We start from the raw sequence: 106331 nt of genomic DNA, 5'->3' as shown, positions 1-106331 counted from the left end.
GAGCCGGACCCGGCACCCGAACCGGACCCGCCAGCCGAGCCGGACCCGGCACCCGAACCGGACCCGCCAGCCGAGCCGGACCCGGCACCCGAACCGGACCCGCCAGCCGAGCCGGACCCGGCACCCGAACCGTCGACCGAACCCACGGTCACGGCTTCAGGAACCCGGCGTCGCTCAGGACCCCCTGCCCCTCGGAGGACCGCACGAGCGCGATGAACGCCTTGGCGGCCTTCGCGCTGCGTGCCTCCTTGAGGAGGGCGATCGGATAGTCGTTGACGGCGTCCGCCGCTTCGGGAAACTCCACGCCCTCCACCTTGTCACCCGCGGCGAGCACATCGGTCTTGTAGACCACCGCGGCGTCGGCCTCCTTCAGCTCGACCTTGGTGAGGGCGGCCTTGACGTCCTGCTCGTAGGAGACGGGAGTGAGCCGGAGCCCACTGGCATCGAGCGCCTTCTGCGCGGCGGCGCCACAGGGCACCTCCTTGTCGCACAGCACGACCTTCAGCCCGCTCCTGGTGAGGTCCTTCAGAGAGTCGATCCCGTCGGGATTCCCTGACAGGGTGGCGATCTCCAGCTCATTCCGCACGAACGTCGCGGGCGCCCCGACGGCGTCCCCCGCGTCCGTCACGATCTTCATCGTCTTGGGACTGGCCGACGCGAACACATCCGCCGGCGCGCCCCCGGTGATGCTCGCGGCCAGGGCGTCACTGCCGCCGAAGTTGAAGGTCACCTCGACCCCGGGATGCGCCTTCTCGAACCGCGTCCCCAACTCCGTGAAGCTCTCCTTCAACGAAGCGGCGGCGAAGACGGTCACCTCCCCGGAAACGTCACCCGAGGCCGCCGCCTCCCCACCCCCACCGGAGCCCTCCCCGGCCGAACACCCAGTGACCCCCACCAGCACAACCCCACCGACGAGGGCCCCCCACCGCCCGAGCCGCTTCCGCCGCCCCAGCCACCCCGCCCCGAAAGAACGAGCCACCACGCCCCACTCCTCTCACTCAAGCAGGAACCCATTCTGGCGCACTTACAAGCTGAAGAGGCGTGGTGACATCGCACAAGCGAGACGGCACGCCTACATACCTGGCATGTGCGCTCACCAGGCATCCCCGGCGTGGTCGCGGCGGCCCGAGCGCAGGGCGGTCACAGGCGGCCCGGAACATGACGGTGCCCGTCGCCGCTGCACAAAGCGCCCGCACCACCCACCCCCGAACTCAGACGTGGGAGAGACCGAAGGAAACGAGAAACCCACTCACAGTGATCAGCCCGATAGCCAGGTGGGCGTCCTCGAACGCCTCGGGAATCATGGTGTCGGCCACCATCGCGAGGATCGCCCCGGCGGCCACCGCGGTCACGCCGGCGATGACGGCGGGCGAGAAGGAACCGACCACGGTGTAGCCCAGCACGGCCGAGATCATGCTGGCGCCGGCGATCGCCCCCCACACCCCGAACACATAGCCACGACCACGGCCGGCCTTCTTCATCCCCGCAGAGCTGGACAGCCCCTCGGGAACGTTGCTGATGAACACAGCGGCAACGGTCACAAGACTGACGGCACCGCCGTCCAGCAGGCTCACCCCGATCACCGCGGACTCGGGCACCCCGTCCAACAGCGCCCCCAGGGCCAACGCCATCCCGGACCCACCCTGCTCGTCCTCGGACGGCTGCGCCCGCGCCCGCTGATACCCGGACCGCTTACGATGCCGGGCCCCACGACGGGCGAGCCACACGTTCCCCCCGGTATAGGCCAACGCCCCCACCAGCGCCCCCACGGCGGCAGGAGCAAGCCCGGCCTCCTCGTAAGCCTCGCCCATCAACTCGAAGGAGACGGCCGAGATCAACACCCCGGCCCCGAAGGCCATCACGGCCGCGATCACCTTCTGCGGCACACGCACCGCGAACCCGACCAGGGCCCCCACCAACAACGCGGCCCCCGCGACGAGCCCCCAGAACCCAGCCATCAACACGTCACTCATGCCGCCCCGTGTACCCGCACCCCTCCCGATCGACGTGCACCAGGCGCTGAAAGCCCCAGACCTCCCGTGACAGGCCGACCGACACAGATGCGGATCAGACGGTCCACATACGAGCGTTGGCTTGCGAGCGGAAGGACGGTGCGTGAGCGCGACTGACGACATCCGGCCCGCCACCCACACGGGGAGGGCGCGGCCGGGTTCCTCTCGATCCGCCTGTGGAAGGCGCCCTCCACTCAGGTCAGTTCGGTTGATTAGTTGCGCAGGGTGAGCGTCACGTCAGCCTTGTCGTCGGGCTCCCCCTCATTCCAATTCTGCACATGTATGTTCCAGGAGGTGCTCGCCCCAGGAAACAGGATCCTGTGCGCGAAGGCTGACGCGCCGTCCAAGTCGCCGTTGTTCTCGGTGTCGCCCTCATAGAACTCGACGAGACCTTCGGTCACGCGAACGACTCCATTCGAATCGGCGGCAAGCCTGTAGTGAACCTCGACCCTGATCTCTCCGCCGCACTTGGACCATGCGCGGACTTTCGTGGAACCGCTACCCTTTGTGAGCGTGACTGGGGTAAGCGAAAAACCCCGGTTGCAGACGGTATTTGGGCCGAAGTTCTCCCAATCCATGATCCGCATGCTGACGTTTCCGGTCACCGTCTTCTGATGATTGGCCTGGGCGTCTGTCGCTAGAGCGGGGACCGCAATGGCTGCAGCGGCGGGAATAACGAGCGCCCGCCAGACTACGGAGCGATTTGCCTTCATGGGGTTCCCTCCATCAAAATGGGTCCATGCGGCTGTAACTCAGCCCGCCAACACCCCCTCTGCTTTCCAGGCTACGCCCTAGGCCACCCGTGCGCATTTTGACCCGTGCACCAACTCTCTTTTGTTGAATGGTCAGTTGTCGCGTTACGCGGCCGCTCTTCCGGTAATCCCATGTCGAAACCTGCGCACCTTTGTTCGTGTGAGGTACCGGCTCAACATCGAGTAGCGCCTCCTGTGCACGTCCTGTCGGACGCGAACGAACTGCCCCTTCTCGTATCTCGGCCGGCTACACCCACGACAGTGAAGGGCTGAAGCCCATGATCGGGGGTCACCCGAACGAGACCCGACCCCCGCCGCGGCCGGTACTTCACGCCCCAGCACCTCCATGCAGACAAAGCCGACGACCGCGCCGGACCTGCGCAGACGGCTCCGATGGACGCGAATCGGCGTCCGCATCGCCCGCAAAGGCGTCGAATGCAGCGAACGATTAGGGCGCCACCGTTGGGACATCGAGCGGACAATGTCCTGGCTCCCTGGCTACTGACGCCTGAGCCCTCGCTACGAGCGCCATCCCCGCAACCACCTGGCCATCCTCCAACTCGCAGCCGCTCTCTGCTGCTACAAGCGAATAGTCCGCCTCATCGCATAGAACACGGTCTCAGAAGTCGTCCTCATCGAGGACTTCAGGTTCGCGGCTGTAGGCGAGGTCGAGGACGTAGCGTTCGATGACGGGGCAGTTGTTCCAGGCCTGGGCGAGCTGGTCTTCGAAGGTGTCGTCCGTAGGGTGGTCGAGGCTTTCCTCGTAGTAGTCAGCGGTCGCCTGGCGTCCGACCCACCAGGCGTGACCTTCGTAGAGGCCGGGGCGGGGCAGAGTCATTTCTCCTGCCGGGCCGTATTCGAGTTGGTTGACGACTAGGACGCCGGTTTCGGACTCGATACTCACAGGGACATGGCCTTCCGCATCGGCGGGCGGGCCCGGCGGGGTGTCCCAGACGCGGATGGCGACCTCGACGTCGATGTCGGGTTGGAGGCTGCGGATGTACAGGTGGTAACCATTGCCGGCCACCACCTGCCTGCGGGCAGCGGCCATGGCGCCGTCGTCGCTGAGGTAAGCGTCGGAGTCGTAGACCTCGACGACGCGGCGGGCCGGTGTGGCCTTGCAGCTGTATTCGACCAGGAGCGCCATATTGCCGCTGCCCTTCTTCTAGTTGGTGATCTTCATGTAGAAGGCGTCGCCGTCGAGGATCCGGCTGAGGGTGTACATCTCGTCCAGCTTGCGGCCTCCCGTCTCACTGTCGTCGCCGTCGATCAGCCGGACGGAAAACCGGTTGTCGCCCTTGGTGGAATCTTCCTGTGTGGAGGCGAAGGGGTACTCGTCGCGCTGAAGGTCGGGTCCCGAATAGTCGCCCCACACCTTCCTGTATTCCGCGATCAAGCGCTTGCGGTTCTTCCCTTGCTTCTCCCTGTCGACCAACCGGTGCAGGGGTTCCTTCGCTCCCGGGACGCTCCTGCCGACCCACGAGGGGAAGGTGCGCTCGGGGCGGTTCAGGGCGTCGTAGATGTGCAGAGCGCTTTCGTTGACTGCCGGGTCCTCCTGACTCATCACGAGTTCCACACGGGCTTGAGTGAAGACGGTGCCTTTGTGCTTGCCCGCGGCTGGGCCGGCGCTGTCGTAGCGGACGCTTGAGGTGTAGACGCTGCCACCGTCGTTGTAGGGGGCGGCGTTGGGGGCGCTGACGCTCAGGTCCATCGCGACGGTCGAAAAGACGCGTTGCTGGTTGCCGTCCTTGAACAAGGTGCCCTTGTCCGGGGACGTGTAGGTGAGGGTCCATTGGGACCGACTGTCCCACGCGCCGAGCAACTCGTCGCGAACTTCGGTCTGCGGCGCGGTCACCTTGGGGGTCCGCAATGATGACCGCCGCCGTCGACGCGCTCGGCCCGCACACCTCGCACGCGGGGGTGGACCGGACCGAGGTGGCGGAACGCGCCAGCAATAGCGTTGAAGTCCTGCTCACCCACTACGCGAAGTGCCTCGACGGAAGGCAGGACGTCGCCAACCGGCGTATCGAGGACCTCCTTCGCGAATACGAGTCAGACACCCTGCATCCCATTGGGGCTCCGGGCATCTTGTCCGGAGCCTCTCTCGTTTAAGGCATCACCTGCTGCGATGCTTCAAGCCGAGAGCAGACGAGGGGGCTAGTGGAGCTGAAGATCGCGTGCTGGAAGCGATACGGACATGATCGCCTGTATGCGAATGTGCCTGACGAAACCGCGGTCGGTTGGGCGGACGTAAGGACGGGGGCATCACCGTCTTAGGCGGCGAGCATCGCGACGACGTGATCGCCGTGCTGACACACCACTTACGGGACAACCCCAGGCTAATCTTGCCGCAGGAGGCATCTGAAGCTGAAGGACGCCCGACGCTGCCGCCTCTGACGCCGGCAGACGACCTGGCCACCAACCGCCCCGGAGAATCACTCCGTGACCTGCTCGCCACATCCGGCCCAGGTCTGTTCGAGCGAGTCGTCTCACGGCTTCTGCGGCGTCCCTCGGAGTGGCCTCGTGGCGTCAGGGCCTGGCGGGGGAGAGACGAGCAGGAGCGGAGCTGGACCGTTTGGCGCTTCCCGGATGGAGCGTCCTGCATTCAAACCCCCTGGCCCACAACGTGGACGTCAATCACTTGCATGCGGCCGCCTATGCGCCCAAGAGCCGGGCGACGGTCAAGCGGTTCATTCGAGTGCTTGAGCACTACCGCGGCCTTCCTGTCCCGGTGGAACCACTGTTGGTCTTCGTCGGAGCGACTGGTCTGAAAGTGGTCGCCACGCAGCTCGGCGTGCGCGTGTACAGGGAGTGTCAGGTGGCGGCGCTGGCACCGCTTTCCGGGGTGCTTACGGCTGAGCAGGTCGAGCAGGTGTATGGCGTCGCTCGCCATCGCCAGGCCTGGGGTCGGGCCTGAGCCGGTGTTCTCAGGAGGTGCCGGATCCTCGCGGGAGCTGTGGGTGGCCTCCAGGGTTTGACGATTGCCGGGGTGGCCTGTCAGTGCCGTCTCTTACGCTCCGCTCTTGAACAAGCAGTGCGAATGGAGGGGTGACGCGGATGGGCGGCAACGGATGGAACCACACGGGCCCGTATCAGCGCGATCTGGTGGCTGCGTTCCGACAGGCCCAGGCGGACGAGCTGGCGCGGGACAACCACGGTTTCGAAGGACTGTCCGTCGAGGAACTGTGGCGCGACCCGGAATGGCAGGAGTACATCTTCACCGGAGGCACGGGCACCGTGCTGGACTTCCCTCTCATGATCGAGGCCGCGGACATGGACGACGGCCCGTTCATGCGACCCCTGACCGAGGGTGAGGTGCGTGCGTGGGCTCCCCACGGCCGGCCGACCTATGAGGAGTGGGATGCCGCTCTCGATTCCGAGCGGTTGGACTTCCCGGGCCGCGCCCAGGGGAACTGCACAGTGCTCTACCGCGACGGTAGGCCTGCGCAAGTCGGCTATTGGGGAGTCACCGCCGACTAGGGCGGAACCGCAATCACGTTTACCTGGGGTGATGCTCCAAGATCCCGTCTACGCCTCGTCCGCAGGACCCCGACATACGGCCGCTCCGAGCGGGATACGGCTGCAAACATGAAGACCCCGGCCTCAGCGTTTCCGCTGGTGACGGGGTCTTTGGGCACCTCATGCAAGGTGCCCCCGGCAGGATTCGAACCTGCGCACACGGCTCCGGAGGCCGTTGCTCTATCCCCTGAGCTACGGGGGCGTGTCGGGCGCCTTGTTTGGCGGCGACGGGTAAAACCCTACCAGCTCCGTGGGGCAGGTCATGAACGGTTTACGGGGTGTGGGGGTGGGGTTGAGCTGGGGGAGGTCGCCCGCAGGGGGCGGAAGTGGGGAAAACCCGGACGCGGCGGTGGGGCTCGACCTACTCTCGAGTTGTGCCAGGCGTGTCCGGTCGGGTGCTTGTTGTGGACGACAACAAGGTCATCCGGCAGCTGATCAGGGTCAACCTCGAGCTGGAGGGCTTCGAGGTGGTGACCGCGGCCGATGGTGCCGAGTGTCTGGACGTCGTTCATCAGGTTCGCCCCGATGTGATCACCCTCGACGTGGTCATGCCCCGGCTCGACGGCCTCCGTACCGCCGCCCGCCTCCGCGGTGACTCCCGTACCCAGCGGTTGCCCCTCGCCATCGTCAGCGCCTGTACCCAGTACGAGGTCGAGGCCGGGCTCGACGTCGGCGTCGACGCCTTCCTCGCCAAGCCCTTCGAGCCCGACGAACTCGTCGCCCTCGTGAGGCAGTTGGTCGAGCGGGGCGAGTCCGACCCCGCCGCGCAGGCTGGGATCAGTGCCGGTGCCAGTTCGGGGGGCAACACCAGTGCCGGGGCCAGTGCCAGTGCCGGTGCCGGTTCCGCTGCGTCTGCGGGCGGTATGGGGCATGGGGGCGGAGGCGAGGGGGCCGAGTGGGCCGGGCGTTCCGGTAGCTGACTCTCGGTTCCCCCCATTACTCGAGGTCCGGTCCGTTTCCCTCGCTCGGCCCCCGCTGAAGTGGCCGGGCTTCCGTCCGCTCTGCGGTCCCGGCGCCGGTCCGGTGCTGTCGCAGGTCCCGTTGACGTCCCGTTGACGTCCCGTTGACGTCCTTCCCGTCCGCTCCCTCCAGCCCTGCCCGCGCCGTCGCGCCGCCCCCGCATCCGAGTCCCGGCTGTCCACATCCCGGACCACGCGGGAAACCTGCTCGCATACCCACCCCCCTCCTCCCATACGCTTGTCCCCGTGACCCCCGTCGAGCTCTCCCGCACCGTGTTGCACGCGGTGCGCCGTGCTGTGGATCAAGGGGAGCTGAGCGTGGCCGTGCCCGCACGGGCGGTGGTCACCCCGCCAGGGCCCGGTGGCACTGGGGACTACGCCACCAACATCGCCTTGCAGCTGGCCCGGCCCGCTGGGCGGCCGCCCCGGCAGGTCGCCGAGATTCTGCGGCCCCACCTCAGCCGGACCGAGGGCGTCGCCGCTGTCGAGATCACCGGGCCCGGCTTCCTCAACATCCACCTCGATCGCAACGCCGTCGCCTCCCTCGTGCGTGAGGTGCTCGACCGGCGGGCCGGCGGCCCTCCGTACGGGCACAGCGACTCCCTCGCCGGGCAGGTCGTCCGGCTGCGCATCCCGTACGACATTCGCGCCGAGGTTGTCGCCGACGCGGTCGGGCGGATCGTCGCCAGCCAGGGCGGCCGGGTGGAGGTCCACCACGTCAGGCCGGCGGTGCGGCCTGGGCCGGGGTCCCGTCTCACGGAGGAGGCAGAGGGGTCAGCCCAGGGGGCAGATAGTCCAGAGAAGTCGGAGGGTCCAGCAGGTTCGGAAGGCCCACTAGGTCCGGAAGGTCCAGCAGGTTCGAAAGGTCCAGCAGGTTCGGAAGGTCCAGCAGGCTCGGTAGGTCCAGCAGGCTCGGAAGGCTTTGAGTTCTCCGCAGTGTCGGAGGAGTCGGACCGCTCCGCCCAGCCCATCGACCTCCGGCCCGTCCCCGCCCCCGAGGACCCCACGCCCCTCGGCCCCGACGCCCTTCGTTGGGCCCTGCTGCACCCCGCCGCCCACGACCGGCCCCGTATCACCGCGGACCTCCTCGTACAGCGGGCCAGCAACCCCCTCTTCCGCGTCCGCTACGCCCACGCCCGAGCCCGCGCACTCAGCCGCAACGCCGCCACCCTCGGTTTCACCGGCACCCCGGGCCACCTAGACGCCACCACGTCGGCCGGCGCAGACGCTGCCGCCACCACCGGTGCCGTCGCCCCCGGTGACGATCACGGGGTCATCGCCGCACCCTTCACCGCTCAGAACTCGGCCCCGTTCGCGGCCCTCCGCCCCGCCCCCGCCGCGGCCGTGGCCCAGGACCCGGCCCCCGTACTCGGCACCGCGTCGGGCGCCACACCCTTCACGGTCCCGGGCGCCACCCCCGCCCTCGCCCCCGCTTCCGACCCCACCCCCCTCCTCACCGCGATCTCCGAGTACCCCCACGTCCTCCTTCGCGCCGCGACCCACCGAACGCCCGACCGCCTCGCCCGGCACCTGGTCGTCACCGCCGACGCCCTGCTGGCCTTCCAGCACACGGTGCTGCCGCGCGGCGACGAGAAACCCTCGGCCGCCCACCGGGCCCGGCTGGCGCTTGCCGAAGCCGCCGGGACGGTGCTGGCCGGCGGCCTGTCCCTGCTCGGCATCGACGCACCCGAATACCTCTGAGCGAGCCCACCGGCCCCCAGCCCGAAGCCAAAGCCCCAGCCCAAGCCCAGGCCAAGTGCAAGGCCCAAAGCCCTCGGCCCCAGGCCCAAGCCATCGGCCCAAGCCATCGGCCCAAGCCATCGGCCCAAGCCATCGGCCCAAGCCATCGGCCCAGGCCATGGCCAGGGCCAAGAGCCGAAGCAAACGCCGAAGCCCAAGGCCAAGAGCCGAAGCAAACGCCGAAGCCAACGCTGAAGCCCAAGGCCACGAGCCGAAGCCCTAAGCCAAGAGCCCAAGCCGCAGCCCAAAGCCCAATGCCCAAGCCGCAGCCCAAGCCCGAAGCCCAAGCCCAAGCCGAAGCCCCGAGCCGAAGCCGGAAGCCGAAGCCCAAGCCCCGCCCCAGGCCCCGCTTGCACAGAGTCCCGATAGGCAGAGAGAGTCAGACCCAGTCATGAGCCGTTCCGCACACCCCGCCGGGCCCCGTCACGCCGATGTGCTCCCCGAGGGGCATTACAGCGCCCCGCCCGCCGACCTGAACACGCTCGACCCGAAGGTGTGGGCGCAGACCGTCGACCGCGGGGACGACGGAGTCGTCCGCGTCGGCGGCGTCGACGTCAAGACGCTCGCCGAAGAGTTCGGCACCCCCGCCTACTTCCTCGACGAGGCCGACTTCCGCGCCCGCGCCCGCGCCTGGCGCACCGCGTTCGGCCAGGACGCCGACGTGTTCTACGCCGGCAAGGCGTTCCTCTCGCGCGCCGTGGTGCGCTGGCTGCACGAGGAGGGGCTCAACCTCGACGTCTGCTCCGGCGGCGAGCTCGCCACCGCCCTGTCCGCCGGAATGCCCGCCGACCGCATCGCCTTCCACGGCAACAACAAGTCCACGGAGGAGATCCACCGGGCGGTCGAGGCCGGCGTCGGCCGTATCGTCCTCGACTCCTTCCAGGAGATCGTGCGGGTCGCGCACATCGCCCAGGAGCTCGGCAAGCGCCAGCGCGTGCAGATCCGGGTGACCGTCGGCGTCGAGGCGCACACCCACGAGTTCATCGCCACCGCGCACGAGGACCAGAAGTTCGGCATCCCGCTCGCCGGGGGGCAGGCCGCCGAGGCCGTGCGACGGGCGCTGAAGCTCGACGGTCTGGAGCTCATCGGGATCCACTCCCACATCGGGTCCCAGATCTTCGACACCTCCGGCTTCGAGGTCGCCGCCCACCGCGTCGTCGGGCTGCTCAAGGACATCCGCGACGAGCACGGCGTCGAACTGCCCGAGATCGACCTCGGCGGCGGCCTCGGCATCGCGTACACCAGCGCCGACGACCCGCGCGAGCCGCACGAGATCGCCAAGGCGCTCACCGAGATCGTCACGCGGGAGTGCGAGGGCGCCCGGCTGCGTACGCCGCGGATCTCCGTCGAGCCGGGGCGCGCCATCGTCGGGCCGACCGCCTTCACGCTCTACGAGGTCGGCACCATCAAGCCGCTGGACGGACTGCGGACCTATGTCTCGGTCGACGGAGGCATGTCGGACAATATTCGGACCGCTCTGTACGACGCCGAGTACAGCGTCGCGCTGGTGTCCCGTACGTCCGACGCCGAACCGATGCTCGCGCGGGTGGTCGGCAAGCACTGCGAGAGCGGTGACATCGTGGTGAAGGACGCGTTCCTGCCGGCCGACCTGGCACCGGGTGACCTGATCGCGGTGCCGGCGACCGGCGCGTACTGCCGTTCCATGGCGAGCAACTACAACCATGTGCTGCGCCCGCCCGTCGTCGCGGTCACGGACGGGGAGGCCCGTGTGATCGTCCGGCGGGAGACGGAGGAGGATCTCCTGCGTCTCGACGTCGGGTGACGCGATCCCGGTCGCATCGCAGTCGCAGTCGCAGTCGCAGTCGCTGCTGCGGCTGTCTGCTGCTGCCGCCGCTGCCGCCTCCGCGAAGGGGCGGGCCGCGACGGGGCGGATAATGCGTGCCGGGGAATTGCGGGGCCGAAAGATCTCCGTCTTACGGCCCCGCGAAAATGAAATAGATGTCTCACGATCCGGACGAGGGATAGAAACTCCCGTCCGGTGAGTGAGACTGGTTCCACCGTATTCGGTATGTGAGGAAACGAGGTCGGATGATGCGTACGCGTCCGCTGAAGGTGGCGCTGCTGGGCTGTGGGGTTGTCGGCTCAGAGGTGGCGCGCATCATGACGACGCACGCCGACGACCTCGCCGCCCGGATCGGCGCTCCCGTCGAACTCGCGGGCGTGGCCGTCCGCCGGCCCTCCAGGGTCCGTGAGGGCATCGACCCGGCCCTCGTCACCACCGACGCCACCGCCCTCGTCAAACGCGGGGACATCGACGTCGTCGTCGAGGTCATCGGCGGTATCGAGCCCGCCCGCTCGCTCATCACCACCGCGTTCGAGCACGGCGCCTCCGTCGTCTCCGCCAACAAGGCGCTGCTCGCCCAGGACGGCGCCGCCCTGCACGCGGTCGCCGAGGAGGCGGGCAAGGACCTCTACTACGAGGCCGCCGTCGCCGGCGCCATTCCGCTGATCCGCCCGCTGCGCGAGTCCCTCGCCGGGGACAAGATCAACCGGGTGATGGGCATCGTCAACGGCACCACCAATTTCATCCTCGACAAGATGGATTCCACGGGCGCCGGATATCAGGAGGCCCTGGACGAGGCCACCGCGCTCGGTTACGCCGAGGCCGACCCGACCGCCGACGTCGAGGGCTTCGACGCCGCCGCCAAGGCCGCGATCCTCGCCGGGATCGCCTTCCACTCGCGGGTACGGCTCGACGACGTCTACCGCGAGGGCATGACCGAGGTCACCGCCGCCGACTTCGCCTCCGCCAAGAACATGGGCTGCACCATCAAACTGCTCGCCATCTGCGAGCGGGCCGCGGACGGTGGCTCCGTCACGGCGCGCGTGCACCCCGCGATGATCCCGCTGACCCACCCGCTGGCCTCCGTACGCGGCGCGTACAACGCCGTGTTCGTGGAGTCGGACGCCGCGGGCCAGCTGATGTTCTACGGCCCGGGAGCGGGCGGCTCGCCCACGGCCTCCGCGGTCCTCGGCGACCTCGTGGCCGTCTGCCGCAACCGGCTCGCGGGCGCCACCGGGCCCGGCGAGTCCGCGTACGCCGCCCTGCGGGTCTCGCCCATGGGCGAGGTCGTCACGCGCTATCACATCAGCCTCGACGTGGCGGACAAACCGGGCGTTCTCGCCCAGGTCGCGACCGTGTTCGCCGAACACGGGGTGTCGATCGATACCGTTCGCCAGCAGGGCAAGGACGGCGAGGCGTCCCTCGTCGTCGTCACCCATCGTGCCTCGGACGCCTCCCTCAACGGGACCGTCGAGGCGCTGCGGAACCTCGACACCGTGCGGGGTGTCGCCAGCATCATGCGGGTTGAAGGAGAGTAACCAGCAATGACCCACCAGTGGCGCGGAATCATCGAGGAGTACCGGGACCGGCTGCCCGTCTCCGACAGCACGCCGGTCGTGACGCTCCGCGAGGGCGGCACGCCCCTCGTCCCCGCGCAGGTGCTCTCCGAGCGCACGGGCTGCGAGGTCCACCTCAAGGTGGAGGGCGCCAACCCCACCGGGTCCTTCAAGGACCGCGGTATGACCATGGCGATCACCCGGGCGAAGGAGGAGGGCGCCAAGGCCGTCATCTGTGCCTCCACGGGCAACACCTCCGCCTCCGCGGCCGCCTACGCCGTCCGCGCGGGCATGGTCTCGGCCGTGCTGGTGCCCCAGGGCAAGATCGCGCTCGGCAAGATGGGCCAGGCCCTGGTGCACGGCGCGAAGATCCTCCAGGTCGACGGCAACTTCGACGACTGCCTCACCCTCGCGCGTGAACTGAGCGACAACTACCCCGTGGCGCTGGTGAATTCCGTCAATCCGGTGCGTATCGAGGGCCAGAAGACGGCCGCCTTCGAGATCGTGGACATGCTCGGCGACGCCCCGGACATCCATGTCCTGCCGGTGGGCAACGCGGGCAACATCACGGCCTACTGGAAGGGCTACAAGGAGTACGCCGCCGACGGCATCGCCGCGAAGACGCCCCGCATGTGGGGTTTCCAGGCGTCCGGCTCCGCGCCGATCGTGCGCGGCGAGGTCGTCAAGGACCCGTCGACCATCGCCACCGCGATCCGTATCGGCAACCCCGCGTCCTGGCAGTACGCCCTCGCCGCGAGGGACGAGTCGGGCGGTGCCATCGACGAGGTGACGGACCGTGAGATCCTGCGCGCCTACCGGCTGTTGGCCGCGCAGGAGGGCGTGTTCGTGGAGCCCGCCTCCGCCGCGTCCGTGGCCGGTCTGCTCAAGGCCGCCGAGAACGGCAGGGTCGACCCGGGCCAGACCATCGTCTGCACCGTCACGGGCAACGGTCTGAAGGACCCCGACTGGGCCGTCGCGGGCGCCCCGCAGCCGGTCACCGTCCCCGTCGACGCCGCGACGGCGGCCGAGCGCCTCGGTCTCGTCTAGCGGGCGCGGAGCATGGCGGGAAACGGCCAGTAAGTCGCGCGTAGACGCCGTTTCCCGGGGGATAACCCTGGCAGGACCCGACAGGGGGTGCACAGGGGGCTTACGACACGCATCGTGCGCCTCCTGTGCGCCCTATGTCGCCACAGAACCCACCTTCGATAGGCTGTACCGAACCCGCCTGCCGCATATGCCCCGCAAGGGCGCGGCGCCGCGCCGTCCTCAGACGGCCGCCGGGTTCCCGCGTACGTCATCGAATGTCATTCGACAATCGTCAATCACGCAGCTCAAGGAGAGTCATCGAGCGATGGCCGGTCCAGCGTTCCGCGCCGCCGCCGTACGGGTGCGCGTCCCCGCCACCAGCGCCAACCTCGGCCCGGGCTTCGACGCCCTCGGTCTGTCGCTGGGGCTCTACGACGACGTGGTCGTCCGGGTGGCCGACTCCGGCCTGCACGTCGACATCGCGGGGGAGGGCAGCGGGACGCTCCCGCGCGACGAGCGGCATCTGCTCGTCCGCTCCCTGCGCACCGCCTTCGACCTGCTGGGCGGCCAGCCGCGGGGCCTGGAGATCGTCTGCGCCAACCGCATTCCGCACGGCCGCGGCCTCGGCTCCTCCTCGGCCGCCATCTGCGCCGGCATCGTCGCCGCCCGTGCCGTGACCATAGGCGGCGAGAACCGGCTCGACGACGCCGCCCTGCTGGAACTCGCCACCGAGATCGAGGGCCACCCCGACAACGTCGCGGCCTGCCTCCTCGGCGGCTTCACGCTCTCCTGGATGGAGGGCGGCTCCGCCCGGGCCATCAGGATGGATCCCGCCGATTCCATCGTTCCGGTGGTTTTCGTCCCCGGAAAGCCCGTGCTCACCGAGACGGCGCGCGGACTGCTTCCGCGCACCGTCCCGCACGTCGACGCCGCCACCAACGCCGGCCGCGCGGCCCTGCTCGTGGAGGCCCTGACCAGGCGTCCCGAACTGCTGCTGCCCGCCACCGAGGACCGGCTGCACCAGGAGTACCGGGCGCCCGCCATGCCGGAGAGCGCGGCCCTGGTCGAGCGACTGCGGGCCGACGGCGTCCCGGCGGTCATCTCCGGCGCCGGACCCACGGTCCTGGCCCTGGCCGACGAGGCCAGCGCCGACAAGGTGGCCCACCTCGCGGGCGCGGAATGGGCCGCCAACCGGCTGGACCTCGACGCCCGAGGGGCGTGCGTCCTGCCGCTCACCACCACCGTCGCCGAGAGCGGCGCCGACAGCGGCGACGCATAGGGGCGTACGGTTGCCGGATTTCGAGAGGGGGAATGTTTGTTGGATCCGGTAGTGTTAACCTCAAGTCTGCACCTGCCCCAGCCATGGCATGGTGCTTATCGTCCCCGTCCGGGACAACCATTCTTCCGGGAGTCTCCCAAGCCGCACTGTGCTTCGTACGTCAAGCTGTACGCCGTACGCAGGCACTGAGCGGTCTGCCGAGCAGGCTCCGGAACCGGCGTGACCGAGCCGCGTGACACAGACACCGAGTGCCACGGCCCCGCAAGCGCCGAATCACCAGCAAATTTTCCTCCGCCGCTTTGGCGGACCACCGCCCCGGCACGGTCCACCCGAACAGGGCCGAAGCCGGACAGCACAACCGGTCGCCGAGCCAGAAGGCCGACGTCCGCTCCAGGGAAGGACCCTTCGTGAGCGACACCACCGATCTGATGGGCGCACGTGTCGAGGAGACCGCTGCCGCGCCCGCCACGGACGCCGCGCCTGCCAGCGGTGCCGGCTCCCGGCGGCGCCGTGGCACCGGCCTTGAGGGCATGGTGCTGGCCGAGCTGCAGCAGGTCGCATCCGGCCTCGGCATCAGGGGCACCGCGCGGATGCGCAAGAGCCAGCTGATCGAGGTCATCAAGGAGGCGCAGGCGGGAGGGGGTGCCGCGGCTCCCAAGGCCGAGGCCGCCACCGAGACCAAGCCGAAGCGCCGCGCCACCTCGAAGGCGCGCACCGGCGAGGACGCCGCCCCGGCCGAGAAGGCCGCCAAGAAGGCCGAGGCGCCCGTCGAGAAGGTCGACAAGACCGAGAAGGCCGTCGCCCAGCAGCAGATCGAGATCCCCGGCCAGCCGGCCGGCGGCGACGAGGCGCCCACCGAGCGCCGTCGTCGTCGGGCGACCGCCGACGCGGGCAGCCCCGAGACGGTCACCGCCGAGGCGAAGTCCGAGCCCAAGGCCGAGACGCCCGCGCAGGCCCAGCCGCAGGGCGAGGCCAAGGGCGACGCCGACGCCGACGGCCGTCAGGGCCGCCGCGACCGCCGTGAGCGCGGCCGCGACCGTGACCGCGGCGACCGCCGGGGCAAGGGCGACGAGCAGCAGGGCGGCGGCGGTCAGCAGCAGCGCGACCGCGGCCAGCAGCAGGGTCAGCAGCAGGGCGGGGGCCGTCAGGACCGCCAGCGGGACAACGGTCCCCAGGACGACGACGACTTCGAGGGCGGCCGCCGTGGCCGTCGCGGCCGCTACCGCGACCGTCGTGGCCGTCGTGGCCGTGACGACATGGGTGCGGCCGAGCCGCAACTCGCCGAGGACGACGTCCTGATCCCCGTCGCGGGCATCCTGGACATCCTCGACAACTACGCGTTCATTCGCACCTCCGGCTACCTGCCCGGCCCGAACGACGTGTACGTCTCCCTCGCCCAGGTCCGCAAGAACGGCCTGCGCAAGGGCGACCACATCACGGGTGCGGTCCGTCAGCCCAAGGAGGGCGAGCGCCGCGAGAAGTTCAACGCGCTGGTGCGCCTGGACTCCGTCAACGGCATGGCGCCCGAACACGGCCGCGGCCGCCCGGAGTTCAACAAGCTCACCCCGCTCTACCCGCAGGACCGCCTCCGTCTGGAGACGGACCCGGGCGTGCTCACCACCCGCATCATCGACCTGGTCTCGCCCATCGGTAAGGGCCAGCGCGGTCTGATCGTGGCCCCGCCGAAGACCGGTAAGACCATGATCATGCAGGCGATCGCCAACGCGATCACGCACAACAACCCCGAGTGCCACCTGATGGTCGTCCTCGTCGACGAGCGTCCGGAAGAGGTCACCGACATGCAGCGGTCGGTCAAGGGCGAGGTCATCTCCTCGACCTTCGACCGTCCGGCCGAGGACCACACCACGGTCGCGGAGCTGGCCATCGAGCGTGCCAAGCGCCTGGTGGAGCTGGGTCACGACGTCGTCGTGCTGCTCGACTCGATCACGCGTCTGGGCCGTGCGTACAACCTGGCGGCGCCGGCCTCCGGCCGCATCCTGTCCGGTGGTGTCGACTCGACCGCCCTGTACCCGCCGAAGCGCTTCTTCGGTGCGGCCCGCAACATCGAGGACGGCGGCTCGCTCACCATCCTCGCCACCGCCCTGGTGGACACCGGGTCCCGCATGGACGAGGTGATCTTCGAGGAGTTCAAGGGCACCGGCAACATGGAGCTCAAGCTCGACCGCAAGCTCGCCGACAAGCGCATCTTCCCGGCGGTGGACGTGGACGCGTCCGGTACCCGCAAGGAAGAGATCCTGCTCGGCAACGAGGAGCTGGCGGTCGTCTGGAAGCTGCGCCGGGTGCTGCACGCGCTGGACCAGCAGCAGGCGATCGAGCTGCTGCTGGACAAGATGAAGCAGACGAAGTCGAACGTCGAGTTCCTGATGCAGATTCAGAAGACGACGCCGACGCCGGGCAACGGCGACTAGTCCGACCGGTCGTCGCGGCTGGTCTCGGCACGTCAGAAGCGCCGAAGAACTGGGGCCACCCTCTTTGTGAGGGTGGCCCCAGTTTTCTGTATGGGACACGTGTACGATCACGGTTCTTCTTCTGTCTTGTTTTGATTCTTGAGTTCTCAGGGGGGACTTGAGTGGCCAGACCTTTGTCCGGAGCTGTCGCCGCCGCGATAGCCGGGGCGCTGCTCCTGTCGTCGGCCGGTGCGGCCAACGGAGCCGGCTCGTCGGGGAGCGACGAGCTGGACGTGCGGATCGCGAACGCGATGGCGGCGGACGACACCGTCGGTGAGAGCGCGGCGCAGCCGTCGCCGTCGACGAACGAGTCGTCGGAGAGCACCGACGCGGACGGCCTGAAGCCGGACGCCAAGATCATCGGTGGTTCCGAGACCACCATCGGCGCGGCGCCCTGGATGGCGCAGCTCTGGTACTACGACCCGACCCAGGACCTCGGCTTCTTCTGCGGCGGCTCGGTCGTCTCGCCGACCAAGATCCTCACCGCGGCCCACTGCGTCGACAAGAGCCAGTACGACTGGGCCTCCTACGGTTCCGTCGTCACGGGCACCGACAGGCTGCCCACGGCCGTCTACGACAGCGACGGCAACGTGGTGGACATGGACTACCACGGCGGCGAGCCCACGAAGGTGTCCCGCCAGTGGAACCACTCCTCGTACAACGAGGACACGATCAACAACGACGTCGCCGTCCTCACGCTGGCCAAGCCGGTCACCGCCACGCCGATCAGGATGACGACGTCGACCGACACGTCCTCCTACGCCGCGGGCACCAGCGCGAAGGTCTACGGCTGGGGCCGTACCAGTTCCACCAGCGACGACATCTCGGAGACGCTGAAGACGGCGACGCTGCCCGTCGTCAGCGACACGACCTGCGGGAACACCTGGGGAAGCTACTTCGTCAAGGGCAACATGTTCTGCGCGGGCAAGCCCGCCGGCGGCACCGACGCCACCACCACCGCCATCTGCAACGGCGACTCCGGCGGCCCGCTCGTCGTGGGCGGCAAGGTCATCGGCGTGGTCTCGTGGAGCGTCGTGGACTGCGTGCAGAAGGGCGCGTACCCGGTCTTCGCGAAGGTCAGCAAGTACGTCGGCGTCGCCTACCCGCGCGTCGACGACACCGACATCAGCCGGGACGGCAAGGCCGACGTCTTCCTGCGCAACAAGGAGACCGGCACGGGCTACGTCCGCGCCTCCACGGGCTCCGCGCTCGCCGACCGCAAGGCACTGACCGCCGAGGGCAGCTGGACGGGCTACAACCTCGTCCAGCAGACCGACCTCAACCGGGACGGCTACCAGGACTACGTCCTGCGCCGCGCCTCCGACGGCGACGTCTTCTGGCGGCGGCGCACGGCGTCGTCGAGCACCTGGACGACCACGCAGATCTTCGACAACTGGGCGACCCGCACCCGGATCATCACCCCCGGCGACGTCACCGGCGACGCCCTGCCCGACCTGCTCTCGGTCGACTCGGCGGGCGCCCTGTGGATCTACCCGGGCAAGGGCAACGGCACCTTCGGCACGCGTGTCCAGGTGAGCACGGGCTGGAACTCGTACAACGCGGTGCTCGGCCACGGCGACTTCACCGGCGACGGCAAGGCCGACCTGATCGCGCGCACCAAGACCGGCTCGAACATCTACCTGTACAAGGGCACCGGCAAGGCCGGTACGGGCGCCTTCGCCACCAAGATCAAGGTCCGCTCCGACTGGAGCTCGTACAACACGCTCATCACTCCCGGTGACGTGAGCGGCGACGGCCGCGCGGACCTGCTGGCCCGCACCAGCGGCGGCACGCTGTACCTCTACAAGGGCACCTCGAAGGCCACGAGCGAGATCTTCGGCACACGGGTCTCGGTCGGAACCAGCTACGCCCAGTACGACCTGCTCGGCTGAAACACCAGGTGAGCCCGGTCCCACCGGGCTCATCCGGCACACCCGGTGCCCATCGCTCTTTGCGCGATGGGCACCGTTCGTTGTGCAACCCTTTCCCGGATTACTCCGTCTGACCGATCGGAGTGACCATGAGCGGTACGGCCACATCCGACCAAGCAGGCCTGGGCCTGAACGCAGGGGGTAACCGACCGGGAAAGAGGACGAGGAGCACATGTCCGCCGAGAGCACACTGGAACCCGCCACACAGGACCCGTCCGGCACCGCCGGCCGTCACCGCGCGCCCAAGGGCAGCCGCCGCAAGCCACGCGACGGGCACAGCAGAGCGGCGCTCGCCGTCCTCTGGACCGCCGCCGGCGTCCTGGTGCTGGGCGGCACCGGAGTCGGTTACCTGTACTTCAAGCTCAACGGCAACCTCAAGAGCGTCGACATCAACCAGGCCCTCGGCACCGACCGGCCCCTCGACGTCGACAACGGCTCGCAGGACATCCTCGTCCTCGGCTCCGACACCCGCTCGGGCAGCAACAAGAAGCTCGGCGGCGGCGTCGACGACGGCAGCGCCCGCTCCGACACGGCGATGATCGTGCACGTCTACGAGGGTCACAAGAAGGCCAGCGTGGTCTCCATACCCAGGGACACCCTGGTCGAGCGGCCCGAGTGCACGGACACGCACGGCAAGACGCACCCGGCGGCCCGCCTGGCGATGTTCAACTCCGCGTACTCCACCGGTGGCGCCGCGTGCGCGGTGAAGACCGTCGAGTCCATGACCGGCATCCGCATGGACCACTACATCGAGGTCGACTTCGCGGGCTTCGAGAAGCTGATCAACGTCCTCGGCGGAGTCGACATCACCACGGCCAAGGACATCAAGGACCCCGACAGCCATCTGAACCTCAAGGCCGGCGAGCACACCCTCACCGGCAAGCAGGCACTCGGGCTGGTCCGCACCCGGCACGGCGTCGGCGACGGCTCCGACCTCGGCCGCATCCAGCTCCAGCAGGCGTTCGTCAAGGCGCTCCTGGAGCAGGTCAAGGAGGTCGGCATCCTCAGCAGCCCGAAGAAGCTCTACGACCTCGCCGACACCGCCACGGACGCCGTCACCACCGACTCCGACCTCGACACGGTCAAGGACCTCGCCTCCTTCGCGAGCGGCCTCAAGGGCATCGGCGCCAAGAACATGACCATGGTCACCATGCCGGTCCAGTACGACCCCGCCGACCCCAACCGCGTCCTGGTCGACAAGGCGAAGTCGAAGCGGGTGTGGGCGGCCCTGAAGGCCGACAAGGCCATCCCGAAATCGGCGACGAAGGGCACGGCGACGGGAACGGCCGGGGACGTCGTCACCGCCGGGAACTGAAGGGGCGCGGGGAACCGCGCGACCGGCCCGCACGGCCCCGCAGCCGTCCAGGGCCGATCCCGAGGCACCCCCTCGGGCGCACTCTCCCTCACAGAATGACCCCGGGGAATACATGGCGGCACCCCCTGGTTTTGGGAGATGCGGCCAGTCCTGGCAGACTGGTACGTCGGCTCCGGTTCACGCTCTCGCATCCCGCGGCAGCGACCCGGCGCCCTCCCGAAACTAGGAGACACCTTGAAGCGCGACATCCACCCCCAGTACGTCGAGACGCAGGTCAGCTGCACCTGTGGCGCGTCGTTCACCACCCGTAGCACGATCGAGAGCGGCACCATCCGTGCCGAGGTCTGCTCCGAGTGCCACCCGTTCTACACGGGCAAGCAGAAGATCCTCGACACCGGTGGCCGCGTGGCCCGCTTCGAGGCCCGCTTCGGCAAGGCTGCCGCTGCCAAGAAGTAGCGAGCCCACAGCGCCGGTCCTCGGTGCCCCCGTCCCGGGGGCTTCGGGACCGGCGCTTTGCGGTGCAGCCCACTTATCACGTCGTACAGGGAGCCGGAGATGTTCGAGGCGGTCCAGGAACTGGTCGGGGAACACGCCGACCTGGAGAAGAAACTCGCCGACCCGTCGGTCCACGCCGACCAGGCGAACGCGCGCAAGCTGAACAAGCGCTACGCGGAGCTGACCCCGATCGTCGGCACGTACCGTTCCTGGAAGCAGACCGGTGACGACATCGAGACGGCCCGCGAACTGGCCGCCGACGACCCGGACTTCGCCGCCGAGGTCAAGGAGCTGGAGAAGCAGCGCGAGGAGCTGACGGAGAAGCTGCGCCTCCTGCTCGTCCCGCGCGACCCCAGCGACGACAAGGACGTCATCCTGGAGATCAAGGCCGGCGCCGGCGGCGACGAGTCCGCCCTGTTCGCCGGTGACCTCCTGCGCATGTACCTGCGCTACGCCGAGCGCGTCGGCTGGAAGACCGAGATCATCGACGCCACCGAGTCCGAGCTGGGCGGCTACAAGGACGTCCAGGTCGCCGTGAAGACCAAGGGCGGCCAGGGCGCCACCGAGCCCGGCCAGGGCGTCTGGGCCCGGCTGAAGTACGAGGGCGGTGTGCACCGCGTCCAGCGCGTCCCCGCCACCGAGTCCCAGGGCCGCATCCACACCTCCGCCGCCGGTGTCCTCGTGACCCCGGAGGCCGAGGAGATCGACGTCGAGATCAACCCCAACGACCTCCGCATCGACGTCTACCGGTCCTCCGGGCCCGGCGGGCAGTCCGTCAACACCACCGACTCCGCCGTGCGCATCACGCACATCCCCACCGGAGTCGTCGCCTCCTGCCAGAACGAGAAGAGCCAGCTGCAGAACAAGGAGCAGGCGATGCGTATCCTGCGCTCCAGGCTGCTCGCCGCGGCGCAGGAGGAAGCGGAGAAGGAGGCCGCCGACGCCCGCCGCAGCCAGGTCCGTACCGTCGACCGCTCCGAGAAGATCCGCACGTACAACTTCCCGGAGAACCGCATCTCGGACCACCGCGTCGGCTTCAAGGCGTACAACCTGGACCAGGTCCTGGACGGCGACCTCGACGCGGTGATCCAGGCATGCGTCGACGCGGACTCGGCGGCGAAGCTGGCAGCCGCGTAAGAGGTACCTACGCTCGACCGAGTACGACACGGAGGACTTGCGTGAACCTGCTGCTCGCAGAGGTGGCCCAGGCCACCCAGCGGCTGGCCGACGCCGGCGTGCCCTCGCCGCGCAACGACGCGGAGGAGCTCGCCGCGTTCGTGCACGGCGTGAAGCGGGGCGAGCTGCACTCCGTGAAGGACTCCGACTTCGACGCCCGCTACTGGGAGGTCATCGCGCGGCGCGAGCAGCGCGAGCCGCTCCAGCACATCACCGGGCGCGCCTACTTCCGCTACCTCGAACTGCAGGTGGGCCCGGGGGTGTTCGTGCCCCGTCCGGAGACCGAGTCCGTGGTCGGCTGGGCCATAGACGCCGTACGGGCCATGGACGTGGTCGAGCCCTGCATCGTCGACCTGTGCACCGGCTCCGGCGCCATCGCGCTCGCCCTCGCCCAGGAGGTGCCGCGCTCCCGCGTGCACGCCGTGGAGCTGTCCGAGGACGCCCTGGTGTGGACCCGCAAGAACGTGGCCGGCTCCAGGGTCGACCTGCGCCAGGGCAACGCCCTCGACGCCTTCCGCGACCTCGACGGCCAGGTCGACCTGGTCATCTCCAACCCGCCCTACATCCCGCTCACGGAGTGGGAGTACGTGGCACCGGAGGCCCGCGACTACGATCCCGAACTCGCCCTGTTCTCGGGCGAGGACGGACTGGATCTGATCCGCGGCCTCGAACGCACCGCGCACCGGCTGCTGCGCCCCGGCGGTGTCGTCGTCGTCGAGCACGCCGACACCCAGGGCGGCCAGGTGCCGTGGATCTTCACCGAGGAGCGGGGCTGGGCCGACGCGGCCGACCACCCGGACCTCAACAACCGGCCGCGGTTCGCGACCGCCCGCAAGGCGCTGCCCTGATGAGCGCGCCCGCCACCACCCCCCAGCATCACGTGTACGAGGAGGCCCGCTAGATGGCACGGCGATACGACACCAACGACGCGACCGACCGCGCCACCGGTCTGCGCGAGGCCGCGTCCGCCGTCCGCCGGGGCGAGCTCGTGGTGCTCCCCACGGACACCGTCTACGGCATCGGCGCCGACGCCTTCACCTCGGAGGCCGTCGCCGACCTGCTGGAGGCCAAGGGCCGGGGCCGCAACATGCCCACGCCCGTCCTCATCGGCTCCCCGAACACCCTGCACGGCCTCGTCACCGACTTCTCCGAGATGGCCTGGGAACTCGTCGACGCCTTCTGGCCGGGCGCGCTCACCCTCGTCGCCAAGCACCAGCCGTCGCTCCAGTGGGACCTCGGCGACACCCGCGGCACGGTCGCCGTCCGGATGCCGCTGCACCCCGTCGCGATCGAGCTGCTCACCGAGGTCGGCCCCATGGCCGTCTCCTCGGCGAACCTGACCGGCCACCCGGCGCCGGAGAACTGCGACGCCGCCGAGGCGATGCTGGGCGACTCCGTCTCCGTCTACCTCGACGGCGGCCCCACCCCCGGGAACGTGCCGTCGTCCATCGTCGACGTCACGGGCAAGGTGCCGGTGCTGCTGCGTGCGGGCGCCCTGTCGGCGGAGGAGCTGCGCAAGGTCGTACCCGACCTCGAGGTGGCGAATTGACGGCCCCTGACGCGGGGCGTGGCATATGGGACGGGGAAGAGACGCGGACCTTCACGGGTCTGCCGCGTGACACCTTCCGCATCCTCCACGTCAGCACCGGCAACGTGTGCCGCTCGCCGATCACCGAGCGGCTGACCCGGCATGCCCTGGCGGACCGGCTCGGGGACCCGCTGGGCGGCGGACTGATCGTCGAGAGCGCCGGGACCTGGGGACACGAGGGCGCGCCCATGGAGGCCAACGCGGAGGCCGTCCTCGCCGACTTCGGCGCGGACGCCTCCGGCTTCACCGGGCGGGAACTGCTGGACGAGCACGTGATCATGGCCGACCTCGTGCTGACCGCCACCCGCGACCACCGGGCCCAGGTCATCTCGATGGGCCACTCGGCGGGCCTGCGCACCTTCACCCTGAAGGAGTTCACCCGCCTCGTCCGGGCGATAGACCCGGCGACCCTGCCGCCGCTGGAGGAGGGCATGGTCGTCCGGGCCCGTGCGCTGGTGCGTGCCGCCGCCGCTCTACGCGGGTGGCTCCTCGCCCCCACGGCCGAGGCGGACGAGGTCCACGACCCGTACGGGGCCCCGCTGCCGTTCTTCCGGTCGGTGGGCGACGAGATACACCAGGCGCTGGATCCGGTGGTGACCGCGCTGACGGGGGTGCCCGCTCGGGCGTAAGGACGGGACGACACCGGGCGTCCCCGGACACACGGGCCTACATTGGTCGTACGTCACCGTCGACGCCCGGAGCCCACCATGCCGGTCACCCCTGTCCTAGAGGCCGACGTCCTGCGACGGCAGGACCCCGAACTGGCCGACATCCTCCTCGGTGAGCTCGACCGCCAGTCGACGACGCTGCAGCTCGTCGCCGCCGAGAACTTCACCTCGCCCGCGGTACTGGCGGCCCTCGGGTCACCGCTGGCCAACAAGTACGCGGAGGGCTATCCCGGCACCCGGTACCACGGCGGCTGCGAGATGGTCGACGTCGCCGAGCGGCTCGCCGTGGAACGGGCCAAGGCCCTCTTCGGAGCCGAACACGCCAACGTGCAGGCCCATTCGGGTTCCTCGGCCGTCCTGGCCGCCTACGCGGCCCTCCTGCGCCCCGGTGACACCGTGCTGGCGATGGGCCTGCACTTCGGCGGTCACCTCACCCATGGGTCGCCGGCGAACTTCTCCGGCCGGTGGTTCGACTTCGTCGGCTACGGCGTCGACGCCGAGTCGGGGCTCATCGACCACGAGCAGGTGCGCACCCTCGCCCGTACCCGCCGCCCCAAGGCCATCGTGTGCGGCTCGATCTCCTACCCCCGCCATCTGGACTACGCGTTCTTCCGCGAGGTCGCCGACGAGGTCGGGGCCTTCCTGATCGCCGACGCGGCCCACCCCATCGGGCTGGTGGCCGGGGGAGCGGCGCCCAGTCCGGTGCCGTACGCGGACATCGTCTGCGCCACCACGCACAAGGTGCTGCGGGGGCCGCGCGGCGGGATGCTGCTGTGCGGGAGCGAGCTGGCCGAACGGGTGGACCGGGCGGTGTTCCCCTTCACCCAGGGCGGCGCGCAGATGCACACCGTCGCCGCGAAGGCCGTCGCCTTCGGGGAGGCGGCAACACCGGCGTACACCGGGTACGCCCATCAGGTGGTCGCCAACGCCCGCGTCCTGGCCGAGGGACTCTCCCGCGAGGGGCTCGTCGTGGTCACCGGCGGCACGGACACCCATCTCCTCGTCGTCGATCCCGCGCCGCTCGGGGTCGACGGCCGCATCGCCCGCGGCCGGCTCGCGGCGGCCGGGATCGTGCTGGACTGCTGTGCGCTGCCGCACGGCGACGCCCGTGGCCTGCGGCTCGGCACGGCGGCGCTGACCACGCAGGGCATGGGGGAGGCGGAGATGACGTACCTCGCGGGGCTCTTCGCGCGGGTGCTGCGGGAGGCCGGCGACGGCCGGCGCACGCGTGAAGAAGTACGGGACCTGGCCGGAAGATTTCCGCCGTATCCGCGCTGAGGTGGGGTAGACGCACCACTGCACACAGCATCACGTGCAACCATCGTCGCTACCCGGAAGTCCCCAACCATATGCATGCATCGCTAGGGTGTGGGGCTGAGATGGCCAGCGAGACCTGTGGGGAAGCCCGTGCGTGAATACCTCCTGACGCTCTGCATCACGGCCGCGGTGACGTACCTGCTGACAGGGCCGGTGCGGAAGTTCGCGATCGTGGCCGGAGCCATGCCGGAGATCCGTGCGCGCGACGTCCACCGTGAGCCGACGCCCCGCCTCGGCGGCATCGCGATGTTCTTCGGGCTGTGCGCCGGTCTGCTGGTCGCCGACCACCTGACCAACCTCAGCGAGGTCTTCGCCGACTCCAACGAACCGCGGGCGCTGCTGTCCGGGGCCGCGCTGATCTGGCTGATCGGCGTGCTGGACGACAAGTTCGAGATCGACGCGCTGATCAAGCTCGGCGGGCAGATGATCGCCGCGGGCGTGATGGTCATGCAGGGTCTGACGATCCTGTGGTTGCCCGTGCCGGGCGTCGGCATCGTCGCGCTGACCCAGTGGCAGGGCACCCTGCTCACCGTCGCCCTGGTCGTCATCACCATCAACGCGGTCAACTTCGTCGACGGCCTCGACGGTCTGGCGGCCGGCATGGTGTGCATCGCCTCCGGCGCGTTCTTCATGTACGCCTACCGCCTCTGGTACAGCTACGGCATCGAGGCCGCCGCCCCCGCCACGCTCTTCGCGGCCGTCCTGATGGGCATGTGCCTGGGCTTCCTGCCGCACAACATGCACCCGGCGCGGATCTTCATGGGTGACTCCGGGTCGATGCTGATCGGCCTGGTGCTGGCGGCCGGCGCGATCTCGGTCACCGGGCAGGTCGACCCGGACGTGATGGGCCTGTACGGCTCGGAGCGCAGCACGGTCTACAAGATGGTGCCGGTCTACATCCCGCTGCTGATGCCGCTGACCATCATCGCGATCCCGGCGGCCGACCTGATCCTCGCCATCGTGCGCCGCACATGGCGCGGCCAGTCGCCGTTCGCCGCCGACCGGGGCCATCTGCACCACCGGCTGCTGGAGATCGGCCACTCCCACAGCCGGGCCGTGTTGATCATGTACTTCTGGTCCGCGGTGATCGCCTTCGGCACCCTCGCCTACACGGTGAACTCGGCGTCCATGTGGATCGTCCTCGCCCTCGCCGTGTTCAGCGCGGTCGGGCTCTTCCTCCTGCTCCTGCCCCGCTTCACGCCCCGTGCCCCCCGCTGGGCCGAGGCGTTCGTCCCGCCCCGCTACCGCCGTCGCCGTGCCGTGGCCCCGGAGCCGGCCCTCGGCCCCTCCCCGGACTGGACCCCGTCCCTCAACGGCGCCACCGCGGTCGGCGGCCGGACCAAGGACGAGGAGCCCAGCCCGGCGGGCGCGCGGCGGTGACGCCTTCGGGCGGGCGGGGCCCCTCCTCATGGGGCAGCGCCCCCAAGTACAGCTCACCTAAGGTCAATTGAGCACTCCGCGCCTCCCTGGAAAGGTCGTGGCCCGACAGCGGGGGCTGTCCGCCGGAGACATGGCCGCGCGGACGGGACGCCCCCGTGACCCGACCATTCATGGGGGACGCATGCGCAAGTCCATCGCCACCACGCTCGTCGTCATGGCGCTCGGCGGCTCGCTCGGCCTGACGGCGACGCAGGCATCGGCCGCTCCGGCCACCAAGGTCCTGCCGTTCAACTTCAACACCAATGAGGTGCAGAAGGTCGAGGACGACGCCAAGTTCAAGACGACGGCGGCCGGCAAGGTCCAGTTCACGATCACGAAGAAGACCTACGACCACGGCATCGGCATCCGCCTCATCACCTGCGGCAGCGACTGGAAGTCGCTGACGGGCTGGAAGGAATTCAAGAAGAAGAAGGGCGAGTACTACACCTTCGACAAGAGCCTGAAGAAGAACCAGTGCTTCAGGATCCAGGCGGGTCGCAGCTGGGCCGGCTACATCGACGGCAAGCTCAAGGGCAAGATCAAGAAGGCCTGACCCCACACTCGCCGGATGACTCCAGCGGCCGGGGGCCGTGTGCGGTACGCCGCGCACGGCCCCCGGCCGTTCGGCCTTGAGGCGCAGGGGCGGGACGTCGCGCTGACGCCAAGGTAAGAATCTGACTAAGCCTTTGCCGATGGCATGCAAGAACCTGGGTGGTCAAACCGTCCTTATACCAGACAAGTCGGCGCTGTTTTTGCACAGACGGGCGGGTTCACTCTCATGTGTGACGCCGTGCACACCATTCAGGTAAAGACCTCATCAAATAGTTTGTGATACGGTTCACGAGAACCCCGGATGGAGCCGAAGGACCGCAGTGCGACGGTCCAGCGGCGTGAGAATTCCGCTCGCCCCCGGGGACTACGCTCGTCCATGACGACACCTGCCCCCTTAGTAAGCGGAGTTGCCGCCATGCCGTCCAATGACGCCCGGATCCTCCTTCAGGCCGCCGTGCCCACAGCTGCCGCCGGCGCGATCGCCGCCGTCATCAGCGGTGTGGTCGTCGGGGGCAAGGGGGCGGTCGGCGCCATTGTCGCCGCGGTGATCACGATCCTCTTCATGGGAATCGGGCTCTACGTTCTGCAGCGCACTGCCAAATCGCTTCCTCACCTGTTCCAGGCGATGGGCCTGATGCTCTACGCGGCACAAATTCTGCTGCTGTTCATCTTCCTGGCCGCGTTCAAGAACACCACGCTCTTCCACCCCCGCGCCTTCGCGTTCACGCTGGTCGCCACCACCCTCGTGTGGATCGGCGCACAGACGCGCGCGCACATGAAGGCCAAGGTCCTCTACGTCGAACCCGATTCCTCCACGGGCAACAAGCCCGAAAAATCGGGGCACTCGTCGTGAGGGGTAGGGGCGGGATAAGTGACCGCAGGAGATCCTGCTATCGTCCGGTGCCAACTGCGGCATCGCGGGCGCGGGCGATCGAGCTGACGCCTGCCCTAGTGCGAGGCTCGATGCCCCACAGCCGCCCCCACATCCGTAACACCAGTCCAGTGCCGACCCGCGGCTGCGCGCCGCGCCGACACAACGAGGTTGCCGTACCCATGCGCCACGCTGAAGGAGCCCGCGGTGAGTGCTGATCCGACGCAGGTGCTCGCCTTCGAGACCGACTGCCACATTTTCGACGGCTGTGGCTTCGCCGATGTCGCTCCGGGCCTGCACTCGTTCCTCTTCGAGCCCTTGATGGGCCACCAGGACGACGCCGTCTACTTCAACAAGACGATGCTGCTGGCGCTGCTCGGCTCGATCATCATCGTGGGCTTCTTCTGGGCCGCCTTCGCCAAGCCGAAGGTCGTCCCGGGCAAGCTCCAGATGGTGGCCGAAGCGGGTTACGACTTCGTGCGACGCGGCGTCGTCTACGAGACGCTCGGAAAGAAGGAAGGCGAGAAGTACGTTCCGCTCGTCGTCTCCCTCTTCTTCTTCGTCTGGATCATGAACGTCTGGTCGATCGTCCCGATCGCCCAGTTCCCGGTCACCGCGATCATCTCGTATCCCGTCGCCCTGGCCGGAATCGTCTACATCCTGTGGGTCTCGCTGACCTTCAAGCGGCACGGCTTCGTCGGTGCCTTCAAGAACTTCACCGGCTACGACAAGTCGCTGGGCGCAGTGCTCCCGCTGTCGATGACGATCGAGCTCTTCTCGAACCTCATCGTGCGGCCCTTCACCCACGCCGTTCGTCTGTTCGCGAACATGTTCGCCGGCCACACGCTGCTGCTGCTCTTCACGATCGCCACCTGGTACATGCTCAACGGCATCGGCATCGCCTACTCCGCCGTGTCCTTCACGATGGTGATCGTGATGACCGCCTTCGAGCTCTTCATCCAGGCCGTTCAGGCGTACGTCTTCGTACTGCTGACCTGCAGCTTCATCCAGGGCGCTCTCGCCGAGCACCACTGAGAGCCCCGACCCACCACCAGACATCCGGTGGCCAACCCCCACCGGTCATTGAAAGAGAAGGAAGAACCGGCATGTCCGCTCTCCAGACCCTCGCCGAGACTCAGATCATGGGCAACCTTGGCTCCATCGGTTACGGCCTGGCGGCCATCGGCCCGGGCGTCGGCGTCGGCATCATCTTCGGTAACGGCACCCAGGCCCTCGCCCGCCAGCCCGAGGCGGCCGGCCTGATCCGCGCCAACCAGATCCTCGGCTTCGCCTTCTGTGAGGCGCTCGCCCTGATCGGTCTGGTCATGCCGTTCGTCTACCCGACCTCCTGACCAGGTTCGTCGGACCGCCCCTTTAGACGGAAGGCACTGATATGAGCCTGGTTAACCTGGCGGCTGGTGGGGAGGCCGAAAACCCCCTCATCCCGCCGATCCCCGAGCTCGTCATCGGCCTGATCGCCTTCGTCATCGTCTTCGGCTTCCTCGCCAAGAAGCTCCTCCCGAACATCAACAAGGTTCTGGAAGAGCGCCGCGAGGCCATCGAGGGCGGTATCGAGAAGGCTGAGGCCGCGCAGACCGAGGCCCAGAGCGTCCTCGAGCAGTACAAGGCTCAGCTCGCCGAGGCCCGGCACGAGGCCGCGCGACTGCGCCAGGAGGCGCAGGAGCAGGGCGCCGCGCTCATCGCCGAGATGCGCGCCGAGGGCCAGCGGCAGCGTGAGGAGATCGTCGCCGCCGGTCACGCGCAGATCGAGGCCGACCGCAAGGCCGCCGCTTCCGCGCTGCGCCAGGACGTCGGCAAGCTCGCCACCGACCTGGCCGGCAAGCTCGTCGGTGAGTCCCTCGAGGACCACGCCCGGCAGAGCCGCGTCATCGACCGCTTCCTCGACGACCTCGAGGAGAAGGCCGAGGCGACGCGATGAACGGAGCGAGCCGCGAGGCCCTGGCAGCCGCACGTGAGCGTCTCGACGCGCTGACGGACTCCACGTCCGTGGACGCGGCCGCGCTCGCCGACGAGCTGGCCGCCGTCACCGCGCTGCTCGACCGCGAGGTGTCGCTGCGTCGGGTCCTCACCGACCCGGCGCAGGCCGGCGAGGCCAAGGCCGAACTGGCCGGGCGCATCCTCGGCGGCCAGGTCAGCGGGACGACCGCCGACCTGGTTGCGGGTCTGGTGCGTTCCCGCTGGTCGCAGTCGCGCGACCTGGTGGACGCGCTGGAGGAGCTGGCCGCCCTGGCCGACCTCACCGCCGCGCAGACGTCGGGCACGCTCGACGACGTCGAGGACGAGCTGTTCCGGTTCGGCCGGATCGTCGCCTCGAACACCGGGCTGCGGTCCGCGCTGACCGACCGCGCCGCGAGCGCGTCGGCCAAGGGCGAGCTGCTGCGCAGCCTGCTCGGCGGCCGCGCCAAGACCACCACCGAGCGTCTGGTGACGCGCCTTGTGACCGCGCCGCGGGGACGTAGCCTGGAGGCGGGACTCGAGTCCCTGTCCAAGCTCGCCGCCGAGCGCCGGAACCGCATGGTCGCCGTCGTCACCTCGGCGGTCCCGCTGAGCGACGCCCAGAAGCAGCGCCTCGGCGCCGCCCTGGCGAAGCTCTACGGCCGCCCGATGCACCTCAACCTCGACGTGGACCCGGGTGTCCTCGGAGGGATCCGGGTGCAGGTCGGCGACGAGATCATCAACGGCTCGATCGCGGACCGACTCGAGGACGCCGGCCGCCGCCTGGCGAGCTGAGCAACTTCACACGCAGTACAGACCTACGGCCCGGTTGGGCCGTGCAGAGGATTCCTGGGGGTCGCCCCCAGACCCCCAAGTTGAAACTTCGGGCCCAACAAGGAGAGCAGGGAACCCAGATGGCGGAGCTCACGATCCGGCCGGAGGAGATCCGGGACGCGCTGGAGAACTTCGTCCAGTCGTACAAGCCGGACGCGGCCTCGCGCGAGGAGGTCGGTACGGTCACCCTTGCCGGCGACGGCATCGCGAAGGTCGAGGGTCTTCCCTCGGCCATGGCCAACGAACTGCTGAAGTTCGAGGACGGCACCCTCGGCCTGGCGCTGAACCTGGAAGAGCGCGAGATCGGCGCCATCGTCCTCGGTGAGTTCAGCGGCATCGAGGAGGGTCAGCCGGTCACCCGTACCGGCGAGGTCCTGTCGGTCGCCGTGGGCGAGGGCTACCTCGGCCGCGTCGTCGACCCGCTCGGCAACCCGATCGACGGCCTCGGCGAGATCGAGACCAGCGGTCGCCGCGCCCTCGAGCTGCAGGCCCCCACGGTCATGCAGCGCAAGTCGGTGCACGAGCCGATGGAGACCGGCTACAAGGCCGTCGACGCGATGACCCCGATCGGCCGTGGTCAGCGTCAGCTGATCATCGGTGACCGTCAGACCGGCAAGACCGCCCTGGCCGTCGACACGATCATCAACCAGCGCGACAACTGGCGCTCGGGCGACGTGAACAAGCAGGTCCGCTGCATCTACGTCGCCATCGGCCAGAAGGGCTCGACCATCGCGTCGGTCCGCCGCGCGCTGGAGGAGAACGGCGCGCTCGAGTACACGACCATCGTCGCCGCCCCGGCGTCCGACCCGGCCGGCTTCAAGTACCTGGCGCCGTACACCGGTTCGGCCATCGGTCAGCAGTGGATGTACGAGGGCAAGCACGTCCTCATCATCTTCGACGACCTCTCGAAGCAGGCCGACGCCTACCGCGCCGTGTCGCTGCTGCTGCGCCGTCCGCCGGGCCGTGAGGCCTACCCGGGTGACGTCTTCTACCTGCACTCCCGTCTGCTGGAGCGCTGCGCGAAGCTCTCCGACGACATGGGCAAGGGCTCGATGACCGGTCTGCCGATCGTCGAGACCAAGGCCAACGACGTCTCGGCGTTCATCCCGACCAACGTCATCTCCATCACCGACGGCCAGTGCTTCCTGGAGTCGGACCTCTTCAACGCCGGTCAGCGTCCCGCGCTGAACGTCGGTATCTCCGTCTCCCGAGTCGGTGGTTCCGCCCAGCACAAGGCGATGAAGCAGGTCTCCGGTCGTCTCCGCGTGGACCTCGCCCAGTTCCGTGAGCTGGAGGCGTTCGCCGCCTTCGGTTCCGACCTGGACGCCGCGTCGAAGGCGCAGCTGGAGCGCGGCCAGCGCATGGTCGAGCTGCTGAAGCAGGCCCAGTACGAGCCGATGTCCACCGAGGACCAGGTCGTCTCCGTGTGGGCCGGCACCACCGGCAAGATGGACGACGTTCCGGTCGCCGACATCCGCCGCTTCGAGAAGGAGCTGCTGGAGTACCTGCACCGCAAGGAGCAGGGCCTCATGACCTCCATCAAGGAGGGCGGCAAGCTCTCGGACGACACGCTGACCGCTGTCGCCGACGCGATCGCCGACTTCAAGAAGCAGTTCGAGACCTCGGACGGCAAGCTGCTCGGCGAGGACGCTCCGGCGGCCGTCAACGTCTCCAAGTGACGTAAGGAAGGGACCTGACTCATGGGAGCTCAGCTCCGGGTCTACAAGCGTCGCATCCGATCCGTCACCGCGACCAAGAAGATCACCAAGGCGATGGAGATGATCGCCGCCTCGCGCGTCGTCAAGGCGCAGCGCAAGGTGGCGGCCTCCACGCCGTACGCGACCGAGCTCACCCGCGCGGTCACGGCGGTGGGCACTGGTTCGAACACCAAGCACCCGCTGACCACGCAGGCCGATACGGTCACGCGTTCCGCAGTGCTGCTGCTGACGAGTGACCGGGGTCTGGCCGGTGCCTTCAACTCCAACGCCATCAAGGCGGCGGAACAGCTGACGGCGCGGCTGGAGTCCGAGGGCAAGCAGGTCGACACGTACATCGTCGGCCGCCGCGGTGTCGCCCACTACAACTTCCGCGAGCGCAAGATCGCGGACCAGTGGACGGGCTTCACCGACGAGCCCTCGTACGCGGACGCCAAGAAGGTCGCGGCGCCCCTGATCGAGGCCATCGAGAAGGACACGGCGGACGGCGGGGTGGACGAGCTCCACATCGTGTACACCGAGTTCGTGTCGATGATGACGCAGCAGGCGCTCGACGCGCGTCTGCTGCCGCTCAGCCTCGACGAGGTCGCGGAGGAGAAGCCGACGGGCGAGATCCTGCCGCTGTACGACTTCGAGCCGTCGGCGGAGGACGTCCTCGACGCCCTGCTGCCGCGCTACGTCGAGAGCCGTATCTACAACGCGCTGCTCCAGTCGGCTGCTTCCAAGCACGCCGCCACCCGCCGCGCGATGAAGTCGGCGACCGACAACGCGGGCGAGCTGATCAACACGCTCTCCCGTCTTGCCAACGCGGCCCGCCAGGCCGAAATCACCCAGGAAATCAGCGAGATCGTCGGTGGCTCCGCAGCCCTTGCCGACGCGACCGCGGGGAGTGACAAGTAATGACGACGACTTCTGAGACGGCCGTTGCCACGGGCCGCGTCGCCCGGGTCATCGGCCCGGTCGTCGACGTGGAGTTCCCCGTCGACGCGATGCCCGACATCTACAACGCCCTGCACGTCGAGGTCTCCGACCCGGCGAACGAGGGTGAGAAGAAGACGCTGACCCTGGAGGTCGCCCAGCACCTGGGTGACGGCCTGGTCCGCACCATCTCCATGCAGCCCACCGACGGTCTGGTCCGCCAGGCCCCGGTCACCGACACCGGCGCCTCCATCACCGTGCCGGTCGGTGACTTCACCAAGGGCAAGGTGTTCAACACCCTCGGTGAGGTGCTGAACGTCGACGAGCAGTACACGGGCGAGCGCTGGGGCATCCACCGCAAGGCCCCGAACTTCGACGAGCTCGAGTCGAAGACCGAGATGTTCGAGACCGGCGTCAAGGTCATCGACCTCCTCACCCCGTACGTCAAGGGTGGAAAGATCGGTCTGTTCGGCGGCGCCGGCGTCGGCAAGACGGTGCTCATCCAGGAGATGATCTACCGCGTCGCCAACAACCACGACGGTGTGTCGGTGTTCGCCGGTGTCGGTGAGCGCACCCGTGAGGGCAACGACCTCATCGAGGAGATGTCGGACTCCGGCGTCATCGACAAGACCGCGCTGGTCTTCGGTCAGATGGACGAGCCCCCGGGCACCCGTCTGCGCGTGGCCCTCGCCGGTCTGACCATGGCGGAGTACTTCCGCGATGTGCAGAAGCAGGACGTGCTGTTCTTCATCGACAACATCTTCCGCTTCACCCAGGCCGGTTCCGAGGTGTCGACCCTGCTCGGCCGTATGCCCTCCGCGGTGGGCTACCAGCCGAACCTGGCCGACGAGATGGGTCTCCTCCAGGAGCGCATCACCTCGACCCGTGGTCACTCGATCACCTCGATGCAGGCGATCTACGTCCCCGCGGACGACCTGACCGACCCGGCCCCGGCCACCACCTTCGCCCACCTCGACGCGACGACGGTTCTCTCCCGTCCGATCTCCGAGAAGGGCATCTACCCGGCCGTGGACCCGCTGGACTCGACGTCCCGCATCCTCGACCCGCGGTACATCGCGGCGGACCACTACACGGCCGCCATGCGCGTGAAGAGCATCCTGCAGAAGTACAAGGACCTGCAGGACATCATCGCGATCCTCGGTATCGACGAGCTCGGCGAGGAGGACAAGCTCGTCGTCCACCGTGCCCGTCGCGTGGAGCGCTTCCTGTCCCAGAACACCCACGTCGCCAAGCAGTTCACCGGCGTCGACGGGTCGGACGTGCCGCTGGACGAGTCGATCGCCGCGTTCAACGCGATCATCGACGGTGAGTACGACCACTTCCCGGAGCAGGCGTTCTTCATGTGCGGTGGTCTCGAGGACCTCAAGAAGAACGCGAAGGAGCTCGGCGTCAGCTGACGTCAGGCACTCGTGACAGAGGGGGGCGGGGCCGCACCTCAAGGGGTGCGCCCCGCCCCCCTCGGCACTCCCTTTAGAATTGACCCAACACCCGGCGGAACCGCCGGGTGGTGACCCGAGGAGCCACCTTGGCTGCTGAGCTGCACGTCGCGCTGGTCGCGGCCGACCGAGAGGTCTGGTCGGGCCAGGCCACCCTGGTCGTCGCGCGCACCACGTCCGGCGACATCGGCGTCATGCCCGGTCACCAGCCGCTGCTCGGTGTGCTGGAGTCGGGCCCGGTGACCATCCGTACGAGTGAGGGCGGCACCGTCGTCGTCGCCGTGCACGGTGGATTCATCTCGTTCGCGGACAACAAGCTGTCCCTGCTGGCCGAGGTCGCCGAGCTGGCCGACGAGATCGACGTCCAGCGCGTGGAGCGCGAGCTGGAGCGGGCGAAGGCGGAGGGCGACGCCGCCGCCGAGCGTCGCGCGGACGTCCGACTGCGGACGGTGTCGGCGCGCTGAACGGGTGCGCCGTGTGATGCTGTATCTCAGCCGCGGCTGGGTCTGGACATTTCCCTCCAGACCCGGCCGCGGCTGAGGCGAATACGGGTTGTTTTTACGTTCCATTACCTAGGAGACGAGGAGGTCGGTGTCGATGGTCCTCGCTCTGACTGTGTGCGGGTCGGTGATCGCGCTCGTGGTGGTGGGGCTCGTCGTCTTCGGACTGCGCCGCCGGCTGATCCAGCGCTCCGGGGGAACCTTCAACTGCAGCCTGCGGTGGCACGCCCCGGAGAAACCCGTGGGCGGCGAGGAGAAGGGCAAGGGCTGGGGCTACGGCATCGCCCGCTACAACGGGGACCGCATCGAATGGTTCCGGATCTTCTCGTACTCGCCCCGCCCGCGCCGCGTCCTGGAGCGCTCGGCGATCGAGGTGGCCGGCCGGCGCACCCCGGACGGCGAGGAGCTGGTGCTCCTGCCCGACGACGTCATCCTGGTCTGCCTCCACCGGGGCACGCGTCTGGAGCTGGCGATGAGCGAGGACGCGCTGACCGGTTTCCTCGCGTGGCTTGAGGCAGCCCCGCCCGGACAGCGAGTGAACGTGGCGTAGCCACGTTCACTCGCTGGGTGGGGGTCCCCCCGGACGAAGTCCGGGGGGAGCGTCAACGTCGCCTGATCTCTCTCAGCCGGTCACTTCAGACCGTTGTTGATCGCGGTCACCAGCTCTCCGCTGCTGGTGTCGCCGCTGAACTCCCAGAAGAACGCGCCGCCCAGGTTCTGGTTCTTGGCCCAGGTCATCTTGGTGCCGATGGTGGCGGGGGTGTCGTAGCTCCACCAGTTGGTGCCGCAGTGCGCGTAGGCCGTGCCGGCGACGGTGCCGGTGGCGGGGCAGGAGTTCTTCAGGACCTTGTAGTCCTCGATGCCGGCCTCGTAGGTGCCGGGTGCCGCGCCGGTCGCCGATCCGCCGGGGGCGGACTGGGTGACGCCGGTCCAGCCGCGGCCGTAGAAGCCGATGCCGAGCAGCAGCTTGGCGGACGGGACGCCCTTCGACTTCAGCTTGGCGATGGCGTCGGCGGAGTTGAAGCCCGCCTGCGGGATCCCCGGGTACGAGGTGAGCGGGGAGTGCGGGGCGGTCGGGCCGTCCTTGTCGAAGGCGCCGAAGTAGTCGTACGTCATCACGTTGTACCAGTCGAGGTACTGGGCGGCGCCGCCGTAGTCGGCCGCGTCGATCTTGCCGCCGGAGGAGCCGTCGGCGGTGATGGCCGCGGTGACCAGGTAGTTCGGGCCGAACTCGGTGCGCAGCGCCGACATCAGGTTCCTGAAGGCCGCAGGCCCCGAGGTGTCGCAGGTCAGGCCGCAGGCGTTCGGGTACTCCCAGTCGATGTCGATGCCGTCGAAGACGTCGGCCCAGCGCGGGTCCTCCACGACGGCCTTGCAGGACTTGGCGAACGCGGCCGGGTTCTGCGCGGCCTGGCCGAAGCCGCCGGAGTAGGTCCAGCCGCCGAAGGAGTACAGGACCTTGATGTGCGGGTACTTCGCCTTCAGCTGGCGCAGCTGGTTGAAGTTGCCGCGCAGCGGCTGGTCCCAGGTGTCGGCGGTGCCGCTGACGGACTGGTCGGCGGTGTACGCCTTGTCGGTGGCCGCGTAGGAGTCGTCGAGGACGCACTGGCCGTTCTTGACGTTGCCGAAGGCGTAGTTGATGTGGGTGATCTTGGCTGCCGAGCCCGAGGTCACCAGGTTCTTGACGTGGTAGTTGCGGCCGTAGACGCCCCACTCGGTGAAGTAGCCGAGCTTGACCTTGGAGCCGGGCGGCGGGTCGACGACCCCGCCGCTGGTGCGGACGGCTATCGCGCCGCTGAGCGGGCCGGTCTGGTCGGCGGTGTCCCGGGCCTGGACGGTGTAGGAGTAGTCGGTGCCGGCGGTCAGGCCGGTGTCGGTGTAGGTGGTGCCGGTGACGGTGGCGACCTTGCTGCCGCCGCGCAGGACGTCGTAGTTCTTGATGCCCTTGTCGTCGGTGGCCGCGCTCCAGCTGAGCTTGACCGAGGTCTCGGTGACACCGGACGCGGTCGGGGTGCCGGGCGCGGAGGGCGCCGCGTCACCGGGGACGCTGGGGCCGCCGTCGCAGCTGCCGCCGTTCAGCTCGCAGTTCGCCGGGGAGCCTGAGCCGCTCCCGTTGAAACCGAAGGAGACGGAGGCGCCCGGGGCGAGCGAGCCGTTCCACGACTTGTTCTTGGCGGTCCAGTGGGAGCCGGAGGAGGTCACGTCGGCGTCCCAGGCCGAGGTGACCGACGTTCCGGAGGGGAAGTCCCACTCGACGGTCCAGGAACTGAGCGTGGTGGTGCCGGTGTTCTTGACGGTCCACTTTCCTTCGAAGCCGCTGCCCCAGTCCTGGGTCCTGGTGTAGGTGGCGGTGGCTTCCGTGGCCGCGTGGGCGGGGGTCGCGAGACCGACCAGGCCCGCGAGGGGAAGCAGCAGGGTGGCGAAGCCCGCCGTGAGTCTGAGCCTGAAGCGCATGACGCGCCTCCTTGTGGGGTGTCGTGAGCATGAGCATGACGTGGCGCAGTGCGGCGAGAATAGAAAGGTCTGGACCATAGGTCAATGGGTCTGGACCAGTGCACGACGCCGGGCGGCCCGCGCCAGGGCCTCCGGACACCCCTCCGGCGGCCACCGGACACCTCTGCGGCGGGTCAGATCCCCAGTTCCTGGGCCAGCACGGCGGCTTGGACCCGGCTGCGCAGATCGAGCTTCCCGAGCAGCCGGCTGACATGGGTCTTCACGGTCGCCTCCGCCATGTCGAGCCGTACCGCGATCTCCGCGTTGGGCAGGCCCTGGCCGAGACAGGAGAGCACCTCGCGCTCCCGTCGGGTCAGCGAGTCGAGCACCGACAGGTCGACGCCGGGCTCCCGGGCCGGCCCGGCGGCGAACTCGGCGATCAGCCGCCGGGTGACGGCCGGGGCGATCAGCCCCTCGCCGCGTGCCACCGTCCGTACGGCCGTGATGAGGTCCTTCGCCTCCGTGTTCTTGAGCAGGAACCCGGCGGCGCCCGCCCGCAGCGCTCCGAACACATACTCGTCGAGGTCGAAGGTGGTGAGGACGAGGACGTCGGCCAGACCCTCCGCGACGACCTGGCGTGTCGCGGACACCCCGTCGAGGCGCGGCATCTGAACGTCCATCAGCACGAGGTCGGGGCGCAGCTCCCGGGCCAGGGCCACCGCGTGCTCCCCGTCGGCCGCCTCGCCGACCACCTCGATGTCGGGCGCGCTGCCCAGGATGAGGACGAGTCCGGCGCGTACGGCGGACTGGTCCTCGGCGACGAGGACGCGGATCATGCGGGTTCTCCTTCGGTGACCGGGAGGGTGGCGCGTACGGCCCAGATCTTGCCGTGATCCGCGCTCTCGGGGCCCGCCTCGAAGGTGCCGTCCAGCAGCGCGACCCGCTCGCGCATACCGACCAGGCCGGCGCCGGAGCCGGGCGCGCTCGGGCCGTCCCGGTCGCCGTACGGGCTGGTCACCGCGATGTGCAGGGCGTTGTCCGGTTGCCGCAGCGTCACTGCGACACGGCCCGGGCAGGCGTGCTTGAGGGCGTTGGTGAGGGACTCCTGGACGATGCGGTAGGCCGCGAGCCCCACGGGGGCGGGCAGGGCGGCGCCGTGCTCGGCGTCGAGGGTGACGTCCAGGCCGTTGGTGCGGGCGCCGTCGACCAGTGCGCCGAGCCCGTCGAGGGTGGGGGCGGCGGAGGGTTCGTGGTCGTCGCCGGTGTCCCTGAGGATGCCGATCAGCCGGCGCATCTCGGCGAGGCCCTCGACACTGTTCTCGCGGATGACCCCGAGGGCCTGCTTCGAGGTCTCCGGGTCGTCGAGGGAGAGCGCGGCCGTGGAGTGGATCGCGATCGCGGACAGGTGGTTGGCGACCATGTCGTGCAACTCCCGTGCCATCCGGGCCCGTTCGGAGGCGACGGCCTGGGCCCGGTCCATCTCCGCGAGCAACGCGGTCTGTTCGGCGCGCAGCCGGGCGGCGTCGGCGGCGTCGCGGTGGTTGCGGACGATCCAGCCGGTGGCGGCCGGCATGAAGGCGACCAGGCCGATGACCGCGCCGACGAGCACCGCCTGCGGGACCCGCCAGATCGCCACCGGTACGACCGTGCCGACCGCCGTGAGCACTCCGGCGACCCACAGGACACGGCGGGCGGTGGCGGGCGGGCCGTAGAGCACGGCCGCGTACACCAGGTCGGTGAACATCACGACCGTGACCAGGTTGCCCTGGGTGATGGTGTCCACCGTGACCGCGGCCCAGCCGACCAGCAGGGCCGTGCGGGGCAGGGTCCGGCGCACCGCCTCGCAGGCCGCCGTCACGGCCAGGGGCAGCAGGATCCACCAGCGGCCGTCGAGCAGCACGATCGGCTCGCGGGCCGGGCGGGTCGCGAGGTCGAGCCCCCACAGCAGCAGGCCACCGAACAGTCCGGCGAGGGCGGCGCGCCCGTCGAAGGGGTGGGGGCGGGGCGGTCGTACGGCCATGTCCCCATCCAACACGGCGCGGGTGCCTCCCGCCTGATGCCCGGGAACGGTCCTGGACTGCATCCTTCGATGTACCGCGGGTTCGTCATCGCCGACGACGATTCCGGCCGGTCCCGCCGTGAGCCTGGAACGGTGAACGAGAGGAGCGAGTCGTGATCGTCGCGTTGATCATCGCCTGCGAGGTCGGTTTCTGGGCGCTGCTGGCGCTCGCCCTGGCTGTCCGCTATCTGCTGAGGTGGCGCCGGACGAGTGTGGTCCTGCTGCTGTGCGAGCCCGTGCTGGAGCTGGTGCTCTTCGTGGTGACCGCGATCGACCTCAAGAACGGCGCGGAGCCGAGCTGGGAGCACGGCCTGGCGGCCCTCTACATCGGCTTCACCGTGGGGTACGGGCACTACATGATCCGTTGGCTGGACGGTCATGCCGCGCATCGCCTGGCGGGCGGACCGAAGCCGGCGGGGCCGCCGAAGTACGGCCTGGCGCGGGCCCGGCACGAGGGTGCCCTCTGGCTGCGGACCGTGGTGGCGGCCGGTGTCGCGCTGGCCCTGCTCCAGGCGGCGGTCTGGTACGTCGGCGACGACGGGAGCGTCGACTCGCTGAGGTCGTTCCAGTGGGCGGCGCTCCGGGCGGCCGGAATCCACGGTCTGATCGCCCTCACCTACACGCTCTGGCCGAAGAAGGCACCGGAGGGGGACAGGGGCACCGAGAAGGACAAGGAGAAGGAGAGGGCGGGGATGCGGTAGGGCGGTGCCGTGGGGCGGCGGGCGCGGGCAGGTGCCTGGTCGCGCGGGCGCGGGGACGTGCGTGGTCCGCACGCCGTTCCCCGCGCCCCTTGAGGGCCGGTCCGGTGGGTGTCAGGTGGTCAGCGTTCGCCGCCCGGTACCCACAGGACGTCTCCGACCTCCTTGTTCGCGGTCCTGGCGAGGATGAACAGGAGGTCGGAGAGGCGGTTGAGGTAGGTGGCGGTGAGGGGGTTCATGGAGTCGCCGTGGGCCTCCAGCGCGGCCCAGGTCGAGCGTTCGGCGCGGCGGACGACCGTGCATGCCTGGTGCAGGAGGGCCGCGCCAGGGGTGCCGCCCGGCAGGATGAAGGAGCGCAGCTTCTCCAGCCGCTCGTTGAAGCGGTCGCAGTCGGCCTCCAGCTTGTCGACGTAGAACTGCTCGACGCGCAGGGGCGGGAACTGGGGGTTCTCGACGACGGGCGTGGACAGGTCGGCCCCGACGTCGAAGAGGTCGTTCTGCACCCGGGTGAGGACCTCCACGACCTCCCGGTCCAGCCCGCCCAGCGCGATCGCCGTCCCGATCACCGCGTTCGCCTCGTTGGCGTCCGCGTACGCCGAGATCCGCAGGTCGGTCTTGGGCACCCGGCTCATGTCGCCGAGGTTGGTGGTGCCCTTGTCGCCGGTCCTGGTGTAGATGCGCGTCAGATTGACCATGCGGCCAGCGTAGTTACGCCCCGGCCGTCCGGAAGACCCGTGTGCCCACCGTCACGGCGAACGCCGTGAGACCGACGGCGGCGAGGACGCCGTACAGCATGGACGGGGAGGCGTACACGCCGACGTAGGCGTCGCGCATCGCGTCCACCAGATAGCGGAACGGTACGAAGCGGGACAGCAGGTCGAGCCAGCCGGGGGCCAGGGACATCGGCAGCATCAGGCCCGACAGGAGCATCGACGGCATCGTCAGGGCGTTGACCGCGGGACCGAACTCGTGCTGCGAGCGGGCCCTCATGGCGAGCGCGTACGACAGCGAGGCCAGCGAGACCGTCAGCAGGGCCACGAAGACGAAGCCGATCAGGATGCCGGCGACGGGGGCGCGCAACCCCATGACCAGCGCCGCGAGGACCAGCAGCACCGCCTGGAGGACGAAGACCGCCGCGTCCCGGAGCACCCGGCCCAGCAGCAGCGCCGCCCGGCTCACCGGCGTGACCCGCATCCGCTCGATCACGCCGGACTGCTTCTCCAGGATGACCATGAAGCCCGCGAAGGAGGCCCCGAACAGACTCAGCTGGAGCAGCAGACCCGGCACCAGCACCTGCCAGGAGCTGCCGCGCGAGCCGAGTGGGAGTCCGGTGAGCAGGGGGCCGAAGAAGAGCAGGTACAGCAGCGGCATGAGCACGCCGAACAGCATCGCGAAACGGGAGCGCAGGGTCTGGCGGGCGTAGCGCCCGAAGACCAGCGCCGTGTCGTGCAGAAGCATCGAGGAGTCCTGGACGGTCACGGGGGCGGGGCCGGCCGGCGCGGGACCGCGGCCGGTGATGGCGAGGAAGGCGTCCTGGAGCGAGGCGTCGGCCGCCCCGGCGTGCCGGAGCTTGAGCGCGCTCGGGGTGCCGTCGGCCACGACCCGCCCGTGGTCGACCACGACGATCCGGTCGGCGAGGGCGTCGGCCTCGTCGAGGTAATGGGTCGTCAGGAAGACCGTGGTGCCGTGCTCGTCGCGCAGCCGGCGGACCAGGTCCCACAGGTCGGCGCGGCTGCCGGGGTCGAGTCCGGTCGTCGGTTCGTCGAGGAACAGCACCCGCGGCCGGTGGGTGAGCGCCATGGCGATGTCGAGACGGCGTCGCTGTCCGCCGGAGAGCGCGGCGCACTTGCGGTCGAGCAGCTCGCCGAGGCCGAGGTCGTGGGCCAACTCCTCGGCGCGCTCCTCGGCCCGGGCCTTGGTCAGCCGGTAGAGCCGCCCCTGGGTGACCAGTTCCTCCCGCGCGGTGATCTGCGGGTCCACCCCGCCCGACTGCGCCACATAGCCGCAGGCCCGGCGGACCCCGGCGGGATCGCCGGCCAGGTCGTGGCCCGCGACCGTGGCCGCGCCGCCGGTGGGGGGCAGCAGCGTCGTGAGCATCCGCAGGGTGGTGGTCTTCCCGGCGCCGTTCGGGCCGAGGAAGCCGAGGATCTCGCTGGAGCGGACGGTGAGGTCGATTCCGCGCACCGCGTCCACGGGGCCGCGCTTCGTCCGGAAGGTACGGGCCAGACCGGCCGCACTGATGATGGGCATGGCACCAGAAAAACAGAGTCCCTTAAATTTTGCAATGGCTCCAAACTTTAAGGGGCCCCAATGATCAAGGGGGTGCCTAGGATGTGGGCATGGCGGAGGGGCTCAGGGAGCGCAAGAAGCGCGAGACGCGGCAGCGGATCTCGGACATCGCCACCGGCCTGTTCCTGGAGCACGGCTTCGTGACGGTGACGATGGCGGATGTGGCCGACGCGGCGGACGTCTCGGTGAACACCGTCTACAACTACTTCCCCTCCAAGGAGGACCTCTTCTTCGACCGCGGCGCGGGCGTCGTCGAGCGCCTCGCCCGCTGGGTGCGCGGCCGCGATCCGGGGGAGTCGGCCGTCGCGGCGGTCCTGCGGGAACTGCGTGCCGAGGTCGAGGCGGTCTCGCCGAACGTCGGCCTGATGGAGGGGTACGACCGCTTCATGAAGGTCATCCACGAGGCGCCGCCCCTGCGCTCCCGGCTGTGGAGCATCCAGCAGGAGATCCAGGACAACCTGGAGGAGGTCCTCCGCGTGGAGACCGGCGCTCCGGACGAGGACCCCGTACCGACGCTGATCGCCGGTCAGATCAACTGGGTGCACCAGACGACGATGGCCGTGGTCGGCCGCCGGATGCTCGCCGGGAACAATCCGGGCGAAGTATCCCGAGAGGTGCTTCTCCTCCTGGACGAGATGGAGGGGCTGTTGAGCGATACGGTGCTCAACTACGCCGTCCGACCCTCCGCGTGAGCGCTGCCGGTGTGATGTCCGTCCATTGAGACGTGACTCGCGTTACTAAGCGGTCACACGGCCCCTCACGAGCGCTAGTGTCCGCCCGAGAGGCAATACATCAACAGCGCGTACCAGGGGAGTCGCACAGTGGCACGGAAGCTCGCCGTCATCGGAGCCGGACTCATGGGGTCCGGTATCGCCCAGGTGTCCGCGCAGGCGGGCTGGGACGTCGTCCTGCGCGACGTCACCGACGAGGCGCTGAACCGTGGCATCGGCGGCATCACCGCCTCGTACGACAAGTTCGTCGGCAAGGGCAAGTTGACGGCCGAGGACGCGGAGGCGGCGCTGGGGCGGATCACCGCCACCACCGACCTCGACGCGGCGGCCGACGCGGACATCGTCGTCGAGGCCGTCTTCGAGAAGCTGGAGGTGAAGCACGAGATCTTCCGGACCCTCGACAAGGTCGTCCGCGAGGACACCGTGCTCGCCTCCAACACCTCCGCCATCCCGATCACCAAGATCGCGGCGGTGACGGAGCGCCCGGAGCGCGTCGTCGGCACCCACTTCTTCTCGCCCGTCCCGATGATGCAGCTCTGCGAACTGGTCCGCGGCTACAAGACCAGCGACGAGACGCTCGCCACCGCCCGGGAGTTCGCCGAGTCGGTCGGCAAGACCTGCATCGTCGTCAACCGAGACGTCGCCGGCTTCGTGACGACCCGTCTGATCTCCGCGCTGGTCGTCGAGGCCGCGAAGCTGTACGAGTCTGGCGTCGCCACCGCCGAGGACATCGACCTCGCCTGCAAGCTCGGCTTCGGCCACGCGATGGGACCGCTGGCCACCGCCGACCTCACGGGCGTCGACATCCTGCTGCACGCCACCAGCAACATCTACACCGAGTCCCAGGACGAGAAGTTCGCTCCGCCGGAGCTGATGCGCCGGATGGTTGACGCCGGTGACATCGGCCGCAAGAGCGGGCAGGGCTTCTACAAGCACTGACGCCGACACGCGCGTCACGCGCGGCACTTGCCGCGCACGTGAACGTACGGGCCCCCAGGGCCTCACCCCTTGAGGTGAATTCGGTATCGGTTCGCTCACAGACGGCAACCTGACGGTGTGGAACGCCGTCAGACGTTGCATCACCCACATCACGGAGTACGAGACGCACTCACGGGAGCGCTTATGTACATCAGGGGCGACCACGCCGAGCTGGTCGTCGGGGGCCGCCTCGACGTACGCAGCGCGGCGGACGCCCGTACGGTCCTGCACTCGGCTGTCGACGACGGAGCCGGCGACCTGGTGCTCGACCTGTCAGAGCTGGACTCCTGGGACGCCACCGGACTCGGTGTGATCATGGGAGCCCACCGGCGGGCGGGACGGTGCGGAAGGCGGCTGGTGCTGCGCGGTGTACCGCCGCAGATGCAGCGGCTGCTCGTGGCCACACGACTGCACCGCATCCTCGCGATCGAGGGCGGCATCGGACTGGAGTCACTGCCCCGGGTGTGAACACACGTACGCGTTCGTACGTATGGCTCGGTGCGTGCGGGACACTCGGTCGTCATGGCTGCTCCCGGGGGCCGTGAGGACCATGGGGGCGAAACGCACCAGACGCCCAATTCCTCACGAGACTGTGATGTCTCGGGCGGCGCGGTACCCCGGACTGTCGGAGATACTGTGCGAAGGTTTAGGGTTCGGCTGCCCGCTGCCAGCAACCCTCGAGCGGGTTCCGGACCAGAAGCGACAGCGCGGTGTGCGACAAGGCCGGGAGGGGCTCCAGCACACGAGACGCTTTTGGGGGGCTAGAACCTATGGACCCGACGAACCGGGGATCCGACGAGCACGGCCACGACGACGCACAGGCACCCGGCAGGCGCCCGCCCCGCGACGCGCTGACCCAGGACTTCGACCGGCACGCCCCGGCACTCGCCCGCACCGTCCAGCTGGTCTCGGGCGACTTCCTGCTCACCGTGAACCCCGTCGACGGCAGCGAGATAGAGAACTGCCCGCCCGGTGAGCTGCCCGCCCGCCCCGGGAAGCACGCCCCGGCCGACCGCGCCGGGATCGACCGCGCCGCCCGGCCGCCGGTGCCCCCCGGCCCCGCCCTGCCCAAGCTGCCCCTGCTCCAGCGGGACGACGAGCGGGCACGGCTGGTACGGCTGCTCGCACGCGGCCGCTCCGTCCGCCTCACCGGCGCCCCCGGCTCGGGCCGCACCACGCTCCTCGACGCCGTCGCCGAGGACTGCGCCGACCTCGCGCCCGACGGTGTCGTCCGGCTCTCCGGGTTCCGGCGCACCGCGGACGACCTGCTCCACGACCTGTTCGCGACCGTGCACAGCGCTCCCGAGTACCGGCCCGGCCGGGAGGAGTTCCTCGCGCTCGTGCGGGAGATCGGCGCGGTCGTCGTCCTGGACGACCTGGAGTTCGGCGGAGCCGAGCTCGACGACCTGCTCGACGCCACCCCCGAGTGCGCCTTCCTGATCGCGGCCACCCCCGAAACGCCCCTGCCCTCCTCCGACGCGCCCCTGGAGGAGATCGTCCTCGGCGGCCTCGACCGTGCGGGCAGCGTGGAGCTGCTGGAGCGCGCCGTCGGACGCAGCCTCACCGAGGACGAGTCGAACTGGGCGGGCGACCTCTGGTTCGAGTCGGAGGGGCTGCCCCTGCGGTTCGCCCAGGCCGGGGCGTTGCTCAGGCAACGGGACCGGCAGCGGGCCGGCGAGGACGCCGTCGACGAGTTCGGGGTCTTCCAGGACGTGCCGCCGGCCGACGTGCCCTTCGAGCCCGCCGAGGACGGGCCCGACGTACCGCTGCCCTCGCTCGCCGAGGGCGCCGCGCCCGCCGCGCTGCTCGCCTCCCGGCTGAGCCCGTCGGCGCGCGAGACCCTGCGGTTCGCGGTGGTCCTCGACGGCGAGGTCCCGCACCAGGCGCATCTGCCCGCCCTCGTGGGCGACACCCACGCCGACGCCGCCCTCGGCGAGCTGGTCGGCTGCGCCCTGGTCACCCCGGTGGGCGCGCGCTACCGGCTCGCGCCGGGCGTACGGACCCAGCTGGAGGCCGCCGGGTACGCCGACGGCGCCGAGGCCAGGGCCCGTACCGCCGCCCAGCACTACGCCTGGTGGGCCGGGCACCCGTCGGTAACCCCCGAGCGGGTCTCCGCCGAGGCGGACGCCCTGATCGCCGCGCTGACCGCTCTCGGGCCGCTCACCGAGCCCTCCGGGGACGAGCAGGGCAGCGTCGCGGTGCGGCTCGCCCGGCAGGCGGCGCCCGCGTTCGCGGCGGGCCTGCACTGGAACGCCTGGGAGCGGGCGCTCAGGGCGGGCGTGGAGGCGGCCCGCCGCGCCGAAGAGGTCGGCGAGCAGGCGTACTTCCACCACGAGCTGGGTGTCCTCGCGCTGTGCCGCGGCCGGCTCGACGAGGCCCGCGCCGAGCTGGAGGCGTCCATCGGGCTGCGCGGCGCCCTCGCCGACAAGCGCGGCACCGTCGCCGGCCGCAGGGCGCTCGCCCTGGTCGCCGACCGCTCCGGGGCGACCCCGCCCGGCGGGCGTACGGCGGCGGGGGAGGAGGTGCCCGACGCCCGGCACGAGGAGTCGGCCGCACCGCCCGGGGGAGTGCCCTCCGGGTTCGTCCCGGCGGCCTTCGGCACGGCCGCCGGCCCGTCCCCGGCGACGGGGGAGTCCACCCTCGTCAGCCACCGCACGGAGGGCGGCTCGCCCGCCCACCGGGCCGGTGTGTTCAAGGGCTTCGTCGGCGGCGCCCGGCGCAATCTGGTGGCCGCGGGGGCGGGCGCCCTGCTCGCCGCCGTGCTCGGCACCGTGGTGACCCTCGGCGCGACCTCCGACAAGAACAACACCCCGGCCGAGCGGATCGGCGTCAACCCCTCCGCCAGCGAGGGCGCCGACGACGGCGGCCTCGGCGCCGACCGGGCCAAGCAGGGCGAGGGCGACGACGGCCCCGGAGTCCTCCCCGAGCCGAGCGACCCCGGCCCCGACGGGACGTACGGCACGGCGGACGACCCGACACCCAGCGAGTCGGCGAAGCCGTCGGACGACACCGAGCCGTCGCCCTCCGAGTCGTCGGGTTCGTCGGACGGCGGGACGAGCGGGGGCGGCTCCACGAGCGGGTCCGGCGGCGGTTCGAACGGTGGGACGACCGGCGACTCCTCCGGCGGATCGTCGGGTGGTGACGGCGGCGGCGGTGACAGCGGCGGGTCCACGACCGGCGGGAGCACCGGCAGCACGGACGGGGGTGCCGCGGACGGCGGCGGCGGGTCCACCACGGGCGAAACCACCGGCGGGACGACGAACGGCGGGACCACCGGCGACACCACGGGCGGTGCCGACGGCGGAAACACCACCGGCGGCACCTCGGACGGCGGGACGACCACGGACGGAACGACGGGCGGCGCCGACAGCGGGGCGACCACCGGGACCACGGGCGGCACCGCGCCGTCCACCAGTGTCTCGGCGAGCGCCTCGCAGAGCGGCGCCGAGACGCCGGGCGGCTCCGCGGCCTGATGCCGACGCCACGGTCGCGACGTCATGACGCCACGGTCACGACGTCACGACGTCATGACTCGCCCTGTCACGATTCGCCCTGTCACGATTCGCCCCGTCACGGTGACCACAGTACGAGAAAGGGCCGGGTCCGTCCGCGGACCCGGCCCCTCGTCGTGAAATGGCTCAGAACAGCCGCAGCTTGTCGTCCTCGATGCCGCGCAGGGCGTCGTAGTCCAGCACCTGGCAACCGATGCCCCGGTCGGTGGCGAGGACCCGGGCCTGGGGCTTGATCTCCTGGGCCGCGAAGATGCCGCGGACCGGCGCGAGATGCGGGTCGCGGTTCAACAGCTCCAGGTAGCGGGTGAGTTGCTCGACGCCGTCGATCTCGCCGCGCCGCTTGATCTCCACCGCCACGGTCGTGCCGTCGGCGTCGCGGCACAGGATGTCCACCGGGCCGATGGCCGTCATGTACTCGCGGCGGATGAGGGTGTAGCCCTCGCCCAGGGTCTCGATGCGGTCGGCGAGCAGCTCCTGCAGGTGCGCCTCCACACCGTCCTTGATCAGACCGGGGTCGACGCCCAGCTCGTGCGAGGAGTCGTGGAGGACTTCCTCCATGGTGATGATGAGCTTCTCGCCCGCCTTGTTGATGACGGTCCAGACGGCCGCCGTGCCCTCGGAGTCTGCTGTCTCCTCCTTCAGGGTGCACGGCGGCGACATCCAGTTGAGGGGCTTGTAGGCCCGGTCGTCCGCGTGGATCGAGACGCTGCCGTCGGCCTTCACCAGGATCAGACGGGGGGCCGAGGGGAGGTGGGCGGTGAGCCGGCCCGCGTAGTCCACGGAGCAGCGGGCAATGACGAGACGCATGGTCGGCAACGCTACTCGACGGCGGCGGGTGCGCGCGATTCGACCGTCGGGAGACCTCGCCGACCCACGCCCGGCTCCTGTCGGCGTCCGTCACCCGGCCCGGCGTCCGCACGTGGCCCGCCGTCGTCCCGTGGCATGTGCCGCTGTCAACTCCTGTTCGGCATTGGCTGATTGTGAGCGTCCAGCGTGCGGTCGGTGCGCGCAATCTCCTGGTGCGGTCACGTTCGGTTGCTTACCGTAGAAACGGGAGGTCGCGAACCGTGCACTCTGCGTGTTCGGTATGGCGAACCCCGACCTTGTCCGTCAACCCCTGTTGTTGTGGGGGTGCGAGAGGAGTACCCATGTCGCTCGACGTCTCACCGGCCCTACTCGAACAGGCCGAGCGAGGCGAGGTCGACGAAGCCGCCTTCGTCGACTGCGTCCGGACCTCCCTGCCCTACGCGTGGGAGATGATCAGCTCCCTGGTGGTCCAGCTGAAGGTGGAAGGCGGAGAGTTCGCCGACAACCAGACGCCCCCGCCGGACGAGCAGGCACGCGGACAGCTGCTGCGCGCGCTCGCCAGCGACGCGATTCGCGGCGCCCTGCAGCGGCACTTCGGTGTGCGGCTGGCCTTCCAGAACTGCCACCGGGTGGCGGTGTTCCCGCAGGACCCGTCCGTGGACGACAGGCTCGCCCGCTTCACCTCGATCCGGGGCCAGCTCCTCAACCAGTCCCCGGAACTCCGGGACTGCTGAGGCGGTGACGCAGCACGGCTTGCCGCTCCCACCGCGGGAGGTGCATCAGTAGAGCGGGGCGGCAAGCTACCCGGCACGGCACCACCCGCACGACCCGGCACGGCACGACCCGGCACGGCACGACCCGGCACGGCACGACCCGGCACGGCACGACCCGGCACGGCACGACCCGGCACGGCACGACCCGCACTTCATCGCTCGACCCGGCAAGGCTCAGCCGAGGTGAGGCAGCACCTCGGCACCGAGTCGCCGTACGTTCTCCTCCGTCGCCGTCAGATCGCCGGAGCCCTCGACGAGCAGGGCGAAGCGGGAGATGCCCGTGCGCTCGCTCGTCGCCGCGAGCCGGTCCGCGCACAGCCGCGGCGTCCCCACCGGGTGGAGCCCGCAGAGCAGTTCGGTGTACGCCACCGGGTCCCGCATGGCGCGGACCCGGCCGTCGACGGTCACATGGGCGTCGAGCCCCTGCTTCAGCCAGCCCGGCATCGCCTTGGTGAGCGCCTCCACGGCGTCCGTGCGCCGGTCCGCGATCTGGCAGACGCCGGCCGACACATGGGCCGCGCCGGCGATCTCCTCCGGCGAACGGCCCGCGGCCCGGGCGCAGGCCCGCCACATCGCCACTATCTCCGCCTTCTCCTCGTCCCCGACGTGCATCCCGAGGAGCATCGACAGCCCCCGCTCGGCCGCCAGCCGTACGCTCGCCGGTGAGGTGCAGGCGACCACGACCTCGGGGCCGGGCGTCTCGTCGAGGTCCTCCGAGGGCCTCGGGACGACGGGGACCTCACGGAAGCTGAATCGTTCCCCCGAAGCGGAGACCGAGGGTTCCCGCAGCCAGCGCAACAGCAGATCGAGTGATTCCGGGAACCCCTGCTCGTACGCCTGGAGTCCGGTGCCGAACACCTCCAGGTCCACCCAGGGGCCGCCGCGTCCCACGCCCAGCGAGAAGCGCCCCCCGGAGGTGACATGCAGCAGGGCGGCCTGCTCGCCCAGGGCGACGGGATGGACGGTGGGCAGCACGCTGACCGCCGTGCCGACGCGGATCCGCCGGGTGCGCCCCAGCAGTAACGCGGCCAGGGTGATCGCCGACGGGCACGTCCCGTACGGCACGAAATGGTGCTCGGCCAGCCAGACCGCGTCCAGCCCGGCCTCCTCGGCCGCGTCCGCCGTCCGCACCGCCCGGTGGAGGGCCTCGCCCTGGCCCTGGCCGGGGAACTGGGCTCCCAGTACAAATGTTCCTACGCGCATCGCACTTCCTGCTTCCTCGGCTCCGACTCGGGAGCTCCCCCACCCGGCATAACCCTCTGACACGTGCCGAAGACACGGCCTGGCGGCGAGATTTGCCGATTGTCTGCAGAATGCTGCGAGCGGAGGGCGTTCTGAGGCGATTGGTGCCGTACGCGTACCCCCATCGGGCCCGCGTAGGCTGGAGACCAACCCTGCTCCCTGTATAGCCCCGTGAGGTGTCCCGTGTCCCCGCGTCGCAACCGTCCCAAGGGCGATGGCCGGTCGGGTCCGTCGGCCCGGAGCGCCGACGAGGACCGTTCGGACCGGTACGGCGGCTGGCAGTCCGGCGAGCGCTGGCAGGGCGAGGAGTGGAGCGTGCGCCATGTGGCGGGCGCGAGCGCGGCGGGCAAGACCTACCGGTGCCCCGGCTGCGACCAGATGATCCCCTCCGGCGTCCCGCACGTCGTCGCCTGGCCCGAGCACTCGGGTGTCGACGAACGACGCCACTGGCACAAGGCCTGCTGGAACGCGAAGGACCGCCGCACCACGCGGGTGCAGCGGTCCCGGAACGCACCGAGGTTCTAGGTCGCGTCCGCACGCGGGAGCCCCGACTCCGGGCGCCCGCCCGGCGGTTACACGTCCCGCTTCTCCAACAGGGCGAACGCGCCCGCGAACGCGGCGGCGACCACGCCCAGCATGATCCACAGCGGGTCCCAGCCGGACGGGCCGGAGGCACCGAGTTCGGCGCCGTAGAAGACACCGAGCTGGCTCGGGATCGAGTAGTTGAGCAGGAACTCCTGCACGTCCCGCAGGGACTCCGCGAACATGAAGATCGCGATGACCAGCGGCGCGAGGAACACGCCCAGCATGATGGTGATCGCGCCCGCCGAGTGCCGGATCAGCGAGCCGATGAGCAGGGACAGCAGACCGAACAGCGCGAGGAACAGGCTCACTCCGACGGTCGCCTTGAACCACTGCTCGCCGCTCGGGTCCGCCGCGTTGGTGCCCTCCAGGATCGCCACCTGGAGGAAGGCGACGAGCGAGGTGGCCACCAGGGTGATCGTGAAGGCGAGCCCGAAGAACACGATCGCCTTCGCGGCCAGCACCCGGCTGCGGCTCGGGCACGCGGTCAGCGTGGTCCGGATCATGCCGGTGCCGTACTCGGAGGCGGTGGTCAGCACCCCGAGCGTGATGAGGCAGACGCTGCCGATCATCACACCGAACAGGCCGAGCCCCAGCGGGGACTCACCCTCCAGGTTCATGTCCGCGGACGCGGCGATGACCGCGAAGAGCAGACCGAGGCCGAACAGGAGGAAGACGAAGACGCCCAGGGTCCAGATCGTCGACCGCACGGACTTGATCTTCGTCCACTCGGAGACGATCGCGTGCCCGAGGTGCGTGCGCACGACCGGGATCGGCGAGGTGTACGACGTGCCCGGCGCGCCCTGCCAGGGGGCGGCGGCCGGCTGCTGCGGGGCGAGGTGCGGCTGGGGCGTGCTCATCGGGCGTCCTCGGACTTGGTCAGATCGGCGGCGGGCGCGGGCGCGGCGGCCGGCGCGGCGGGGGCGGCGGCCGGCTGGGCGGGAGCCGGTGCGGCGGGCGTGGCGGCCGGCTGGGCCGGGGCCTGGGGCGCGGCCTGCGCGTACGGGTTCGGCTGCGGCGCGCCCGGGGCCGGGGCACCGTACGGACCGGCCGGCGGCCGGCCCTGCGGCGGCGCGAAGGGCTGACCGCCCTGCTGCGGCGCCGGCGGCGCGTACCAGCCGGGCTGGCCCTGGCCCGGGACCGGCATGGGCGGCTGCGCACCGGGCGGCAGGGGCTGCTGGAGCCCGGCCTTCTGGTCGATCGTCGAGCGGTAGTCGACGGCGCCCTGCGTCATCCGCATGTACGCCTCCTCCAGCGACGCCTGGTGCGGGGACAGCTCCCACAGGCGTACGTCGACCTCGTGCGCGAGGTCGCTGATGCGGGGCAGCGGCAGGCCCATGACCCGCAGCGCGCCGTCCTGCTCGGGCAGCACCTGGCCGCCCGCCTCGGTCAGCGCGGAGGTCAGCTTCTCGCGCAGCTGCGGCTCGGTGTTGGGGGTCCGCACCCGCGCGAAGTCGGCGGAGTTCGCCGAGATGAAGTCCTTGACGCTCATGTCGGCGAGCAGCTGGCCGCGCCCGATCACGATCAGGTGGTCGGCGGTCAGCGCCATCTCGCTCATCAGGTGCGAGGACACGAAGACCGTACGGCCCTCCGCGGCGAGCGCCTTCATCAGGTTGCGCACCCAGAGGATGCCCTCGGGGTCGAGGCCGTTGACCGGCTCGTCGAAGAGCAGCACCTGGGGGTCGCCGAGCAGGGCGGCGGCGATGCCGAGCCGCTGGCCCATGCCGAGGGAGAAGCCCTTGGAGCGCTTCTTGGCCACGTCCTGGAGGCCGACCACCCCGAGCACCTCGTCCACCCGGCGGGCCGGGATGCCCGACAGCTGGGCCAGGGACAGCAGGTGGTTGCGGGCGGTCCGGCCGCCGTGCACCGCCTTGGCGTCGAGGAGAGCGCCGACCTGGCGGGCGGCGTTCGGCAGCTTGCGGTAGGGGTAGCCGCCGATCGTCACCTGCCCGGAGGTGGGGTTGTCCAGGCCGAGGATCATGCGCATCGTCGTCGACTTGCCGGAGCCGTTGGGCCCCAGGAAGCCGGTGACGGCCCCCGGCCGCACCTGGAAGGAAAGGTTGTACACGGCTGTCTTCGCGCCGTAGCGCTTAGTCAGGCCGACTGCCTCGATCATGCTCCGCACCCATCGAACGGTTCAGGACGTCTCGTCTCAGGACGTCGGGGCGCACGCCCCCGTAAGGGTTAGGAGCTTATCCGGGCGTTGACGGTTCCGCTCAAGAGGAAGTAAAACCACGCAGGTCACAGGTGCGCAGACTTGGCATGTACGTTTCGGCTGGTCAGCGCTGCGATCACGCGTCGCGCTTCCTGAGCAGCAGAAACCCGCCGAGCAGCGCGGCCAGCACCCACAGCGCCATGATCCCGAGGCCGCCCCAGGGCCCGTACGGGGTGTCGTCGTCCACCGGGGTGACCACCCGCATGATGCTGCTGCCCGCCTGGTCGGGCAGATAGCGGCCGACGTTCTTCGTGGCGTCGACGTTGCCCAGGATGTTGGAGATCAGGAAGAAGAACGGCATCAGGATGCCGAGCGACAGCATCGGGCCGCGGAGCATCGCCGCGACCCCCATCGAGAAGACGGCGATCAGCGTCATGTAGAGCCCGCCGCCGACGACCGCTCGCAGCACGCCCGGATCACCGATGTCGGCCCGGTGTTCCCCGAGCGCCGCCTGTCCGAGGAAGAACGTCACGAAGCTGGTCGCGAGTCCCACCGCGAACGCCAGTGCGGTGGCCACCGCCAGCTTGCTGAAGAGGAACGTGCCCCGCTGCGGTACCGCCGCGAGCGAGGTGCGGATCATCCCGGTGCTGTACTCGTTCGACACCACCAGCACCCCGAACACGATCATCGCCAGCTGCCCGAGGCTCATCCCCGCGAAGCTCACGAACGTCGGATCGAAGGAGAGCCGCTCCGCACGGCTCAGGTTGCCGAACTCGTGCCGCGACAGCAGCGAGATGAGGATGCCGAGCGCGACGGTGACGACCACCGCGAGGGACAGCGTCCACACCGTGGACGCCACCGACCGGATCTTGGTCCACTCCGACCGTACGACCTGGATGGCGGCCATGCTCAGCGCGCTCCCTTCCAGTCCTCGCCCCACGCCGACGTGGGAGTGGCCACGGCCCCGGGCCCGGAGTGGGCGTGGTACTCCACCGACTCGGCCGTCAGCCGCATGAACGCCTCCTCCAGCGAGGCCTGTTGCGGGCTCAGCTCATGCAGGACGACCTGGTGCCGCGCCGCCAGCTCCCCGATGTGCTCGGCCTTGCCGCCGTCCACCTCGAACGCGCCGTCCCCCGTCTCCACGACGACGATGCCGGCCCCCGCGAGCACATCGCGCAGCCGCTCGCGCTGCGGGGTGCGGACCCGCACGTACGCGCGTGAGTTCCGCTGGATGAAGTCGGCCATGGAGGTGTCGGCCAGCAGCCGCCCCTGCCCGATCACCACCAGATGGTCGGCGGTCAGGGCCATCTCGCTCATCAGGTGGGACGACACGAACACCGTCCGGCCCTGGGCGGCCAGCGACTTCATCAGGGTGCGGATCCAGTGGATGCCCTCGGGGTCGAGTCCGTTGACCGGCTCGTCGAACATCAGGATCCGCGGGTCGCCGAGCAGGGCGGCGGCGATGCCGAGCCGCTGACCCATGCCGAGGGAGAAGCCCTTGGCCTTCTTCCGGGCGACCGCGGTGAGCCCCACCGTGTCCAGCACCTCGTGCACCCGGGCCCGGGGGATCCCGTTGCTCTGCGCGAGGCACAGCAGATGGTTGAACGCGCTCCGCCCGCCGTGCACGGCCTGGGCGTCGAGCAGCGCGCCGATGTACTTCAGCGGGTCCCTGAGCCGGTCGTAGTGGGTGCCGTCGATCCGTACATCCCCCGCGGTCGGCCGGTCGAGCCCGAGGACCATCCGCATCGTCGTCGACTTCCCCGCCCCGTTCGGCCCGAGGAAGCCCGTCACCATGCCGGGCCTGACCGCGAAGGAGAGGTTGTTGACCGCCACCTTCTCCCCGTACCGCTTGGTCAGCCCGTCGAGCTCGATCATGCGGCCACGCTAGAACGGGCCCGGGGCACCTGCCACCGGAGCACCGCGGCCCCGGCCCGTCCACACCGAAGGGCCCGCACCCCCACGGGGTGCGGGCCCTCAAGAACCCACGGCCGACGCCGTCACACAGCGGTGTTACCGGGTCTGCTGCGCCGGAACACCACGGGAGATCGGCTCGTCGTCCGTCGCCGGCGTGCCCGCCGCGGCGACGGCCGCACCGGTGAGCGTCGCCAGCATCTCGCGCACGTTCGTGAGCTGGGCGTTGATGGAGTCGCGGCGGTTGGTGAGGGCCGCCAGCTCGCGCTCGGATTCCGAACGGATCCTGTCCGCCTTGGCGTTCGCGTCCGCGACGATGTCCTCGGCCTGACGCTGCGCGGTCTCCACCGTCTGGCGGGCGCGGCGCTCGGCGTCGGTGCGCAGCTTCTCCGCCTCCAGACGGAGCTGCTCGGCGCGGTGCTCGATCTCCGCGAGGCGCTTCTCGGCCTTCTGCTGGCGCGAGGCGAGGTCGCGCTCGGACTGCTCACGCCGCTTGGCGAGGTTGGTCTCGAAGTCGGCGGCGGCCTGGGCGGCCTTGGCGCGGGTCTCCTCGAAGAGGGCGTCCGCCTCCTCGCGCTTCGACTGCGCGTCCTTCTGCGCCTCGGCACGCAACTGCGAAGCGTCGCTCTTGGCCTTCTCGACGATCCGGACGCCCTCGTCCTCGGCCTTGGCCTTGCGCTCCGCCGCGAACGACTCGGCGTCGTTGCGCACCTGCTGGGCCGCCGACTCGGCGAGCTCGCGGTGCTGCTCGGCGGCGCGGCGGGCCTCCTCGCGCAGGTCCTTCGCCTCCTCCTCGGCGAGGCGGAGGATCTTTTCGACGCGGGCGCCGAGACCGGCGTAGGACGGCTCCGCGTCGGTGACCGCGGCCTGGGCGTTCTGCGTCTCGAGGTGGAGCTCCTCGATGCGCTTCTCGAGGGCGGTGATGCGGGCGAGAGCGGAGTCACGGTCGGAGACGAGCTTGGAGATACGTTCGTCCACCTGAGCGCGGTCGTATCCACGCCGCACAAGCTCGAAGCCGTAGGGGGAAGTGTCGCTCATGGGGTTCCTGTCGAATGAGACCGGTGAGGTGATAGGTGGAATCCTAGGGGGCGAAGCGGCGTGTCATCGAGCGGATGCACGTTTGATCTGGAGAATGACACCCCTTTTGAGTGGCCGACCATCGGAATACTTGCCAGAAACTTTGCATCAAGGCCCTGGCGAGCACAGGAAGGACACACATGGGTGTCTGACGGGCCGGGCGGCGCGGAAACATACCCGCAACAACCCGATCCCGCTAGCCGTCTGACGACTTGCCACCCGATCGAGTAGAACCGGCCGCCGCACCCGCCTTGACTCCACCGTCCTTGCCGCTCGACGGGGCCTCAAAAGACTCCAACGCCTCCAGGACGTCCTGGACACGGGAGATCTCCGCATTGATGTCCTCGCGGCGCCGGACCAGCACCTCGAGTTCCCGCTTGCCCTCCTCGACCGTACGGCGCGCCTCGCGGATCGCCTCGGCCTTCAGCTCCTCGGCCTCACGGATGAGCGTGGACTTCTTCTGCTCCGCCTCCTTCAGAAGACCCTCGGCCTTCTTCACGGCGGCGATACGCACCTTGCCCGCCTCGGAGTTCGCCTCGGAAACGATCTCCTTGGCCTTCGCCTGGGCCTTCTCCAACTGCTCCTCGGCGGCCTTGATCAGCGCGTCACAACGGTCGCCGGCGGATTTCATCGTCTCGGCGGACTCACGGCGGGCCCGCTCGTGCAGCGCCTCGATCTCGGACGTGATCCGCTCACGCAGCTCCTCCGCCCGCTCCCTTATCGCGGTCGCGTCCCGACGCGCGCCTACCAGCAGCTCGTCGGCGTCCTGGCGGGCCTTCTCCACGGTGGTGTTGCCCTCCACGGTCGCCGTGGAGATCAGCCGCTCGGCCTCCGTGCGGGCCGCGCCCACCATGGAGTCGGCCTGCGCCTCGGCGTCCGCGGTGGTCTTCAGCGCCTGCTTCTGCGCCTCCGCGAGCAGCTTGTCGGCCTCCGCCGCGGTCTCCGTGATGAGCGTGTCGACCTGCTCGGCGGCCTCAGAGCGCCGCTTGTTGGCGTCCTTGCGGGCCTCGTCGAGCGTACGGTCGGCCTCCTCGCGGGCTGCCGACGTGAGCCGCTCGGCCTCCGCCTCCGCCTCGGCCCTGACCCGCTCGGCCTCGTGCCGGACCCGCTCCGCGTGCTGCTGCGCGGAACCCACCGTCTCGGCGGCCTCGGCCCGCAGCCGCTCCGCCTCGTCGGTCGCCTCGGCGATCAGCTGCTCGGCCTGCGCGACGGACTCCGCCCGTACCCGCTCGGCCTCCTCGTTGGTCTCCCGCGTCAGCCGCTCCGCCTCGGCGGTGACCTCGGTGATGAGGGTGTCGGCCTGCGTCGCCGCGTCCGACCGGATGCGGTTGGCGTCGTCGCGGGCCTCGGCGCGGGTGCGCGTGGCGTCCTGGTCGGCCCGCGCGATGGTGTCCGACGCCTCCGTACGGACCCGCTGGGCGTGCTCGGACGCCTCCGAACGCACCCGCTCCGCCTCGGCGATCGCCTCCGCGACCGTGCGCTCCGCGAGCGCCTTCGCCGCGTCCGTCTCCTCACGGGCCTCACGGCGCACCCGGTTGGCGTCGTCGGTGGCCCGCTCCCGCTCCGCGTAGGCGTCGGCGCGGACCCGGTCCGCCTCCTCCTCGGCCTCCCTGCGCGTGCGCTCCGCCGCGTGCTCCGCCGCGTTGCGCAGCCCGGCGATCTCCTCCTGGGCCTGCTCGTGCAGCCCGGCGACGGAGTCCCGCACCTGCTGGGCGTGCTGCTCGGCGGCCGACACCATCTCCGTGGCGCGCCGCTCGGACTCCTCGACCAGCCGTACGGCCTCGGTCTCGGCCTCCTCCACGCGCTTGCGCGCCGAGGCCAGCAGCTCCTCGCTCTGCTCGCGGGCCCGCCGGCGCTCCTGGTCGGCCTCCTGCCGGGCCGCGCCGAGGAGTTCCTCGGCCTCGCGGCGGCGCCGGGCGGCCTCCTCCTGCGCGGCGGCCAGCGTCTCCGACGCCTCCGCGGCGAGCCGCTCGGCGGCGGCCTGCGCCTCCGCCCGCACCCGGTCCGCGGTGTCCTGCGCCTCCGACTTCAGCCGCTCCGCCTCGGCCGCGGCCTCCGACCGCAGACGGACGGCGACGGCCTCGCCCTCGGCACGCGACGCGGACGCGTCCGACGCGGCCTCGTCCCGCAGCCGCTCCGCCTCGGCCTCGGCCTGCGCCTGGAGCGTACGGATGCGCTCGGCGGCCTCGGTGCGCAGCCGGTCGGCCTCCTCGGCGGCCTCGCGGCGGATGCGCTCGGCCTCGGCTCGGGCGTCGGTGAGCGCCTCCTCGGCGGAGGTGAGCCGCTGCTCGGCGTCCGTGTGCAGCCGGGCCAGCCCCTCGGCGGCCTCCGCCTCCCGGGTCGCGATGCCCCGCTCGGCCTCCTCGCGCAGCTCGCGGACGGTGCGCTCGGCCTCGGCCTTCAGCTCCTCGGACTGCTCCTCGGCCTCGGCGCGGTGCCGCTCGGCCTCCTTGCGGGTGCGCTCCAGCGTCTCCTCGGCCTGACGGCGCAGCGCCGACGCGCGCTCGATGGCCTCGGTGCGGACCTTCTCGCTGTCCGCGGTGGCCGTCTGCCGCAGCTCGTCCGCGTCCGCCTTCGCCTTGGCGAGCAGCTCCTCGGCGGTCTTCGCCGCCTCCTCGATCTGCTGGACGGCCTCACGCCGGGCCTCGGACCGGATCCGCTCGCCCTCGGCGACCGCGTCGGCCCGCAGCTGCTCGGCCTCGCCGCGCAGCCGGCGCGCCTCCTCCTGCAGCTCGACGGTCTTGGCGCGGTACTCCTTGGTGTCGTCCTTCGCCGCGCCCTTGAGCTCCTCGGCGAGGTCGTGCGCCTCGGCGCGCAGCCGGTCCGCCTCGGCCTCGGCCTCCTTGCGGATCCGCTCGGCCTCCTCGGCGGCGGCCTTGGTGGTCCTGCGGGCGTCCTCGGACGCCTTGTTCAGCACGTCCTCGGCGGTCTTGGCCGTCTTGGCGAGCTGGGAGGCGGACTCCTCCGCGGTGACCGAGCGGGCCTTCTCGGCCGCCTCGGCGAGCAGCTTCTCCGCCTCGGCCCTGGCGTCAGCGACGACTTCCTCGGCGGCCGCCTTGGTGGCCTCGGCCTCCTTCGTGGCCTCCTCGACCAGCCGGGCGACCTGCTCCTTGGCCGTACGGGTGCGCTGCTCGTTCGTCGACTCGGCGGCGGAGAGGGCCTTGGCCGCGTTCTCCTTCGCCTCGGTGACCAGCTTCTCCGCCTCGGCCCGCGCCTCGCGCAGCGCCGTCTCGGCCTCCGACATGCGCTGCTCGGCGGCCCGGCTCAGCTCGGCGGCCTGGCGGCGCGCGCTGTCCGACTCGGTGGCGGAGGAGGAGCGCAGCTGCTCGGCGTGCTCGGTGGCCTCCTGGGCCTGCGTGGACGCCGCGTTCAGCAGGCGCTCGGCCTCGGCGCGGGCGCGGCGCAGGATCTGGTCGGCCTCCGCGCGGGCCGCCTCGGCGTCGCTCTGGAGGCGCTGGCGGGCCTCGTTGGTGAGCCGCTCGGCCTCGGCGCGGGCGGCGGCCAGCGCCTGCTCCGCCTCGGCACGGGACTCCTCGACGAGCCGGCGGGCCTGCTGCTCGGAGCGGGCCCGCAGCTGCTCGGCCCACGCCACGTTCTCGTTGACGTGCGACTCGACGGTCTGGCGGCGCTCGGACAGCTCCTGGTCGAGCTGCTGGCGGCGGGTGACGGCCTCCTGGTGCAGCTCCGCCTGGAGGCGCGCGGCCTGCTCGGCGTGCTCCTGGAGGATCCGCTGGGTCTGCGCCCGGGCCTGGCTCAGCTCGCGCTCGGCGTCGGCGCGCAGCTGGTCGGCCTGCATCTGGGCCTGGCGCAGCATCTGCTCCGCCTGGTACCCGAGGTCGGCGCCGTCGTAGGCGGGCCGGGACATGAGGGTGCGGCGCGCCTCGTGCAGCTTGGCGCGCAGCACCTCGACCTGGTAGCCGAGGTCCTCGGCGTGCTGGATCGCCTTTTCCCGCTCGGTCTTCAGCCGCTCCATCTCGGCCTCGAACCGAGAGAGGTGGTCGACGTCAGCCGCCGGCTCTCGCTCCTGGCGTTCGTAGCCCCGCACTGCGCGGTCCCATCCGTCCCCTGGTCGCAACCTCTGGCAAACGAGCTCCGTCCAACCGGCGAACGGGGCCCCCGGGGAATGGTGTCAGATCAACGGCGGAGCACGGGCTGCCGCCCTCACCCTCGTCCCCCGAAACCTGGACCCCGGCCCTTGGGTCCCGTCGTCGGAAGGCGGCAGGACCCGGGCCGTCGCCCGGTGAAGGGGACGGCCGCCCCCAACCCTACCGGCCCATATGTACGGGGGTCAGTGCTCAGGTGACTCAACTGGCGCCGAAGTGACCAGTTCTGTCAGTACTCCGTGACAATCCTTGGGGTGCAGGAACGTGATCCGTGACCCCATGGAACCCCGTCGCGGCTCGTCGTACAGAACGCGTACGCCCTTGTCCTTGATCGCGGTCGCGTCGGCGTCCACGTCCGCCGTACCGAAGGCGATGTGGTGCACCCCCTCGCCGTTCTTCGCCAGCCACTTGGCGACGGTGGAGTCCTCCCGGGTCGGCTCCAGGAGCTGGAGGTAGGAGGCGCCGCCGTCGTCCGTGCTGTTGATCCTGAGCATGGCCTCGCGCACGCCCTGCTCCTCGTTGACCTCGGAGTGGTACACCTCGAAGCCGTACGTGGCCCGGTAGAACTCGACGGTCTTGTCGAGGTCGAAACAGGCGATCCCGATGTGGTCGATTCGCGTCAGCATGGTGTCAGTGCAGCGCTCCGCGCGCCGTTACGCAACGTGCCAGCGATCACACTCACCGCCCGGTGACGGCACGGAGTGCCACTCAGTACATTCGAAGTAAACCCTCGTTCACTCCTCGGCCGTGCAGGCCGGATAGGGGATCGCACCTCATGACTGGAACGAACGGCAGGACCTCGGTGATCGTCGCGGGCGCTCGGACGCCCATGGGGCGGTTGCTCGGGTCGCTGAAGTCCTTCTCCGGAGCCGACCTCGGCGGCTTCGCGATCAAGGCCGCCCTCGACCGTGCGGGGATCGGTGGCGACCAGGTGCAGTACGTGATCATGGGCCAGGTGCTCCAGGCCGGGGCAGGGCAGATCCCGGCACGCCAGGCCGCGGTCAAGGCGGGCATCCCGATGAACGTGCCCGCCCTCACGATCAACAAGGTGTGCCTGTCGGGTCTGGACGCCATCGCGCTCGCCGACCAGTTGATCCGCGCCGGTGAGTTCGACGTGGTCGTCGCCGGTGGCCAGGAGTCCATGACCAACGCCCCGCACCTGCTGCCGAAGTCCCGCGAGGGCTACAAGTACGGTGCGATCCAGATGCTGGACGCGATGGCGTACGACGGGCTGACGGACTCCTTCGAGGGCATCGCCATGGGCGAGTCCACCGAGAAGCACAACACCCGCCTCGGCATCCTCCGTCCGGAGCAGGACGAGTTCTCCGCGCTGTCCCACCAGCGGGCGGCCGCCGCGCAGAAGAACGGCGTCTTCGACGCGGAGATCACCCCCGTGGAGATCCCGCAGCGCAAGGGCGAGCCGGTCGTCTTCAGCCAGGACGAGGGCATCCGCGGCGAGACCACCGCGGAGTCGCTGGGCAAGCTGCGGCCGGCGTTCGCCAAGGACGGCACGATCACCGCGGGCTCGGCCTCGCAGATCTCGGACGGCGCCGCGGCCGTGGTCGTGATGAGCAAGGAGAAGGCCGAGGAGCTGGACCTCCAGTGGCTCGCCGAGATCGGCGCCCACGGCAATGTCGCCGGACCGGACAACTCTTTGCAGTCGCAGCCGTCCAACGCGATCCAGCACGCCCTGAAGAAGGACGGCCTGGACGTGGCGGACCTCGACCTGATCGAGATCAACGAGGCGTTCGCGGCGGTCGCCGTACAGTCAATGAAGGACCTCGGGGTGTCCCCGGAAAAGGTGAACGTCAACGGCGGCGCCATCGCCCTCGGCCACCCGATCGGCATGTCCGGTGCCCGTCTCGTCCTCCACCTCGCGCTGGAGCTGCGGCGGCGCGGCGGCGGTGTCGGCGCGGCCGCGCTGTGCGGCGGCGGCGGTCAGGGTGACGCGCTGATCGTGCGGGTACCCAAGGCCTGAGGCCTTCCCCTCCCAGGTGTACGTGGCTGTTCGGAACGGAGCTGTGATGCAGGACGTCCCCACGCTGGTGGCCCAGGCCAGGGAAGGGCGGCCGCGTGCCGTCGCCCGGCTGATCTCCCTGGTGGAGGGGGCGTCCCCGCAACTGCGCGAGGTGATGGCGGCGCTGGCCCCGCTGACCGGCGGGGCGTACGTCGTCGGTCTGACCGGTTCGCCCGGCGTGGGCAAGTCCACGTCCACGTCGGCGCTGGTCACCGCGTACCGGCGGGCCGGGAAGCGGGTCGGTGTGCTGGCGGTGGACCCGTCCTCGCCGTTCTCCGGGGGCGCGCTCCTCGGTGACCGCGTCCGGATGTCGGAGCACGCCTCCGACCCCGGCGTCTACATCCGCTCCATGGCGACCCGGGGCCACCTCGGCGGCCTCGCCTGGGCGGCGCCGCAGGCGATCCGCGTCCTCGACGCGGCGGGCTGCGACGTGGTGCTGGTCGAGACGGTCGGTGTGGGCCAGTCGGAGGTGGAGATCGCCTCCCAGGCCGACACGTCCGTGGTGCTGCTGGCGCCGGGCATGGGCGACGGCATCCAGGCGGCCAAGGCCGGGATCCTGGAGATCGGGGACGTCTACGTCGTCAACAAGGCGGACCGGGACGGCGCCGACGCGACCGCGCGGGAGCTGAACCACATGCTCGGGCTCGGGGAGTCGCGGGGGCCCGGCGACTGGCGGCCGCCGATCGTCAAGACGGTCGCGGCGCGGAGCGAGGGCGTCGACGAGGTCGTCGAGGCGCTGGAGAAGCACCGGGCGTGGATGGAGGAGCGCGGGGTGCTCGCGGAGCGGCGGCTGACGCGGGCGGCGCGGGAGGTCGAGACGATCGCGGTGACCGCGCTGCGGGAACGGATCGGGGACCTCCACGGAGACCGCCGGCTCGGCGCGCTCGCGGAGCGGATCGTGGAGGGGGAGCTGGACCCCTACCGGGCGGCCGACGAACTCGTCGCCGGCCTGACGGAGGGGTGACGGCGCCCGGCAGCTCGGGGCCCGCTGTCGTACGGCGGGTGCGGGTGCGTGGTGGTTCCTCGCGCGGCTCCCCGCGCGCCTGAAGGGTGGGCCTGCGGCCCACCCTTCGTCCTCACCGCCCACGGCCCGAGCGGCGCAGCCGTCAGTCGTTCGTGCGGTCGGCCGTGACCTTGCCCGTGTCCAGGGCGACGCGCCAGTCACTGCCCGTGCCGTTCGCGGCGGTGGTGTCGACCTCCCACGCCTTGTCCCGGCTCTCCTCGTCGAGGTCGACGGAGGTGACCGTGCCCTTCGCGGCGGCGGCCTCCGCGGCCTCCGCCGCGGTCACCGAGCTGCCCTTGAGCGCGTCCTTGATCTGCGCGGTCTCGGCGGCGTCGTCACCGTCGTCGTCCTTCTCGGTGTGCGAGCCGAGGACCTTCCCGGTGGCCGGGTCGATCTGGATGCTGTGCCAGGCGCCGCCGCCCGTCAGCACGTCGACGTCCCACACGTGGGTCGTGCCCTCGTCGTCCAGGTCGGCGGAGACCGCCGTACCGGACGTGTGCTTCAGCGCCGCCTTGATCGCCTCGGCGGCGGTGATCTGCGCGGCCTTGGCGTCGGCCGCGTTCTCGGCCTTGTCCTCGGCGTCCTCGTCCGTGTCGCGGGCGGCCCGGTCCTCGGCGGCGTCCTCCGCGTTGTCCTCCGCCTTGTCCTGGGCGGTGTCGTCGGTGTCCTGGGCGTCGTCGCGGTCGTTGTCGTCGTTCGACACCGTCACCGTCTTCTTCGTCGGCGCCTCGTCGTCACCCGCGACCGCGATGGCGGTCGCGGTGCCTCCGCCGATCAGGGCGGCGGCCGCGACGGTGGCGATGACGATGTTGCGCTTCATGGGATTCCTCCGGAATGCGACTGGTTGCGAGTGCCTCGTCTGCTTTCGACGGGAACCAATCTGTCCCAGCGACGCTGAAGCGGACCTGAAGCCCCCTGAAGACCGCTTCAGGTTCGCTTTGCCAAGCTGAGCGCATGCGCCTGTTGATCGTGGAAGATGAGAAGCGGCTCGCCGTGTCCCTGGCCAAGGGGCTGACGGCCGAGGGCTACGCGGTGGACGTCGTCCACGACGGCCTGGAGGGTCTGCACCTGGCGAGCGAGGGCGTCCACGACCTCGTCATCCTCGACATCATGCTCCCCGGCATGAACGGCTACCGCGTGTGCGCCGCCCTGCGCGCCGCCGGCCACGACATGCCGATCCTGATGCTCACCGCCAAGGACGGCGAGTACGACGAGGCCGAGGGACTCGACACGGGCGCCGACGACTACCTCACCAAGCCGTTCTCCTACGTGGTCCTCGTCGCCCGGGTGAAGGCGCTGCTCAGGCGGCGCGGCCCGGCCGGCGGGGCCTCGCCCGTGCACTCGGTCGGCGAGCTGAGGGTCGACACCGCCGCCCGGCGCGTGTTCCTCGCCGACGACGAGGTCACCCTGACCGCCAAGGAGTTCTCCGTCCTCGAACAACTGGTGCTCAGAGCCGGTGAGGTCGTGTCGAAGTCCGACATCCTGGAGCACGTCTGGGACTTCGCCTACGACGGCGACCCGAACATCGTCGAGGTCTACATCAGCGCCCTGCGCCGCAAGCTGGACGCGACGCTCATCAAGACCGTCCGGGGCGCCGGGTACAGACTGGAGGCCCGTCCGTGAAGCGCCGTCTGGGCTCCGTACGGGCCCGTGCCACCCTCGCCGCGACCGTCGTCGTCGCCGTGGCCCTGGTCGCCGCGGGCGCCGCCGTGCTGCTCTCGCTGCGGTTCACCCTCGTCGACAAGGCGGACGTCGAGGCCGACTCCGTGGCGCGCAGCGCCGCCTCGGCGCTGGCGCACGGCTTCGCGTACGACAAGCTGAACCTGCCGGACGGCGACGAGAACCCCGTGGAGATCCTCGACCGGGAGCAGAAGCCGGTGGTGGTCGGCGAGGACGTCGAGGGCATGAGCGTGAGCGCCGTCGCCTCGGAGCGGCTGAACTCCGAGACCAACGACGACGCCGACGACCGGGCGGAGGGCGACCGGGAAGCGGAGGACGCGGACCGCCTGAAGGCCGGCCAGGTCGCCGACGAGACCTGGTACGGCGAGGGCACGGCGACCGTCGAGGGGAAGACGGCCGAGTACCGGTTCGCCGCCGTCGACGTGATCACCAAGGGGGGCGTTCCGCTCACCGTCTACGCGGGCGCGCCGCTCGCCGTCGAACAGGACGCCGTGCACACCGCGTTGACGACGATGCTGATCGGGCTGCCGCTGCTCCTGCTGACGGTCAGCGCCGTGACGTACCTGGTGACCCGGCGGGCGCTGCGCCCCGTGGAGGGCATCCGCGTCGAGATGGCCGCCATCACCGCCTCCGAGGACCTCGCGCGACGCGTCCCCGAGCCGGACACCCACGACGAGGTGGCCCGCCTGGCCCGTACGACGAACGAGACGCTCGCCGCGCTGGAGAGCTCGGTCGAACGCCAGCGCGCGTTCGTCGCCGACGCCTCGCACGAACTGCGCAGCCCCATCGCCTCGCTGCGCACCCAGCTGGAAGTGGGCGCCGCGCACCCGGAACTCCTGGACCTGGACGGGGCCCTGGAGGACACCGTACGGCTGCAGAGTCTCGCCGCCGACCTGCTGCTCCTGGCCCGCCTCGACGCGGGGGAGCGTCCGCCGCCGGACGCGCGGTTCGACCTCGCGGCCGTCGTCCGGGAGGAGGTGGACTCCCGTCCGGGGGTGGCCCTCGACAGTCCGGCGGCGCTGGAGGTCGGCGGTTCCCGCGGCCAGATCTGCCGGGTCCTGGGCAATCTGCTGGACAACGCCGCCCGGCATGCCCGCGACCGGGTCGCCGTCACCCTGCGCGCCGAGGCCGGCGAGGCCGTCCTCCAGGTCGCCGACGACGGCTCGGGGGTCGCGCCCGCCGACCGCGAGCGGATCTTCGAACGCTTCGTCCGTCTGGACGAGTCCCGGGCCCGCGACGACGGCGGCGCCGGCCTGGGCCTGGCCATCGCCAGGGACATCGCCCGGCGCCACGGAGGCACCCTGACCGTCCGGGAAGCCCAAGAAGGCGGCGCCCTCTTCGAACTACGCCTCCCGAGGGAGACGTACCCGAGGGAGACCTGAGGGTGCCTTCTCCGAGCCACGGCGCCCCCGGGCAACCCAGGGGCGCGGGGAACTGCGCGACCGGCCACGGCGAACCCGCAGCCGACACCAGACCCGCAGCCCCACCCCCGTGGTCCCGGCCCCCGAGCGGAGCGCTACGGCTTGCCGCGATGGCTGCGCAGGTGCTCCGCGACCGGCGTGAGCGACTTGTGCAGCTCCTCCAGCGCCTCCTCCGGCAGCAGGTCGATGAAGTGCCGCCGGACCGACGCCACATGGTGCGGCGCCACCTTCTGCATGGTCTCCAGACCGTGCTCGGTGAGCACGGCGAACAGACCGCGCCGGTCGGACTCGCAGTTCTCCCGGCGCACCAGGTTCGCGTTCTCCATGCGGGTGATCTGGTGCGAGAGGCGGCTCTTGGACTGGAGGGTCGCGGAGGCGAGGTCGCTCATCCGCATCCGCAGACCCTCCGACTCGGAAAGGTTCACCAGGATCTCGTAGTCGTTCATTGTCAGGCCGAACGGCTGCAGATCCCTTTCGAGCTGGTGCGTCAGTAGTCGGTTGACGTCCAGATGGGTGCGCCAGGCGCACTGCTCCGCATCGGTCAGCCACCGCGTGGCCGTCTCGGTCTCCATGAATGAAGTCTACCTAAAAGGTTGAAAGGTGAACTAGTGAGGGTTGTGGTGGTAGGGGTCGGAAAACGACAGCGCGCACACGTTCGATGTCACACTCCGCAGACTACCGCTCACAGCCCGAAGCGACGCTGGAGGTCCCCCAGCTGTCCGGGAAGACGCGGTGCGCCGCCTTGCTGTCCGTAGTGGCCGGGTACCCCTCCGCCGCCGGGTACGCCCGGCTCGTGCGGCACCGTCCCCGTGGCCTGCTCGGCCATGAGGGTCTCGGACGACTGGAGCAGTACCGTGCCCGCCCCCACGAACTCGAACTGGTGCTCCTCGCCGGAGGCGCCGCCGATCCCCGTCAGTGCACGTAGACCGCCCATTACACCGGTCATGTACCCGTGGTCGTAGTGGTGGCACGGGGAGGGGCAGTCGGCCCAGCCGACCAGGGCCTGCGGATCGACCCGGATGGGGGGTTCCATGAACACCACCGGGCCGTTGGAGGCGGCCACGAACTTGCCGGTTCCGATCAGCGTCAGGAACCCCGGAACGATGGACTGCTTCAGCGCGAGACTTGGCTGAAAAGCGAGGAGGTTGCCGGAGCGAATGGTCAGGTTGCCGTCGTCCAAGTCATACGAATTGACGTCGAAGGCCCGGTCGGCCAGGAGCATTTTCCCGGAGCCCTCGGCGACGACCCAGTCGCTCGCGTGCAGAGGCGAATGAAAGGACGTACGGACAAGGCGGTCCAGTCGGCCGTGTCCGACGCCGTTGAACTCCATCTGCCCGTAGTAGGCGATCATCTTCCCCTTCTGCAGGAACCACTGGCTTCCCTTGAGCTCCACGCAGAAGGTGTAGTTGTTGACGTTGTCGTCGCTCGGCAGCGTCATCGGGTCGAAGACCGTCGGGCCGGCGACAGGGCCCCCGTACATGCTCACAGCTTCTCCTCCGAGGCCTGGACGTACACCACGCCGTTGCCGCTCAGCTCCAGCTGGAACGCCTCGCCGGAGCCGCGGCCCACCATGTCGCGCCAGCCGAGCGCGGTGGACAGCTTGTTGCGGACGTCGCCGTGGTGGGCGACGTACGCCTGGGGGTCCACGTGGACCGGGCGGTGGGGGGTGATCGGGACCTCGATGACTCCGCCGTGCGCCATCACGGCGACCGCGCCGTGCCCCTGGAGGGTCGTGGTGAACAGGCCCTGCCCGGTCACCTGGCCGCGGACCATGCCCATGACGCCGCCCTGCGAGCCCATGAACATCGTGCCCTGCTGGAGGGTGCCGTCGAAGGCCAGCAGACGGTCGGCCTCGACGTAGAGCGTGTCACCGGTCAGGTTGATCACCTGGATGTGGTGGCCGCCGTGCCCGAACAGGACCGTGCCCGAGCCCTCGACGGTCATCAGCGGCGTCGCCTCGCCCGCGACCCGGCGGCCGATCATGGACCCGATACCGCCCTGGCCGCCCTGGATGTTGGGCGTGAAGGACACCTCGCCCTTGTAGGCGAGCATCGCCCCGCGCTGGCTGAACAGCCGCTGGCCGGGCATGACGGTCGCCTCGATCATCTTCGAGTTGATCTCGCGGAAGGGCATCTCACACGTCTCCCGCGATCGTGTTGCGCTCGCTCGGCTGGACATAGACGAGGCCGTCGCCCTCGAAGCGCATCTGGAACGCCTCGCCGCCGCCCTCCCCGAGGAGCGTGCGGAACGTCACACCGGACTGGAACGACTGCTGGAGGTTGCCCTGGTGGGCGATGTACGCCCCCGGGTCCACCGTCAGCGGGTACTGGTGGCTCACGCGCAGCACCACCGCCGGGCCGTCGGACATGATCGCCGCCTGGCCGTGGCCTTCTATCGTCGTGGTGAACAGGCCGTTGCCCTGCGAGGCGCCGCGCAGCCCCGTGAAGCTCGTGCCGGTCCGCAGCCCGGAGTCCGTCGCGAGCAGATTGCTCGACTCCACGTACAGCTTGTCCCCCTGAAGATTCACGAGGTTGATCTCGGAGGCCCGGTCCGCGAACCAGCAGGTCCCCTGCCCGGTGACCTCCATCAACGTCATCTGTTCACCCGTGAGGCGCCGCGTCACCATTCCCCGCAGGCCCTCACCACCGCCGCTCAGCTTCTTGAACGACATCTGACCGTCGTACGCGACCATCGAGCCGTTCTTCGCCTTCACGGCGTCCCCGGTCATGTCGACGGCGAGCACCTTGCTGCCTTGAAGTCGGAACATTGCCACGGGGTGAAGGTAACCGGCCGATGGCCGGACAGGACAGGGTCCAGAGGGTGATCTCGACCCCGAAGGGACCCCTGGGGCATTCGGGAGGTTGACGGATGCCAGAATGGACAGCGCTTGTGCATGCGTTCACAAAGCTCGACGACGCCCGCCGACCCCACCCGAAGGTGACCCGTGGACATCAAGACCGCCTCCGCCCTCCGCCGCCTGCGCCTCGTCTCCGCCCCCGAGGCCGTCTCCTTCCTGCTGCTGCTCGTCTGCTCGGTGCTGAAGCGCACCACGGAGTTCAACGCGGTGCCCGTCATGGGCTGGGTCCACGCCATCCTGTTCATCCTGTACCTGGTCTTCTGGGCCGACGCCTGGAACCGCGCGAAGTGGTCGCTGAAGACCGCCGCGCTCTACTTCGCCCTCTCCGTGCTGCCCGCCGGCGGCTTCTTCGCGGAGCGCAGGCTGCGCCGTGAGGCCGAGGACGCGGTGATCGCCTCCCGCGCCCGCAAGGAAGGGATCGTGAACGCGTGATCGTCGCCTTCTCCGTGACACCGCTCGGCGTCGGCGAGGACGTGGGGGAGTACGTCGCCGACGCCGTCCGTGTCGTCCGCGCGTCGGGGCTGCCGCACCGCACCGACGCGATGTTCACCTCCATCGAGGGCGACTGGGACGAGGTCATGGACGTCGTCCGCCGCGCCGTCGCCGCGGTCGAGGAGCGCGCCCCGCGGGTCTCCCTGGTGTTGAAGGCGGACATCCGCCCCGGCGTGACGGACGGCCTCACCTCCAAGGTGGAGACGGTCGAACGCCACCTAGCCGAGTAGCCCGCCTCCGCTCGTCGGCGACAGGCCCGGCGGGCATCCGCGGCCAGTGCACCCCGGTCCGTCGGGCCGGGGTGCACTGCTGCTGCCCCGGGTGACCGAAAAGCGAGACGGGGCTGACCAGCATGTGACCGGCCGGTAAGGTCGATGCCGTGCCGAAGCCGCTCAGCCTCTCCTTCGATCCCATCGCGCGCGCCGACGAGCACTGGAAACAGCGCTGGGGAAACGTCCCGTCCATGGCCGCGATCACGTCGATCATGCGTGCCCAGCAGATCCTGCTGGCGGAGGTCGACGCGGTCGTCAAGCCGTACGGGCTGACCTTCGCGCGCTACGAGGCGCTGGTGCTGCTCACCTTCTCCCAGAAGGGCGAGCTGCCGATGTCGAAGATCGGCGAGCGCCTGATGGTCCACCCCACGTCGGTGACGAACACGGTGGACCGGCTGGTGAAGTCAGGTCTCGTCGCCAAGCGCCCCAACCCCAACGACGGCCGCGGCACCCTCGCCTCGATCACCGACAAGGGCCGCGAGGTCTGCGACGCCGCGACCCGTGACCTCATGGCGATGGACTTCGGGCTGGGCGCCTACGACGCCGAGGAGTGCGCGGAGATCTTCGCGATGCTCCGCCCCCTGCGCGTGGCGGCCGGCGACTTCGAGGAGAGCTGAGCGGCGACCGCCGGGGTCAGGCCGCGGCGGTCTCGGTCGCCGGGTCGTCGATGACGAGGGGCTCGGCCTCGCGGGTGATCCGGCGCTCGACGAAGAAGGCGGCGGTGGGCACCGTGCCCGCGAGCAGGACCCACAGAAGGCGCCCGACCGGCAGCTTCATCTTGTTGCCGAGGTCGAAGGCGAAGACCAGGTACAGCACGTACAGCCAGCCGTGGGCGAAGCCCACCACGGTGACGAAGGTGTCGAAGCCGTCCAGGCCCAGCACGCGCTTCCCGATCACGCCCGCCGTGAGCAGGATCAGCAGCACGGCCGTGACGAGGGCCAGCACTCGGTAGCGGGTCAAGACGCTCTTCTTCATGCCGTTGAGCGTAACGGGTGCTTCCGGGGATCCCGCGGGCGCGTCCTGACCTGCACCACTATCATTTACTAGGACGTCCTAGTAATTTGGGGGTATGGACGCTGACGCCATCGAGGAGGGTCGCCGTCGTTGGCAGGCCCGGTTCGACGCCGCGCGCACGCGCGAGGCCGACTTCACCACCCTGTCCGGCGATCCGGTGGAGCCCGTGTACGGCCCCCGGCCCGGGGACGTGTACGACGGGTTCGACCGGATCGGCTGGCCGGGTGAGTTCCCCTTCACCCGGGGGCTCTATCCGACCGGCTACCGGGGGCGGACCTGGACGATCCGGCAGTTCGCCGGGTTCGGCAACGCCGAACAGACGAACGAGCGGTACAAGATGATCCTCGCCAACGGCGGCGGGGGCCTGTCCGTGGCGTTCGACATGCCCACGCTCATGGGGCGGGACTCCGACGACCCCCGCTCGCTGGGCGAGGTCGGCCACTGCGGCGTCGCCATCGACTCCGCCGCCGACATGGAGGTCCTCTTCAAGGACATCCCGCTCGGGGACGTCACGACGTCCATGACCATCAGCGGGCCGGCCGTCCCCGTCTTCTGCATGTACCTCGTCGCCGCCGAGCGGCAGGGCGTCGACCCGGGCGTGCTGAACGGCACCCTGCAGACCGACATCTTCAAGGAGTACATCGCCCAGAAGGAGTGGCTCTTCCAGCCCGAGCCGCACCTCAGGCTCATCGGCGACCTCATGGAGCACTGCGCGGACCGCATCCCCGCGTACAAGCCGCTGTCCGTCTCCGGCTACCACATCCGTGAGGCCGGGGCCACGGCCGCGCAGGAGCTGGCGTACACCCTGGCCGACGGCTTCGGGTACGTGGAACTGGGGCTCAGCCGCGGGCTGGACGTGGACGTGTTCGCGCCGGGGCTGTCCTTCTTCTTCGACGCGCACGTCGACTTCTTCGAGGAGATCGCCAAGTTCCGCGCGGCGCGCAGGATCTGGGCCCGCTGGATGCGCGACGTCTACGGGGCGCGGACCGACAAGGCCCAGTGGCTGCGGTTCCACACCCAGACCGCCGGTGTCTCGCTGACCGCGCAGCAGCCGTACAACAACGTGGTGCGCACGGCGGTGGAGGCGCTCTCGGCGGTCCTGGGCGGGACCAACTCCCTGCACACCAACGCCCTGGACGAGACCCTCGCGCTGCCCTCCGAGCAGGCCGCCGAGATCGCGCTGCGTACGCAGCAGGTCCTCATGGAGGAGACCGGCGTCGCCAACGTCGCGGACCCGCTGGGCGGTTCGTGGTACGTCGAGCAGCTGACGGACCGTATCGAGGCCGACGCGGAGAAGATCTTCGAGCAGATCAAGGAGCGCGGGCTGCGGGCCCACCCCGACGGGCGGCACCCGATCGGGCCGATGGCCTCCGGGATCCTGCGGGGCATCGAGGACGGGTGGTTCACCGGCGAGATCGCCGAGTCGGCCTTCCGCTACCAGCAGGCCCTGGAGAAGGGTGAGAAGCGCGTCGTGGGCGTCAACGTCCACCACGGCTCCGTCACCGGCGACCTGGAGATCCTGCGCGTCAGCCACGAGGTCGAGCGCGAGCAGGTGCGGGTGCTGGCCGGGCGGAAGGCCGCCCGCGACGACGCGGCGGTGCGGCGCGCGCTGGACGCCATGCTCGTCGCCGCCCGGGACGGGTCGAACATGATCGGACCGATGCTGGACGCGGTCCGCGCGGAGGCCACGCTGGGTGAGATCTGCGGGGTCCTGCGGGACGAGTGGGGTGTCTACACCGAGCCCGCGGGCTTCTAGGCGCCGTTCGGGGAGGGGGTGCGCGGGCGCCGGCCGGTCGGCGCGGACGCCGGCGCCCCCTCAGTCCGCCGTTCCGCTCAGGCCCACCAGCAGGAGTCTGGTGAAGGCGCGCACCCACTGCTCGTCGGCCGGTTCGGCGCTCACCAGCGTGCGGTGGACCACCGCGCCGGCCACCACGTCGAAGATGAGGTCGACGGTCGTCGGGTCGGAGTCCGGGGGGAGTTCGCCGCGCGCCTGGGCGCGGGCGCGGCCCTCCAGGACCAGCCCTTTCTGGCGCTCGACGATGGACGCGCGGATGCGCTCGCGCAGCGCGTCGTCGCGGGTCGACTCGGCGATGACGGCCATCAGGCCGCTGCGCGCCTCGGGGCGGGCCAGGATCGCGGCGAACTGCAGCACCACGCCCTCGATGTCCGCCGCGAGGCTGCCCCGGTTGGGGATCTCCAGCTCGTCGAAGAGTTCGGCCACCGCGTCGACCACGAGCTCGTTCTTGCCCGCCCAGCGGCGGTAGAGGGTCGTCTTGGCCACTCCGGCGCGCGTGGCCACGTCGCCCAGCGTCAGCTTCGACCAGCCCAGCTCCACGAGAGCCTCCCGGGTGGCCGCCAGGATCGCGGCGTCCGCCGCGGCGCTGCGCGGACGCCCCGTGGCGCGGGAGGCGGGGGTGCGACTCTCCATGCCGCCGACCATATCCGGCCGTTCTTCGGCGCCCAGGGATGTCGTGCCCGGTGCCGTGAGGCAGATCACCGGGGAGTGGGTACATACGAGTCGCGGGTGCAGTTACGCTACGGGTCGTAGCGAAAGCTCGGGCATCAGGGGGACGGTCGGCTTCGCGACGCTTTTCACGCGCGCGCCCGGAGGGGGGAGGATGTACTCATGCAGCCACGGAACATGTCCATGAGCGGAGTCGTCGACCTCGCCGCGGTGAAGGCGGCCCAGGAGGCCAAGGCGAAGGCGGAGCAGGCGCGTGCCGAAGCGGCCCGGCAGGGTGGCCGAGGAGCGGTCTCCCCGGCCGACCTGGTCATCGACGTCGATGAGGCCGGGTTCGAGAGGGAGGTCCTCCAGCGCTCCACCGAAGTGCCCGTCGTCATCGACTTCTGGGCCGAGTGGTGCCAGCCCTGCAAGCAGCTCAGCCCGGTGCTGGAGCGGCTGGCCGTCGACTACAACGGCAAGTTCGTCCTCGCCAAGATCGATGTCGACGCGAACCAGATGCTGATGCAGCAGTTCGGGATCCAGGGGATCCCCGCGGTGTTCGCCGTCGTCGCCGGGCAGGCGCTGCCCCTCTTCCAGGGAGCCGCCCCCGAGCAGCAGATCCGCGCCACCCTCGACCAGCTCGTGCAGGTCGCCGAGCAGCGCTTCGGCCTCACCGGCCTCGTGGTCGACCCCGAGGCCGAGCCCGGCGCCGTCGAGCCGTCCCCGCAGATCCCGGCCGGCCCCTACGACCATCTGCTCGCCGCCGCCGTACAGGCCCTGGACGCGGGCGACTTCGGCGGCGCGGTGCAGGCGTACAAGAACGTGCTGAGCGACGACCCGGGCAACATCGAGGCCAAGTTGGGCCTCGCGCAGGCCGAGTTGCTCCAGCGGGTGCAGGGCATGGACCCGCAGGAGGTGCGCAAGGCCGCGGCGGAGAAGCCCGCCGATGTGCAGGCGCAGATCGCGGCCGCCGACCTCGACCTCGTGGGCGGGCATGTGGAGGACGCCTTCGGGCGGCTCGTCGAGACGGTCAAGCGGGCGGCGGGCGACGACCGGGAGACCGTCCGGCTGCGGCTGCTCGAACTGTTCGAGGTCGTCGGGTCCGACGATCCGCGGGTGGCCGCGGCCCGCCGGGCGCTGGCGCGGGCGTTGTTCTGAGACGGGTTCCGGAGCGCGTCGCGCAGACGCGTTCCGGTTCTCCTTATGCGCCCACGCCTCGGCGTGGGCGCACGGCTGTGAGGTGCCGGAACGCGTGTCGCCGGAGTGAGAGATTTGGCGACACAGCGACATCCCGGCCGCGCTTTACCAAATCTTGGTAATCCAAGGCGCTGTTACTGGCAGTAAGAGAACGGCGTCGATGTGTCGGAATCTGTCCGACTGTCAACCACTCTGTCGCCTCACGGGGGGCGACCCAGGGTCGCTGCCCGATGCCAATGGGTCGTTGTTCGGTTATCCGTCCGTTACTAGCGAGTAACGAACCCCCTTGCGGGGGCGGCGAGAATGCACCACGATCGGCGACGCTCGGTCCAATCCCGTACCCCGCCGGCCAGTCGGGTCAACGGGTTTTCTGGGTCCCCACCGAGTAGAGCCGGCGACAGTGGCGTCGTCTCTTGGACAGGGGGGTCTCCGCCAACCGCGGAGCCTGTCCAGCAGGTTGTGCGTGATGCGTGTCAGGCGCGACCAGTGGTTGTCGCTCGGGGGTGATCGCCGGTGATTCGGACGCTTAGGCGCCACCGAGCGCGGGCGCTCCCCATTCCCGAGGACGTAGCACTTCTCCCATCCCTGCCCGGCCGAGCCGCCGTCAAGGGGCGAGCCGGTGCCAGGAGATGTACGTCCGAGAAGGAGGAAATATGGAGTCCCAGGTGCGTGGCGGGACCAGATGGAAGCGGTTCGCTGTGGTCATGGTGCCCAGCGTCGCCGCCACGGCAGCGATAGGTGTCGCCCTCGCGCAGGGCGCTCTCGCCGCGTCGTTCAGTGTGTCGGGCCAGTCCTTCAAGGTGACGGCGGGGCAGCTCGAAGGTCAGGGCTTCTCGCAGTACGGGGCGCTCGACGAGGGTTACACCCTCAAGGGTGAGAAGACGGTTCACCCCGTCGCCGTCTCGGCCTTCAAGAAGGCCGAGATCACCAACATGTGCCAGTCGGTCGTGACCCCCGGTGTCCCGTTGCTCGGCAGCGTCAGCCTCAAGCTGACCGCCGGTACCGGTGGCAAGAAGGTCGAGGCCGAGAACCTCTACATCGACGTCGAGGACCTCTCGGCCGATGCCGTCTTCAAGGGCATCGACATCGGTGTGGCGGCCAAGGACGCCAACAAGGGTCCGGGCATGAAGGGTGGCTCGGAGCAGGCCAACCCCTACGGGTTCGCCCAGCAGGCCGACTCGGCCACGCTGAGCGACGTGAAGCAGACGGCGTGGGCGACCACCGCCGGAACCTTCAAGCTGAGCAACCTCAAGATGTCGCTCCACAAGGGCACCGTGGAGTGCTACTGAGCACTCCCTGGGCGGGTGAGGGGGCCTGTGCTTCTTCGCCCGCCCGTCCCTCTCGCGGCGCGGGTCACCCCGCGCGCGACGTCCGTACGTGAAGTCCCGTACGCGCGCCTCGTACTACGCGTCGTACGCGAACTTCTCACAGCAACACCGTTCCAGGGAGCTGTTGTCCATGAGCGCCGAGTCAACGGGGCAGAACGAAGACTATCTCCGCGCCTTTCGGCGGCGCTTCCGCGACTGGAGGGGCTCTCGTCCCTTCTGGGCGGGCCTTCTGGTACTGCTCGGCGGTTTCCCGATCATGTACCTGCCGTACGCGAACCTGCAGCTCGGTCACCTCACGCTCGCCATGTCGACGACGGCCGGCGCGGGTTCCCTCATCATCGGCGTGTTGCTTGTGGTGCTCGGGGTCAGTCTGTGGTTCCAGCGGCACGTACGCACCTTCGCCGGTACGGCGGCGATCCTCCTGGCGCTCGTGTCCATCCCGGTCTCCAACTTCGGTGGCTTCGGTGTCGGCTTCATGCTCTCCCTGATCGGCGGCGCGCTGGCCATCGCCTGGGCGCCCGGTCACGAGGAGGAGCGGGTGTCGTCCACCTACAAGACCCCGTCGCGCGCCGCGGCCGCGCCGGACACGGCTCCCCAGGGCACGGCCTCTGAGAACACGGCACAACCAGGTGCGGTCCCCCTGGTCAAGGGCGACGCCCCCGAGCCCGCGACGGCGGACTCGACGAGCGGGGCGGCCTACGGCGAGGGCGACGACCTGTCAGGTACCACCCCCACGAACGGGACGAACGGGAGGCACAGTGCCGGCTGACAAGGTGACCCACGGGACTTCGGTGGGAGAGTCCCGTGCGAGAACCGGACCGCGGCACGCGGCGCCCAAGAAGCCCCTTCTCACCCGGCTGAACGTGCCGGCGGGCAAGGCGATAGCCCTGGCGGCGATGCCGACGGCGGTCCTCATGGGCATGGGCTTCACGCCCACCCTGGCCCGCGCCGAGGACCCGACGAAGCAGAGCCTGACGGCCGACGAGTACAAGGACTGCGTGGCCGCCCTGGAGGCCGCCGACGAGGACACCGACACGTCCGCCTCGCCCACCCCCACCCCGTCCGCCTCCGCACCGGAGGGCGGCGACACGTCCTCGGACGACGGCGCGCAGGACGAGGACACCTCCACCGGCGACACCTCCACCGGCGACGGTGACGGCGACACGGCGACCGGCGGCGACTCCGCGGACGACGACACCTCTTCGCCGGATTCAGGTTCCGACGACAAGGGCGACGCGGACGGGTCCACCACGGACCCCGCCGACAAGTCCGCCTCCGACGCGACGGCCACCCCGTCGCCCACGCCCTCCGCCGAGGAGGCGGGCGGCGGCAACGTCCTGGAGGACATCGGCGACGCGCTCGAGGACATCTTCGTGCCCGAGAAGGACACCGAGGACACCACCCCCGAGCCGTCCACCACCCCGTCCCCCTCCGCCTCCGACGACACCGCCGGTGACACGGGCTCCGACACCGGCAAGGACTCGGGCAAGGACGCCAAGGACACGGCCGACGACGCCACCGGCAAGGTGACCGACACGGCCAAGGACGTCACGGACACGGTGAAGGACACCGCCGACGACGCCGACGACACGGCCGGCGACGCCACCGCGACCCCGAGCCCGACCCCGTCGCCGAGCGAGAAGGTGAACGCCGACGACTGCCCGGTCGCCACCGAGGACGAGAGCGGCGTCGAGCAGGGCATACCCGCGCTGCCGAACGACCCCTGGTACCTCAACGCCAGCTCCCTGCTGCTCAAGGGGGCCGACTACAAGGGCATCGTCAAGGTGCGGACCGCCGACGGCTCGGTCAAGGAGGTGCTGAAGTACGTCATCTCCGACGGCACCGACATCGGCGACCTCCACCAGACGGTCGAGGACAAGCAGGCCGGCGTCACCTACCACGTGCAGGCACGCAAGGGCAGCACGTCCACGATCCGCGACGGCAAGACGATCATGTACACCGAGAGCATCTCGGGCAATCTGCTCGGTCTGATCCCGGTGACCTTCGACCCCAAGCACCCGCCGCCGCTGAACATCCCGCTGATCTACTTCACCAACGTGAAGGTGGTCCAGGCGGGCCAGTTCGGCGGGACGCTCACGGTCCCCGGGCTGCACCAGTTCACCACCGACTGAGACCGCGCACGGCCCGCCGAGCGCCGCACGGACCCGTCCGGGAGCCGCAACAACACCGAGGGCGCCCCCTGCTCGCAGGAGGCGCCCTCGGTGCTGTCGTACGGCGTCGGCGCGTCAGTCGCGGGCGCCGCCGCCCAGGTGGTGCACCCGGACCATGTTCGTGGTGCCCGGCACGCCGGGGGGCGAGCCGGCGGTGATGACCGCGATGTCGCCCTCGTTGAAGCGGTTCAGCTTGAGCATCTCGTGGTCGACCAGGTCGACCATCTCGTCGGTGCTGTTCACGAACGGCACGACGTGCGACTCGACGCCCCAGCTGAGCGCCAGCTGGTTCCGGGTCGACTCGTCGGTGGTGTACGCGATGATCGGCTGCGACGCGCGATAGCGGGAGAGCCGGCGAGCGGTGTCACCGGACTGCGTGAAGGCCACCAGCGCCCGGCCGCCGAGGAAGTCGGCGATCTCGCAGGCCGCGCGGGCGATCGAACCGCCCTGCGTACGCGGCTTCTTGCCCGGCACCAGCGGCTGGAGGCCCTTGGAGAGCAGCTCCTCCTCGGCCGCCGCGACGATCTTCGACATCGTGCGGACCGTCTCCAGCGGGTACGCGCCCACGCTGGACTCCGCCGACAGCATGACCGCGTCCGCGCCGTCCAGGATCGCGTTGGCGACGTCGGACGCCTCGGCGCGGGTGGGGCGGGAGTTGGTGATCATCGACTCCATCATCTGGGTCGCCACGATCACCGGCTTGGCGTTGCGGCGGCACAGCTCGATGAGCCGCTTCTGCACCATGGGGACCTTCTCGAGCGGGTACTCGACGGCCAGGTCGCCACGGGCGACCATCACGCCGTCGAACGCCATCACGACGTCCTCCATGTTCTCGACCGCCTGCGGCTTCTCCACCTTGGCGATGACGGGGACCCGGCGGCCCACCTCGTCCATCACCTTGTGGACGTCCTGCACGTCGTCGGCGTCCCGTACGAAGGAGAGGGCCACCAGGTCGCAGCCCATGCGCAGCGCGAACCTGAGGTCCTCGACGTCCTTCTCGGACAGCGCGGGCACGTTCACCGCGGCGCCGGGCAGGTTGATGCCCTTGTGGTCCGAGATGACGCCGCCCTCGACGACCTCCGTGCGCACCCGCGGGCCGTCGACCTCGATGACCCGCAGCTCGACGTTGCCGTCGTTGATGAGGACCTGGTCGCCGGCGGAGACGTCACCGGGCAGGCCCTTGTACGTCGTACCGCAGATGTGCTTGTCGCCCGGCACGTCCTCGGTGGTGATGGTGAACTCGTCACCGCGCACCAGCTCCACCGGGCCCTCGGCGAAGGTCTCCAGACGGATCTTGGGGCCCTGGAGGTCGGCGAGGACACCGATGGCCTTGCCGGTCTCGGCACAGGCGGCCCGGAGCCGGTCGTACCGGCCCTGGTGCTCGGCGTGGCTGCCGTGGCTGAAATTGAAGCGGGCGACATTCATGCCGGCTTCGATCAGGGCGACAAGCTGCTCGTGGGAGTCGACCGCGGGGCCGAGAGTACAGACGATTTTCGAACGGCGCATGGGGCGATCCTATCGGTTTGTTTCACTGCGGAATATTCCGTCTGGCGGAATGCACATGGGCGGCTATGCGCTCAATCGTGTTACCGGCGTGTATTTCCCGACTGCTCCTTGCTCATTTGTCGACCAGGGCGTACGTCTGTGCTGCGATCTCCAGTTCCTCGTCGGTCGGCACGACCGCGACGGCGACCCGGGCGCCGGCCGGCGAGATCAGCCGGGGCTCGTCGCTCCGCACGGCGTTGAGGCCGGCGTCCACCGCCGGGCCCAGCGGTTCCAGGCCCGCGAGGGCGGCCTCGCGCACGCGTGCCGCGTTCTCGCCGACCCCCGCGGTGAACGCGATCGCGTCCACCCGGCCGAGCACCGCGCAGTAGGCGCCGATGTACTTCTTCAACCGGTGAATGTAGATGTCGAAGGCCAGCTTCGCGCGCTCGTCGCCCTCGTCGATACGCCGGCTTATTTCCCTCATGTCGTTGTCGCCGCACAGCCCGATGAGACCGCTCTTCTTGTTGAGGAGAGTGTCGATCTCGTCCGTGGACATTCCGCCAACGCGCATCAAATGAAAGATGACGGCCGGGTCCATGTCTCCCGAGCGCGTACCCATCACCAGCCCCTCCAAAGGCGTCAGCCCCATGGAGGTGTCCACGCACCGGCCCCCGCGCACGGCCGACGCGGACGCCCCGTTGCCGAGGTGCAGCACGATGACGTTCACGTCCTCCGGGGCCTTGCCCAGCAACTCGGCGGTGGCCCGCGAGACATACGCGTGCGAGGTGCCGTGGAAACCGTAGCGGCGCACCCGGTGGGCGTCGGCGGTCTCCACGTCGATCGCGTAGCGCGCCGCCGACTCCGGCATCGTCGTGTGGAACGCGGTGTCGAACACGGCGACCTGCGGCAGGTCCGGGCGCAGCGCCTGAGCCGTGCGGATGCCCGTCAGGTTCGCCGGGTTGTGCAGCGGCGCCACCGGGATCAGCCGTTCGATCTCGGCGAGCACGGCGTCGTCGATCACCGTCGGCTCGGTGAAGCTCTGCCCGCCGTGCACCACCCGGTGCCCGATGGCGGCCAGTTCCGGGGAGTCGAGGCCGAGCCCGTCCTTGGCGAGTTCCTCGGCGACGGCCTCCAGGGCGGCCGCGTGGTCGGCCATCGCGCCGGTGCGCTCGCGGGTCTGGCCGCCGTCGGTCAGCGGGGTGTGCTTCAGCCGGGAGCCCTGCTCGCCGATGCGCTCCACCAGGCCCACGGCCAGCCGGGTGCTGTCCCGCATGTCGAGCAGCTGGTACTTCACCGAGGAGGAGCCGGAGTTGAGGACGAGGACGCGGGTGGCGGTCACGGTGGTGGTATGCCTTCTGTCGTCGGTGGGGGTCACGGGGCCGCGGGGGTCTGGGCCTGGATGGCGGTGATGGCGACGGTCGTCACGATGTCCTGGACGAGGGCGCCCCGGGACAGGTCGTTGACCGGCTTGCGCAGGCCCTGCAGCACCGGGCCGACCGCGAGGGCGCCGGCGGAGCGCTGCACCGCCTTGTAGGTGTTGTTGCCGGTGTTGAGGTCGGGGAAGATCAGCACGGTGGCCTGCCCGGCGACCTCGGAGCCCGGCAGCTTGGTCGCCGCGACGCTCGGCTCCACGGCGGCGTCGTACTGGATCGGCCCCTCGATCAGCAGGTCGGGCCGCCGGGAGCGGACGATCTCGGTGGCCTCGCGCACCTTGTCGACGTCGGCGCCCGAACCGGAGGTCCCGGTGGAGTACGACAGCATCGCGATCCGCGGCTCCACCCCGAACTGCTGTGCGGTGGCGGCGGACTGGACGGCGATGTCGGCGAGCTGCTCGGCGTTCGGGTCCGGGTTCACCGCGCAGTCGCCGTAGACCAGCACCTTGTCGGCGAGGCACATGAAGAACACCGACGAGACGATGTCCGCGTCCGGCTTGGTCTTGATGATCTCGAAGGCGGGCCGGATGGTGGCGGCCGTGGAGTGCACGGACCCCGACACCATGCCGTCGGCGAGCCCCTCCTGGACCATCAGGGTGCCGAAGTAGTTCACGTCGGACACCACGTCGTAGGCCAGCTCGACGCTGACGTTCTTGTGGGCGCGCAGCCGCGCGTACTTCTCCGCGAAGGAGTCCCGCCACTGGGAGGTCGCCGGGTCCACCAGCATGCTGTCGCCGAGGTCGATGCCCAGGTCGGCGGCCTTCTTGCGGATCAGGTCGACCGGGCCGAGCAGGGTGAGGTCGCAGACCCCGCGCCGCAGCAGGACCTCGGCCGCGTGCAGCACGCGCTCCTCGGTGCCCTCGGGGAGGACGACCCGGCGCCGCTCGGCCCGGGCCTGCTCCAGCAGCTGGTGCTCGAACATCATCGGGGTGATCCGGTCGCTGCTGGGCGCCGAGACCCGGGTGCGCAGCTCGGCCGTGTCGACGTACCGCTCGAACACACCGAGCGCGGTCTCCGCCTTGCGCGGGGTCGCCGCGCTCAACTTCCCCTCCATCGAGAAGAGTTCGGAGGCGGTGAGGAAGGAGCCGCTCTCCACGGCGACCACGGGCGTGCCGGGCGCGAGCCGCGCCGCCAGCGTGAGGACCTCGTCGCTCGGCCGCTCGTTGAGGGTCAGCAGCACACCGGCGATCGGCGGGGTGCCCGCGCTGTGCGCGGCGAGGGCGCCCACCACCAGGTCGGCGCGGTCACCGGGGGTGACGACCAGGCAGCCGGGGGTGAGGGCGTTGAGGAAGTTCGGCAGCATCGCCCCGCCGAAGACGAAGTTCAGCGCGTCACGCGCCAGCCCCGAGTCGTCGCCGAGCAGCACCTTGCCGCCGAGCGCGTGGGTGATCTGCGCGACCGTCGGCGCGGACAGGGCGGGCTCGTCCGGGACCACGTAGCAGGGCACGGGCAGCGGGAGCCGGGAGTCCGTGAGCCGCTCGGCTATCTCGTCGCGGTCGGCGGGCGCGACCCGGTTCACCACCATCGCGATCACGTCACAGCCGAGGCCCTCGTACGCGCGGTACGCGTTGTGCGTCTCGGCGACCACCGAATCGGCGGTCTGCTTGCGCCCGCCCACCACGGAGACCACCGACGCGCCGAACTCGTTGGCGAGACGGGCGTTGAGGGACAGCTCGTCCGGGAACTGGGTGTCCGCGAAGTCGGTGCCGAGGACGAGGACGACGTCGTAGTCCCGCGCCACCGTGTGGAACCGGTCGACGAGGGTCGAGACCAGTTCGTCCGTGCCGTGCTCGGCCTGGAGGGTGGACGCCTCGTGGTAGTCCATGCCGTACACGGTGGCCGGGTCCTGCGAGAGCCGGTACCGGGCGCGCAGCAGGTCGAAGAGCCGGTCCGGGCCGTGGTGCAGCAGCGGCCGGAACACCCCCACCCGGTCGACCTGGCGGGTCAGGAGCTCCATGATCCCCAGCTCGACGACCTGGCGGCCGTCGCCGCGGTCGATCCCGGTCACGTACACGCTGCGCGTCACGTGTGCTCTCCGTTTCATGTCGGGTTCGGTGGGTGCTGCGGTGGGTGCCTCGGTGGTGCCGCAAGCGCCGCTTCAGGGGCTTCGAGCAGTGTCTCCGCAGGGGTGGGACGGGTGTGCGGAAATCACCGCCGCGGCGGACGGAAACCCTCTTGACAATACCTCTGGGGGTGGATAAGGCGCCCATCAGGTGGCCAGGGCGGGGAGCGGCGGCCGACGGCGGGGCAACGGCTCTCCGGGCGGCCGGAGGCGGATTCGGCGGGCGCGGCAGCCCTCTGCGAGGCGTGAAACAATCGGATCGGCTCACAAGTACCAGCACCCAGCAGGACGAGCAGGAGACACAGCACGATGCGTATCGGAGTTCTGACCGCAGGCGGCGACTGTCCGGGCCTGAACGCAGTGATCCGGTCGGTCGTGCACCGAGCGGTCGCCCAGTACGGCGACGAGGTCATCGGCTTCGAGGACGGCTACGCCGGTCTGCTCGACGGCCGCTACCGCACCCTCGACCTGGAGTCCGTCAGCGGCATCCTCGCCCGCGGCGGCACCATCCTCGGCTCCTCCCGCCTTCAGCGCGACCGCCTCCGCGAGGCGTGCGAGAACGCGCAGGACATGGCGCACCAGTTCGGTATCGACGTCCTGATCCCGATCGGCGGCGAGGGCACCCTCACCGCGGCGCGGATGCTGAGCGACGCCGGGCTGCCGGTCGTCGGCGTGCCGAAGACGATCGACAACGACATCTCGTCGACGGACCGCACCTTCGGCTTCGACACGGCGGTCGGGGTCGCGACCGAGGCGATGGACCGCCTGAAGACGACCGCCGAGTCCCACCAGCGGGTGATGGTCGTCGAGGTCATGGGCCGGCACGCGGGCTGGATCGCCCTGGAGTCCGGGATGGCCGCCGGTGCGCACGGCATCTGTCTGCCCGAGCGCGCGTTCGACCCGGCCGACCTGGTCAAGATGGTCGAGGAGCGCTTCGCACGCGGCAAGAAGTTCGCCGTCATCTGCGTCGCCGAGGGCGCCCACCCGGCCGAGGGCTCGATGGACTACGGCCACGGCGAGATCGACCAGTTCGGCCACGAGCGCTTCCAGGGCATCGGCACCGCCCTCGCGTACGAGCTGGAGCGCCGCCTCGGCAAGGAGGCCAAGCCGGTCATCCTCGGTCATGTGCAGCGGGGCGGCACCCCGACCGCGTACGACAGGGTGCTCGCCACGCGCTTCGGCTGGCACGCGGTCGAGGCCGCGCACCGGGGCGAGTACGGCCGGATGACCGCGCTGCGCGGCACCGACGTGGTGATGGTGCCGCTCGCGGAGGCCGTGACCGAGCTGAAGACGGTCCCGAAGGACCGGATGGACGAGGCGGAGTCGGTCTTCTAGACGCCTTGTCCGGCGGACACGAGCTAGTAGGCGGCCGCCCGGCGGACCAGTGACCAGAAGTGGTCGGTGATCCCGTCCAGGTAGTCGCGGCCGGCGTCGCCCGCGTCGGTCGCGGCCGTGCCGTTGGCCCAGGTGAGGCCGGCGCTCATCCTCTCCTGGTAGTCGAGGTGCATCTCCCGCAGGACGTCCCCCAGGAGGCGCCGGTCCAGGGAGAGCAGCTTGGCGGTCGGCCGGACGTACGCCTGCCAGCGGGTGGCCACCGCGTCGTGGAGCAGCTCGGTGAGGCGCGCCTGGCGTCCGGTGACGACGACCAGCTCGGGGAGCGAGAGGTCGAGCAGCTCGGCGAGGGCGGTGGCCTGCCGTTCGGTGCCGCGCCATTCACCGCTCTCCTCCAGCTGGAGGTAGGCGGTCAGGTCCATGCCGAGCGCGTGGGCGACGTCCTCGGGGGCGATCCCCCGGGCCATGCGGTGCTCGCGCAAGGTACGCGGCGCCCCGATGAGTTCGCCGGGGGAGCACCACAACACACCCGCCAGGGCGGTGAGTTCGGGGCCGGTCGGCGCCACCGTGCCGCGCTCCCAGGCGTTCACCAGGTCCGGCGTGACGTAGGGCAGACCGTACGAGGACCGCATCCCGTAGGCGACGTGCTCGGGTCCCATGCCGAGGGCGGCGCGGAGTCTGCGGGCGGCGGAGGCGTCGAACGGTGGGGTGGGGGCCTGGAGGTCCGGTTGCCCGTACGGCCCGGGATCGGGGGCCGGGGTCCGGATCGGATCGGGGCTCGGATGTGTCGGTCGACGGTGGGGGTGCTGGGGCTGCCGTTCACGGGCTGAGCGTCGGTGCACGCGCACAACGTAGGGGTGCGGGACTGCCGTGACTACAGGCTGTTCGGCCACAATCACGGATTGTAGGAACCTACGGGTCCTGTGATCCTTGTGGCCGGAGTGACGTGGTATGCATGGGGCCGGGTCGCCCCCGGGGTCAGCCCTTGACCGCGCCGCCCAGGGCGAAGCCGCCGCCCAGGCGTCGGGCCACCGCCACGTACAGCAGGATCACCGGGGTCGAGTAGATCACCGAGAACGCCGCCAACTGCCCGTAGACCACGGTCCCCTTGTTCCCGAAGAACTCGTTGACGCTCACCGAGGCCGGCATCTGGTCCGGGGTGAGCAGCAGCATGAAGGGGACGAAGAAGTTGCCCCACATCATCACGAACGAGAACACGGTGACGACCGCGACGCCCGGCCCCATCAGGGGCAGCACGATCCGCAGCAGCGACTGGAGGGGCGAGGCGCCGTCCGTCCACGCCGCCTCCTCCAGCTCCTTCGGTACGCCGTCCATGAAGTTCTTCATCAGCCAGATGGCGAACGGGAGTTGGGAGGCGGCGAAGAACAGGATCGTGCCCTCGTGGGTGTCGATCAGATTCACCCGCACGAACAGGGCGTACACCGGGACCATGATCGCCGTGATCGGGAGGCTCGTCGCGAAGAGGATCGTCAGGAGGAAGGGGCGGTTCAGACGGGAGCGGAAACGCGACAGGGGGTAGGCGGCGAGGGCCGCGCACACCACGGTCAGCGCGGTGCCGCCGCCGCACAGCAGCAGACTGTTCAGCAGCGGGGTGACGGTGATGTCCGGGGTGAGGACCGCCTCGTAGTTGTCGAGGGTCACGGCGTCCGGGAGCCGCACCCTGAGGTCGGCCCGCGCGTCCACGGACGACAGGACCACCCAGGCGAGGGGCAGGACGAACGCGGCGGCCACCGCGAGCAGTCCGGCGTCGGCGGTCAGCCGGCGCCGCAGGGTCCGGCGCGAGGCGGGCGTCCGGTCTCTGGTCGGCACCGGGTCAGACCTCCGTTCGCAGCAGCCGCAGATACACGACCGAGAAGAGGGAGCCCACCACCAGGAGCAGCAGCGCGACCGCCGTGCCGTAGCCGATCATGCTCTTCTGGAACGCCTCCTCGTACATGAAGAGCGGGAGCGTCTGGCTTCTGCCTCCGGGGCCGCCCCTCGTCATCACCCAGATCAGACCGAAGACGGACAGGGTCTGGAGGGTGATGAGCATGAGGTTCGTCCCGATGGAGCGGCGGATCATCGGGAGGGTGATGTGCCACAGGCGCCGCGGGCCGCCCGCGCCGTCCACCTCCGCGGCCTCCGTGATCTCCTTCGGGATCTCGTCGAGCGCGGCCGAGTACACCAGCATCGAGAACGCCGTCCCCCGCCACACGTTCGCGAACGACACCGCCAGGATCGGCAGCGTGTACAGCCAGTTCTGGGCGGGGAGACCGAGCCAGTCCAGGACGGCGTTGAGGGTGCCCTCGCGGCGGAAGAAGGCGTACAGCAGAAAGCCCGCGACCACCTCCGGCAGCACCCAGGCGGTGATGACGATGCCGCCGACGAGGGTGCGGACGGGCTTCGAGGCGCGCCGCATCAGCGCGGCCAGGGCGAGTCCCAGGGTGTTCTGGCCCAGCAGCGCCGAGAGGACGGTGAAGACGAGGGTCAGCCAGACGGCGTTGCGGAACGCCTCGTCGCCGAAGGCGGTCCGGAAGTTCTCCAGGCCGACGAAGGAGTCCTCGGCCTGGCCGGTGAGCTGGAGGTCGGTGAAGGCGATGGAGGCGCAGTAGGCGATGGGCCCGGCGAGGAAGAGCAGCAGCAGGAGGGTGGCGGGGGCGACGGGGAGTGCTCGGGTGAGGGCGCGGAGGGCGGGGTGCGGGGCGCGGCCCGGTCGTCGGGTCATGGGCGGCGGGTCATCCGCGGGTCATCCGCGGGTCACCTGGTCGTCCGTGGCCGCCGCGAGTTCCTCGTCGTAGTTCCGCGCCGCCTCCGCCACCGACGCGTCGCCCGTCGTCACGGACTCCATCGCCTCCTGGATGGCGGTGGAGACCTTCGGATACGCCGGGTAGGCCGGGCGGTAGTGGGTGTGGGCCACCAGGTCGGTGAAGAAGTCGATGCCGGGCCGGCCCTTCGCGTAGGCCGGGTCCTGGGCGACGTCCTCGCGGACGGCGATACCGGAGTTGGCGATGTACCACTTCCGGGCGTTCGCCTTCGACTGCATCACCTTGATGAACGCGAAGGCGAGATCCGGGTTGGCGGCCTTGGCGGGGATCGCCCAGGTCCAGCCGCCGGACATGCTCACCTTTCCGGGGGCCTGGCCGTGCTGGGTGGGCATGGCGGCGAGGCCGAGCTTCTCCGACCAGTCGGGCCACTCGTGGCCGCTGCCGGGCAGCCAGTCCTGGGGGAGCCAGGAGCCGTCGAGGTTGATGCCGAGCTTCCCCTCGGGGAGGAGTTCGCCGCGTACCCGGGTGGCGATGTTCGGGTCGAGGGCGTCGGAGACGTCCGGGCCCAGCTTCTCCTCGTAGACCGTCTCCACGAAGGCCAGCGCGTCCTTGAAGCCCTGGGTTCCGGCCTTCCACTTCTTGGACTTCTCGTCGTAGAGGGGGTCACCGCCGCCGTCGGTGGCCCCTCGCGTGCCGTAGAGCAGCATCTCGAAGCCCTGCATGGTGGCGGCCTCGCCCGCGGGTTTGCCCGTGTACACGTTCAGGGGGATGACGCCGGGGACCTTCCGCTTGATCGTGCGGGCGGCGGACAGGACGTCGTCCCAGGCCCTCGGCCGCCAGTCGGCGGGGAGGCCGGCCTTCGCGAAGATCGCCTTGTCGAACCAGAGGCCGCGGGTGTCCGTGCCGTCCGGGACGCCGTACGTCCTGCCGTCCTCGGCCTTCGCCGCGGCCTTGGCCGTGTCGATGAACCGGTCCCAGTCCTTCCAGTCGGCCAGGTAGTCGTCCAGCGGCTTCAGATAGCCGCTGGTGATGTCCGAGTTGATGAGGAAGGTGTCCTCGTAGACCAGGTCGGGGGCGGTCTTCGGGGACCGCAGCATCTGCTGGACCTTGGTGTAGTACTCCGAGTCCGGCGCCTTGATCGGGACGAGCTTCACCTTCTTGCCGGGGTTCGCCTTCTCGAACTGCTCCTTCACGTCCCCGAGGAAGGTGTCCATGACCCGGACCGAGTTGTCCGTGGACTGCTTGTACGACACCTCCACGGTGTCCGGATCGCTCCCGGACCCGTTGCCGCAGGCGGCGAGGACACCGGGCGCGGTGACCGCGAGGGCCCCGGCGAGGAGGAGGCGGAGGGGGGACCGGCGGGAGCTGGGGGGTGCGGTGGGGCGCACGGGGCACGACCTCCTGCTGGCTACGACGTTGTGGCCTGGGTGGGTGCCCGGTGACGGTACGAGGAGTGGTCTGGTCAGGTCAATGCGTGTGCGGCGGCGGGGACTTGGGCGGCCTACTCCTTGCGGACCCAGCGGTACACCAGCTCCGGGCGTCCCACCTGCCCGTACTGCGGTTCGCGGCGGGCGCGGCCCGCGTCCACCAGGTGTTCGAGATAGCGGCGGGCCGTGATCCGGGAGATGCCCACCGCCTCGGCGATGCCGGCGGCCGTCAGACCCTCCGTGGTGTCCCTCAGGGCCACGGTGACCCGCTCCAGGGTCGGCGCGCTCAGCCCCTTCGGCAGGGCCGCCGGGCCCGGGGCGCGGAGGGTCGCCAGCGCACGGTCCACCTCGTCCTGGCCGCTGGCCTCGCCCGCCGCCGCGTGGAACTCGGCGTAGCGGACCAGCCGGTCGCGGAGCGTCGCGAAGGTGAACGGCTTGAGGACGTACTGGACGACGCCCAGCGAGACGCCCTCCCGGACGACCGTCAGATCCCGGGCCGAGGTCACCGCTATCACGTCGGCGTGATGCCCGGCGGCGCGCAGCGAGCGGGCCAGTTGCAGACCGTGCACGTCCGGCAGATGCAGGTCGAGGAGGAGCAGGTCCACCGGCATGCGCTCCAGCGCACGGCGTGCCTCCGCGCCCGTGTGGGCCTTGCCGACCGCCGTGAAGCCGGGGACGCGGCCGACGTACATCATGTGGGCGTCCGCGGCGACGGGGTCGTCCTCCACGACGAGGACTCTGATGGGATCGGCACCGCTCATACGTCGTCGCCTCCAGGCACGGCTTCGGCCACAGCGGCCCGGGGGCCGGGAAGGGTACGGGCGACCTCGGTGGGACCGGCCGCGTCGGCCCGGGCGGGCCCGGTCGCGCCCAGCGGCAGCCGCACCTCGAACTCGGCGCCGCCCCCGGGTGCCTCCGCCACGGTCAGGGTGCCCCCGTGACGGCGCGCCGTCTGCCGGACGAGGGCCAGCCCGAGGCCCCGGCCGCCGGGTCCGGACGGTTTCGTGGAGAAGCCGCGCTCGAAGACGGAGTCCCGGTGCGCCGGGTCGACGCCCGCGCCGGTGTCACTGACCCGCAGCACCAGCACCGGGCCGTCCGCCGGGCCGCCCGCCGAGGCGTCTGCCGGGTCGTCCGCCGGGCCGTCCGGCGCCTCGGCCGGTTCGTCCGTGTACGCCGTCACCGTCACCCGTGCCCCCGTCGTCCCCTGCGCCGCGTCCACCGCGTTGTCGATCAGATTGCCCAGCACCGTCACCAGGTCCCGCGCCGGCAGGGAGGGCGGGAGCAGACCGTCGTCGATGCGGCTGTCCTGCGACACCACCAGTTCCACGCCCCGCTCGTTCGCCTGTGCCGTCTTACCCAGCAACAGCGCCGCCAGGACCGGCTCCGTCACAGCGGCCACCACCTGGTCGGTCAGCGCCTGCGCCAGCTCCAGCTCGGCGGTCGCGAAGTCGACCGCCTCGTCGGAGCGGCCGAGTTCGATGAGGGAGACGACGGTGTGGAGGCGGTTGGCCGCCTCGTGGGCCTGGGAGCGGAGGGCCTGGGTGAAGCCGCGTTCGGAGTTCAGCTCACCCATCACGGACTGGAGTTCGGTCACGTCCCGCAGGGTGACCACGGTGCCCCGGCGCTGGCCGCCCGACACGGGGGAGGTGTTGACGACCAGGACCCGTTCGGCGGTCAGCAGCACCTCGTCCACCCGGGGCTCGGACGACAGCAGCGCACCCGTCAGTGGCGCCGGCAGGCCCAGGTCGGCCACCGAGCGGCCGATCACGTCCTCGGTGACGCCCAGCAGCTCGCGGGCCCCGTCGTTGATGAGTGCCACCCGGTACTGCCCGTCCAGCATGAGGAGCCCCTCGCGCACGGCGTGCAGGGCCGCCTGGTGGTAGTCGTGCATGTTGCTCAGCTCGGCGGCGTTCATGTTGTGCGTGTGGCGGCGCAGCCGGGCGTTGACGACATAGGTGCCGATGCCGCCGAGGGCGAGGGCGCCGGCGGCCACCCCGAGGAGTGCCGTCACCTGGCCCTGGACCCGGTCGCTGATCGCCTGCACCTTGATACCGGCGCTGACCAGGCCGACGACCCGGCCGTCCTCCTTGATCGGGGTGACCGCGCGCACGGACGGGCCGAGGGTGCCGGTGTAGGTCTCGGTGATGGTGCCGCCCCGCTGGGCCCTCTCGATGTGGCCGACGAAGCGCTTGCCTATCCGGGCGGGGACGGGGTGCGTCCAGCGGATGCCGTCCGGCGTCATGATCGTCACGAAGTCGACGCCGGCGTGCCGCTGCACCTCGGTGGCGTACGGCTGGAGCCGCGCGGTCGGATCGTCGGTGTGGATCGCGTCCCGCACGGACGGCGCGTCGGCGACCGCGGCGGCGACGGCCAGGGCCTGGCGGCCCGCCGCGTCCTCGGCCTGGCTGCGGTCACTGACGTACGTGAACAGCGCGCATCCCGCCACGACGACCGCGATCAGCACGGCCTGCACGGCGAAGAGCTGACCGGCCAGGCTGCGGGGTCTGAGGAGGGACGCGACGCGCATGGCAACAGTCTGCATGGACGGGTTGGCGTGAACTAAATGAACGGAAGGGTGACCGCCCTCACAGAGCGGGAGATAGTCACCCCATCGAACATGTCCAGCACATGGACGGCAGAGGGAGTACGACTCCCCTCCGGGACCCCACACCCGAGCCGCCGGGAGACCGGCTCCCCGACCCCCGGGAGCCACTCCCCCCGGGAGCCCCCGCTCCCACCCCCGGGAGACCGTCTCCCGCCATCCCCCGGACGTGAGCCGCACGCCGGACGATCAGCCGACGACGTCGTCGACGAGGAGGGCAGCCGTGGCCAGCACCACCCATACGGCACCTACCGCACCCGCCAAGCGGGACCGCACCCACTACCTGTACATCGCCGTGATCGTGGCCGTGGCGCTCGGTATCGCCGTGGGCCTGATCGCCCCCGACTTCGCGGTCGAGCTGAAGCCCATCGGCACCGGCTTCGTGAACCTGATCAAGATGATGATCTCGCCGATCATCTTCTGCACGATCGTGCTCGGTATCGGTTCCGTACGGAAGGCCGCCAAGGTCGGCGCGGTCGGCGGCATCGCACTGGTCTACTTCCTGATCATGTCGCTGGTCGCCCTCGGCATCGGTCTGGTCGTCGGCAACATCGTCGAGCCCGGCACGGGCCTCGCGGTCACCGACGCCATCAAGGAGACCGGCCAGGCGCAGGTCTCGCCGGAGGCCAAGGACACCACCGAGTTCCTGCTCGGCATCATCCCGACCACCATCGTCTCCGCGTTCACCGGCGGCGAGGTCCTGCAGACCCTGCTCGTCGCGCTCCTCGCGGGCTTCGCGCTCCAGGCCATGGGCAACGCCGGCCAGCCGATCCTGCGCGGCATCGAGCACATCCAGCGCCTGGTCTTCCGCATCCTCGCGATGGTGATGTGGGCCGCCCCGATCGGCGCCTTCGGCGCCATCGCGGCCGTCACCGGCTCCGCCGGCCTGGACGCCCTCAAGAGCCTGGCCGTGCTGATGATCGGCTTCTACATCACCTGCTTCCTCTTCGTCTTCATCGTGCTCGGCGCGCTGCTGAAGATCGTCGCGGGGCTGAACATCTTCACGCTCTTCAAGTACCTGGGCCGTGAGTTCCTGCTGATCCTGTCCACCTCCTCCTCCGAGTCCGCGCTGCCGCGCCTCATCGCGAAGATGGAGCACCTGGGTGTCAGCAAGCCCGTCGTCGGCATCACCGTCCCGACCGGCTACTCCTTCAACCTCGACGGCACCATGATCTACATGACCATGGCGTCCCTGTTCATCGCCGACGCCATGGGTACGCCGATGGCCATCGGCGAGCAGATCGCGCTGCTGCTCTTCCTGCTGGTCGCCTCCAAGGGTGCGGCGGGTGTCACCGGCGCCGGTCTCGCCACCCTCGCGGGCGGTCTGCAGTCCCACAAGCCCGCGCTGGTGGACGGCGTCGGCCTCATCGTCGGCATCGACCGCTTCATGAGCGAGGCCCGCGCCCTGACGAACTTCGCGGGCAACGCGGTCGCCACGGTGCTGATCGGCACGTGGACCAAGGAGATCGACAAGGACCGGGTCAACGAGGTGCTCGCCGGGAACGCGCCGTTCGACGAGGCGACGCTGCTGGACGACCACGGGGCGGCAGCGCCGGCCGAGGCCGAGCCGGAGGGCGAGAAGGAACTCGCCAAGGCGTGAGCGCGTAAGCGCTCCGCTGGGGGCGCCGGGCGGGAGCACCGCTGGGCTGTGAGGCCGGCTCCCGACCACCGGTCGAGTGTGGCCGGTCGCGCGGTTCCCCGCGCCCCTGACGGGCCTGCGCCCCCGACGGGCCTGTGCCCCTGACAGACCCGCAGGCCCCCATCGAACCCCGTACGGCCGGGTCCTCCCCCCGTAGTCCCGGCCGTACGGGCACCACAACCGCATACGCACCCCGATGCACCGAGCGGTCAGGTCCTCCCCCTGTGGACCTGGCCGCTCGGCTCTTTTCGTTTCTCTTCCTGACGCCGCTCTTTCCTTGACGTGGGGGTCAAGGATTAGCGTCGGGGCATGCGCATCGGTGAGTTGGCGGCACGGGCCGGGACCACGACACGGACGTTGCGGTACTACGAGACGCGGGGGTTGCTGCCCGCACGGCGCAGCGGCAACGGGTACCGGTCGTACGACGAGGGGGATCTGCGGCTGCTGCGGCAGATCCGGACGCTCCAGGACTTCGGGTTCGACCTGGAGGAGACACGCCCCTTCGTGGAGTGTCTGCGGGCCGGGCACCCGGAGGGCGACTCGTGCCCGGCGTCGCTCGCGGTCTACCGGCGCAAGCTCGACGAGCTGGACGCGCTGATCGGCGAGCTGGCGGCCGTACGGGCCAAGGTCGGCGAGCAGTTGGCGCGGGCGGAGTCGGCGCGGGAGCGGCTGGCGGCCGAGGCGGAGGTTCCGGGCGGTCCGGAGCCGGAGTGCGAACTGGGAGGGGGCGGGCTGTGATCAGGGCTGCCGGTGTGGCCGAGGTGACGGACGCGGATTTCGCGGCGGAGGTGATCGGCGCGGAACTGCCGGTGCTGGTGGAGTTCACCGCCGACTGGTGTCCGCCGTGCCGGCAGATGGGGCCGGTGCTGAGCGCCCTCGCCGCGGAGGAGGGGGAGCGGCTGAAGGTGGTGCAGCTGGACGTGGACACGAGTCCGGAGACGACCAACCATTACCGGGTGCTGTCCATGCCGACGTTCATGGTGTTCAAGGGCGGTGAGCCGGTGAAGGCGATGGTCGGGGCGCGGCCCAGGCGGCGGCTGCTCGAAGAAATCGCCGACGTGCTCTGACGACCCGATGAGAAAAGCCCCCGAGTAATTGCGCTCGGGGGCTTTTCTTGCGTATATTTACTGGTTCGCGACTTCAAGGAGATTGGGTCGCAAAGAAGTTCAGTGAGCACAGTATATCCGGGCGGGAGTGGAATTGTCAAACACCGGCTTTTCGCACGATGAATTGCGGCGCGAGCAGGAATTCATCGACGCGCTGTACCGGCGGGTCGACGCGCTGCGCGGTGAGACCGAGGACTCCGTCACCGACGCCCTGGCACAGGGCAACACGCCCATGCAGGCCCGGCTGGAGCGGGACATCCTGGTCGCCGAGCGCTCGGGTCTGCTGGCCGCGCTGAACGCCGTCGACGGCTCCCTGTGCTTCGGACGTCTCGACCTCGCCGACGGCGGCCTCCACCACATCGGCCGCATCGGCCTGCGGGAGGACGACACCGAGCGCACCCCGATCCTCATCGACTGGCGGGCCGACGTCGCCCGGCCCTTCTACCTCGCCACCGGCCACACCCCGATGGGGCTGCGCCGCCGCCGGCACATCACCACCGAGGGCCGCCGGGTCACCGCCCTGCACGACGAGATCCTCGACATCGGCGACGAGACCCGCACCGGCTACGAGGACCCCACCGGCGACGCCGTCCTCCTCGCCGCGCTCAACTCGGCCCGCACCGGCCGCATGGGCGACATCGTGCAGACCATCCAGGCCGAGCAGGACCGCATCATCCGCGCACCGCACCAGGGCGTCCTGGTCGTCGAGGGCGGCCCCGGCACCGGCAAGACCGCCGTCGCGCTGCACCGCGCCGCCTACCTGCTGTACGAGCAGCGGGAACTCCTCGCCAAGCGCGCCGTCCTCATCGTCGGCCCCAACCCCGCCTTCCTCGGCTACATCGGCGAGGTGCTGCCCTCCCTCGGCGAGACGGGCGTCCTGCTGTCGACGGTCGGCGAACTGTTCCCCGGCGTCCGGGCCACCGCGACCGACACCCCGGACGCGGCCCGGGTCAAGGGCCGCGCCGACATGGCCGAGGTGCTCGCCGCCGTCGTACGGGACCGGCAGGCACTGCCCGACCCGGTGATCGCCATCGAGCACGACCGGGAGATCCTCATGCTCGACGACGACCTCGTCCGGGTCGCCCGCGAGCGCACCCGCGAGGCGCGACTGCCGCACAACGTCGCCCGCGAGCACTTCGAGGGCCACATCCTCAACACGCTCACCGACATGGTCGCCGAGCGCATCGGTACCGACCCCTACGACGGCTCGAACCTCCTCGACGCCAGCGACATCACCCAGATCCGCGACGAACTCGCCGAGAACCCCGAGGTCTGGTCCGCCATCGACCAGCTGTGGCCCCGGATCACCCCGCGCCGCCTGATCGCCGACTTCCTCGCCGAGCCCGACGGCTTCCTCCCCGAGGCGGACGCCGACGCCGTACGCCGCCCGGTCACCCGCGCCTGGACCGTCGCCGACGTCCCCCTCCTCGACGAGGCCGCCGAACTGCTCGGCGAGGACGACCGGGTGGCACGCGCCCGGGCCGACCGCGAGCGGGAGACCCAGATCGCGTACGCGCAGGGCGTCCTCGACGTGTCGTACGCGTCCCGGACGTACGAGTTCGAGGACAAGGAGGACAGCGACCCCGAGAGCTCCGAGGTGCTGTCCGCGCACGACATCATCGACGCCGAGCGGTTCGCCGAGCGGCACGAGGAGGACGACCACCGCAGCGCGGCCGAGCGGGCGGCGGCCGACCGGACCTGGGCGTTCGGGCACATCATCGTCGACGAGGCGCAGGAGCTGTCGCCGATGGCCTGGCGGCTGCTGATGCGCCGTTCCCCGACCCGCTCGATGACCCTCGTCGGCGATCCCGCGCAGACGGCGGAGGCCGCGGGCGTCGGCTCCTGGTCCGACATCCTCGCGCCGTACGTCGAGGACCGCTGGAAGCACACCCGGCTCGGCGTCAACTACCGCACGCCCGCCGAGATCATGGAGGTCGCGGCCGGTGTCGTCCGCGCCCAGCAGCCGGACTTCGAGCCGCCCAGCTCCGTGCGGTCCACCGGCGTACGGCCCTGGGCGCGCCGCGCGGCCGCCCGCGACCTGCCCGCCGAGGTGGCCAAGGCGGCCGCCGAACTCACCCCCGCCGAAGGGCGGCTCGCGGTGATCGCGCCCCGCGCGCTGCACCGGGCGCTCGCCGCGCGCCTCGACGGCGTCACGGCCGGCGCGGAACCGGACCTCACCCGGACCGTCGTCCTCCTCGACCCCCGGCAGGCCAAGGGCCTGGAGTTCGACTCGGTCCTCGTGGTGGAGCCGGACCGGTTCGGCACCAGCGATCTGTACGTGGCGCTGACCCGCGCCACCCAGGCACTCGGCGTCGTCCACACGGAAGCGCTGCCCAGGGCCCTGGGGGAGTCGCTGGCAGCCGCCTGACCGGCGGCCGGCGCGGCGCCCCGCCGGTGAGTCCCCGTCACCGCCCGGACCGGGCGGGCGCGACCCGGACCGGGGCGCCCGGGCGGAGGGGGCGCACTCGGCCCGGGCGGCCCGCGCACCCAGGGGGGTGCTACCGGTAAGGCCAGGTGGGGGCCACCGTCACCACATGTGCATCGGGGATCACCAAGCCGTAACAGTTCATGCCGTCGTCACTGTTCGTGCCGGTGCCATGCGGTATGCGTGTCGCTCATGGAAACTCATCCGTTCGCGGCCGCTCCGGCCGGCAGCCCCACGCTCGACTCGCTGCCCGTGGAGCCGTTGCTGACCTCGGAGTTCGACGCGGACCCGGGCAGCGTCTACGAGCGACTGCGGAGTACCTACGGCCCCGTGGCCCCGGTGGGGCTGATGGGCGTTCCGGCATGGCTGGTCCTCGACTACCGCGAGGTGCTCGAAGTCCTGCGCAACGACAGCGTCTGGCGGCGCGACGTACGGCACTGGCGGGCGCGGGCGGAGGGGCGGCTGCCCAGGGACTGGCCGCTGCTCGCCGGGTACGAGGTGCGGCAGACCATGTTCTTCGACGACGACGAACATCGGGCCGCGCGGCTGACCTACCACTCCGCCATGCGGCCCTTCCAGGACGGGCACAGCCCCGAGGGCTGGGAACTGCGGGCGGCCGTCGCCAAGTACGCCGACGACCTCATCGGCATGCTCGCCGCGGAGTCCGGGACGAGCGGCTTCGCCGATCTCGCGGCGCAGTACACACGGCCGCTGCTCCTCATGGTCACGACCAAGCTGTTCGGCTGCCCCGTCGACCTCGGCGACGAGATGGTCATGGAGATGTGGCGGATGCTCGACGGCGGGCCGGACGCGGGACCGGCCACCGGGCGCGCGCTGGCCGCGATGACCCGGCTCGCGGCGCACCGGCGGGAGCGGCCGGGGGAGGACCTGACGTCCTACATGCTGCTGTCCGACCCCTCGCTCTCCGACGAACAGCTGGGCCGTGAGCTGTTCATGAACGCGGTCTACCTCAACGACATCACCGGCAACATGGTCTGCAACACCCTGCTGGAGGTCCTGCGGGGCAACGCGACGGTCCGGCGCAGCGTGGCGAGCGGGCAGATCGGGGAGACCGTCAACCGGGCGGCGCTGGTGAACCCGCCGACCGCCAACCTGTGCTTCCGGTTCGCCGGGCGGGATGTGCGGCTGGGGAACTTCTGGATCCGGGCCGGCGACATCGTCTCCCCGTCCGTCGCCGCCGCGCACCGCGACCTGCTCGCCATCGGCACGTCCCACCTCGTCGACTCCGCGGTCAGCACGCGGGCGCATCTCGCGTGGGGCGCCGGACCGCACCAGTGCCCGAGCGCGGCGCGCGAGCTGGCCGGGACGATCGTCACCACGGCGGTGGGGCGGATCTTCGAGCACTTCGCCCGCGCGGAACTCACCCTGCCGCCGGACCAGTTGCCGTGGCGGACGGGTCCGGTGGTGCGGGGGCTGCGGCTGCTGCCGGTGCGGTACGAACTGAACGGGGGGGCGCCTGTGGCGAGCCGGGCCGGGGGGTCGGGTGCGGCTGCGTCGATGGGGGGCGAAGGGGAGGTCGCCGCGGTGGCGGCGGGGGTGTCCGGGCGGGGTGGGAGTGGGTTGTTGGGGGCGTTGCGGCGGATGATGTCGGGTGGGCGGAGGGGTGGGGGGTGATCGCGGTACGGCTCGGGGGTGCGGGGTTCGTCGGCGGGTGCGGGTGCGTCGTGGTTTCTCGCGCAGTTCCCCGCGCCCCTGGAGGGACGGGCCTGCGGCCCGTCCCTCCCCACGGAGGGGTGGGCCTGCGGCCCGTCCCTCCCCACGGAGGGGTGGGCCTGCGGCCCACCCCTTCGGCCTGAAAAGCACGGGGCGTAGCCCCGGTCGCTTTTCTGCCCTACGCGGGACGCAGCCAGACCGTCGCCAGGGGCGGCAGCGTGACGCGGATGCTCGCCGCGCGGGCGTGCCACGGTGTCGGTTCCGACTTCACCGGGTGCGGTGTCGTGACATCGCTCCCCCCGTACGACGCCGCGTCCGTGTTCAGGACCTCCCGCCAGGCCGGGAAGTCGTCGGGCACGCCCAGCCGGTAGTCCTGGCGGATCACCGGGCTGAAGTTGGAGACCGCCAGCAGGGGCGTGCCGTCCGCGTCGAGCCGCAGGAAGGCCAGCACGTTGTCCTCGGCCGCGTCACCCGTGATCCAGGCGAAGCCGGACGGGTCGGTGTCGCGCTGCCAGAGGGCAGGGGTGTCGCGGTACACGGCGTTGAGGTCGCGGACCAGGTCGCGCACCCCCCGGTGGTCGGCCTCGGCGCCGTACGCCGGGTCGAGGAGCCACCAGTCCGGGCCGTGCGCCTCCGACCACTCGGCGCCCTGCGCGAACTCCTGCCCCATGAAGAGGAGCTGCTTGCCGGGGTGGGCCCACATGAACCCCAGGTACGCGCGGTGGTTGGCGCGCTGCTGCCACCAGTCGCCCGGCATCTTCGACACAAGAGAACGCTTGCCGTGCACGACCTCGTCGTGGGAGATCGGCAGGACGTAGTTCTCGCTGTACGCGTACACCATCGAGAACGTCATCTCGTTGTGGTGGTGCTTGCGGTGCACCGGCTCCTTCGCCATGTAGCCGAGGGAGTCGTGCATCCAGCCCATGTTCCACTTCAGCCCGAAGCCGAGGCCGCCGAAACCGCCCGGTCCGACGTGGTGAGTGGCGCGGGTGACGCCGTCCCACGCGGTGGACTCCTCCGCGATCGTGACGACCCCCGGCACCCTGCGGTACACGGTCGCGTTCATCTCCTGGAGGAAGGACACCGCGTCCAGGTTCTCCCGGCCCCCGTGCTCGTTCGGCGTCCACTGGCCCGGCTCGCGCGAGTAGTCGAGGTAGAGCATGGAGGCGACGGCGTCCACGCGCAGCCCGTCGATGTGGTACTCCTCGCACCAGAACAGGGCGTTCGCCACGAGGAAGTTGCGCACCTCGCGGCGGCCGTAGTCGAACTCCAGCGTCCCCCAGTCCGGGTGCGCGGCCCGCGCCGGGTCCTGGTGCTCGTACAGCGGACGCCCGTCGAACTCGGCCAACGCCCAGTCGTCCCGTGGGAAATGCGCCGGCACCCAGTCCATCAGCACCCCGATCCCGGCCCGGTGCAGTGAGTCGACCAGGTACTTGAAGTCGTCCGGGTCACCGAGGCGGGCCGTGGGCGCGTAGAACCCGGTGACCTGGTAGCCCCAGGAGCCGCCGAAGGGGTGCTCGGCGATGGGCAGCAGCTCGACATGGGTGAACCCGAGGTCCTTGACGTACGCCGGGAGCTGCTCGGCGAGCTGGCGGTACGTGAGTCCGGGGCGCCACGACGGCAGGTGGACCTCGTACACGGAGAACGGCGCCTCGTGCGCGGGGACCTCCGCCCGGCGCGTCATCCACTCCTCGTCGCCCCACTCGTAGTCCGACGCGTGCACCACGGACGAGGTGTTCGGCGGGACCTCGGTACGACGGGCCAACGGGTCGGCGCGCAGGGTCTTCGTACCGTCCGGCCGGGTGATCTCGAACTTGTACAGCTCGCCCTCGCCGATCTCCGGCACGAACAGCTCCCACACACCGGAGGAGCCCAGCGCGCGCATCGGGTAGCCCGTGCCGTCCCAGAAGTTGAAGGTCCCGGCCAGCCGTACGCCGCGCGCGTTCGGCGCCCACACCGTGAAGCGGGTGCCGGTCACGCCCTGGTGGGTCATCGGCCGGGCACCGAGCGCCTGCCACAGCTCCTCGTGGCGGCCCTCGTTGATCAGGTGCAGGTCCAGCTCCCCGACGGCCGGCAGGAAACGGTACGCGTCCTCGGTCTCCTGGGTGTTCCCCTCGTACGTGATCAGCAGCCGGTATGTCTCCGGCACGTCCCGCAGGGGCAGCAGCCCTGAGAAGAAGCCCTCGCCGTCGTCGTGCAGCTCCGCCCGCAGCGGGCCCGCCACGACGGTCACGCCCAGCGCGAACGGCCGGAACGCCCGGAACACGACACCCTCCGCCACCGGGTGCGCCCCCAGCACGGCGTGCGGCTCATGATGCGTACCGGCCAGCAGCCGCTCCCGGTCGGCCCCGTCCACGGCGGGCGAGAAGGCCGACCGGATGCCGGTGTCCGACGGGGTGGGGGAGGCCGACTCGGCGGTGGCGGCGAAGGGCTGGGCCGGTACGGACGGCTGCGCGGAGACGGGCGGTTCGGCCGGGGCCGGGGGTTCGGTGGGTGACGCGGGCAGATCCGGTGCCGTCGCCTGCTGCGCGGGAACGGCCGGGGCGGGCTGGGCACCGGCGCTCGACTGCGGCGGGACGACCGGCGCCGCCGCGGTGTTCTCCGGCTCCGCCGGAGTCCGTACCACCCCGACCGCCTTCTTGGCGGCGGCCTTCTTCGTCACGGCCTTCTTCGCGGCGGCCTTTTTCGTGACGGTCTTCTTCGTCGTGGACTTCTTGGCCGCGGTCCTCTTGGCTGCGGCCTTCTTCGTCACGGCCGTCTTGGGCGCGGCGGTCTCCGCACCGGCTGTCGTCGACACGGCTGTCTCGGCCTCGGTCGCCTTGGCCACGGCCTTCTTCGTGACCGCCTTGTTCGCGACCGCCTTCTTCGCGGGTGCCTTCTTGGCGGGTGCCTTCTTGGCGATGGCCTTCTCGGTTGTCGCTTCGGAAGCAGCCGGGGTCTTCGGAGCGGGGGTCTTCGAGGCCGGCGCCTTGGGGACCGAGGTCTCGGAAGCCGTGCTCTTCGTCGGCGAGGTCTTTCTGGTGGCGGCCCTCGCGACAGCCTCCGTCTGCTCCACGCCCACGCCGGGGTCGATGCCGTCCTTGGTGCTCGGAGTCTTCTTCGCCGGGGCTTTCCGCGCCGCGCTCTTCCGGGCCGGGGCCTTCTTCGCCGCCGTCTTCCCGGGCGCGTCCGGCGAGCCGGCGGTGGCCGCCACCTTCTTCGCCGTCACCCGGCCGGCAGCGGTCTTCTTGACGGGGGCCGGGGCCGGGGCGTCCGCCGCCTCGGCGGCCGCGGCCTTCGTCGTCCGCTGGGCCGGGACCTTCTTCGCGGTCTTCGCCGTCACCGTCGTTTTCTTCGCGGGCGCCTTCTTGGCCGAGGTCTTCTTCGTGGCCGTCTTCCGGGCAGCCGTCTTCTTCTCCGGCGCGGACCCTTCTGCGGCGTCGCTGCCGGTGTTCTGCGTGCTGTCGTCGGACGGCGGGCGGGGAGTCACAGGGACGGCCTCCTCGGCGGGTTGTGCAGGGTGGTGAGGGGTGGGCGGAGCGTGTGCTCGGCCCTCGGACGGGGGTTGCGTGTCAGGTCAGGTCGGTGGCCGGGCCGGTGTCGGTGGCCAGGCGGTGGACCGCCGCGAGCGGCACCGAGAGCCAGTCGGGGCGGTGCCGGGCCTCGTAGACGACCTCGTACACCGCCTTGTCGGTCTCGTACGCCCGCAGCAGCACGGGGTCGGTCCGCGGGTCCGCCCCCGAGACCTCCGCGTACCCGGAGCAGTACGCGGCCCGGCAGGCGGACGCCCAGTCGCCGGCCGGCGGCCGCAGGGAGTACGCGGCGTAGTCGAAGGAGCGGAGCATCCCGGCGACGTCACGGGCGACGGGCTGCGCCATCCGGCGCTCGGCCAGCGGCTTCGACGGTTCGCCCTCGAAATCTATGAGCGACCACTCGCCGCCGCCGGCGCGCCGTGCGCCGACCTCGACGGGTGACCGCAGGCACTGGCCCAGGTGCAGGTCGCCGTGGATGCGCTGGGCCGTCCAGGTGTGGCCCTCCGCGGCCAGGTCGGCGAGGGCGTCGAAGGCGGTGCGCAACCCGGGGGCGTACGGGCGCAGCGCCGGTACCGCCTGCGCGGCGGCCTCCAGACGCTCGGTCATCACGTCGACCAGCGACTCCACCTGGGGCCGGCCGAGGGTGACCGTGGGCAGGGCCTCGGCCAGGGCCGCGTGGACCTCGGCGGTGGCCCGGCCCAGCGCCCGTGCCTCTCCGGTGAAGTCCTCGCCCTTGGCCAGCATGCTCAGCGCCAGCTCCCACCCGTCCGCGGCGCCCTTGAGGTACGGCTGGAGCACGCCGAGGACATGGGGCTCCGGGTCGGCGGACGGCAGGTCGGCGATCATCCAGGCGGCGGGCGCCGGCACACGGGGGCACCGCGCGCGGGACAGCGCCAGCGGGAGTTCGAGGTCGGGATTGGCTCCGGGCACGACCCGGCGGAACAGCTTCAGAATGAACGTATCCCCGTAGACAACCGAGGAGTTGGACTGCTCCGAGGTCACCAGGCGGGGCACCAGTCCTTCGGGTATGGCCAGCCGCGCGTCCCGCGAGCAGCGCAGATCCCCTATGCGGGCCTGCGTCCGGAGCGCTTCGAGGAGGACGTCGGCGAGGCGCGGGTCGTGCAGTGCCTCGTAGACCGTCCGTCCGGCCAGCGGCCCCTCCGTGACGTGCCCGATGAGCGCCGGTGCGAGGCGGGGCGGCAGGGTCTCGCGGACGCCCAGCAGGAGTTGGTAGCAGTCGCCGGGCTGTACGGGCGCGCCCTGCGACGGCACCAGCGGCTGATGGGCGCGGACGAGGAGGTGCAGCAGACCGGCCTTGGAACCGCCAGGCCGGGAGTCGTCCTGCCGGGCGACCGGCGGCAGCAGCTCGGTGGCCGCCACCAGCCCGAACCCGGTGACCGGCCGTCCCTTCCCCGCGAACCAGCGCTGCCGTGGCAGCCACTCCCGCAGGAGCGGCTCCAGCGAGGTGAGCAGCCCCGGCACGGGTGGTGCGGCGTGCAGCGGACCAGGACTTGTCGCAGTGGAGTGCGTGGCGGCTTCCGACATGGCGTCGCGTCCTTTCCCCGGGGGGCGGGGTGTTCCTGTTTGCGTGCCCCGGGCGGGCCGGGGGAAACCGGCCCGCCCGGGGGTTCCGGTCGGTTACACGGCGTCCTTCCGCAGGCGGAACCAGTAGAAGCCGTGGCCCGCGAGGGTGAGGAGATAGGGGAGTTCCCCGATGGCGGGGAAGCGCACTCCGCCGATGAGTTCGACAGGGTGGCGTCCCTCGTAGGCGCTCAGGTCGAGCTCCGTGGGCTGCGCGAACCGCGAGAAGTTGTTCACGCACAGCACCAGGTCGTCCTTGTACTCCCGGAGATACGCCAGCACCGCCGGGTTGGACGACGGCAACTCGGTGTAGGTGCCGAGTCCGAAGGCCGGGTTCTGCTTGCGGATCTCGATCATGCGGCGGGTCCAGTGGAGCAGCGACGAGGGCGAGGACATCGACGCCTCGACGTTGGCGACCTGGTAGCCGTAGACCGGATCCATGATCGTCGGCAGGAACAGCCGCCCGGGATCGCTGGAGGAGAACCCGGCGTTGCGGTCCGGGGTCCACTGCATCGGCGTGCGGACGGAGTCGCGGTCGCCGAGCCAGATGTTGTCGCCCATGCCGATCTCGTCGCCGTAGTAGAGGATCGGCGAGCCCGGCAGGGACAGCAGCAGGGCGGTGAACAGTTCGATCTGGTTGCGGTCGTTGTCCAGCAGCGGGGCGAGGCGGCGGCGGATGCCGATGTTGGCGCGCATACGCGGGTCCTTCGCGTACTCCGCGTACATGTAGTCGCGCTCTTCGTCGGTGACCATTTCGAGGGTCAGCTCGTCGTGGTTGCGCAGGAAGATGCCCCACTGGCAGTTGGACGGGATCGCGGGGGTCTTGGCGAGGATCTCCGAGACCGGGTAGCGCGACTCCCTGCGGACCGCCATGAAGATCCGTGGCATGACGGGGAAGTGGAACGCCATGTGGCATTCGTCGCCGCCGCTGGTGTAGTCGCCGAAGTAGTCGACCACGTCCTCCGGCCACTGGTTCGCCTCGGCCAGCAGCACCGTGTCGGGGTAGTGGGCGTCGATCTCCTTGCGGACCCGCTTCAGGAAGTCATGGGTCGCCGGAAGGTTTTCGCAGTTGGTGCCCTCCTGCTGGTACAGGTACGGCACCGCGTCGAGCCGGAAGCCGTCGATGCCCAGATCCAGCCAGAACCGCAGCGCCGAGATCATCTCCTCCTGCACGGCCGGGTTCTCGTAGTTGAGGTCCGGTTGGTGGGCGAAGAAGCGGTGCCAGAAGTACTGCTTGCGGACGGGGTCGAAGGTCCAGTTGGAGACTTCGGTGTCGACGAAGATGATGCGGGCGTCCTGGTACTGCTTGTCGTCGTCGGCCCAGACGTAGTAGTCGCCGTAGGGGCCGTCGGGGTCCTTGCGGGACTCCTGGAACCACGGGTGCTGGTCGCTGGTGTGGTTCATGACGAAGTCGATGATGACGCGCATGCCGCGCTGGTGGGCGGCGTCGACGAACTCCACGAAGTCGGCGAGGTCGCCGAACTCGGGCAGGACGGCGGTGTAGTCCGAGACGTCGTAGCCGCCGTCGCGCAGGGGCGACTTGAAGAAGGGCGGGAGCCAGATGCAGTCGATGCCCAGCCACTGCAGGTAGTCGAGTTTCGCGGTCAGGCCCTTGAGGTCGCCGATGCCGTCGCCGTTGCTGTCCTGGAAGGAACGGACGAGGACCTCGTAGAAGACGGCGCGTTTGAACCACTCCGGGTCCCGGTCCTTCTGCGGCGTGTCCTCGAAGGTGTCGGGAACGGGCTCGTTGACGATCATCGTGTGGGTGACCCCCCGATCTGCGGGTTGGACGGTCGCAGGACGGTCAGTACGTGGGCGGGTGTGCGGCCCGGTTCGAGACGTACGTAGTTGTTCCTGCCCCAGGTGTAGACCTCGCCGGTGAGCTCGTCGCGCACCAGCACCGACTCGTGCCAGTCGAGACCGAGTCGCGGCATGTCCAACGAGACCGTGGCCTCCTGGGTGTGGTGGGGGTCGAGGTTCACGACCACCAGAACCGTGTTCGAACCCGACCGCTTCGAGTAGATGATCACCGCTTCCTGGTCGGCGTGGTGGAAGTGCAGGTTCCGCAGCTGCCGCAGCGCCGGGCTCCGCCGCCTGATCTCGTTGAGCTTGCCGATCAGCGGCGCGATCGTGCGTCCTTCGCGTTCGGCTGCTTCCCAGTCGCGGGGGCGGAGTTGGTACTTCTCGGAGTCGAGGTACTCCTCGCTGCCGGGTTT

Annotated in this window: 91 protein-coding genes, 1 tRNA gene and 5 pseudogenes; 56 read left to right on the top strand and 41 right to left on the bottom strand. The window is 70.4% G+C overall.

Annotated elements, in window-relative coordinates; translation table 11 throughout:
* Nucleotides 1–148 precede the first annotated feature (148 nt).
* The 3 genes from modA to ACZ4Z2_RS26660 form a co-directional block, all read right to left on the bottom strand.
* A complete protein-coding gene (gene modA, locus ACZ4Z2_RS26670; protein WP_468079280.1) occupies nucleotides 149–895 on the bottom strand; it encodes a molybdate ABC transporter substrate-binding protein in 747 nt (248 codons plus the stop codon).
* A 316-nt stretch (nucleotides 896–1211) separates the two neighbouring features.
* On the bottom strand, nucleotides 1212–1973 hold the full coding sequence (locus ACZ4Z2_RS26665) for a ZIP family metal transporter (protein WP_468079279.1): 762 nt from the start codon (nucleotides 1971–1973) through the stop codon (nucleotides 1212–1214).
* Between the two features lie 251 nt (nucleotides 1974–2224).
* Nucleotides 2225–2725 (bottom strand): hypothetical protein, encoded by a 501-nt coding sequence (locus tag ACZ4Z2_RS26660; protein WP_468079277.1) that lies wholly within the window; start codon nucleotides 2723–2725, stop codon nucleotides 2225–2227.
* Between the two features lie 234 nt (nucleotides 2726–2959).
* Here ACZ4Z2_RS26660 and ACZ4Z2_RS26655 point away from each other — a divergent pair.
* A pseudogene (locus tag ACZ4Z2_RS26655) lies at nucleotides 2960–3374 on the top strand (transposase); the annotation flags it as partial.
* A gap of 9 nt (nucleotides 3375–3383) precedes the next feature.
* Here the strand turns inward: ACZ4Z2_RS26655 and ACZ4Z2_RS26650 are convergent.
* Both ACZ4Z2_RS26650 and ACZ4Z2_RS26645 read right to left on the bottom strand, forming a co-directional pair.
* Nucleotides 3384–3911 (bottom strand): hypothetical protein, encoded by a 528-nt coding sequence (locus tag ACZ4Z2_RS26650; protein WP_468079276.1) that lies wholly within the window; start codon nucleotides 3909–3911, stop codon nucleotides 3384–3386.
* A gap of 18 nt (nucleotides 3912–3929) precedes the next feature.
* Nucleotides 3930–4619, bottom strand: coding sequence for a NucA/NucB deoxyribonuclease domain-containing protein (locus ACZ4Z2_RS26645; protein WP_468079275.1), 690 nt, complete (start codon nucleotides 4617–4619; stop codon nucleotides 3930–3932).
* Between the two features lie 56 nt (nucleotides 4620–4675).
* Between ACZ4Z2_RS26645 and ACZ4Z2_RS26640 the strand changes: the two are divergent.
* From ACZ4Z2_RS26640 to ACZ4Z2_RS26630, 3 genes and pseudogenes are all read left to right on the top strand, one after another.
* A pseudogene (locus ACZ4Z2_RS26640) lies at nucleotides 4676–4876 on the top strand (hypothetical protein); the annotation flags it as partial.
* A gap of 3 nt (nucleotides 4877–4879) precedes the next feature.
* Nucleotides 4880–5681 (top strand): annotated as a pseudogene (locus tag ACZ4Z2_RS26635) (NERD domain-containing protein).
* A 140-nt stretch (nucleotides 5682–5821) separates the two neighbouring features.
* Nucleotides 5822–6244, top strand: coding sequence for a hypothetical protein (locus tag ACZ4Z2_RS26630; protein ID WP_468079273.1), 423 nt, complete (start codon nucleotides 5822–5824; stop codon nucleotides 6242–6244).
* 169 nt (nucleotides 6245–6413) lie between these two features.
* Here the strand turns inward: ACZ4Z2_RS26630 and ACZ4Z2_RS26625 are convergent.
* Nucleotides 6414–6485 (bottom strand) — tRNA-Arg (locus tag ACZ4Z2_RS26625).
* A gap of 124 nt (nucleotides 6486–6609) precedes the next feature.
* Here ACZ4Z2_RS26625 and ACZ4Z2_RS26620 point away from each other — a divergent pair.
* The 27 genes from ACZ4Z2_RS26620 to ACZ4Z2_RS26490 all read left to right on the top strand — a co-directional run bounded on the left by ACZ4Z2_RS26620 (nucleotide 6610) and on the right by ACZ4Z2_RS26490 (nucleotide 36377).
* Nucleotides 6610–7203: a response regulator gene (locus ACZ4Z2_RS26620; RefSeq protein ID WP_468079272.1), complete on the top strand. Its 594-nt coding sequence runs from the start codon at nucleotides 6610–6612 to the stop codon at nucleotides 7201–7203.
* 285 nt (nucleotides 7204–7488) lie between these two features.
* On the top strand, nucleotides 7489–8943 hold the full coding sequence (nrtL, locus tag ACZ4Z2_RS26615) for an ArgS-related anticodon-binding protein NrtL (RefSeq protein WP_468079270.1): 1455 nt from the start codon (nucleotides 7489–7491) through the stop codon (nucleotides 8941–8943).
* 430 nt (nucleotides 8944–9373) lie between these two features.
* Nucleotides 9374–10765, top strand: a complete 1392-nt coding sequence (lysA, locus tag ACZ4Z2_RS26610) for a diaminopimelate decarboxylase (protein WP_468079269.1) — start codon at nucleotides 9374–9376, stop codon at nucleotides 10763–10765.
* A gap of 266 nt (nucleotides 10766–11031) precedes the next feature.
* Nucleotides 11032–12324: a homoserine dehydrogenase gene (locus ACZ4Z2_RS26605; RefSeq protein ID WP_468079268.1), complete on the top strand. Its 1293-nt coding sequence runs from the start codon at nucleotides 11032–11034 to the stop codon at nucleotides 12322–12324.
* A gap of 6 nt (nucleotides 12325–12330) precedes the next feature.
* Nucleotides 12331–13389, top strand: coding sequence for a threonine synthase (gene thrC / locus ACZ4Z2_RS26600; RefSeq protein WP_468079267.1), 1059 nt, complete (start codon nucleotides 12331–12333; stop codon nucleotides 13387–13389).
* Between the two features lie 304 nt (nucleotides 13390–13693).
* Complete coding sequence (thrB, locus tag ACZ4Z2_RS26595) at nucleotides 13694–14647, top strand: homoserine kinase (RefSeq protein WP_468079265.1); 954 nt, start codon at nucleotides 13694–13696, stop codon at nucleotides 14645–14647.
* 407 nt (nucleotides 14648–15054) lie between these two features.
* Nucleotides 15055–17076 (top strand): transcription termination factor Rho, encoded by a 2022-nt coding sequence (rho, locus tag ACZ4Z2_RS26590; RefSeq protein WP_468079264.1) that lies wholly within the window; start codon nucleotides 15055–15057, stop codon nucleotides 17074–17076.
* 161 nt (nucleotides 17077–17237) lie between these two features.
* Nucleotides 17238–19007 (top strand): trypsin-like serine protease, encoded by a 1770-nt coding sequence (locus tag ACZ4Z2_RS26585; RefSeq protein ID WP_468079263.1) that lies wholly within the window; start codon nucleotides 17238–17240, stop codon nucleotides 19005–19007.
* 211 nt (nucleotides 19008–19218) lie between these two features.
* Nucleotides 19219–20361 (top strand): LCP family protein, encoded by a 1143-nt coding sequence (locus ACZ4Z2_RS26580; RefSeq protein WP_468079262.1) that lies wholly within the window; start codon nucleotides 19219–19221, stop codon nucleotides 20359–20361.
* A 234-nt stretch (nucleotides 20362–20595) separates the two neighbouring features.
* The gene (gene rpmE / locus ACZ4Z2_RS26575) at nucleotides 20596–20817 is read left to right on the top strand and encodes a 50S ribosomal protein L31 (RefSeq protein ID WP_055514850.1); all 222 of its coding nucleotides are present in this window, start codon (nucleotides 20596–20598) and stop codon (nucleotides 20815–20817) included.
* A 99-nt stretch (nucleotides 20818–20916) separates the two neighbouring features.
* Nucleotides 20917–21993, top strand: coding sequence for a peptide chain release factor 1 (gene prfA, locus ACZ4Z2_RS26570; RefSeq protein ID WP_468079261.1), 1077 nt, complete (start codon nucleotides 20917–20919; stop codon nucleotides 21991–21993).
* Nucleotides 21994–22034: 41 nt separating this feature from the next.
* Nucleotides 22035–22880 (top strand): peptide chain release factor N(5)-glutamine methyltransferase, encoded by an 846-nt coding sequence (gene prmC, locus ACZ4Z2_RS26565; RefSeq protein ID WP_159773100.1) that lies wholly within the window; start codon nucleotides 22035–22037, stop codon nucleotides 22878–22880.
* Between the two features lie 53 nt (nucleotides 22881–22933).
* Entirely contained in the window at nucleotides 22934–23581 is a 648-nt protein-coding gene (locus ACZ4Z2_RS26560; RefSeq protein ID WP_055514844.1) for an L-threonylcarbamoyladenylate synthase, read from the top strand.
* A complete protein-coding gene (locus ACZ4Z2_RS26555; protein ID WP_468079259.1) occupies nucleotides 23578–24249 on the top strand; it encodes an arsenate reductase/protein-tyrosine-phosphatase family protein in 672 nt (223 codons plus the stop codon). Before ACZ4Z2_RS26560 ends, ACZ4Z2_RS26555 begins: the two co-directional genes overlap by 4 nt.
* Before the next feature lie 78 nt (nucleotides 24250–24327).
* Nucleotides 24328–25566 carry a serine hydroxymethyltransferase gene (locus tag ACZ4Z2_RS26550; protein WP_468079257.1) on the top strand — a complete coding sequence of 413 codons (1239 nt, stop codon included), beginning with the start codon at nucleotides 24328–24330 and terminating at the stop codon, nucleotides 25564–25566.
* A gap of 129 nt (nucleotides 25567–25695) precedes the next feature.
* Nucleotides 25696–26985 (top strand): MraY family glycosyltransferase, encoded by a 1290-nt coding sequence (locus tag ACZ4Z2_RS26545; protein ID WP_468079256.1) that lies wholly within the window; start codon nucleotides 25696–25698, stop codon nucleotides 26983–26985.
* Between the two features lie 181 nt (nucleotides 26986–27166).
* Nucleotides 27167–27577, top strand: a complete 411-nt coding sequence (locus ACZ4Z2_RS26540; RefSeq protein ID WP_468079254.1) for a hypothetical protein — start codon at nucleotides 27167–27169, stop codon at nucleotides 27575–27577.
* Nucleotides 27578–27991: 414 nt separating this feature from the next.
* A complete protein-coding gene (locus ACZ4Z2_RS26535) occupies nucleotides 27992–28429 on the top strand; it encodes a hypothetical protein (RefSeq protein ID WP_055514835.1) in 438 nt (145 codons plus the stop codon).
* Nucleotides 28430–28654: 225 nt separating this feature from the next.
* Nucleotides 28655–29482 carry a F0F1 ATP synthase subunit A gene (gene atpB, locus ACZ4Z2_RS26530; protein ID WP_468079252.1) on the top strand — a complete coding sequence of 276 codons (828 nt, stop codon included), beginning with the start codon at nucleotides 28655–28657 and terminating at the stop codon, nucleotides 29480–29482.
* Between the two features lie 71 nt (nucleotides 29483–29553).
* Nucleotides 29554–29799: an ATP synthase subunit c family protein gene (locus ACZ4Z2_RS26525; RefSeq protein ID WP_055514831.1), complete on the top strand. Its 246-nt coding sequence runs from the start codon at nucleotides 29554–29556 to the stop codon at nucleotides 29797–29799.
* 41 nt (nucleotides 29800–29840) lie between these two features.
* On the top strand, nucleotides 29841–30386 hold the full coding sequence (locus ACZ4Z2_RS26520; protein WP_055514830.1) for a F0F1 ATP synthase subunit B: 546 nt from the start codon (nucleotides 29841–29843) through the stop codon (nucleotides 30384–30386).
* Nucleotides 30383–31198 (top strand): F0F1 ATP synthase subunit delta, encoded by an 816-nt coding sequence (locus tag ACZ4Z2_RS26515; RefSeq protein ID WP_468079250.1) that lies wholly within the window; start codon nucleotides 30383–30385, stop codon nucleotides 31196–31198. Before ACZ4Z2_RS26520 ends, ACZ4Z2_RS26515 begins: the two co-directional genes overlap by 4 nt.
* Nucleotides 31199–31317: 119 nt before the next feature.
* Nucleotides 31318–32916, top strand: coding sequence for a F0F1 ATP synthase subunit alpha (gene atpA / locus ACZ4Z2_RS26510; protein ID WP_468079249.1), 1599 nt, complete (start codon nucleotides 31318–31320; stop codon nucleotides 32914–32916).
* A gap of 21 nt (nucleotides 32917–32937) precedes the next feature.
* Nucleotides 32938–33852: a F0F1 ATP synthase subunit gamma gene (locus tag ACZ4Z2_RS26505; protein WP_468079247.1), complete on the top strand. Its 915-nt coding sequence runs from the start codon at nucleotides 32938–32940 to the stop codon at nucleotides 33850–33852.
* Nucleotides 33852–35288, top strand: a complete 1437-nt coding sequence (gene atpD, locus ACZ4Z2_RS26500; RefSeq protein ID WP_107466616.1) for a F0F1 ATP synthase subunit beta — start codon at nucleotides 33852–33854, stop codon at nucleotides 35286–35288. Before ACZ4Z2_RS26505 ends, atpD begins: the two co-directional genes overlap by 1 nt.
* 128 nt (nucleotides 35289–35416) lie before the next feature.
* Nucleotides 35417–35791 (top strand): F0F1 ATP synthase subunit epsilon, encoded by a 375-nt coding sequence (locus tag ACZ4Z2_RS26495; protein ID WP_055514820.1) that lies wholly within the window; start codon nucleotides 35417–35419, stop codon nucleotides 35789–35791.
* A gap of 133 nt (nucleotides 35792–35924) precedes the next feature.
* Complete coding sequence (locus tag ACZ4Z2_RS26490; RefSeq protein WP_468079245.1) at nucleotides 35925–36377, top strand: DUF2550 domain-containing protein; 453 nt, start codon at nucleotides 35925–35927, stop codon at nucleotides 36375–36377.
* 80 nt (nucleotides 36378–36457) lie between these two features.
* On the opposite strand, the gene ACZ4Z2_RS26485 is transcribed toward ACZ4Z2_RS26490, so the two are convergent.
* The 3 genes from ACZ4Z2_RS26485 to ACZ4Z2_RS26475 form a co-directional block, all read right to left on the bottom strand.
* A complete protein-coding gene (locus ACZ4Z2_RS26485) occupies nucleotides 36458–38281 on the bottom strand; it encodes a glycosyl hydrolase family 18 protein (protein WP_468079243.1) in 1824 nt (607 codons plus the stop codon).
* Between the two features lie 173 nt (nucleotides 38282–38454).
* The gene (locus ACZ4Z2_RS26480) at nucleotides 38455–39096 is read right to left on the bottom strand and encodes a response regulator (protein WP_468079242.1); all 642 of its coding nucleotides are present in this window, start codon (nucleotides 39094–39096) and stop codon (nucleotides 38455–38457) included.
* Nucleotides 39093–40280 (bottom strand): sensor histidine kinase, encoded by a 1188-nt coding sequence (locus ACZ4Z2_RS26475; protein WP_468079240.1) that lies wholly within the window; start codon nucleotides 40278–40280, stop codon nucleotides 39093–39095. The genes ACZ4Z2_RS26480 and ACZ4Z2_RS26475 overlap by 4 nt, the downstream gene beginning before the upstream one ends.
* A gap of 152 nt (nucleotides 40281–40432) precedes the next feature.
* Between ACZ4Z2_RS26475 and ACZ4Z2_RS26470 the strand changes: the two genes are divergently transcribed.
* Nucleotides 40433–41020 carry a hypothetical protein gene (locus ACZ4Z2_RS26470; protein ID WP_468079239.1) on the top strand — a complete coding sequence of 196 codons (588 nt, stop codon included), beginning with the start codon at nucleotides 40433–40435 and terminating at the stop codon, nucleotides 41018–41020.
* Nucleotides 41021–41139: 119 nt separating this feature from the next.
* Here the strand turns inward: ACZ4Z2_RS26470 and ACZ4Z2_RS26465 are convergent, their stop codons facing one another.
* The 3 genes and pseudogenes from ACZ4Z2_RS26465 to ACZ4Z2_RS26455 all read right to left on the bottom strand — a co-directional run.
* Nucleotides 41140–41712: a cob(I)yrinic acid a,c-diamide adenosyltransferase gene (locus tag ACZ4Z2_RS26465; RefSeq protein ID WP_468079238.1), complete on the bottom strand. Its 573-nt coding sequence runs from the start codon at nucleotides 41710–41712 to the stop codon at nucleotides 41140–41142.
* Between the two features lie 13 nt (nucleotides 41713–41725).
* Nucleotides 41726–42475 carry an ABC transporter permease gene (locus ACZ4Z2_RS26460; RefSeq protein ID WP_468079367.1) on the bottom strand — a complete coding sequence of 250 codons (750 nt, stop codon included), beginning with the start codon at nucleotides 42473–42475 and terminating at the stop codon, nucleotides 41726–41728.
* Nucleotides 42476–42487: 12 nt separating this feature from the next.
* A pseudogene (locus ACZ4Z2_RS26455) lies at nucleotides 42488–43267 on the bottom strand (ABC transporter ATP-binding protein); the annotation flags it as partial.
* Nucleotides 43268–43356: 89 nt separating this feature from the next.
* Between ACZ4Z2_RS26455 and ACZ4Z2_RS26450 the strand changes: the two are divergent.
* The 4 genes from ACZ4Z2_RS26450 to ACZ4Z2_RS26435 all read left to right on the top strand — a co-directional run bounded on the left by ACZ4Z2_RS26450 (nucleotide 43357) and on the right by ACZ4Z2_RS26435 (nucleotide 48488).
* Nucleotides 43357–43998, top strand: a complete 642-nt coding sequence (locus tag ACZ4Z2_RS26450; RefSeq protein ID WP_468079236.1) for a TetR/AcrR family transcriptional regulator — start codon at nucleotides 43357–43359, stop codon at nucleotides 43996–43998.
* 129 nt (nucleotides 43999–44127) lie between these two features.
* On the top strand, nucleotides 44128–44976 hold the full coding sequence (locus ACZ4Z2_RS26445; RefSeq protein ID WP_468079234.1) for a 3-hydroxyacyl-CoA dehydrogenase family protein: 849 nt from the start codon (nucleotides 44128–44130) through the stop codon (nucleotides 44974–44976).
* A gap of 183 nt (nucleotides 44977–45159) precedes the next feature.
* The gene (locus ACZ4Z2_RS26440; RefSeq protein WP_009297239.1) at nucleotides 45160–45483 is read left to right on the top strand and encodes an STAS domain-containing protein; all 324 of its coding nucleotides are present in this window, start codon (nucleotides 45160–45162) and stop codon (nucleotides 45481–45483) included.
* Between the two features lie 302 nt (nucleotides 45484–45785).
* Entirely contained in the window at nucleotides 45786–48488 is a 2703-nt protein-coding gene (locus tag ACZ4Z2_RS26435) for an ATP-binding protein (protein WP_468079233.1), read from the top strand.
* A 165-nt stretch (nucleotides 48489–48653) separates the two neighbouring features.
* Here ACZ4Z2_RS26435 and nucS read toward each other — a convergent pair whose 3' ends face one another.
* Nucleotides 48654–49334 (bottom strand): endonuclease NucS, encoded by a 681-nt coding sequence (gene nucS, locus ACZ4Z2_RS26430; protein ID WP_468079231.1) that lies wholly within the window; start codon nucleotides 49332–49334, stop codon nucleotides 48654–48656.
* A gap of 341 nt (nucleotides 49335–49675) precedes the next feature.
* Here nucS and ACZ4Z2_RS26425 point away from each other — a divergent pair, with 341 nt between their 5' ends.
* A complete protein-coding gene (locus ACZ4Z2_RS26425) occupies nucleotides 49676–50068 on the top strand; it encodes an SCO5389 family protein (protein ID WP_055717359.1) in 393 nt (130 codons plus the stop codon).
* Between the two features lie 213 nt (nucleotides 50069–50281).
* Here the strand turns inward: ACZ4Z2_RS26425 and ACZ4Z2_RS26420 are convergent, their stop codons facing one another.
* Complete coding sequence (locus ACZ4Z2_RS26420; RefSeq protein ID WP_468079229.1) at nucleotides 50282–51310, bottom strand: LLM class flavin-dependent oxidoreductase; 1029 nt, start codon at nucleotides 51308–51310, stop codon at nucleotides 50282–50284.
* Nucleotides 51311–51532: 222 nt separating this feature from the next.
* Here ACZ4Z2_RS26420 and ACZ4Z2_RS26415 point away from each other — a divergent pair, with 222 nt between their 5' ends.
* Nucleotides 51533–51874, top strand: coding sequence for an ATP/GTP-binding protein (locus tag ACZ4Z2_RS26415; RefSeq protein WP_468079227.1), 342 nt, complete (start codon nucleotides 51533–51535; stop codon nucleotides 51872–51874).
* Nucleotides 51875–51921: 47 nt separating this feature from the next.
* On the opposite strand, the gene ACZ4Z2_RS26410 is transcribed toward ACZ4Z2_RS26415, so the two are convergent.
* From ACZ4Z2_RS26410 to mce, 7 genes are all read right to left on the bottom strand, one after another.
* Nucleotides 51922–52791 carry an ABC transporter permease gene (locus ACZ4Z2_RS26410; protein WP_468079226.1) on the bottom strand — a complete coding sequence of 290 codons (870 nt, stop codon included), beginning with the start codon at nucleotides 52789–52791 and terminating at the stop codon, nucleotides 51922–51924.
* Nucleotides 52788–54047: an ABC transporter ATP-binding protein gene (locus ACZ4Z2_RS26405; RefSeq protein WP_468079224.1), complete on the bottom strand. Its 1260-nt coding sequence runs from the start codon at nucleotides 54045–54047 to the stop codon at nucleotides 52788–52790. The genes ACZ4Z2_RS26410 and ACZ4Z2_RS26405 overlap by 4 nt, the downstream gene beginning before the upstream one ends.
* A gap of 175 nt (nucleotides 54048–54222) precedes the next feature.
* Nucleotides 54223–54993, bottom strand: coding sequence for an ABC transporter permease (locus ACZ4Z2_RS26400; protein ID WP_468079222.1), 771 nt, complete (start codon nucleotides 54991–54993; stop codon nucleotides 54223–54225).
* Between the two features lie 2 nt (nucleotides 54994–54995).
* Nucleotides 54996–55961 carry an ABC transporter ATP-binding protein gene (locus ACZ4Z2_RS26395; RefSeq protein WP_468079220.1) on the bottom strand — a complete coding sequence of 322 codons (966 nt, stop codon included), beginning with the start codon at nucleotides 55959–55961 and terminating at the stop codon, nucleotides 54996–54998.
* A 135-nt stretch (nucleotides 55962–56096) separates the two neighbouring features.
* Nucleotides 56097–57035: a coiled-coil domain-containing protein gene (locus ACZ4Z2_RS26390; protein WP_159773153.1), complete on the bottom strand. Its 939-nt coding sequence runs from the start codon at nucleotides 57033–57035 to the stop codon at nucleotides 56097–56099.
* A gap of 235 nt (nucleotides 57036–57270) precedes the next feature.
* Nucleotides 57271–61119 carry a polarized growth protein Scy gene (gene scy / locus ACZ4Z2_RS26385; protein WP_468079218.1) on the bottom strand — a complete coding sequence of 1283 codons (3849 nt, stop codon included), beginning with the start codon at nucleotides 61117–61119 and terminating at the stop codon, nucleotides 57271–57273.
* 243 nt (nucleotides 61120–61362) lie between these two features.
* Complete coding sequence (gene mce, locus ACZ4Z2_RS26380; protein ID WP_468079217.1) at nucleotides 61363–61803, bottom strand: methylmalonyl-CoA epimerase; 441 nt, start codon at nucleotides 61801–61803, stop codon at nucleotides 61363–61365.
* Nucleotides 61804–61952: 149 nt separating this feature from the next.
* Between mce and ACZ4Z2_RS26375 the strand changes: the two genes are divergently transcribed.
* Both ACZ4Z2_RS26375 and meaB read left to right on the top strand, forming a co-directional pair.
* A complete protein-coding gene (locus ACZ4Z2_RS26375; protein WP_468079216.1) occupies nucleotides 61953–63155 on the top strand; it encodes an acetyl-CoA C-acetyltransferase in 1203 nt (400 codons plus the stop codon).
* Between the two features lie 46 nt (nucleotides 63156–63201).
* Nucleotides 63202–64158 (top strand): methylmalonyl Co-A mutase-associated GTPase MeaB, encoded by a 957-nt coding sequence (gene meaB, locus ACZ4Z2_RS26370; RefSeq protein WP_468079214.1) that lies wholly within the window; start codon nucleotides 63202–63204, stop codon nucleotides 64156–64158.
* A 142-nt stretch (nucleotides 64159–64300) separates the two neighbouring features.
* Here meaB and ACZ4Z2_RS26365 read toward each other — a convergent pair whose 3' ends face one another.
* Entirely contained in the window at nucleotides 64301–65017 is a 717-nt protein-coding gene (locus tag ACZ4Z2_RS26365) for a PepSY domain-containing protein (protein ID WP_468079212.1), read from the bottom strand.
* A gap of 134 nt (nucleotides 65018–65151) precedes the next feature.
* On the opposite strand from ACZ4Z2_RS26365, the gene ACZ4Z2_RS26360 reads away from it, so the two are divergent.
* Together ACZ4Z2_RS26360 and ACZ4Z2_RS26355 are read left to right on the top strand one after the other, a co-directional pair.
* On the top strand, nucleotides 65152–65820 hold the full coding sequence (locus ACZ4Z2_RS26360) for a response regulator transcription factor (RefSeq protein WP_468079210.1): 669 nt from the start codon (nucleotides 65152–65154) through the stop codon (nucleotides 65818–65820).
* Nucleotides 65817–67259, top strand: a complete 1443-nt coding sequence (locus tag ACZ4Z2_RS26355; RefSeq protein ID WP_468079208.1) for a sensor histidine kinase — start codon at nucleotides 65817–65819, stop codon at nucleotides 67257–67259. The genes ACZ4Z2_RS26360 and ACZ4Z2_RS26355 overlap by 4 nt, the downstream gene beginning before the upstream one ends.
* Nucleotides 67260–67393: 134 nt before the next feature.
* Here ACZ4Z2_RS26355 and ACZ4Z2_RS26350 read toward each other — a convergent pair whose 3' ends face one another.
* From ACZ4Z2_RS26350 to ACZ4Z2_RS26335, 4 genes are all read right to left on the bottom strand, one after another.
* Nucleotides 67394–67870: a MarR family winged helix-turn-helix transcriptional regulator gene (locus ACZ4Z2_RS26350; protein ID WP_468079207.1), complete on the bottom strand. Its 477-nt coding sequence runs from the start codon at nucleotides 67868–67870 to the stop codon at nucleotides 67394–67396.
* 110 nt (nucleotides 67871–67980) lie between these two features.
* A complete protein-coding gene (locus tag ACZ4Z2_RS26345) occupies nucleotides 67981–68778 on the bottom strand; it encodes an AIM24 family protein (RefSeq protein ID WP_468079365.1) in 798 nt (265 codons plus the stop codon).
* Between the two features lie 2 nt (nucleotides 68779–68780).
* Nucleotides 68781–69431 (bottom strand): AIM24 family protein, encoded by a 651-nt coding sequence (locus ACZ4Z2_RS26340; protein ID WP_468079206.1) that lies wholly within the window; start codon nucleotides 69429–69431, stop codon nucleotides 68781–68783.
* A gap of 1 nt (nucleotide 69432) precedes the next feature.
* Nucleotides 69433–70065 carry an AIM24 family protein gene (locus ACZ4Z2_RS26335; RefSeq protein ID WP_159776404.1) on the bottom strand — a complete coding sequence of 211 codons (633 nt, stop codon included), beginning with the start codon at nucleotides 70063–70065 and terminating at the stop codon, nucleotides 69433–69435.
* A 177-nt stretch (nucleotides 70066–70242) separates the two neighbouring features.
* Here ACZ4Z2_RS26335 and ACZ4Z2_RS26330 point away from each other — a divergent pair, with 177 nt between their 5' ends.
* From ACZ4Z2_RS26330 to ACZ4Z2_RS26320, 3 genes are all read left to right on the top strand, one after another.
* Nucleotides 70243–70587 (top strand): DUF3817 domain-containing protein, encoded by a 345-nt coding sequence (locus tag ACZ4Z2_RS26330; RefSeq protein ID WP_468079205.1) that lies wholly within the window; start codon nucleotides 70243–70245, stop codon nucleotides 70585–70587.
* On the top strand, nucleotides 70584–70877 hold the full coding sequence (locus ACZ4Z2_RS26325) for an MTH1187 family thiamine-binding protein (protein ID WP_468079203.1): 294 nt from the start codon (nucleotides 70584–70586) through the stop codon (nucleotides 70875–70877). The genes ACZ4Z2_RS26330 and ACZ4Z2_RS26325 overlap by 4 nt, the downstream gene beginning before the upstream one ends.
* Before the next feature lie 149 nt (nucleotides 70878–71026).
* Nucleotides 71027–71536, top strand: coding sequence for a MarR family winged helix-turn-helix transcriptional regulator (locus tag ACZ4Z2_RS26320; protein WP_468079201.1), 510 nt, complete (start codon nucleotides 71027–71029; stop codon nucleotides 71534–71536).
* Between the two features lie 16 nt (nucleotides 71537–71552).
* Here ACZ4Z2_RS26320 and ACZ4Z2_RS26315 read toward each other — a convergent pair whose 3' ends face one another.
* Nucleotides 71553–71894: a DUF3817 domain-containing protein gene (locus tag ACZ4Z2_RS26315; RefSeq protein WP_390950323.1), complete on the bottom strand. Its 342-nt coding sequence runs from the start codon at nucleotides 71892–71894 to the stop codon at nucleotides 71553–71555.
* Between the two features lie 94 nt (nucleotides 71895–71988).
* Here ACZ4Z2_RS26315 and ACZ4Z2_RS26310 point away from each other — a divergent pair, with 94 nt between their 5' ends.
* Nucleotides 71989–73689 (top strand): acyl-CoA mutase large subunit family protein, encoded by a 1701-nt coding sequence (locus tag ACZ4Z2_RS26310; RefSeq protein ID WP_468079199.1) that lies wholly within the window; start codon nucleotides 71989–71991, stop codon nucleotides 73687–73689.
* Nucleotides 73690–73749: 60 nt separating this feature from the next.
* Here ACZ4Z2_RS26310 and ACZ4Z2_RS26305 read toward each other — a convergent pair whose 3' ends face one another.
* Complete coding sequence (locus tag ACZ4Z2_RS26305; RefSeq protein ID WP_468079197.1) at nucleotides 73750–74361, bottom strand: TetR/AcrR family transcriptional regulator; 612 nt, start codon at nucleotides 74359–74361, stop codon at nucleotides 73750–73752.
* A 198-nt stretch (nucleotides 74362–74559) separates the two neighbouring features.
* Between ACZ4Z2_RS26305 and ACZ4Z2_RS26300 the strand changes: the two genes are divergently transcribed.
* The 4 genes from ACZ4Z2_RS26300 (at nucleotide 74560) to ACZ4Z2_RS26285 (ending at nucleotide 79033) form a co-directional block, all read left to right on the top strand.
* On the top strand, nucleotides 74560–75534 hold the full coding sequence (locus ACZ4Z2_RS26300) for a tetratricopeptide repeat protein (RefSeq protein WP_468079196.1): 975 nt from the start codon (nucleotides 74560–74562) through the stop codon (nucleotides 75532–75534).
* Nucleotides 75535–76226: 692 nt separating this feature from the next.
* The gene (locus ACZ4Z2_RS26295; protein ID WP_468079195.1) at nucleotides 76227–76862 is read left to right on the top strand and encodes a DUF6230 family protein; all 636 of its coding nucleotides are present in this window, start codon (nucleotides 76227–76229) and stop codon (nucleotides 76860–76862) included.
* A 169-nt stretch (nucleotides 76863–77031) separates the two neighbouring features.
* On the top strand, nucleotides 77032–77670 hold the full coding sequence (locus ACZ4Z2_RS26290; RefSeq protein WP_468079192.1) for a DUF6114 domain-containing protein: 639 nt from the start codon (nucleotides 77032–77034) through the stop codon (nucleotides 77668–77670).
* Nucleotides 77660–79033: a hypothetical protein gene (locus ACZ4Z2_RS26285; protein ID WP_468079191.1), complete on the top strand. Its 1374-nt coding sequence runs from the start codon at nucleotides 77660–77662 to the stop codon at nucleotides 79031–79033. Before ACZ4Z2_RS26290 ends, ACZ4Z2_RS26285 begins: the two co-directional genes overlap by 11 nt.
* A gap of 114 nt (nucleotides 79034–79147) precedes the next feature.
* Here the strand turns inward: ACZ4Z2_RS26285 and pyk are convergent, their stop codons facing one another.
* The 3 genes from pyk to pta form a co-directional block, all read right to left on the bottom strand.
* Nucleotides 79148–80578, bottom strand: coding sequence for a pyruvate kinase (gene pyk, locus ACZ4Z2_RS26280; protein WP_468079190.1), 1431 nt, complete (start codon nucleotides 80576–80578; stop codon nucleotides 79148–79150).
* A gap of 112 nt (nucleotides 80579–80690) precedes the next feature.
* Nucleotides 80691–81896: an acetate kinase gene (locus tag ACZ4Z2_RS26275; RefSeq protein ID WP_468079188.1), complete on the bottom strand. Its 1206-nt coding sequence runs from the start codon at nucleotides 81894–81896 to the stop codon at nucleotides 80691–80693.
* A 32-nt stretch (nucleotides 81897–81928) separates the two neighbouring features.
* The gene (pta, locus tag ACZ4Z2_RS26270; protein WP_468079187.1) at nucleotides 81929–84016 is read right to left on the bottom strand and encodes a phosphate acetyltransferase; all 2088 of its coding nucleotides are present in this window, start codon (nucleotides 84014–84016) and stop codon (nucleotides 81929–81931) included.
* A gap of 345 nt (nucleotides 84017–84361) precedes the next feature.
* Here pta and ACZ4Z2_RS26265 point away from each other — a divergent pair, with 345 nt between their 5' ends.
* Complete coding sequence (locus tag ACZ4Z2_RS26265; protein ID WP_359695300.1) at nucleotides 84362–85387, top strand: ATP-dependent 6-phosphofructokinase; 1026 nt, start codon at nucleotides 84362–84364, stop codon at nucleotides 85385–85387.
* Nucleotides 85388–85410: 23 nt separating this feature from the next.
* Here ACZ4Z2_RS26265 and ACZ4Z2_RS26260 read toward each other — a convergent pair whose 3' ends face one another.
* The 6 genes from ACZ4Z2_RS26260 to ACZ4Z2_RS26235 all read right to left on the bottom strand — a co-directional run bounded on the left by ACZ4Z2_RS26260 (nucleotide 85411) and on the right by ACZ4Z2_RS26235 (nucleotide 92103).
* Nucleotides 85411–86226 carry a helix-turn-helix domain-containing protein gene (locus ACZ4Z2_RS26260; protein WP_468079185.1) on the bottom strand — a complete coding sequence of 272 codons (816 nt, stop codon included), beginning with the start codon at nucleotides 86224–86226 and terminating at the stop codon, nucleotides 85411–85413.
* Nucleotides 86227–86362: 136 nt separating this feature from the next.
* Nucleotides 86363–87214 carry a carbohydrate ABC transporter permease gene (locus tag ACZ4Z2_RS26255; RefSeq protein ID WP_468079184.1) on the bottom strand — a complete coding sequence of 284 codons (852 nt, stop codon included), beginning with the start codon at nucleotides 87212–87214 and terminating at the stop codon, nucleotides 86363–86365.
* A 4-nt stretch (nucleotides 87215–87218) separates the two neighbouring features.
* Nucleotides 87219–88109: a carbohydrate ABC transporter permease gene (locus tag ACZ4Z2_RS26250; protein WP_468079183.1), complete on the bottom strand. Its 891-nt coding sequence runs from the start codon at nucleotides 88107–88109 to the stop codon at nucleotides 87219–87221.
* A gap of 21 nt (nucleotides 88110–88130) precedes the next feature.
* A complete protein-coding gene (locus tag ACZ4Z2_RS26245) occupies nucleotides 88131–89537 on the bottom strand; it encodes an extracellular solute-binding protein (RefSeq protein WP_468079182.1) in 1407 nt (468 codons plus the stop codon).
* Between the two features lie 113 nt (nucleotides 89538–89650).
* Entirely contained in the window at nucleotides 89651–90337 is a 687-nt protein-coding gene (locus ACZ4Z2_RS26240) for a response regulator (protein WP_468079181.1), read from the bottom strand.
* On the bottom strand, nucleotides 90334–92103 hold the full coding sequence (locus ACZ4Z2_RS26235) for a sensor histidine kinase (RefSeq protein ID WP_468079180.1): 1770 nt from the start codon (nucleotides 92101–92103) through the stop codon (nucleotides 90334–90336). Before ACZ4Z2_RS26235 ends, ACZ4Z2_RS26240 begins: the two co-directional genes overlap by 4 nt.
* 298 nt (nucleotides 92104–92401) lie before the next feature.
* Between ACZ4Z2_RS26235 and ACZ4Z2_RS26230 the strand changes: the two genes are divergently transcribed.
* The 5 genes from ACZ4Z2_RS26230 (at nucleotide 92402) to ACZ4Z2_RS26210 (ending at nucleotide 98983) form a co-directional block, all read left to right on the top strand.
* A complete protein-coding gene (locus ACZ4Z2_RS26230; protein WP_468079178.1) occupies nucleotides 92402–93778 on the top strand; it encodes a cation:dicarboxylate symporter family transporter in 1377 nt (458 codons plus the stop codon).
* A gap of 348 nt (nucleotides 93779–94126) precedes the next feature.
* A complete protein-coding gene (locus ACZ4Z2_RS26225; protein ID WP_468079177.1) occupies nucleotides 94127–94555 on the top strand; it encodes a MerR family transcriptional regulator in 429 nt (142 codons plus the stop codon).
* Nucleotides 94552–94884 carry a thioredoxin family protein gene (locus tag ACZ4Z2_RS26220; protein ID WP_468079176.1) on the top strand — a complete coding sequence of 111 codons (333 nt, stop codon included), beginning with the start codon at nucleotides 94552–94554 and terminating at the stop codon, nucleotides 94882–94884. The genes ACZ4Z2_RS26225 and ACZ4Z2_RS26220 overlap by 4 nt, the downstream gene beginning before the upstream one ends.
* A gap of 163 nt (nucleotides 94885–95047) precedes the next feature.
* Nucleotides 95048–97291, top strand: a complete 2244-nt coding sequence (locus ACZ4Z2_RS26215) for a HelD family protein (protein WP_468079175.1) — start codon at nucleotides 95048–95050, stop codon at nucleotides 97289–97291.
* A 249-nt stretch (nucleotides 97292–97540) separates the two neighbouring features.
* Entirely contained in the window at nucleotides 97541–98983 is a 1443-nt protein-coding gene (locus ACZ4Z2_RS26210) for a cytochrome P450 family protein (protein WP_468079173.1), read from the top strand.
* A 217-nt stretch (nucleotides 98984–99200) separates the two neighbouring features.
* Here the strand turns inward: ACZ4Z2_RS26210 and glgB are convergent, their stop codons facing one another.
* The 4 genes and pseudogenes from glgB to ACZ4Z2_RS26190 all read right to left on the bottom strand — a co-directional run.
* Nucleotides 99201–102095: a 1,4-alpha-glucan branching enzyme gene (gene glgB, locus ACZ4Z2_RS26205; RefSeq protein ID WP_468079363.1), complete on the bottom strand. Its 2895-nt coding sequence runs from the start codon at nucleotides 102093–102095 to the stop codon at nucleotides 99201–99203.
* A gap of 478 nt (nucleotides 102096–102573) precedes the next feature.
* Nucleotides 102574–104079: a maltokinase N-terminal cap-like domain-containing protein gene (locus tag ACZ4Z2_RS26200; RefSeq protein ID WP_468079172.1), complete on the bottom strand. Its 1506-nt coding sequence runs from the start codon at nucleotides 104077–104079 to the stop codon at nucleotides 102574–102576.
* A 93-nt stretch (nucleotides 104080–104172) separates the two neighbouring features.
* Nucleotides 104173–105873 carry a maltose alpha-D-glucosyltransferase gene (treS, locus tag ACZ4Z2_RS26195; protein ID WP_468079171.1) on the bottom strand — a complete coding sequence of 567 codons (1701 nt, stop codon included), beginning with the start codon at nucleotides 105871–105873 and terminating at the stop codon, nucleotides 104173–104175.
* Nucleotides 105870–106331: pseudogene (locus ACZ4Z2_RS26190) on the bottom strand (alpha-1,4-glucan--maltose-1-phosphate maltosyltransferase); the annotation flags it as partial. The gene treS and the pseudogene ACZ4Z2_RS26190, both read right to left, overlap by 4 nt.

It is taken from the genome of Streptomyces sp. NPDC030183, from assembly GCF_055573455.1.
This window is presented reverse-complemented; position numbering and strand designations above follow the sequence as displayed.

Coding starts and splice junctions, on each gene's coding strand:
- ACZ4Z2_RS26665 (WP_468079279.1), bottom strand. CDS start 1,973: ATGAGTGACGTGTTGATGGCTGGGTTCTGGGGGCTCGTCGCGGGGGCC.
- ACZ4Z2_RS26660 (WP_468079277.1), bottom strand. CDS start 2,725: ATGAAGGCAAATCGCTCCGTAGTCTGGCGGGCGCTCGTTATTCCCGCC.
- ACZ4Z2_RS26650 (WP_468079276.1), bottom strand. CDS start 3,911: ATGGCGCTCCTGGTCGAATACAGCTGCAAGGCCACACCGGCCCGCCGC.
- ACZ4Z2_RS26630 (WP_468079273.1), top strand. CDS start 5,822: ATGGGCGGCAACGGATGGAACCACACGGGCCCGTATCAGCGCGATCTG.
- lysA (WP_468079269.1), top strand. CDS start 9,374: ATGAGCCGTTCCGCACACCCCGCCGGGCCCCGTCACGCCGATGTGCTC.
- ACZ4Z2_RS26605 (WP_468079268.1), top strand. CDS start 11,032: ATGATGCGTACGCGTCCGCTGAAGGTGGCGCTGCTGGGCTGTGGGGTT.
- thrC (WP_468079267.1), top strand. CDS start 12,331: ATGACCCACCAGTGGCGCGGAATCATCGAGGAGTACCGGGACCGGCTG.
- thrB (WP_468079265.1), top strand. CDS start 13,694: ATGGCCGGTCCAGCGTTCCGCGCCGCCGCCGTACGGGTGCGCGTCCCC.
- ACZ4Z2_RS26580 (WP_468079262.1), top strand. CDS start 19,219: ATGTCCGCCGAGAGCACACTGGAACCCGCCACACAGGACCCGTCCGGC.
- prfA (WP_468079261.1), top strand. CDS start 20,917: ATGTTCGAGGCGGTCCAGGAACTGGTCGGGGAACACGCCGACCTGGAG.
- ACZ4Z2_RS26560 (WP_055514844.1), top strand. CDS start 22,934: ATGGCACGGCGATACGACACCAACGACGCGACCGACCGCGCCACCGGT.
- ACZ4Z2_RS26550 (WP_468079257.1), top strand. CDS start 24,328: ATGCCGGTCACCCCTGTCCTAGAGGCCGACGTCCTGCGACGGCAGGAC.
- ACZ4Z2_RS26540 (WP_468079254.1), top strand. CDS start 27,167: ATGCGCAAGTCCATCGCCACCACGCTCGTCGTCATGGCGCTCGGCGGC.
- ACZ4Z2_RS26535 (WP_055514835.1), top strand. CDS start 27,992: ATGCCGTCCAATGACGCCCGGATCCTCCTTCAGGCCGCCGTGCCCACA.
- ACZ4Z2_RS26525 (WP_055514831.1), top strand. CDS start 29,554: ATGTCCGCTCTCCAGACCCTCGCCGAGACTCAGATCATGGGCAACCTT.
- ACZ4Z2_RS26520 (WP_055514830.1), top strand. CDS start 29,841: ATGAGCCTGGTTAACCTGGCGGCTGGTGGGGAGGCCGAAAACCCCCTC.
- ACZ4Z2_RS26515 (WP_468079250.1), top strand. CDS start 30,383: ATGAACGGAGCGAGCCGCGAGGCCCTGGCAGCCGCACGTGAGCGTCTC.
- atpA (WP_468079249.1), top strand. CDS start 31,318: ATGGCGGAGCTCACGATCCGGCCGGAGGAGATCCGGGACGCGCTGGAG.
- ACZ4Z2_RS26505 (WP_468079247.1), top strand. CDS start 32,938: ATGGGAGCTCAGCTCCGGGTCTACAAGCGTCGCATCCGATCCGTCACC.
- atpD (WP_107466616.1), top strand. CDS start 33,852: ATGACGACGACTTCTGAGACGGCCGTTGCCACGGGCCGCGTCGCCCGG.
- ACZ4Z2_RS26490 (WP_468079245.1), top strand. CDS start 35,925: ATGGTCCTCGCTCTGACTGTGTGCGGGTCGGTGATCGCGCTCGTGGTG.
- ACZ4Z2_RS26485 (WP_468079243.1), bottom strand. CDS start 38,281: ATGCGCTTCAGGCTCAGACTCACGGCGGGCTTCGCCACCCTGCTGCTT.
- ACZ4Z2_RS26480 (WP_468079242.1), bottom strand. CDS start 39,096: ATGATCCGCGTCCTCGTCGCCGAGGACCAGTCCGCCGTACGCGCCGGA.
- ACZ4Z2_RS26475 (WP_468079240.1), bottom strand. CDS start 40,280: ATGGCCGTACGACCGCCCCGCCCCCACCCCTTCGACGGGCGCGCCGCC.
- ACZ4Z2_RS26465 (WP_468079238.1), bottom strand. CDS start 41,712: ATGGTCAATCTGACGCGCATCTACACCAGGACCGGCGACAAGGGCACC.
- ACZ4Z2_RS26460 (WP_468079367.1), bottom strand. CDS start 42,475: ATGCTTCTGCACGACACGGCGCTGGTCTTCGGGCGCTACGCCCGCCAG.
- ACZ4Z2_RS26450 (WP_468079236.1), top strand. CDS start 43,357: ATGGCGGAGGGGCTCAGGGAGCGCAAGAAGCGCGAGACGCGGCAGCGG.
- ACZ4Z2_RS26440 (WP_009297239.1), top strand. CDS start 45,160: ATGTACATCAGGGGCGACCACGCCGAGCTGGTCGTCGGGGGCCGCCTC.
- ACZ4Z2_RS26435 (WP_468079233.1), top strand. CDS start 45,786: ATGGACCCGACGAACCGGGGATCCGACGAGCACGGCCACGACGACGCA.
- nucS (WP_468079231.1), bottom strand. CDS start 49,334: ATGCGTCTCGTCATTGCCCGCTGCTCCGTGGACTACGCGGGCCGGCTC.
- ACZ4Z2_RS26425 (WP_055717359.1), top strand. CDS start 49,676: ATGTCGCTCGACGTCTCACCGGCCCTACTCGAACAGGCCGAGCGAGGC.
- ACZ4Z2_RS26420 (WP_468079229.1), bottom strand. CDS start 51,310: ATGCGCGTAGGAACATTTGTACTGGGAGCCCAGTTCCCCGGCCAGGGC.
- ACZ4Z2_RS26410 (WP_468079226.1), bottom strand. CDS start 52,791: ATGAGCACGCCCCAGCCGCACCTCGCCCCGCAGCAGCCGGCCGCCGCC.
- ACZ4Z2_RS26405 (WP_468079224.1), bottom strand. CDS start 54,047: ATGATCGAGGCAGTCGGCCTGACTAAGCGCTACGGCGCGAAGACAGCC.
- ACZ4Z2_RS26400 (WP_468079222.1), bottom strand. CDS start 54,993: ATGGCCGCCATCCAGGTCGTACGGTCGGAGTGGACCAAGATCCGGTCG.
- ACZ4Z2_RS26395 (WP_468079220.1), bottom strand. CDS start 55,961: ATGATCGAGCTCGACGGGCTGACCAAGCGGTACGGGGAGAAGGTGGCG.
- ACZ4Z2_RS26390 (WP_159773153.1), bottom strand. CDS start 57,035: ATGAGCGACACTTCCCCCTACGGCTTCGAGCTTGTGCGGCGTGGATAC.
- mce (WP_468079217.1), bottom strand. CDS start 61,803: ATGCTGACGCGAATCGACCACATCGGGATCGCCTGTTTCGACCTCGAC.
- ACZ4Z2_RS26375 (WP_468079216.1), top strand. CDS start 61,953: ATGACTGGAACGAACGGCAGGACCTCGGTGATCGTCGCGGGCGCTCGG.
- meaB (WP_468079214.1), top strand. CDS start 63,202: ATGCAGGACGTCCCCACGCTGGTGGCCCAGGCCAGGGAAGGGCGGCCG.
- ACZ4Z2_RS26365 (WP_468079212.1), bottom strand. CDS start 65,017: ATGAAGCGCAACATCGTCATCGCCACCGTCGCGGCCGCCGCCCTGATC.
- ACZ4Z2_RS26360 (WP_468079210.1), top strand. CDS start 65,152: ATGCGCCTGTTGATCGTGGAAGATGAGAAGCGGCTCGCCGTGTCCCTG.
- ACZ4Z2_RS26350 (WP_468079207.1), bottom strand. CDS start 67,870: ATGGAGACCGAGACGGCCACGCGGTGGCTGACCGATGCGGAGCAGTGC.
- ACZ4Z2_RS26345 (WP_468079365.1), bottom strand. CDS start 68,778: ATGTACGGGGGCCCTGTCGCCGGCCCGACGGTCTTCGACCCGATGACG.
- ACZ4Z2_RS26340 (WP_468079206.1), bottom strand. CDS start 69,431: ATGCCCTTCCGCGAGATCAACTCGAAGATGATCGAGGCGACCGTCATG.
- ACZ4Z2_RS26335 (WP_159776404.1), bottom strand. CDS start 70,065: ATGTTCCGACTTCAAGGCAGCAAGGTGCTCGCCGTCGACATGACCGGG.
- ACZ4Z2_RS26315 (WP_390950323.1), bottom strand. CDS start 71,894: ATGAAGAAGAGCGTCTTGACCCGCTACCGAGTGCTGGCCCTCGTCACG.
- ACZ4Z2_RS26310 (WP_468079199.1), top strand. CDS start 71,989: ATGGACGCTGACGCCATCGAGGAGGGTCGCCGTCGTTGGCAGGCCCGG.
- ACZ4Z2_RS26305 (WP_468079197.1), bottom strand. CDS start 74,361: ATGGAGAGTCGCACCCCCGCCTCCCGCGCCACGGGGCGTCCGCGCAGC.
- ACZ4Z2_RS26300 (WP_468079196.1), top strand. CDS start 74,560: ATGCAGCCACGGAACATGTCCATGAGCGGAGTCGTCGACCTCGCCGCG.
- ACZ4Z2_RS26295 (WP_468079195.1), top strand. CDS start 76,227: ATGGAGTCCCAGGTGCGTGGCGGGACCAGATGGAAGCGGTTCGCTGTG.
- ACZ4Z2_RS26290 (WP_468079192.1), top strand. CDS start 77,032: ATGAGCGCCGAGTCAACGGGGCAGAACGAAGACTATCTCCGCGCCTTT.
- pyk (WP_468079190.1), bottom strand. CDS start 80,578: ATGCGCCGTTCGAAAATCGTCTGTACTCTCGGCCCCGCGGTCGACTCC.
- ACZ4Z2_RS26265 (WP_359695300.1), top strand. CDS start 84,362: ATGCGTATCGGAGTTCTGACCGCAGGCGGCGACTGTCCGGGCCTGAAC.
- ACZ4Z2_RS26250 (WP_468079183.1), bottom strand. CDS start 88,109: ATGACCCGACGACCGGGCCGCGCCCCGCACCCCGCCCTCCGCGCCCTC.
- ACZ4Z2_RS26240 (WP_468079181.1), bottom strand. CDS start 90,337: ATGAGCGGTGCCGATCCCATCAGAGTCCTCGTCGTGGAGGACGACCCC.
- ACZ4Z2_RS26235 (WP_468079180.1), bottom strand. CDS start 92,103: ATGCGCGTCGCGTCCCTCCTCAGACCCCGCAGCCTGGCCGGTCAGCTC.
- ACZ4Z2_RS26225 (WP_468079177.1), top strand. CDS start 94,127: ATGCGCATCGGTGAGTTGGCGGCACGGGCCGGGACCACGACACGGACG.
- ACZ4Z2_RS26210 (WP_468079173.1), top strand. CDS start 97,541: ATGGAAACTCATCCGTTCGCGGCCGCTCCGGCCGGCAGCCCCACGCTC.
- ACZ4Z2_RS26200 (WP_468079172.1), bottom strand. CDS start 104,079: ATGTCGGAAGCCGCCACGCACTCCACTGCGACAAGTCCTGGTCCGCTG.
- treS (WP_468079171.1), bottom strand. CDS start 105,873: ATGATCGTCAACGAGCCCGTTCCCGACACCTTCGAGGACACGCCGCAG.